The organism is Pseudomonas sp. 2822-15 (assembly GCF_002742515.1).
In the GTDB taxonomy this organism is placed as follows: Bacteria; Pseudomonadota; Gammaproteobacteria; order Pseudomonadales; family Pseudomonadaceae; genus Aquipseudomonas; species Aquipseudomonas salomonii.
Map to the genome: position 1 here is coordinate 230,687 of NZ_LJRY01000209.1, position 115,343 is coordinate 346,029.

A 115,343-nucleotide genomic window follows, 5' to 3' on the forward strand; every position below is an offset into this window, starting at 1 on the left:
GGCAAGCCCGGCGCCCACACAAACCCAACCCCATACACGGGGTGAAGCCTTTTAGAACGCCCAATCGAGGCTCAACCCCACCCCGTGGACCTTGTCCTTGCTGGCCAGCAGGCCGTTGTAATCAAAATTCACCCGCGCATCCTTGCTCAACGCCAGGCTGACCCGCGCACCGACCAACGCGGCATCACGCACCATCGGCGCACTTTCCACTGCGAACGCCGGGCCGCCCGAGGCAAACGCCAGGTGCCGCTCGGAATCGGTGCTGCTCAGGTTGTGCTGCCAGCCCAGGGTGCCGGACACGTCCAGTTGCTGGTGATCGTTCACGTTGAAGGTCTTCAAGGCGCGCACGCCCAGGGTGCTCAACACCACATCGCGCGTATCGTCGTGGCCTTTGAGCGCGGCGGCGTCACCTTTTTCGGTGAACCCATCAGTGTTCAGATGCACATAGGCCAGGTTGGCGAACGGCTCCAGGGCCAGCGGTTGCAGGTTGACGCGGTAAGCTGCCTCACCAAACACCTGGGTGCTGCTCGCATCGACTTTGACCTTCTGCTTGCCGGCCACATCGCCGTATTGCAGGTCACGCTTTACATCGCCGCGATGCCAGCTGTAGGTCGCCCCACCGCTCAGGCGCAAGGCACCGATCTCATGCCCGGCATAGGCACCGAAGTGGTAGCTGTCGACCGAGGCACGGGAGTGGGTGTCGTTGCCCATGTTCAACGAGGTGTCGCTGTAGCCGGCAACCAAGCCGATACGCGTCGACTCATCCAGCGCGCCATCCACGCCGGCGAGCATGCCGCCAAGCGAGGTGGTGTAGCCCGCGGTGTCGCTGCGGCTGTCGGTTTTGCCCCACGCGCCCAAGGCCTTGACCCACACGTTGCCACGGCTGTCGAGGGTGTCGCTGCCGGCGCCCATCTCGCCATGGCGCAGGCGTTCACCCACGGCTTCGCGCACGTAGCGGCTGTCGTTGATCAACGCACTTTGCAGCGCCGGGTAGATTTCGCCGGAGAGCTGCTGGAACGCGCCTTGGGCCGAGGCCGCATTCGGCGCCAGCAACAGGCTTTCATACACCGCATTGCCCGCGCCCAACTGGTCCGCCGCCGCCGCGACCGCACGCTGGTTCGGCGTGACCGCCACACTGGCGAAGCTGTTGGTGCGCGCCACGTCCAGCTGCACGCCGTTGGCGGCATAGTTGAGGGTGCCGCCGATAAACAGGTAGTTGGGCAGCACCGCGCCGAAGCTGCCGGTAATACCGCCTGCGGCTTGCAGGATGTTGTACTGGCGGCCGATCAGGCTTTGTGCCTGGGCATTAGTCAGCAGTGTCGGGCTGTTTTCCAGGGCCAGGGTCACGGTGCCGCCATTGAGCGTGGCGGTGCCGCCGGCCACGATGCGGTCGCTGCTGGTGGGCGACAGCTCCACCGCGTAGGTCGAACCCGCGTCAAAGGTCACGTTGCCCGCCACATTCAAGGTGCCGATGGAGTTACCCGGCGCCACGGTGCCGCCGCTTTTGGCGGTCAACGAGCCGATACGGCCGGAGCCTGCGAGCACACCGGTCTGGCTGACGGTAACGTCGGACGTGACCGAACCATTAATCGCCAGCAAGCCCTGGTTGACCAGGGTCGGCCCGCTGTAGGTGTTGGTGCCGCTCAGCACCAGCGTACCGATGCCTTGCTTGGTCAGGCCGCCATGGCCGGAAATGGCATTGCTCCATACATCCAGGCCGCAATGCACGTCGGTGCACAGACGCTGGGTCGGTTTGCCGGCGTCCACCACGGCGCCGATGCCTGGCAAGTCGGCGACAAACTGGCTGCTGCCGTAGGCGCCGTCGATACGGAACTCAGCAGGAATATCCTCGGCGGTGACGAACATTGCTGGCCCGTTGACGGCTTTGCCCAGGTTGATCATGCCCCAGCCATACAACGCGTCGATGCCCGGTGCGCCAAGGTCGGTGGCGGTGGTTTTAAGCACCGTGGCGACCTGCTCGCCGCTCATGTAGGGGAAGCGCTCCATCAGCACCGCCGCTGCGCCGGCCACATGGGGCGCCGCCATGGAGGTGCCGTTTTTGTTGGCCCAGTCGCTGGTCAGGTTGCTCAGGTCGGTGCCGTTGATGATCGAACTGAAGATCTTGGTGCCGGGCGCCGACACACAAAAGCTTGCCGCATAACCGCAGCGCGACGAGAAGGTGCTGATCACGTACGGGTTGGCACTCGCGGTGTCCGGGTTTTGCTGCAAGGCCGCTACCGACAGCCAGTTCGGCGCGATCTCCGGCACAAAGTACGCCAGGCCCGACATCGCATCCGGGTTGTTGCGGTTGTAGTCGTTACCGGCAGCAAAGATGGTCAGCACGCCGCTGCGGGCGGCATCGATTGCACCTTGGTAGGCGCCGCCGGCGATAGTGCCGAGGATCGGCCGGATATTGTTGAACTGCGCCTGGGCTTCATTGACCGTGAAGTTGGGGAACGCCGGATCGCGGCCGCCCTTGGCGTATTGATCGCCAATGCCGATGCCCCAGCTGTTGTTGATGATGCGTGCGCCGCTGGCCACCAGCCCATCCCAACCGGCCTTGTACACCGCACCGTCGTTACCGAGGATGATCCCGTCTTCCGGGCCTGGGTCGCCGTTTTCGGCGCTGAGGATTTGCGCATTGAACGCCACGCCGTGCATCGGCCCGCCGTCACGGTTACCGGCGGCAATCCCGCCGACGTGGGTGCCGTGGTTACCCAGCTTGCCGTTGGAGTCCTTGGACGGCGTGCCGTCATAGCGGAACGCATCGCCGGCCTTCACCGGGATATACGGGTCGGTGTATTGGCGGATGCCTTCGGTGACAATCGTCACCACCTTGTTGGGGCTGGCGAATTCCGGGTGCTGCGCATACACCGGCTGGTCAAAGATGCCCAGTTTGACGCCTTTGCCGGTGTAGCCGGCGGCATACGCGGTGTCTGAATGGATGGCGCCCAGGCCCCAGTCGGCCTTGAACTCGTTGCTGCGCCAACTGGCGGCATCGCCCAGTTTGCCGGTTTCCACATAGGGTGCGGCCTGGGCGGTCCCCAGACTTGCCAGGCAGCACAGCAACGCGCCGTATGGCACGCAGCTCAAAGCCTTGAGCGGGTAGCTCGGGCCTGTGTGAGTGGCGATCATTAACCCTGGTTTGCGTTTGTTCACGGTGACCTTCCTTAGTTTTCTTATTGCACTTTTTTGGAAATCCAACCCGATCGTTCCCACGCTCCGCGTGGGAATGCAGCCCAGGACGCTCTGCGTCCAAAGCGTGACGCAGAGCGTCACAAGAGGCATTCCCACGCGGAGCGTGGGAACGATCATCGCTGCGGTGTTTTTAGAACTGCCAGTTAAGGCTCAGGCCCACGCCTTGGGTTTTCGCGCTCCCGCCCAACTGGCCGTGGTAATCCAGGTTGACCCGCGTGGCCTTGCTCAACGCCAGGCTGGCCTGCACACCGACCAGCGCGGCATCGCGCAGCAAGGGCGAACTGCGCACGGCAAAGGACGGCCCGCCGGCGACAAACGCCAAGTGTTCTTCGGATTCCACCGCCGTCAGGCTGTGCTGCCAGCCCAGCGAACCGGACAGCTCCAGCTGTTGATGGTCGTTCAGTGGCACGGTTTTCAAGGCCCGCACGCCGAGGGTGCTGAGCACCGCATCGCGCCGATCACTGCCACGCTCCAGCGCCGCCGCAGCGCCTTTTTCATGAAAGGAATCACTGTCCAAGTGCACATAGGCCAGGTTGGCGAACGGCTCCAGCGCCAGCGGTTGCAGGTGAATGCGGTAGGCAGCTTCAGTGAACAACTGCGCCGTGCGGGCATCCAGCTTGGTCTTTTGCTTGCCGCTGACTGCGCCGTATTGCAGGTCACGCCTTACGTCGCCACGGTGCCAGCTGTAGGCGCCGCCCACGCTGACGCGCCAGTCACCCAGTTCACGCCCGGCATACGCGCCGAAGTGGTAACTGTCGATGGACGCCGACGAATGCGTGCCGCTGCCCATATTCAACGAGCTGTCGCTGTAGCCGGCCACCACACCCACGCGGGTCTGCTCGTCCAGAGCGCCGTCCACACCGGCGAGCAAACCGCCAATCGAGGTGGTCGAGCCTGCCGTTTCGCTGCGGCTGTCGGTCTTGCCCCAGGCGCCAAGCGCCTTGAGCCACAGGTTGCTTTCGCCGCTCACCGGCACATGGCGCAGGCGTTCGCCCACGGCATCGCGCAGTTGCAGGCTGTCGTTGATCAGCATCGCGCCAATCGCCGGGTAGATCTCACCCGACAGTTGCTGCAAACCCTGGCGGGCCGTGGCCACCGAGTCCGACTGCAACAGGCTTTCATACACCGGGTTGCCGGCGCCCAGTTGCTCGGCCGCCGTCGCGACATTGCGCTGGTTGCGCGTGGCGGCAACGCTGGCGAACGCAGCGTTGTTGCGCCCCACGTCCAACTGCACGCCGTTGGCGGCGTAATCGAGGCTGCCGCCGAGGAACAGGTAATTCGGCAACACCTGGCCAAACTGGCCCTGAATGCCGCCCGCCGCCTGCAGGATGCTGTACTGGCGGCCTATCAGGCTTTGCACCTGGCTCTGGCTAAGCAGTGTCGGGCTGTTTTCCAGTGCCAGGGTCACGGTGCCGCCGCCCAGCACGGCTTTGCCGCCTGCGACGATGCGGTCGCTGCTGGTGGGCGTCAGTTCCACCGCATAGGTGGAGCCTGCGCCCAGGTTCACATCACCGGCCACCTGCAAGGTGCCCACGGAATTGCCCGGTGCCACGGTGCCGCCGCTGTTGACGTTCAAGGCGCCGATGCGCCCGGAACCGCCGAGGGTGCCACTGTTGTTGACCGTCACCGCTGAGGTCAGCGAACCATTGACCGCCAGCAGGCCGCCATTGACGCTGGTTGCACCGCGATACGTGCTGTCGCCGCTGAGCACCAGGCTGCCGGCGCCGGATTTGATCAGGCTGCCCTCGTATACGCGGTTGGCCGCGGCCTGGTCACGGGCAGTGCCAACGGCGTAATCGGTCTGGTCCTGTTGGCTGGCATTCGCGCCCACGCCGTTCTGCCAGCCCTTGTCGATCAGGGTTTGCTGCCAAGCGCTGTGCTCGGCGCGGTCTTCGGCCTGGCGCTGGACCAACGCTTGGTCGGAGATGCCATTGCTCCATACATCACCCTGCCCGGCCGCCAAGTTGACGTTCATTGCGCCGAGCAATTGCCCCGGCCCGTGCATGGCCCGGCCGAGGTCCGGCACGCCCCAGCCGACGATGGTATTCGGTGCCTGAGTGACAGCACCGTCGAGCTGCGTGGCGGTGGTCAACAGCACCTGCAACGCCTGCTCATTGGTCATGTACGGGTAGCGCTCCATCACCAGCGCCAGCGCGCCGGTGGCATGGGGTGCCGACATCGAGGTGCCGGATTTGACCCCGTAACCGCCGTCGGGAATGGTGCTGTTGATCAGCGCGCCAGGCGTGGAAATGCACCAGTACTTGGCAATCCCGCATTTGTTGTATTTCTGGTTATTGGCCTTATCCAGGCCGGATACCGCCAGCCAGTGGCCTTCCAGTTCCGGCTGGAAATACGGCAAGGCCGAGCGCACGCTGGCATTTGCATACCCGCTATTGCCGGCGCTGAACACATTGATCACGCCAGCCTTGGCCACATCCGCAGCGGCATCCAGCCAGGTGCCTCGGTTGTAATGCTGGGCATAGGCCGCATGCAGGTCGCCGAGGGTCTGGTAGCTGACATCCTTGGGCTGGCTGCCCCAGCTGTTGTTGATGGCGCGCACGCCGGAATCCACCAGCGCGGTGTACACCGCCTTAAAATACTTGGGGTCCGGGGTCGGGCCAAACAGGAAGCTGTCGTTGGCGTTGGTATTGCCCACGTAGATTTGCGCGTTGTACGCCACGCCGTGCATGCCCACGCCATCACGGGCCGCGCCCATGGTGCCGGTGACATGGGTGCCGTGGGAATCGTTGTTGGGGTTGAGTGCGCCGGTGGTGCTGAACGCGCTGCCATCCACATACGTGCCGCTGGCGCTGACCGCGTGGTAGCGGTCTTTTGAGGCTTCGGGGTGGTTGGGGTCAAAACCCGAGTCCAGCGCGCCGACTTTGACCCCGTTGCCGGTGATGCCGGCTGCGTAGGCTTCATCGGCCTTCATGCGCCCCAGGCCCCAGTCGCTCTGGAATTCGGCGGAGCGCCAACTGGCCGGGTTACCCGCTTGGCCGGTTTCGGTGTAGGCCGCCTGCGCCGCAACGGACAACAGGAGTAACGAGCCTGCGGTAAACGGTTTGAAACGTGGTGAATGGGTGATCATCTGACCCCTCCTTATTCTTCTTATGGATGCTCATTTCACCGGGCCGAAGGCCTCATCGACTTTCGCCAGGTCGGTGTCACGCAAGTTGCCCGCGTAGTAGTGCAATTTGGTCCAGGCCATCAGGTAGTCGTAACGCGCCTGGGCCAGGTCGCGACGGGTGCTGTACAGCTGCTGCTCGGCGTTCAGCGCGTCGAGGTTGACCCGCTCGCCGCCGAGGATGCTTTGCTTGGTCGACACCACCAGCGCCTCGGCCGAGGTCAGCGCCTTTTGGTACGCACGCAGTTTGCTCACGCCCGACAGGCACGCACTGAACTGGCGGCGCAGTTCGATCAGGGTTTCACGGGTTTTGCCTTCCAGCTCGTACTCGGCCTGCTCCATGCCACGGCTGGCCTGACGGGTGGAGGCAGAGATACCGCCACCGGCATACAACGGCAGGCTGACTTCAACGCCGATGGTGTTGGTGTCGTAGCGCTGGTTGTAGGTGTTGCCGCTGTCGGACTCCTGTTTGCGCGCGCTGGCATACGCGGTGATCTTGGGCAAATGCCCGGCGCGGTTGCGCTCCACTTCATAACGCGCAACTTCCACGGCCTGGCGTTGCGACGCCAGCGTGGGGTTATTGCTCAGCGCCAGTTCATGCCATGTGTCGTAGTTGGCCGGGGTCAGGGTGAAGGCGGCAAAGCTCTGGTTCAGCGGCGCCAGGTCGTGGATGTCGACGCTTTGCACGCCGATCAACGCCCCCAGCTCGCGCAACGACGCGTCCTGCTCGTCCAGCGCCTGGATCTCTTCGGCGGTGGCCAGCTCATAGCGCGACTCGGCTTCGAGAATATCGGTGCGCGTGCCTTCGCCCTGCTGGAACAGGTGCTGGTTCTGCTGGAACTGCTGCTCGTAGGCCTTTTTCTTGGCGCGCGCGATGTCGATCTGGTCCTGGGCAAACAGCGCCTGGGTGTAATAGCTCAGCACCCGCACCAGCAACGCCTGGCTCTTGTCGCGAAAGCTCTCATCGGCAAACAGCGCCTGGGCCACGCCCTTGCGGTAGTTGGCGTAGGCTTCGTAGTCGAACAAGGGTTGTTGCAGGCTGAAGGTCGAGCCGTAGCTGTTGTAGTTGCGGTCGTCGCGGTAACTGCCGCCGCGCCCGTCCGGCAGGTGCGCTTCGGAATTGTTGCGGCCCTTGTTGTAGTTGTACGACAGGCGCGGCAACAGCCCGGCACGGCCGATGGTGCGGTTTTCCAGGCCGGCGTCGCGCTCCTTGATGGCGCCGAGGAACACCGGATCGTTACGCAATGCCTGCTCGTACACATCAAACGGGCCCATGGCGGCGTGGGCACTGGTGCAGCTCAACAGTAAGGTGATGAACACAACGCGCATGCTCATTCCTCAGTCAACGCAGAACCGGCGCGATCGAGCAGCGGCTTGAACAGGTAATTGAGCAGCGAGCGTTCGCCGGTGCGCACAAACATCTCGGCGGGCATGCCCGGCTTGATCACCAGGCCGTGGAGTTTTTCCAATGCCGCCTCGCTGACCGTGGTGCGCAGCACGTAGTAAGGCTGGCCGGTCTTTTCATCGAGCATCTGGTCGGCCGAGATCAGGCTGACTACGCCCGGCACGCGCGGAGTACGGCTTTGGTTGAACGCAGTGAAGAGGATATCGACCGGCAGGTGGGTGCCCACTTTATCGACCAGATTCACCGGCAAGCGCCCTTCCACTTCCAGGCGCGTGCCCTGGGGCACGATCTCCAGCAGGGTTTCACCGGCGCGCACCACGGCGCCCTCGGTGTGCACGCTGAGGTTGACCGCAATGCCATCGGCCGGTGCATTGATTTCGCTGTGCTGCAAATCAAAACCCGCCGAGGTCAGTTGCTGCTCCAGGGTCAGGCTGCGCAGTTGCGCGTCGGCCAACTGGCTGCGCACCTCTTTCTGATATTCCTCGCTGTGCTGCTGCAACTTGAGGCGCGACTCGAGAATGCCCTGCTCCACTCGGCCACTTTCGCCGCTGTTCTGGGCCAGGTCCTGCTGCACCTGGGACAGTTGGCGCTGGTAGTCCAGCAAGCGGTTGCGCGGGATATAACCGTTGTCGGCCAGGGGTTGCAGGTTGGCCAATTGATCACGCAGCGATTGCGCCTGGGCGGACAGGTCGGTGCGCGCACGGCGCATGCCACTCAGTTGCGAGGTGGCGCCATCGATATTGGCGCGGATCCCGGCCTGCTCACGGGCAAAGGCTTCGCGGCGGCTGCTGAACAGCTGGCGCTGGCCTTCCAACACCAGGGCCAGGGCCGGGTCGGGGTTGGCGCTCAGCTGAGCAGGAAAGGTAATCGCGGCCTGGTTGTCACGCTCGCTCTGCCAGCGCGCGACGCTGGCCCAGGCCATGCGGTACTGGGCTTGCAGCGACTGCACGTCGGCCTGGTTCTGGGTCTGGTCGAGGCGAAACAGCGGCTGGCCCTGTTTGACCCGCTCGCCCTCCTTCACCAGAATGCGGCTGACCACGCCGGGGCTGAAGGTTTGCACGGCCTTGCGCTTGCCCGAGACCACCACCGTGCCTTGCACCGGGATGCCCTGGTCCAAGGGCGCGAGGCTGGCCCAGAGGAAAAACCCACCGGCGCCGACAACCGTCAGCCACCAGCCCATTTTCACGAAAAAACCGGCGTCGCGCTCTTTAAAACGGGGCTCAACTGTAAGGCTGCTCATGCGCCTGGATTCCTTCCGGTCTGGTACTGACGGCTAAGGCTCACACCGGCCTTTTCCCGCGGCGCTTCCTGCTGCTGGCCCGACAACGCGCGCAGCACTTCCTGGCTGGGGCCGAAGGCCTGCAATTGGCCTTCACTGAGCACCAGCAACTTGTCGGCCTGGGCCAACGCCGAAGAACGGTGGGTGACCAGCACCACGCTGCTGCCCTGGGCTTTCATCTGCACAATGGCGCTGGCCAAGGCGGCCTCGCCCACGGTGTCGAGGTTGGAGTTGGGCTCATCCAGCACGATCAAACGCGGCGCGCCATACAGCGCACGCGCCAGCGCCACGCGCTGCTTCTGGCCACCGGACAGGCCGCCACCGTTGTCGCCCAGCACGGTGTCGTAGCCCTGGGGCAGACGCAGGATCAACTCATGCACACCGGCCTGTTGCGCGGCTTTCACTACTCGCTCCGGGTCGGCGTCACAAAAGCGCGCAATGTTGTCGGCGATGCTGCCGCTGAACAGTTCGATGTCCTGGGGCAGGTAGCCGATATGCGGGCCGAGGTCGTCGCGGTTCCAGCGATGGATATCCGCACCGTCCAGGCGCACAGTGCCGGCCAGGGTGGGCCACACGCCAACCAGCACGCGGGCCAGGGTCGACTTGCCCGAACCCGAAGCACCGAGCACGCCCAGCACTTCACCGGCACCAAGGCTGAAACTGACTTGCTGCAACGTCGCCACACGCCGCCCCGGCGGACCAGCGCTGACCTGCTCAAAACTCACCTGGCCCTTGGGCGCCGGCAAGGTCATGGGCTCGGCTTCGGGTGGAAACTCACGCAGCAGGTCATCAAGGCGCTGGTAAGCCAGTTTGGCCGAACTCCACTGCTTCCAGACTGCAATGAGCTGGTCGATGGGGCTGAGCACGCGGCCCATCAGGATAGACCCGGCGATCATCATACCCGCCGTCATCTCGCCCTTGATCACCAGGAAAGCGCCCAGGCCGAGCACCAGGGATTGCAAACACAGGCGCAGGGATTTGCTCAGAGAGGTGATCACCGAACCGGTGTCGCTGGCCTTGTTCTGAAACCCGAGGAACTGCGAATGCACCGCGAACCAGCGTTTGCGCAACGCACCGAGCATGCCCATGGCCTGGATGGTCTCGGCGTTGTGCAGGTGGCTGGTGGCCAGCTGGGTCGACTGCTGGGAAAAAGCCCCCGCCTCGCCCAGGGGCTTTTTGGTCAGGTATTCATTCAGGCACGCCAGTGCGATCAGCAGCACAGCGCCTGCCGTGGCCAACACGCCCAGCCACACGTTGAACAGGAAAATCACAAACAGATAGATGGGAAACCACGGCGCATCGAAGAACGCAAACAGCGCAGGCCCGGTGATGAATTGGCGGATCACGGTCAAATCGCCCAGCGACTGCCCGGCATGCCCCTGGCCGCGTTGCAGGTTGCGTTCAAACGCGGCTTTGTACACACGCAAGTTGAAGCGCCGTTCCAACTGGCTGCCGATACGTATCACGACAAAACTGCGCAGCACTTCCAGGGTGCCGATAAAGACAAAGAAGCCAACGACCATCAGCGTCAACATCACCAGGGTGGTTTCATTCTGGGAGGACAACACACGGTCATACACTTGCAGCATGTAAATCGACGGCACCAGCATCAACAGATTAATCAGGGCGGTAAAGCAGCCGATGCTGATTAAAATACTCTTGTATTCACCCAGCGCCCTGAATAAGGGCGCAACCACATGGGACTTCGCCATAGTGTCTGATCTTCCCCAAAGCAAATGACGCGCAATAGTTGCCCCAGCCCTGAAGTGGGACGGCCAACTATTAATCTCTAGTTATAAGCTTATAACGTTTTAATTAAGGTGTTCGCTGCAGCACAAGTTCCGTGATTGAAGCTGTATGCCCTTTGTATTCACCGTCTCTTTCGCGGTTCAAATGAATAATCCCGCTGCCCTCGGTGTTAAACAGCCAGATACCGTCCGGGGTCGGCGACCAACTGATCGGTTTATCACCCAGCCAACGTTCGGCGCAGGCAACATCACCGGCCAGAGCATTGGGCTGATCCAACAGATCGAGTGCGCACACCTGATCCTGCTGCTTCAACTCCCAATGGCCGGCCAGTTGCGCGGTGGTGGGTAAAACAAGACTGCTCGCCATGACGTGGGCTCCTGCCGAAACGAACAACACCTGTGAAGCACAGGCGATCAAATGGGAAAAACGCGGCATCTAATGCTCCATCCTGAGCGCGCGGCGCCGGAGCGCCGCGCGCTTTACATCAGGCTACGATGTCGCTGGCGACGGCCTGGCCGACGGTGGTGACGAGGAAATCCGCCACGCCGTGCCCGGAGAAGTCCACCGCCAAGGTGCCCAGGTTGGTACCCGAGGCATAGCTCAGTACAGCATCACCGGCATGCCCGGTGAATGCATTGACGAAGCTCAAGCCTGCACCTTTGGTGATCCCGGACAGGTCGATCTTGTCCGAACCGGAGGTGAAGTCAAAGATCTTGTCCGCCGCACCCGGCTTGGAATCGGAACTGGCACCGTACACGAAGGTGTCATTGCCGGCGCCGCCCCACAGTTGGTCCGCCCCGCCACCGCCGTAGATGATGTCGTTGCCGGCACCGCCCTTGATCACGTTGACCGCGTTGTTGCCGATGATCAAGTCATTGCCCGAACCGCCGAACGCGTTTTCGATGGTGACGCCCTTGGCGATGGACACGTTGCCCACCAGGCCGCCAACGTCGGAGAACGAGGCCTCATTGAGGTTGATCTTCTGATTTTGGGTGAAACCGGAGAAGTCCAGGGTGTCGTTGCCGCCACCGTCCCATACCGAGAACACCAGCTTGTCGGCATTGGATGTGGCGCTGAGGAAGTCACGCCCGGTGTTGGAGTTGAAACCGTAGGTGGTGTCGCCGGCGCGGGTGGCGTAGTTGGCGCCGTAGAGCTTCTGGATCGCGGCAATGTCGTCGATCAGCGGGCCGGACGAATAGGCTTCGACCCCGCCTTTACTGAAGTTCTGGTTGGTGTTGCTCTCGCTCCAGTAACTCATGACGCTGTAGCCACGCGTGTCCTGTCCATAGTCCGCGTCTTTGTAGGAAGGGTTGCCGGTCCCGGCGTTGTAGTCGCCAGGGTGATCCAGGCCCAGGGTGTGGCCGATTTCATGGGTCAGGGTCTGCCGGCCATAGTTGTTCAGGTCCGGCGTCTTGTTCGGCGTGTAGCTGTTGTTGGTCAGGTACCAGGAGGTACCGTCCAGCCCGCTCTCGTTGTACTTGGCATTGGTGCCAGGCAGGTAAGCAAAGGCCGCTGCGCCGTCCTGGCCGCTGCTGTAGTTGCCGAAGGTCATGTGGAAGTCACCGCCCGAGGCTTTCTCGGTGAAGGTGACCTTGGCCACATCCGCCCAGGATTGCATGGCCAGTACGGCCTGTGCTTTTTGCTGGGTGTTGAACTGGCTGAACCCGGAGATGCCATGTTTGTTCATGGTGGCCGAGGAAGCCGAGGTCAGAAAGGTGTAGGTGAGATCGATCTTGCCGTTGCCATCAATGTCCCGATACGCAGCGTTCTCGCGCAGCAGGTGGTCGGCGGCCTGGTCCACGGTGAACGAGGGCTTGCCGTTGACCGTGAGGTTGCCGCCACGGTCATACAGATGGCTGAAGCTATCGATTTGCGAGTAAGCAGTGCTGGCTTGCGCGGCAGATACAATAGCTTTGTCTTTTACTTTTGACATAAACGTACTTCCTTGTTTGCAAGTGCATCAGTCTTTGTTCGACAGGAACCTCGCGGGCGAGGATCGTCCTATCACTCGCCTCTTTTGAAGGCGTATCGAAACTGACACAACTTGAAATCTTTCGTCTACACATATTTCAGCAACAAAAATGTGACGTGGATTCAACTTGAGGAAGTCGCACACAGCGTTTATTGGGGGTCATTGCGCTTGCGTCGCAAATCGCCGCCCAGTGTTATTTAAATATTAAATAGCGGTAAAGCCGCTCTTGATGAGCGGCGCTCTCGAATAATGGATCCAATATATTGACACGGTGCCATAGTTCAATATTAAAGAGCCACTACCGGCACTAATAAAGTGCATGTCCCCCATTACCGGGCCAGACTCCAACCACACTTGTTTAACGCGCCGATTAATACTTCGTCGGCAAGTCCGGGCACCGTGACGCCGTCTTCAGTGGTCATGTCTTCGCCCGCCAGGATCGCGTTGATGATCGCCTCCTCCACCGCCTCTGCGGCGGCACTGAACAACGGCGAAATGTGGTCGTTGTTGACCATGCGCAACACGCTGCTGAGTGCCAGGTCCTTGCGCCCGTAATCTGCCGGTGGCAGCCCGTGATTGCCGGTGGCGAAGGCCAGGAACAGGTCGCCACTGGAATCCTCGGTGCCGCCGCCGGTGCGTGCGATACCGATGGACGCGCGTTGTGCCAGGCGCTGGCATTGATGGGGCAGCAACGGCGCATCGGTGGCGATGATGACTACGATCGAACCCATGCCCGGCGTGCCCCGCTCGGCGAACGGCGAGGGTATGTCCATCAACTGGCGCCCCACCGGGTAGCCATCCACGCGTAACTCCTGGCGCTTGCCATGGTTGGCCTGCACCAGCACACCGACGGTCCAGCCGCCCTGCTCCTCAGGCACACGCCGGGAGGCGGTGCCTATACCGCCCTTGAACTCATGGCAGATCATGCCGGTGCCGCCGCCGACTGCGCCCTCTTGCACCGGGCCGCCCTCGGCCGCCTCCAGCGCCTGGCGTACATGTTCTGGCTTGACGTGCTGGCCCCAGATATCGTTGAGCAAGCCGTCGTAGGTTTCCATCACCACCGGCATGCACCAATACACCGCCGGGTCCGCCAGGCGCTCGCGCTCCAGGGCGATCAGGCTGTCACGCACAATCCCGATGCTGTGGGTGTTGGTGATGGCGATCGGCGTGGTCAGCAGCCCCGCTTCGCTGATCCACTCAAGGCCGGTGGCGTCGCCGTTGCCGTTGAGCACGTGGTAGCCGGCGAAACACGGTTGCCGGCGTGCCTCCCCGGCGCGCGGCTGGATCACGCTGACGCCGGTGCGCACCTGTTTGCCGTCGACACTGGCCTTGAGCGTGGCGTGGCCCACGCGGACGCCGGGAACATCGGTGATGGCATTCAATTCGCCGGGCGTACCCAGCCCCAACGTAATGCCCAATTGACGTGCACGCATACCCACTCCTTACAATTTCTGAAACGCCGGACTCGTCCGGCCACTGATGCAATACAAAATCACCGACAAGGCCAGCAAGCCGATGATGATCATGATGTCGCGTACCGACGCCGCCGCGATCAGGGTCACCAGCAGGTAACCGGCGCCCAGCACGGCCAGCACTGCCGGCAGCGGCCATAACGGCATGCGATACGGATGCTCGCGATCACGCAGCAGCACCCGGCTCATCAGCGCGCTCAACGCCACCACCAGGTACACCAGGATGATCAGCAATACACTGAAGGACGTCAGGTCCGCCAGGTTCGAGCTGAAACTCAACAGCGCCGAAGGGATGGCCAGAAACAATGTCGCCAGCCATGGAGAGTCCCAGCGCGGGTGGATACGTGTAAACAGCGCGTTGATACGCGGCGTCCACAGGGCATCACGGCCGCTGCTGAACACCACCCGGCCAATCTGGATGACGATGGCGACAATCGCGTTGAACACCGACAGGAAGATCCCGGCGCTGACCAGGCGTGACAGGGTTTCATTGCCGTGGCTGCTCAGCAGATAGCCGATCGGGTCGGGGCTGCTGATCATCTCGCTCAGCGACGGCGCGCCGATCAACAGCGCCGTGATCGGCACCAGTTCGATCACCACCACCAGCCCCAGCGACCACAGCACAGCCTTGTGCACGCCTTTGCCACCGCACTTCATGTCTTCGGCCAGCAATACCGCCGGACCATACCCATTAAACGAGAACAGGCCGATGCCCACGGCGCCGATCACCAACGCCCAGGGCGCCAGGTGCAACACGCCGTTTTCGACGATCTGCGGCTGGAACAGCACGCTGGCCGGTTGTACCGGGTTGCCAAAGCCGATAACAACGATCACCAGCAACGCCGCTACTTCCAGCAGCAGGCACGTGCCGGTGATCCAGGCATTGAGCTTGATATTGAGGATACCCAGGGCGTAGCTGCACACCACGATGACCAGGGCCACGGTTTGCGAGTCGAATTTAGTGCCCAGGGCGTTATTCAGGTACGTCGCTGCACCGGTGGCCAAGACCGGCGGGATAAACAACAGCATCACCAGCACGGTCAGAAACGTCGCATAACCGGCCATGCCACCAAACACCCGTTTGGCATACACGTATTCACCACCGGCGCTGTTATGGGCGCGACCGAGTTCGGCGTAACAGAAGGCGAACATCAGCGCGAGCAAGGCCGCCATCACAAACGCCAGGAACACACCACTGCCCGCCTGCTGGATGGCAAAGGGTGCAATCACGAATACCGAGCTGGCCGGCGTGACCGCCGACACCGTAATGGCCACCACATCGAACACACTCAGGGTTGGCTTGAGCACGCCGTCTGGCGCGGGGGAAGCACTCATATCGTTATCCTCTATCGTTGTTTTTGGTAGGAGGCAGAAACGAAAAAAGTCGGGCGCTTGCGAGATATGTTTCTCGCTGGATGACGGCAAAGTAAACGCTGCGTTTATGCAGGCCAATTCCCCTATTGGCGTACTCCCCTTGACGATACGCGGCAAAAGCCGAACCCTTGGCCGATCTATTGAGGGCTGGAGCCGTGTTTATGAGCCTGTTCAGAGAGGTCGGCATGCATGCTGGCCTGGGCCGTACCGTTGCACACCTGGGCAGCGAGCGCTTCTGGAAACAGCTGGTGCTGTTGCTGCACCAATGCCTGCCGTTCGATAACGCCCTGGCGATTTTTTATCCCCTCGATGGCCCGCCCGTGGCCCTGGAAGAATTCGACGCCCAGCCCACCAGCAAACCGGCCTCGATGCTGGTGTATCTCAATGGCCTGTACCTGATCGACCCGTTTTACCAGGCTTACCGCGAAGGTTATGCCAGCGGCGTGTATCGCCTGGAGGAAGTGGCACCGGACCATTTTCGCCAGAGTGAATACTTCCTCAACTACTTCCACGACAACGTGCTGGAAGACGAGGTGCAATTCATTCTGCAATTGCCGGGTACGGGGACGCTGTCGTTATCGCTGGGCATGCAGCGGCGCTTCAACTTTGAAGAAACCGGGTTGATGACCACACTGGCGGCCTGGGTGCTGCCGCTGATGCAGCAGCACTGGCAGCAAAGCACCCAGCGTGCACCGGCGATGGATACGCAGATTCGCGATGCGCTGAGCCATTTCGGCAGCGGTGTGCTGTCGGAACGCGAGCTGGAAGTGGCGCGCCTGGTATTGCGCGGGTTCTCGTCCAAGGCCATGGCCGAGCGCTTGAAGATCTCGCCGGACACCGTGAAGGTGCACCGGCGACACCTGTACGCAAAGCTGGATATTTCGTCACAGCCGGAACTGTTTTCGTTGTTTATCCAGTCGTTGGGGCATGATCTGGAAAACCCCTGAACCGCGGGACGCGGAGCGTCCCTGGCTGCATTCCCACGCAGAGCGTGGGAACGATCAAAGCCAGCTCCCACAGGGGGCTCGGTGTAACGCCTAGCGCCCGGTACGAATGGTGTTCCACACCCGCGTACGAATCCGGTCGATGTTCAGCGGCATTGCTTCCAGTGCAAACAACTTGCCCATCATTTCCGGGCTCGGGTACACCTTGGTGTCGGCCTTGATTGCAGGGTCTACCAGGCTGTCAGCCGCCGCGTTGCCGTTGGCGTAGTGCACGTAGTTGGTGATGCTGGCCATCACTTCCGGGCGCAGCAGGTAGTTCATGAACGCGTAACCGGCTTTTTCATTCGGGGCATCGACGGGCATGGCGACCATGTCGAACCAGATGGCGGCGCCTTCCTTGGGGATGTTGTAGCCGATGTTCACGCCGTTTTTGGCTTCCTTGGCGCGGCTTTCGGCCTGCAGGATGTCGCCGGAGAAGCCGACGGCCACGCAAATGTCGCCATTGGCCAGGTCAGCGGTGTATTTCGAGGAATGGAAGTAGGCCACATACGGACGCACTTTCATCAGCAGCCCTTCAGCCTTTTTGTAGTCCTCGGCCTTTTTGCTGTGGGGCGGCAGGCCCAGGTAATTAAGCGCCGCCGGCAGCAGTTCCGGGCCGTTATCGAGAATCGCCACGCCGCATTTTTGCAGCTTGGCCATGTTCTCGGGTTTGAAGATCAGGTCCCAGGAATCCACGGGCGCGTTGTCGCCGAGCACTGCCTTGACCTTGTCGATGTTGTAGCCGATGCCGGTGCTGCCCCACAGGTAGGGGAAACCATGCTCGTTGCCCGGGTCGTTGTTTTGCAGGGCCTTGAGCAGCACCGGGTTGAGGTTTTTCCAGTTCGGCAGCTGGCTCTTGTCGAGCTTTTTGAGGGCGCCGCCTTGAATCTGCCGGGCCATGAAGTGGTTGGAGGGGAACACGACGTCATAGCCGGATTTGCCGGTCATCAACTTGCCGTCGAGGGTTTCGTTGCTGTCGTATACGTCGTAGGTGAAACCGATGCCGGTTTCTTTTTGGAAGTTCTTGGTGGTGTCCGGCGCGATGTAGTCCGACCAGTTGTAGATCTTCACCGTCTCGGCGGCCTGGCTGATAGCGGCCACCCACATCAAGGGCAACAGGGCAATGGCTTTCATGGTTCGATTTCCTGGCGGTTTTAGGGCTGTTTTTATGGCAGGCGATCAAGGATCAAAGCGTTACAGGATCAATACGTAGGTCTTGCGCACGGTCTCGTGGATATCCCAGATACCGGTGCTGTTGGCCGGCAACATCAGTGCATCGCCGGCTTGTAGGTGAACGACTTCGCCGTTGTCCGGCGTGAAGGTGCAGCGGCCCTGGATGAAGTGGCAAAACTCCTGGGATTTGATCTGCCGGCGCCAGCGGCCTGGGGTGCATGCCCAGATGCCGGTTTCGACGCCATCGCTGCGCTCCATGCTCAAGGTCGAGGCCACGGCGATAGGCTCGCCCAAGGGCACGGCTACCGGTGAGGAGTCCGGCAGATGGGCGTTCAGCGCGTCTTTGAAGTGAGTGATGCTCATGGGTTTTCCCGTGTGAGTGAAACATCTCAGTGCATAAAACCTTCCATGAACCCGGCCACGCCGGTCGCCAATTTGCGCCGCCAGGGCGCGCTGTTGGGGTTGGCCAACACTTGGTCTTCATGGACAAAACTGCGAATGATCGCGTTGTAACCCAGCCAGCGGCAGGGCTCGGGCTCCCAGGCCTTGAGCGCGTCCAGGCCACGCTCGCGAATCACCCAGGGCTGGGTGGTCAGCGGCGTATCGAGGCCCAGAATCATGTCAGCGAGCGTACGACCACCGAGGTTGGTGGCGCCGACGCCCTCCCCGCCATAACCGCCGGACAGCGCGATGCCGGTGGTGTGATCGCAGAGCATGTGCGGTCGGAAGTTGCGCGACATGCCGAGGTTGCCGCCCCAGGAGTGGGTAATCTTGACGTGTTTGAGCTGCGGAAAGAGTTCGCTGAACAGGTAGCGACGCAGCGCCACTTCGTCGGTGCTCAGGTCGAAGTTATGGCGCAACTTGCCGGCAAACTGATAGCCGCCACGGGCGCCGAATATCAGGCGGTCATCCGCCGAACGCTGCCCGTAGGTGACCTGGCGGCTGCTTTCGCCAAAGGCCTGGCCCCGGTTCAAGCCAATCTCATCCCAGGTGCTGGCCGGCAACGGTTCGGTGGCGACCATCAGGCTTTGCACCGGTAACTGATAGCGCCCCAACGGCGGCAACGTGGTGGCGTAACCTTCGACCGCCGGCACCACCCACGCGGCGCGCACGCTGGCGTTGGCCGTGCGCACGCTGCCGGACTGCCAATGGGTGACGGGGCTGTTCTCATAGATCGTCACGCCCATGCTCTCCACCACCCGCGCCAGGCCGCGCACCAGTTTGGCCGGGTTGATGGTCGCGACATGGGGCGCATAGATGCCGCCATACGGCCTGGCGATGCGGATCTGCTCGGCCAGCTGTTGCGGGCTCAGCCAGCGGTAATCCGCTTCGGTGAGGCCCTGGGCGTGGAGCGTGTCCAGGTAACGGCGCAGGCTGCCTTCCTGCTCCGGGTAGCGCGCCGCGCAGTACAGCACGCCGCCCTTGCGGTAGTCGCAGTCAATGCCTTCACGGGCCAGTACTTGGGCAACTTCGTCGGGGATGCCATGCAGCAGGTCAAACGAGGCGCGCCGTTGTGGCGGTGACAGGCCGGCCAGCAGGCGGTCTTCGCCCAACAGGTTGCCCATCAGCCAGCCGCCATTGCGGCCCGAAGCACCGAAACCTGCGGTCTGCGCTTCGATAATCGCGATCTTCAGCTCCGGGGCCTGGCGCTTGAGGTAGTAGGCGGTCCACAACCCGGTGTAGCCGGCGCCGATAATCGCCACATTGACGTCCAAGTCATGCGCCAGGAACGGCCGCGCCACCAGCGGGTCGTCCAACTGGTCCATCCATAAACTGATGTTGCGCCATGCCGGCATGCCAAGCTCCCCAACCTCGTTTCGATAGGCTGGATCCTAGAGCGTGGCGTCAGGGAGTGTCTTGCGCGCGTGCACGCAGAGAAATTTGTTTGACGTAGGCCTTGGGCGATTGCCCGGTGTGTTGGCGGAACGCGCTGTAGAACGCCGACAGTGAATTAAAACCGGCGGCAAACGCCAGGTCATCGACCTTGATCGGCGGCACGGCCTTGTCCAGCGCGGCCAGCAGGTGCTGGAGCCGAGCCTGGTTGACGTAGCGGTAGAAGCTCTGGCCCAGCACCTGGTTGAGCAGGTAGGAAATCTGATTGCGGCTGTAGCCACACTCATTGGCCACACGTTGCAGGTCCAGCGCCGGGGCCAGATAGGGTTGCTTGAGTTCGAAGTACTGCTGCAGATCGTTGGCCATATGCCCCAATTGCTGGGGCGACAAGCCCAGGCGGCTGACCGTCGGACGCAGGTTTTGGGCCGGCTGCTCATGCACCAGGGAGGCGTATTCGTTGACGCGCCAGATCAACCCATCGCGCACGGTGATCGCTTCACTGGTGCGAAATGACACCAGGCCCTGGCCGCCGCGCAGGGTAATGCGGTACTGGATAAACGCGGTGTCACCGTCGGCGCGAATGCGGTCGATGTGCTCGATCGCCTCGTCGGCGCCACGCGGCATGCTGGCCTGCAGATACTCGCGCAACTCGGCCTGACCCACCACGCGGTTTTGGAAGAAGTCGTGGTACTGAATGTCGGGGTGGTAGTAGGACATCACGCCCTCCAGGTCGCGATGGCGCCAGCACAGGTGATGGCGCAACACCAGATCGCCGGTGGCTTGGGTTTGTTCGCACTCTTCACTCAAAACGGGCTGCATGGACGGCTCTGCGGCGGGAATGCCTGGAAGATTGCCGAATTTGCCGGCGGCATTCAATGGTCAATCGGAACTTCTGACTAATGGCCTTTTGCCTAGTCACGAGTAAGACATGACCCATGTCATATAATCGCGAAAGAACTGCCGAACGGCCCTTAAAAAGTCAACGCGCGCTTGCGAACGAATGCTATTTTTAACCTCTTGATGCCACGACCAGTGAAGGTCATGGCCCCCTGCCGCGAGCTAAAGGAAGCGCTCAATGAACAAGGTGGGCAACATGAACAAAGTGACATTTCCCAATGCCTGCCAACTGATGCGCTGGCACTTTCATCCGATGGGCTTCGAGGGGAGCATGGACGCCCCCGGCAGTATGGTCGCACGCCTGTTCGACCGGGCCAGCGGCGAGACGTTAATCGCGATTGCCGGCATTCCTTGCGCCACGGTGATGAATGCGGCGGATGTGGAGCGCATTATCGAAGCGGTGGAGGATGAGCTGGAGTGTTTTGTGCCGCCGCTGTCGTTGCGGGCGTGACGCTCATTTATAAGCCGATGACTATCTAATGTGGGAGCGGGCTTGCTCGCGAAGGCGTTTTGTCAGTTGATACATCTGTCACTGATACTCCGCTTCGCGAGCAAGCCCGCTCTCACAGTGGGAATTGTGTATAGCTGCTAGCTGCGCCGATCATCAAAAAACGCCTTTCGCCCATCAACCCGCTCCGAAGCCCTTGGCACGTTCACGCCCTGGCCTTCCGGCTTTTCCACATACCAATAGCAATGGCTCACCGCGCGGGTAATGCCGACATACGCCAGGCGCAGCACTTCGTCTTTCTGCGCGGTATCGTAGGGTTCGCTGTCGCCGTCCTTGCCGAGGCCCGCCATGCGGTAAACCTGGTTTTTGTAAGGCGAGCTGGTGACGTGCTGGCAATCCCCAAGCAGGAAAACGGCGTCCGCCTGCAGGCCCTTGGCACTGTGATAAGTCAGCTGTTTAAGCCGCCGGTCCTGTGGCGGCAAGCTGGAATCTACATTAACTACAGACTGAATATGCTCTTGAATCAATAACTTATCGCTACTTTTTCGATAAAGCATTAGCACTGTATTGCCGCGTTGATAGTGCTCCAGCAGCTGCCGCCCCAGTGCGGCGTCGTCCCGCTCCAGTACCACCACGGGCTGCAAAGCCTTGGGCTCGCCACTGGCTTTGGCCTTCTTGCCGGGGATAGCCGGGGCTGCGCGCACCACATGTTCGGCGGCGTCGATGATGTGCTGGTGGCTGCGATAGTTCTCGCTGAGCATCACACGGGTGGTGCTGGGCGACGGGAATTCCTGGTTGAACGCCATGAAGTACTGGGGCGAACTGCCGCGCCAGCCATAGATCGACTGCCAGTCATCGCCCACGCACAGCAAGGAGGAGCGTTGCGCGCCACGCCCAACATGCATCGCCGGGCCACGGCTGCGGATCTCGCGCAGGCTGGCGCGAATCCACGAGACGATCTGCGGCGATACGTCCTGAAACTCGTCGATCATCAGGTGCGACATCGGCCGCAGCAGCGGATCGCTGAGCAGCTTGAGGTTTTCCGGGGTGTTCTCACCGAACAGCGAGAACATGCGGTTATAAGTCATGATCGGCGGCGATTGATCGAGCAAGTGATCTTCCAGGGCCTTCCAGAAAATGCTCAAGGCTTCAAAGTAGCCGCGGTCCGGGTCGTCCTTGGCGAAGCTCATTTGGCCAACGGCCGTGGGCACATCCAGCCCGAGGTTCTCGATAAACCCGGCGGCCATCACGAAACTGTCCAGCAGCGGCGCCGAGGCCAGCTCGCCCTTGACCTTGTAATCAAACCCAGGCCCGGCGCTGGCGTCGCCCGCCAGGCTGCTTAAAAGGCGCCGTGATGACTCGTAGTTATCCAACCATATCAATGGCTTGCGACAGAAAGCTTGAAACAGGGTGCGCTTTACCGCCCATTCGGCCCGCACCGAAAGCTTTGAATTGGGCCGGTTGATCTGAGGGTTTTCCCGTGGATCAAACCCCAGCACCACCCAGGCATCCAGATCCGGGATGTAGCCGTGGCAGTGAAATTGCGCACCATTGATTTCGAAGGTCTGGCGACTCGGCTCTATGCCCTTGATCGGCCAGGCGCCGGCGCGAAACCACAGGTCCTCGATCACGTCGCAGAGTTCTTCATCGCGCTTGGCCGCCAGTTCGGTGACAGCGATGCGTTTCTGCACGTCGGGGTGGTCGCGCTCCAGCTCCTTGAGTTGCAGGCCATGGCGAGCCAGCGGTGCGATCAGCTCGCGAAAGCGTGCATGGCGGCCATGCAGCCGGTGATAACAGGTATTCATCTGTTGGCGTTGGGCGTCGCTGATACGCAGGTCGAAGGGGTTGCTGTCGGCATCCTCGAAACTGCTGCTGAGGTTCTCAAACGCTTGCAGCCGTTCGAAGCCTGGCAGGCTGCGCACCATCGGCAGGATGCGTGAATGAAAGGTACGCACCACGGCCTGAGCTTCTTTGAAGTCAAGGGGCTGGCCCCACAAACCGAGAATTTCCATGAGCTTGTTGATGAAGTCTTTGCGCGATTCGCGGGTGAAGGTCACCACGGTCATCGAACTCAGCTCAAAGCCCAGGTAGTGGGTCAGCAAAAGGATGCGCAGCACCAGCGAGGTGGACTTACCCGCGCCGGCACCGGCAATCACCGAGGTTGAAGGGGTGTCACTGAAGATCATCTTCCACTGCGCGGCACTGGGCTGGGCGTGGGCCGGCAGCAAACGTGCTACGTCAGCCTTCATGCGCTTTTTGACGTCGGCCGTGAGCGGCAGGCGCCAATCGTCGAACAGGCTGTCATCCACACCCGGCGCGCGGTGCTCGTCGGGGCGAAAGTCGCGGATCAGCAACACCTGGCGGCCTTCCTCGATGCCGTCGGCCTTGCCCTCGCGGTAGCCATATTCCACGCCGGCTTCGTGCCCGCTGCGAAAGCCGTCCGCCTGGCCGTGCAGCCAGGAAAACCGATGCTGGGCACGCAAACGCGTCAGGCCATGGCCAAACAAACGGGCGGCGAGCCGTTTGAGCAGGGGCATTTCTGCCAGGGGACGCAGTTCGGGGGGCAGATCAGGCGTTTGTTGCGGCACGCGGACTCCAGCGATGAGGTTGGTTCTGGCGAAGGTGCCATGGTCGCCGGAATCGGCGCACAGTTCCAGCCAATTGCTTTGTTGTCATGCAGTTAGGCGATGAAGTAAAAGTCAAAACGCCAGCAACCAATCGAATAAACTGATTGGAATTCGGCATTTTTTACGCTTTTTATCGATCATGCGCTGCTGGATGATAGTCACCATCCACAGGAGACCCATCATGCTCGAACTTCGACCTTTCACTTCCCTGGGCGGCGCCCATCATGGCTGGCTCGATGCCCATCATCACTTTTCCTTCGCCGAGTACCACGACCCCAAGCGCATGCACTGGGGCAACCTGCGGGTGTGGAACGACGACATCATTGCGCCCGGCACGGGCTTCCCGCAGCACCCGCATCGCGACATGGAAATCATCACCTATGTGCGTGAAGGTGCCATCAGCCATGCCGACAACCTCGGCAACAAAGGCCGCACCGAAGCGGGTGACGTACAGGTCATGAGTGCCGGCACCGGGATTGCCCACAGCGAATACAACCTGGAAGCCACGCCGGCCAAGATCTTCCAGATCTGGATCATCCCGAATGAGGCCGGGCTGCCGCCTTCCTGGGGTGCCAAGCCGTTTCCCAAGGGCAATCGTGAGGGCTTTGTGACCCTGGCCAGTGGCAAGGCCGGTGACACTGAGAGCATGCGCATTCGGGCAGATGCACGCCTGGTGGCGGCTAACCTGAAGGCCGGGGAAAGCGCCGAGTATCGGCTGGACAGCGGGCGCCGTGCGTATCTGGTGCCGGCGACGGGGGTGATTGAAGTCAATGGCCTGCGTGCGCAAGCGCGAGACGGGGTGGCGGTTGAAGATGAGCAGGTGTTGCGGGTAACAGCGGTTGAAGACAGTGAAATCGTCTTGGTAGATCTGGCTTAACAAAAAACAATGTGGGAGCGGGCTTGCTCGCGAATACGGTGGTTCAGTCAATATATCCAGCGACTGACACACCGTATTCGCGAGCAAGCCCGCTCCCACATGTTTGGATCTGCGGTGTTACCGAGAGATGGCGCCGTCTACCAGCACCTGCGCCTCTTGCACCAACTGCTTGAGGTGGTCTTCACCCACAAAGCTTTCGGCGTAGATCTTGTAGATGTCCTCGGTGCCCGATGGCCGTGCGGCGAACCAGCCGTTCTTGGTCATCACCTTCAAACCACCGATTGCCTGGTTGTTACCCGGCGCATGGCTGAGGATCTGCTCGATGCTTTCCCCGGCCAGTTGCGTGGAAGTGACCTGCTCAGGCGACAGCTTGCCCAGCAGTGCTTTCTGCGCCGGAGTCGCCTTGGCGTCCACACGAATCGCGAACGGCTCGCCCAGCGCATCCGTCAGGCCACGGTAGATCTGGCTGGGGTCCTGGCCTTTGCGCGAGGTCATTTCGGCAGCCAGCAGAGCGGGGATCAAGCCGTCTTTGTCGGTGCTCCAGACCGTGCCGTCCTTGCGCAGGAACGAGGCACCGGCGCTTTCTTCGCCGCCAAAGCCCAGCGAGCCTTCGAACAGGCCATCGGCAAACCACTTGAAGCCGACTGGCACCTCAAACAGGCGCCGGCCGATACGCGCCGCAACGCGATCGATCAAGCCGCTGCTGACCACGGTCTTGCCCACGGCTGCATCGGCGCGCCACGCTGGGCGGTTCTGGAACAGGTAATCAATCGATACGGCGAGGTAGTTGTTCGGTGCCAGCAGGCCACCGGATGGCGTCACGATGCCGTGGCGGTCGTGGTCCGGGTCGCAGGCGAAGGCGACGTCGAAACGCTCCTTGAGGCCGATCAAGCCTTGCATCGCATAGCTGGAGGACGGGTCCATGCGGATCTGACCGTCCCAGTCCACGCTCATGAAGCGGAACGTGGAGTCGACCTCGGTGTTCACCACGTCCAGGTTCAAACGGTAGTGCTCGGCAATTGCCGACCAGTAGCGCACCCCTGCTCCGCCCAACGGATCCACGCCCAGACGCAGGTCGGCGCTGCGGATGGCGTCCATGTCGATCACATTGACCAGGTCGGCCACGTAACTGTTGAGGTAGTCATGGCGATGGGTGGTATCGGCCTTGAGCGCCTGGGCGTGGGTAATGCGTTTAACCCCGGCCAGCTTGTTGGCCAGCAGCTCGTTGGCCTTGGCCTCGATCCACTTGGTAACGTGGGTATCGGCCGGGCCGCCATTGGGCGGATTGTACTTGTAGCCGCCGCTTTGTGGCGGGTTGTGCGACGGCGTAATCACGATACCGTCTGCCAGGCCGCTGGTACGGCCACGGTTGTAGCAGATGATGGCGTGGGAAATGGCCGGGGTCGGCGTGTATTCATCGCCTTCGGCCAGCATCACGTGTACGCCGTTGGCGGCCAGCACTTCCAGGGCGCTGGCGCCTGCGGGGGTCGACAGCGCGTGGGTGTCCAGGCCGACGAACAAGGGGCCGTTGATGCCCTGGGTTTCACGGTACAGGCAGATGGCCTGGCTGATGGCAAGCACGTGCCATTCGTTGAAACTCAGCTCGAACGAGCTGCCACGGTGCCCGGAAGTACCAAAGGCCACGCGCTGGGTGGAGATCGCTGCATCAGGCTGGCCGGTGTAATAGGCCGTGACCAGTCGCGGGATATCCACCAGCAATTGAGCTGGCGCCGGCTTGCCCGCAAAAGGACTGATTGTCATGCATAAACCTCGAAGAAGAAGGATTCGGAAAAAATGACAGTTTACTGAGAGTTGGACTACTGCGCGACGGTATTGATCCTACAAGCCACAGAGAAGTTTCATGCATTTAGCTGATCTGTGCATCACGCAGCGCCTCGCCCACCAATGCCAGGGCACTGTCCAGGTTGGGCAGCCCGTGGAAGGTGTTGCTTAACCGCAGATGCTGGTGGTGCAGGCCACACACGCTGAACAGCTCACCGGGCGCCATGACGACCTGACGCGCCAGCAGGTAGTGGAAAGCCTTGCGCATGTCCACCGCCCGGGTGACGCCCAACCAAAAGGTCGCCCCGCCCGCCGGCATTCGGTAAGTCACTTGATCACCCAGGTGCTGGCCCAGTAGTTTGCTCATTTCGCCTGCCTGCTCCAGCAGCAGCCCGCGCAAGTGGTGCAGGTGCTGGTCGATTTTGCCGCTCAGGTATAAGCGTGCAATCGCGCGCTGGCGAATGGCGGACAGTCGGAACGAGCGCAGCAGGAACTGTCGCTGCAATTCACCGCTCAAGTGCCGCGACAACGCGTAGCCAAACGGCGCCTCTGGGCCGAGTATTTTCTCGAAAGAGGCAAACACCACCAACCGCTCAGGGTTGACCAGGTCGCGCAGGGCAACCGGTGCCGGCTTGAATCCCAATTCGCCGCAGGTGTCGTTTTCCAATAGCCAGCAATCGTACCGATCGAGCAGTTGCGCCACCGCCTGGCGGTCTTGAGGCTGCAAGGCAAAGGCGGACGGCAGGCTGAGCGACGACGAGAGCACGAGCAGCTGCACCGACTCGTTACGCAGCATCCCTTCGAGCAAGGCCAGCTCCAGGCGGCCATCGTTGCCCCAGGGCAGCTCAAGGATACGCACCCCGGCATCCTGCAGCAGGCGCAGGATTGACCACTCGCAGGGCGATTCGACAACCACCGAGGCGCCGCGCAAGCCCAATACCTCGATAAGGATCTCGAGCACACCGCGCATGTCTGCGCCGATGTACACGTCATCAGCCTGCCAGCAGCGGGTCGGTGACGAAGTGTAGCGAGCCGCCAGCGCCGCCCTCAGCTCCCACACCCCGCAGGGTTGCGACCAGGGCTGCAGGTGCCCTGGATATTGACGCACCAGCTCGCGCTCGAGGCGCAGCAAGGTGCCGTCCAGTGAGGCCAGCAAGGCCGGTTCATCGCCGCTGAGCACGGTCATGCCCGGGCGCCGGGACGCCATATAGAGGCGTTCAAGCAAATCCCCGCTGGGACACGCCACTGGGCCACCGGCAAGCGGCCAAGCGTAGTACCCCGACTTGGCCACTGAATACACCCTGCCCTCCTTTTCCAGCAGCGAATACGCATACTGGATGGTGGAGATCGACACATTGAGTCGCTGGGATAACTGGCGCAGCGACGGCAGCTTTACGCGCGTATCCGTGCTGACCTCGTTAATCAGGTTGATCATGTAGCGATAAACCGCCTGATAAGCAAAGTCAGCCTGCCGTGCGCCCCGCAGCGTCATCGCCCAGACAGCTGAAAGGCCATGCCGTCACGGGCTTGAGACCTTTGCACGGGTGCATTGTGGGCACCGCGAAGGGCGAGGTTCATCGGCCGCTTGCGGTACAGATGCTGGAGCAAAGGCAGCGGCAACCCGCTGGCATCGGCGACCCATTGCTGCAGCATCTCGGCTGCCGGTTTGCCCTGCAAGACCTTGTGCAGTTCAGGCAATGCCACCAGCATGCCGGGGTGGCACTGACGCAAATAGCCTTCCAGCCGTTCGCCGTGATGAATGAAAGGCGAAAACAGCAGGCAGACCAGTTGGTTCTCGTCCAAGCCGAAAAATTGCTGGGCAAGGCTGCTCGCCAACGCCCGCTCCCCGCGATCGGCCACCTGGCTCACCAGCTCTTCGGGCACCCGCCGACGCCGCAGGTAATTGCGCGCCTGCTCGAGGAACTCCTCGACACCTTCCTCGTAATGCAGCTCGCGCAGGCATTCGGCTTGCAGGCCGCGCAGGTGCGCCATCAACGGTGGGTTGGCAAAGCTTGGGTGGCTGAAGTGAAAGCCCAGCAGATCTGGCGTATAAGCCATGAAATCGACGAGCAACGGTGCACTGGCGCGGTCGATGCCTTCAAGCAAGTCGGCAATACCGATATAGGCCAGGTGCCGATACCCTCCCGGGCTGACGTCAGCCTTGGGCAGATAGTGCTCGCCGTAGAGGTCACGGTAGAAATCGCCGCTCCACTCATCCATGCGCGTAAACAACCCGCCAAGCGACGTCGGTTTACCCTTGGCAGCCTTGACGGTTTTAGCCTGGGCGGCTTTTTTCAGCCAGGCCAGCAGTTGGCTCTGTTTGCGCGCGGAGTCGCCACTGACCAGTGCGTGCACGCCACCGTTCCAGGCGGTGACGCGCTGATAGAAATCCCCCAGTGCCAGGTAGGCATCGTTGCACAGCGTGGCGCGCACATCGCCGGAGGTCAGATGCCCCACCATCAACATGTTGCGCTGGTGAGCTTCACAGCCGCGGCTGGAGGCCGGGCGCTGATGGTTGAAGGGCAACACCTGTTCGTTTTCGACCATCAACAACTCGACCCGGTCGTCATCATGGAAAAACAGCCGGCTGTAACCGCGATGAATCGCCTCGAGGGTGTCTTGCGTCATACCCGCGTGGCGTAGCGTCGCCACCCGTAACTGGAAGGTCCTGGGCGCACGCGCGGCGATACTCAACTGTGCGGCACGCAGTAACGCCAGGGTGTAGCTGCTGACTTCACCACCGCCATGGGCCACCAGCACTTTGTAATCACCCACTTGTTCCATGCCGCCGGCGGCCACGACAATACGCTGAATCAACAATTGAAGTGCAGTGCGCTCCGCGCGCGTGAAATACCCAACCAAGCGTTGTTGAACTTGCTGGTAAACATAATTCATGGCCTGCTCGTGAATAGCGCTCATAGTTCTACTACCTGAGTTGAAATATCAGTTCAAAACAACTACCGAGCGTAGTTGCCCGATCTATTGCATGTGTAAGAACGTTGCCTGCGGTGCAGTGTGTGCGACAGATAAACACTAGCACCCGGTTACAAATCGATAAGTGCTGCTCAGGCGGCTCGTCTCCCAGCATCTTTGGGGCGAAAGCGCCGTACCACAGCATCCTGGCGATTGGCAGCAATGCTCCTAGGAATATTCAGACAGGCTCCTACAACGCTTTAACCTTGAATTCAAAGATCCATCTGACAAATAAAAATTGTCAAACTTAAATCTCCAGTCATGCATCGTTTGAAATCCGCCCTTGGAGGGCCGACCGCCTCGCGTCCTGGCAGAGGCTGTAGCACTCGTAGTTGCAGGAAGTGCCCGCTGATGAATCCGAAAATCATTCATAACTCAGTCCTTGAGTTGAAAGTGAAGTGCCAATTATCAGGGCTGAAATAATGATTAACAGATACAGAAGCTGACCAAAAAGCAGTTCAGATAATGACGGGGGCAAATGCGCAGGGCGCAGACACAACAACGCCGCGCTGAATTTCAGGGCGGCGGCGGGTAAAAGCGCATCGTTTGCGGGACCGGACGGCCGTTGCGCGTTTCAGACAACGCGCGGATTCAACCCTGTCATATGGCGCATTTGCCCCATGCGCCCAGGGTTTGCAAAACTCATTTACGAATCTTCCTACACCTCAAACAGCCTCAACCTGCAACGCAACACGCTCGCGGCACGGGCATTCATCCATGTAACGGTGCGCTTCTACAAACTGGTTGAAGGCAAATACGGTGGTTTTCAGTGGCACCAACACGCGGTCGGCCGTCAGTTGGTTGATGTCACGCAATGCGCGTTGCAAGGCAACATGGTCCTGAATGATGCCCAGTTCCGGCTTGCCGGTGAAGTTACCGATACAGTGCACAAAGAACTGGATGTTCTTCTGGAACGCTGCACAGGCCGGGAACGGCGTCTGGTTGCCGCCTTGCAAACCGTAGAGCACCAGGCTCCCACGGGGCGCCAGCACATCACCGAGCATCGACATCTGCGGGCCGCCCAAGCCATCGAACACCACATCCACGCCGCGGTTATCGGTGAACTTGTTGATTTGCATCAGCAGGTCCTGCTCTTCGGTGACGATGACCTTCTCGGCGCCCAGCGACAGCAGGTACTCACGCTCGGCGCTGTCCTTGGTGGCGGCGATTACCCGAACACCCAGCGCCTTGCCCAATTGTACAAACGAGGGGCCGGCACAGTGGCTGGCGTCGGTCACCAGGGCAAACTGGCCGGGTTTGACCCGCGCCAGATCCATATAAGCAAAGTAGGCGATCAACAGCGGCGTGTAATGCACGCTGGCTTCAATCGGGCTCAGCACATCCGGATAACGGGTCAATGCCGAGCGCGGCAATACGATTTGCTCGCCATATACCGGGTAATCATTGGGGCTTTCGGCCGGAAAACTGGCGACTTTATCGCCTACCGCCAAGTCATCCACGCCCTCACCGAGGGCCACCACCACACCGGCCATCTCATGGCCAAGGCCGGACGGCAAGCGTGCATGGGAGGACGCCAGGTTCTGGCGCCACAGAATGTCATACCAGCTGATGCCAATCGCTTCGACACGCACCTGCACTTCGCCCGGTGCGGGCTGTGCGGCTGCATGCTCTTCGCATTTGAGCACCTCGGCCGGACCAAACTTGTGAAAACGGATCGTGCGGGACATCGCAAACCTCGTCAAAGTAACCTCTAATGCCATGAACTCTATCTGGGCTTTCCGGGTAAGGCCACCGGTCGCCATTAATAGTCGACATGTCTGTCATTGATTCCGCAAGTGAGGCATTCACCTCAAGTATCGTAGGAAAACTCAATTATCCGGTGCAGAGTACCAGCCTTTCCCCGTAAGATTCATGCCGGTCATTGTTTACATGTGGCCGCTCACGTCAAGTTTGCTGACTCTTCCAGGACACAAGATGAACCGTAACGACCTGCGTCGTGTCGACCTTAACCTCTTGATCGTATTCGAAACCTTGATGCATGAGCGCAGTGTGACCCGCGCTGCCGAGAAATTGTTCCTTGGCCAGCCGGCCATCAGCGCGGCGTTGTCGCGCCTGCGCGGGCTGTTCGATGACCCGCTGTTCGTGCGCACCGGGCGCAGCATGGAGCCGACGGCGCGCGCCGTGGAAATCTTCGCCCTGCTCTCCCCGGCCCTGGACTCGATCTCCACCGCCGTGAGCCGCGCCGCCGAATTCGACCCGGCCACCAGCAACGCCGTGTTCCGTATCGGCCTGTCCGACGACGTCGAATTCGCCCTGCTGCCGCAACTGCTCAAACGCCTGCGCGCCGAGGCGCCAGGCATCGTGCTGGTGGTGCGCCGCGTCAACTACATCCTGATGCCTGGCCTGCTGGCCTCCGGGGAAATTTCCATCGGCGTGAGCTACACCGCCGACCTGCCCGCCAACGCCAAACGCAAGGTGCTGCGCCGCAGCCTGCCGAAACTGCTGCGCGCCGACAGCGTACCCGGCTCCTTGAGCCTGGACGACTTCTGCGCCCGCCCCCACGCCCTCGTGTCCTTCGCCGGCGACCTGAGCGGGTTTATCGACGAAGAGCTGGAAAAACTCGATCGCAAACGCCACGTGGTATTGGCTGTACCGCAGTTCAACGGACTGGGCACATTGCTGGCGGGCACCGACATCCTCGCCACCGTACCGGACTACGCCGCCGAGGCATTGACCGCAGCGGGCGGGTTGCGCGCCGAAGACCCACCGTTGCCGGTGCGCACGTTTGAGCTGCATATGGCGTGGCGCGGGTCGCAGGATAATGATCCGGGGGAGCGGTGGTTGAGGTCGAGGATTCAGATGTTTTTTGGGGACCCTGAGAGTCTTTAGGCGTCGTCTGGCAGGCTGTTCGGCTGATCATTTCTGCCCTTACACAAACCATGGAGCTCCATTCACTACCAGTGGATGGCTACATTGGGGGCAAATCTGAGTGCATGCTTTGGATGGTTTGAAAAGGATGCCCCCAGCCCGAGCCGCAAAAAGCCTCTCTCGAAATCACTCTCGCCCAAGCCAAAGAGTAGCCTCCATCCACGCCCCCGCCGTCACCAACTCTTCTAGCGTTTCCAACAGAATTTTTTCCCAGCTCAAGGCCAGCCGACTGCTCCTGCGATCCTTGAGCGTGGTCAACGAGACCGTGGAGCGAATGCCCGGTCGTTCAATCGCGTGCCCCACCAGGCCCCCCTTGGCTATATCCTCCTGGACTGCGGCATGCGCCAGGATCGAATAGCCCATGCCTTCGGCGACCATCCGCTTGGTCAGACTGACACTGTCCACGTCGAATATCACATTCAAATGAAATCCGCTCTGTGCCGCCACTTGTTCAATCAGCCGGCGGTTGCTGTGAGGCAGACCAGGAAGGATCAATGGAAAATCCGCCAGCCCCATGATGCGCACCGATTTCGGCGTCTCCCCAGGCGGTCCGACCAGCACCATGCGTTCACTGAAAATCGGCCGTACATCAAAGGCCTCGAGCAGTGGCTGGTTGTACACCACGGCGACCTGGATCCGACCGTCCAGTAACCACTCCTGCAGCGACGTGCTCAAGCCTTCCAATACATGCAATGAGGCCTTGGGCCAACGCTCGTGAAAACGCCGGATCAATTGCGGCCCGACGATGGTTCCGATCGCAGGGGGCAGCCCGACTGCCAGATGCCCACGTTCCTCCACCGCGCTGTTACGCACATGGTCGGCGGTTTCTTCCATGTAGCGCAGCATGACGTCCGCGCGCTCCAGCAGACGTGCCCCGGCGGCCGTCAGTTCTACTCCCCTGCCATGTCGAATGAACAGTGCGACTTGAAGCTGCTCTTCAAGCTTGGCGATCTGCCGACTCAACGCCGGTTGAGCGATAAAAAGCTCTTTGGCGGCGCGGCTGAAGCCGCCGCACTGAGCGACTTTTACAAAGGAGCGTAGTTCTCGAATGTCCATCGTGCCCACCATGCCGTAATGGCATAGCTTTGTATCAAAATAAGGTTTTTGTGCCTAGGGATAGTTTTTTCTATGCTCAACGCAGATAGCTGAAGGCCCGGCTCGCCCGTCAAGGGACGTGTTACCACAAGAATAATGATGCCCACTATTGGGTCAGGAAATGCCATGAATCAGTTAAAGAAGCTCCACGTGCAGGTGCTGATCGCACTTGTCGCTGCCGTCATTCTCGGTTTTGCCGCACCACAATGGGCGGTCGCCATGAAGCCCCTCGGACAAGCGTTCATTGCCCTGCTGAAAATGATGCTGGCGCCGATCGTCTTCGTGACCCTCGTGCATGGTCTTACCCACGTTCAGGACATGCGTAAGCTCGGCCGGCTCGGTATCAAATCGCTGGTCTACTTTGAAGTGGTCAGCACGGTCGCGATGCTCATTGGCTTTATCCTGGTAAACGTCGTTGAGCCGGGAGTGGGCCTGCATGCGACCAGCCTGAATGAGTCCAGTGAGGCGATCAAGGCAACCTCCGCCGCGGGCGGTGTGTCCATGATCAACTACCTGCTGGGCCTGATCCCTCACACACTGGTCGATGCATTCGCCAAGGGCGACATCATTCAGGTACTCATTATTTCGGTGCTGGCGGGTATAGCGATCAATCGCGTATGCGCCCCGGATTCTGTCGCTGTAAAAGCCCTTGGCGAAGCGCAGAGCATTCTGTTCAAAATGCTCAGCTTCATCATGAAACTCGCTCCTCTGGGTGCGTTTGGCGCCATGGCGGCGGCCATCGGCAGCTACGGTGGTGACACCCTTCTCTACTTGCTCAAGTTGATCGTTGTCTACTACGCCGCCTCGCTGATCTTCGTATTCGGCATTCTGGGGTCGATCAGTTGGTCCATCGGCTTGCCGTTCGGCAGCGTGCTGCGCCTGATTCGCGATGAAATCCTGCTGGTATTCGGCACCGCCTCCGGCGAAGTGGTATTCCCACGCCTGATCGAAAAGCTAAAGCGCAGCGGTTGCGATGAAGTGGTGGTCGGTTTTGTGCTTCCCGCAGGCTATAGCTTCAACCTCGACGGCACTGCGATCTACATGGCGATTGCCATCGGTTTCATCGCCCAGGCCACCGACACACCATTCTCGCTGATGCAGCAATTGGGTTTGCTGGCCATCCTGAGTATCACCTCAAAGGGCGGAACCACCGTGGCGGGCGGCGCCTTCATCAAACTGGCCGCGACCCTGCAATCAGTGCAAACCCTGCCGCTGAGTGGCCTCGGGCTTCTGTTCGGTATCGACCGCATCATGGCCACCGCCACCGCCCTGACCAATATCGTCGGCAACACCGTCGCGGTGTTCGCCATCGCCCGCTGGGAAGGCGCCTTCAACTCTGAAGACTTCGAGCGCGAAACCGGCCGTAAACCGAGCCGCAGCTTGCTGCGCCCGCCGGTGGAAGCCCAGTCGGCCGATTTGCCCATCGAGCCGGCCCACAAACCTCATATTCAGTCACCGCGTCCCTGAAAGGAAGGCTCCATGAATCGTCTGCCCCCTATCGACCCGAACAACCTCAACGATACCCAGCGCCCGGTTTACGAGCGCATCGCCAACGGCCCGCGCAAAGGCGTGCGAGGCCCTTTGGCGATCTGGCTACATCGGCCTGAACTGGCCGAGTGCGCCCAGGCGCTGGGCCGCTACTGCCGCTATGACACCTGTCTGGATCCGCGCTTGTCCGAGTTGGCCATCCTGATGATGGGGCGCCACTGGCTCGCCGAATACGAATGGGCCGCCCATAAGCCGTTCGCGCTGGAGGCGGGCTTGGCGCCGAAGATCATTGATGCCATTCGCGATGACCTGCCGCCTGCGTTCGAAAACGCCGATGAAGCGCTGGTTTACCGCTTTATTCGCGAACTGCATGCCCAGCGTGCAATCAGCGACGACCTGTACGCCGAATTCGTCGCGCTGTTGGGCACCGATGCGGCTGTCGACCTGGTCGGCATCGCGGGCTACTACAGCCTGATTTCCATGACCATCAAGGTATTCGAAGTGCCCCCGCCCGCCGGCGCCACTGCCGAACTGCCGACTACATTGAACTGAGGATATGCACATGACCGATACTCTTCCAAAAAGCGACCGTCTCAAAGGCAAGATCGCTATCGTCACCGGTGCCGGTTGTGTCGGCAGTGGCTGGGGCAACGGCCGTGCGGTCGCGGTGGTATTCGCCATGGCCGGCGCCAAAGTGTTCGCGGTCGATCGTGATCTCGCCGCCATGGAGGAAACGCTGCAGCGCATTCGCGATGCGGGCGGGGAAGTCACGCCTTATGCCTGCGACGTCACCAACACTCAGGCCGTTGCCGCAATGGTGGCCGCCTGCAAAGAGACCTATGGGACGGTTGATATTCTGGTGAACAACGTGGGTGGATCGGCAGCGGGCGGCGCCGTTGCCTTGGCTGAAGAAAAGTTTGATGCCCAGATTGCCCTGAACCTCGGCAGCGTCTTCCTGACCTGCAAGCACGTGCTGCCGCTGATGGAAGCCCAAGGGAGCGGTTCGATCATCAACACCGCTTCAACGTCCGGCATTCGCTGGACGGGCTCGGCCCAAGTGGCCTACGCGGCCAGCAAAGCCGGGATCATCCAGTTGTCGCGTGTGACCGCCGTGGAATACGCGCCCAAGGGCATCCGCGTGAATACCGTGGTGCCCGGGCAGTTGCACACGCCGATGGTCGAGGTCCGCCTGGCCGGACAACGTACCGGCGGTGATGTGAGCAAATTGCTCGACACCCGCTTGGCCCGCATTCCCCTCGGGTTCATGGGCGATGGCCGCGACACGGCTTACGCGGCGTTGTACCTGGCCAGCGATGAATCGCGCTTTGTCACCGGCACCGAAATTATCGTTGATGGCGGCATGACCGCGCGTTGCGACTAAGCCACTGCAAAGGCTGCACAGATTGCAGCCCTGCCCACCTAACCAATCAGAGTCGAACATGGACGATCTATCTTTCGTTCAGGCGGCACGCCGTCTGTTCATTAAACGCAGCCTGATCGCTGCAGCCGGTATCGGCCTGGTTGGCGGTGCATCTGAGCAAACTTTCGGAGCCAACATGCCGATTTTATCCAACCCTGGGGGCGCGTGGGATTGCCACACCCATATCTACGGCCCCTGGGCTCAGTTCCCTCTTCCAGCCGATGCAGCCTATACGCCTGAGCCGGCACCTTTTACCGAGCTGCTCGCACTGCATCGTCGGCTGGGCATCCGCCACGGCGTGCTGGTACAGGCCGCGCCGTATGGCACCGATCATTCTGCAATCCTGGAAGCGATTGCCAGCAGCCAAGGTGAGTACCGCGGTGTCGGCATCATTGATGAAACCACCACCGACGCGCAGTTGCAGGCGCTGCATGACGGGGGCCTACGCGGTATCCGTTTCAATTTGATGGGCCACCTGCCTGGCGCACGTGATCCTGAAAAACTGCGCGCTCTGGCTGAGCGCGTCGGCCCGTTTGGGTGGCATGTACTGGTGCATGGCGAATTACCTACGCTACTGCCTTTTCTACAAGCCTGGCGCGACCTGAAGACGCCGTTGGTCATCGATCATATGGCACGTCCGGACCTCACTCAGCCTGTTGATCCGTTGTTGATGAGCCAACTGCGCGCTGAGTTGGGCCATTCCAATCGCTGGCTCAAACTGTCGGGCGTCGACCGCGCCATGCAAGGTCAGCCAGGCCCGTGGCCGCAGGCGCTGGATCAGGTTCGTACGCTGCTTGAGTGCGCACCGGAGCGCGCCATCTGGGGGTCGGATTGGCCGCATCCGAACATCAAAGGGCCGGTGCCGGATGACGCCGAGCTTCTCGCCTTCATTCACCAGGTGTGCGACAGCCCTGCCCTGCAGCAGGCGGTCCTGATCGATAACCCGGCACGCCTTTACACCTGACGTCTGCCCCTTGCGGAGTGACAAGATGAACGAGATCACCTGGACTCCCAGCGTGCGCGTGCCCGACCCAAGGGTGCGTGAACTGGACCCACTATTTGCGCATTACCGTATTGCCCATGCCAAGGTCGAGCGTCTCGGCGGTGGTCTGCGCTGGGCAGAAGGCCCGGCCTGGTTTGCCGACGGACGCTTCCTGCTATTCACCGACTTGCCCAACGATCGCATCATGCGCTGGGACGAGGCCACCGGCGTGCTGGGCGTGTTTCGCCAGCCCGCCAACCAGGCCAATGGCATGACGCGCGACCGTCAAGGCCGCTTGCTGGTATGCGAACACGGCGGACGGCGGGTGACCCGCACCGAGTACGACGGCAGCATCACGGTGCTGGCCGATAGCTTCGCGGGAAAACCGCTGAATTCGCCGAATGACATTGTGGTGAGGTCTGACGACAGCATCTGGTTCACTGATCCGCCTTTTGGCCTGATCAGTGACTACATGGGCCGTCAAGGTACACCGGAACTGCCGGCCAACCTTTATCGCCTCGATGCGGATGGCACGCTGCACTGCGTCGCTGAAGACCTCGAAGGCCCCAACGGCCTCGCCTTCTCACCGGATGAAAAAACACTCTACCTGGTTGAGTCCCGGGCGCGTCCGCGACGGATCGTGTCCTACAGCGTCGATAGCCAAGGCTGCCTCAGCCAAAGGCGCGAGCTGATTGATGCCGGCAGCGGGTTGCCGGATGGGCTGCGCGTGGACGTGGACGGCAACCTCTGGTGCGGCTGGGGTGCACCGGAGCCAGGCATGGATGGCGTCCGCATTTTCGCCCCCGATGGCACCGTCATCGGGCATATCGACTTGCCGGAGCGCTGCGCCAATTTGTGCTTCGGCGGCCCACGCGGCAATCGCCTGCTGATGGCCTCAACCACTTCACTGTATGCGTTGTTCGTCAACACCCGTGGCGCTTGAAACGAGCGTCTAATAGAGAAGGTAGCACCATGAAAAAAACAAGATCTGCCCCGCTGTTAGTGACCACCGGCTTGGTCAGCTTGCTCGGATTCTCTCAGTTAGGCGAAGCGGCCGAGCTGAAGGTCATTGCCAGTGGCGCACTCCGGGGCGCCATGGAACACCTTCAACCGGCCTATGAAAAAGCCAGCGGCAACACCCTGAGTTTCAGTTGGGGGCCTTCGATGGGCACCTCACCTGAATCCATTCCAGAGCGCATCAGGCATAAAGAGTCGATGGACCTGGCGATCATGGCCGACGAAACCCTGGAACTGCTCTCGTCCACCGGCGCCTTCGACATGACGACCCGCCGCGAAATCGCGGATTCACGAATTGGTGTTGGCGTACCTCACGGCAAAGCGAAGCCGGATGTCTCAAGCGTCGCGGCGTTGAAAGCAGCCCTGCTGAACGCTGACAAAATCGCTTATTCCCAAGGCGCAAGCGGCGTATACATCCGCACCGAGCTGTTCCAGCGTTTGGGTATCAGCGATCAAGTGAAAAACAAGACCGTCGAAATCGCCGGCAAGGAACTGGTAGGCACGGCCCTGGCCAGGGGCGATGCGGACATCGGAATGCAGCAAATCAGCGAGTTGAAGGTTACGCCCGGAGTCGACTACCTGGGCCCACTGCCCGAAGCCGTGCAGAAAGTCAGCCGGTTCTGCGCCACCGTTGCACACCAAACCCCCAATGCGGTGCCTGCGCGTGAGTTCATAGCCTTTCTCAACAGCCCGGCGGCACGCCGTCTGCTTGAAGAAAGCGGCCTCGATCCAGCGAAAAACGCGAATACCCAGGAGCCCAAATAATGAAAATAGTCTCGCGTCTTCTACTCGGAGCCACCTTTGGCCTGGCTTCTGCCGTTGCGATGGCCGCTGGTGCTCCGCTGAAGCAAGAGCTGGTTCGCTACGACAATGTACAAATCGAGGTCAATGCCCAAGGTACCGGGCCGGTGATTGTGATGTTGCCCTCGCTGGGTCGCTCGGGTCGCGATTATGATCAGGTCGCCGATTATCTCCAGGCCGACGGATTCCGTGTGGTCAGGCCGGAGCCACGGGGCATAGGGCAAAGCAAAGGGCCGATGGAAAACCTGACCGTGCACGACTTTGCCCGTGACGTCGCGGCGGTGGTCGAGCATGAAAACAACGGCCCCATCGTGGTGGTCGGTCATGCCTGGGGCAATTTCGCGGCGCGCATGCTCGCTGCGGACCGCCCCGACCTAGTCCGTGGCGTCGTCATGGCCGCGGCGTCTGCTGGCAAGGTTCCGCCAGGCTCCACTGAAAAGCCCATCAACGCAGAGATGCGCCAGGCCATCGACGGCGCCGGCGATATGTCGCTTTCCGAAGAACAACGCCTTATCTATCTGCGCAAGGCATTCTTCGCCCCCGGCAACGACCCCAAGGTATGGCTGGGCGGCTGGCACCAGGCGACCCATGATGCCGAAGGGCATGCGCGCAACATCACCCCGGTGGACGACTACTTCGCCGCCGGCAGTGCGCCGATTCTCGACCTGCAAGGTGATGCGGACACCGTCGCACCCAAGCGTTTCTCAGGTGTGCTGAAAAGCATGCTCGGTGACCGGGTCCAAGTGGTGGTGCTGAAAAATGCCGGACACGCGATGGCCCCGGAACAACCCAAGGCAATGGCGGATGCAATCGCCACATTTGCCAAGGCGCAGTACGCGAAGTAAGAGAGATAGAACATGATGGGTGATGCTCCGAATCGAACGATTCGGAGCATTTTTTTGTCAGGCTATACGCCGTCAGTTGATCACTTGGCCGCGTACACGCGCTGTGCAAACTCGGCGATGGCATCTGCCATTGCACGCGGCTGCTCCGGCGCCATGGCATGCCCGGCATTGGCAATGGTCTTGTGTTCGACCCGGTCGCCGAGCATCGATTTAAGAATATTCGGGATCACCACTGCGTCATGCTGTCCTTGCAGGTCAAGAATCGGTACGGTTTTGCCGGCTGACCAATAAAGCTCCACCGGCGTGCTATCCCGTGCATGATCCTGCGCCTGGTGGGTCTTGTCATACCATCCGCTCAGCCACGCACGCGGGTCATTTCCTGGCGCGAAAAACGCCTCTTTGAGATAGTCGATACGCTTGGCTTCAGGCAGCGAATAATTACCCGCACCTTTGATCGCCTCGACCATGCGGCCATAGGGTTTTTCGGATGAACCAGCGGGCAACTTTCCAATCGATGCAGCCGCCAGCACGATACCGTTGACCAGATCTGGGCGATCCACCGCGAGCACGCGCGCGGGCTGGCTGCCCCACGCATGCCCGACCACGACCGAAGGCCCGGTCTTGGCCTTGTCCATTACCAGCGCGACGTCGGCGGCGAAGTCATGCAGCGTCGGTGTATCCATGGGTCCCTTACTGCCCTTGACCCCGCGTGGGTCTGGACGGATCACGCGATAGCCGTCAGCGGCCAGGTAGCGTGCGACCTCGTCATAATCATTTGCGCCGCGCCCCTTGGAGGGCAGGATTACGATCACATGGCCCTTGCCCTGGTCCAGCGCTTCGATATGGACGTTGCCCTTCTCGGCCACCAGTGTACGTACCGAATCATCGGCATTTCCCGGCAGGCTATAGGCAACGAGGCCAGCGACGATTAAGGATTGCATGACGCGAGTGTAGTGCATTGGATGAGCCTTTTTATTATGGGTGTGAACACTCAGATTTATGCACCGGGAAGAAAATAACCAATACCGATATCTCATGGTGTTCGATGCCTGTCGGGCATGGCCCTACCCTGCATGGTTGCCCTCCAAGTCCCATGCCCTGCCGTTATGGACACCTATGGTTTAAAGGTCTTGGCGCGAACCAGAACGCCGGCCATATGCTTCCAGGCTCATGAATACAACAATAATGGAGCCCCATGAATACACTCACCGCCGCTCAAGTCACACCCCAGGAGGCGCTGGAGTCCAGCGCTTGTCGCAAAGCCGCGATACGCTTGATCCCGTTGCTGGCCATCGCGTATTTCTTCAACTACCTGGACCGAACCAATGTCGGCTTCGCATCGTTGACGATGAACGACGATTTGGGGCTCACCGCGTCCCAGTTCGGTTTTGCGGCCGGCATCTTTTACGTTGGTTATTGCCTGTTCGAGGTGCCCAGCAACCTCGCGCTTTACCGCTTCGGCGCGCGGCGGTGGCTGGCCAGAATCATGATTACCTGGGGGCTGTTTTCGGCTTCCACTGCGTTGGCGCAAGGGCCTGTCAGTTATTCGGCCATCCGCCTGCTGGCCGGCATTGCCGAAGCCGGCTTTTTTCCCGGGGTAATCTTCTTCCTGTCGTTGTGGTTTCCCATCCAGTATCGAACGCGGGTAATGGCCTGGTTTCTGTTCGCTATTCCTGTGTCTTCGGTCCTGGGCGGACCTCTCTCGGCTGCCATGCTGGCAATGGATGGCGTCTGGGGTTTCCACGGCTGGCAGTGGCTGCTGGTGCTGCAAGGTCTGCCTGCCTGCGTGCTGGGTGTGATGTGCCTGAACATGCTGGCTGACCGGCCCGCCGACGCAAAATGGCTGACCGTGGACGAGCGTCACGCGTTGCAATCGGCCCTCGATGCCGAGCACGAATCGAAGGGCTCCCACAGCTTTCGCGAGTCAATCAACGACGTGCGCGTATGGCTGCTGGCGGCCATTCTGTTCAGCTACATCATTGGCATCCTCGGCATCGGCGTCTGGCTGCCGCAAATCCTAAAGACCCATTCACTGACCACCACTCAAATCGGCTGGGTGTCGGCGATTCCCTATCTGATCGCCAGTGTCGCCATGCTGCTGTGGGCCAAAGTGCTCGCACGCAAGCGGCGTTATGTCCTGCACCTTGCGATTACGTGCGCCACCGGGGCGGCCGGTTTTATCTTCTCGGTGGTCTATAGCGACCTGATTCCGGCGCTGATTGGCCTGACGGTCGCGTTGATTGGCTTAAGCTCGGTGCGCACCTGCTTCTACAGCATTCCGGCGACATTCCTGAGCAAGCAGGCGGCGGCGGGTGGCATTGCGTTCATTAACGCGGTGGGCAGCCTTGGCGGCCTGGTGGGACCCTATGCAGTGGGCTGGCTCAAGGACGTCACACACTCATTCAATGCCGGGCTCATTGCGATGGCGGCCATGCTGTGTGTCGCCACGGCGTTGACATTGATTTTGCGCTACGTGGTAAAGGAAGCCTGATAAACCAAGGCCCCGGCAGGCTGATTAAACCGCCGGGGTTGCTCGTCAGTTGCTGTGGAAGGTTTTCTGGCGAGTCATAAAGGTCGAGAGCGCCTTGCCCTCAAGGTTGTAGCGCTTGAGCGCCCTCACCACAGCGCCGAGCCCTATCTGATCGGCATAGTAGGTCAACCCGCCTTTGTAGCGCGGGAAGCCATAGCCATGAATCCACACCAGATCGATGTCAGCAGGGTGAGCGACGATATCGTGGTCGATCAACCAGGCGGCCTCGTTGACCATCGCAAACAAACAGCGCTCTTCAATTTCCTGATCGGTGATGCTGCGGGGGGTGATGCTCCATTGTTGTCGATGATCCGCCAACAACTCTGCCAGCCAAGGGTCCGGCAACGCTTGGCGGCTGCCTGACGCGTAGCGATAGAACCCGAGGCCAGCCTTTTGCCCGAGCCGACCTGCGGCATACAACGTATCGACCCAATCGCAGCGTTGTTCACGCCCGCTCAACTGCGACAAACGCCCCTGACGGTTACGCCAGGCGACGTCCACGCCAGCCATGTCTCGCAATTCAAAGGGGCCAATGGGAAAGCCGAACGCACGCATCACTCGGTCGACGGCTTCGGGAGACGCGCCCTCCTCCAGCAGGAACATGGCTTCGCGCTCTCGCGCCGCCAAGAGCCGATTACCGACAAAGCCGTCGCATACCCCCACGGTGACCGCCACTTTGCCCAGCCGCAGCGCCAAGCCAAGCACGGCAGCCAGCACAGACCTATCGGTTTGGGTCGTGCGCACCACTTCCAGGAGTTTCATCACCGGCGCCGGGCTGAAAAAGTGCATCCCCAATACCTGTTGCGGGCGACGGGTGCAATCGGCGATGGCTTCGACGTCCAGATATGAGGTATTGGTTGCCAGGATGGCGTGCGGCTTACACAGCGTATCCAACTGGCGAAATACCTCGCGCTTGACCTCCATGTCTTCGAAAACAGCTTCGATGACCAGGTCGGCGTCCGCCACAGCGTCCATTGACGTCGATGGCGAGATCAAAGCCCGGCGTTCCTGACAGGCTTGCTCATCCATACGCCCCTTGAGCAGCGCGTCGCGGTAATAGTCATCAATGTGCTTAACGCCGCGTTGCAGCGCTGCGTCCTGTACATCGATCAGGCTCACAGCAACACCTGAATTGGCCACGCAGATGGCAATCCCGCTGCCCATAGTGCCTGAACCGATCACCGCGACCTTTTCAATCCCACGTCCCTGGCCGTTACCGGCGAGCGTGCGCGTGCGCCCCGCCAGGGCTCGCTCGGCGAAAAACAGATGCCGCAAGGCCTTGGCCTGGGCCGATTGCCGCCGTTCGATAAACAGCGAGCGCTCCAGCGCCATACCGGCGTCAAACGACTCGGTCAGCGCCGCATTGATGGTCTTGAGCGCGGCCTGGGGCGCTTCTTGCCCAGCCAGCTTCTTCATCACCGCAGTGACTTTCGTTTCGAATTCAGCGCTGTTGTGGGCGGGCATCAACCGATCCCGTGTGCGCACCCAAAAAGGATGGGTAAGGATAAAGCGCCTGGCGTGTTCGATGGCTGCACCTGGCAGGTCGTCGGCCACACAGTGGTCGACCAGCCCGACGGCCTGAGCCTGCGTCGCCGACAGGCGCTGCCCGCCAATCACGACATCAACGGCAACCAGCGGCCCACAGAGGCGAACCAGCCGCTGCGTACCTCCCGCGCCAGGTATCAACCCCAGGCTGACCTCCGGCAAGCCCAACACCGTGTGTTCAGCGGCTATACGCAAATGACACGCCAGCGCCAACTCGAGGCCGCCACCGAGCACCGAACCATGCACGGCCGCGATCACGGGTTTCTGGCTGTTTTCGATAGTGCTCAGAACGTCCGGCAGATGGGGCTCCATCAGGGGCTGGTCGAATTCCTTGAGATCGGCGCCGGCCACAAACGTCTTGCCCTGGCAGGTGATGACAATGACCTGCACCGCAGGGTCGGACCCGGCCAGAGCGAGGCAGGCCGAGAGCTGCTGCCGAACGCCCTGGGACAAAGCGTTCACCGGCGGGTTGTTGATTGCGATGACAGCGATGCCGTCATCTGTTTTCAGGCTTACCAATGCATCCATGAGGGTTACCAGTCAGAGGAAGGAAATGGGATAGCTGAGGATCACCCGCGTGTCGTTGGCATTGCGCGAGAAGTCCGAGCGATACGCGGCGTTGCGCAGGCGTATGTCCAGGGCCTTGAGCGGTCCGCTCTGTACCCGGTACTGCAATTCGAGATCCAACTCGCGCTCGCGGCCTGACCCGGTACTCAGCACCTGTGCATCAGTGCCTTTGACATAGCGGGTCATAAAGGTCAGCCCCGGCAAGCCCCATGACGCCAGGTCACGGGCATAACGCAGTTGCCAGGAGCGCTCACCCTTTTCGGCGAAATCACCCACCTGCACGAAGTTGACCAGATACGGGTCAGTACCCTCGACATAGGGAAAGGCCGAATCCCCGCTCATGGCCTGATAACCCAGGCTGAACGCGTTGCCACGCCATTCGTAGGTCGCTATCCCACTGAACGCGCGATTGTCGATCTGCCCGGCGCGCGCCTGTCCTTGATCATCACTGATGAACAGGCGCAGGTCTGACTTAAACGTGCCCTCGCCGACGTCGTTGGCGCTGCTGAACCCCAGGTAATGCTGTTGGTAGACATCCTCCAAACGACCGACCTGGTAAGTCAGCTGCACCGTCTTCCAACGATAGGCAGCGCCTGCCAACTCAAAGGCACCGCCATCCAACTGGCCGCTGAATCGCCGGTTCTTGTTATTGATGGCCAACCCTTGCGCGCCGGTGACATCGCGGTCAGTCACTTGGTCAAGGTGCCCGCCTATCAGCTCCAAGCCGCCCCACTCTCGGGACTCGAGCATGCCGCCGCGGAAGGTCTGAGGCAGTAAGCGGCCGAAGTTCGATTGCAGGGTGGGCAGCTTGGGCATCAAGGTGCCCACCTTCAGCTCGGTTTTGGACACGCGCATTTTTGCGGTCAGCCCGGCCTTGGAATACTCATCGGGTGCCCTGCCGTCATCATGAACCGGCAGCAAGCCGGTACCGGTGCGGTCCGGGCTGGAGTCGAGTTTCAGTCCGACCATGGCGATAGCGTCCAGGCCGAAGCCGACGAATCCTGGGGTGTAGCCCGACTGTGCGCGAAGAATGAAACCTTGGGCCCATTCATCGCGCTTTGATTGGCCGCTGCCATCGCGAAAGTCGCGGTTCATGTAGAAGTTGCGCAGCTCCAGGTCGACTTTGGCATCCGCCAGGAAATCCGCCGCCTGTGCACTGGCAAGCCATGGCCCGGCGGCGACGATCACGCCCCAGGATGCAGCTGTTTTCTTGTTATTCATGAGCAATTCCGGGCCGTACTCAGCCACACCGAGCTCGGCTGAGGTCGGTGGACCGATACGTGCGTCAATGTTGAGAGGGGTATCAGCGTACTGTGGTCATGTAGTCGCTGGCCTTGCCAGGAATCGATTGGCCCTGAATCTTGCCGAGAAACGCAATGGCCCGGGCAACGTCGTCTTCGCTCAGATAAGGCGTTTGCGGGAACGAGTGTTTGTTGGACTTCCACGCCGCTGCGTAGACATTGTCCGGCGTGCCTTCAAAACGAGCGCGCACGAGTTTCATCGCTTGCTCAGGGTCTTCGTTGATCAGCTTGGTCGCTTGCGCGAGGCCGTCGAGGAACTGTTTGACGGTTTTCGGGTTTTCATCGGCCCACTGTTTGCGCGCGCTCAAGGCAATCGAAGGGTAGCCATCAAGTTCCTTGACCTGCCCGTCGGCCATGTCCAACAGCGTGAACCCTTTGTGCTCGATAATCGCGCTGTCGGAGGTGGGCGAGGACAAGGCAAAGCCATCGATTCGTCCTTGGGAGAACGCGGTCAGAATGGCGCTGGCGCTGTTGAGGTAAAGCAGGGTGAAATCTTTCTCTGCCGAAAGGCCACCCTTTTCACCGAGGAAGCGCACCAGGAAATCGGCGCTGCCACCCGCACCGCTGACGGCAATCTTCAAGCCCTTCATCGCCTTCAGGCGATCTTCCATGGGCGTCTGTGCGGTCAGGCCAAGCTGGTCGGCTTTCTTCTGGCTGATGACCACGTTGCTCGCATACTGCCCTACCAGCCGCCCCAGCAAAGTCAGGTCGGCGCCTTTCAATTTCGCGTTGATCGAATTCTGGATCGCGCACGAACAGAACTCCACGGTTCGACTGGCCAGGCCCGAAGTCGCGGCCCCACCGCCCTTGAACTTGATCAGTTCGACATTCATTCCCTGTTTCTTGAAATAACCGCCATCCACCGCCACGAACAGCGGCATGTGCACGAAGCCGTCGGTGCCCAGGGCCACCTTGATGTCCTGCGCATGTGCGCCAGCGCTTGCGGCCACCAGCGAAGCGACCAGGCCCATCTTTGCAATCAGCGTTTTAATAGACATATGTACACCTGTATTTTCTTGTGCGTTATGAACAGGTCAAACCGAAGCTTCACGATCACCCAGGTCTTTTTTCCACGGCATCAGACGGGTTTCAACCATCCGCACGACCGCTTGCAGCAGCAGTGCAAGGGCGATAATCGCGACCAGTGCGGCGAATACGCCGGCGGTGTCCAACTGCCCGGCTGCATCTTGCAGCAGGTAACCGAGCCCGCGATTGGAGGCCATGATTTCACCGACGATGGCGCCGATCAGGGCATACGGCACCGAGAGCTTGAGGCCGGTGAACACCCATTGGATCGCCGAAGGGAAGACTACTTTGGTGATCAGGTGGTGTTCACGAGCGCCCATCAGGCGCAGGATTTCCAACTGCTCGCGGTCAACCGCACGCACGCCGCTGTAGGTGTTGAGGAACACCAGGAAGAACACAATGGTGGCGGTCAGGATGATCTTCATCTCGATGCCGATGCCGAACCACATGATGAACAGCGGCGCCAGGGCCACTTTGGGCAAGCTGTAGATCGAGATCAGGATCGGATCGAGCAGCTTGGCCAGCAATTCGTTACGCCCCAGCAACAGCCCCACCCCAATCCCGACGGTCGCCCCCAGTACGAAGCCTGCAAGGGTTTCCACCACCGTGATCCCGCCATGGGAAAACAGCCTGCCACTGATGACCAACTCGTAGAACTTGCCGGCGATCTCGCTGGGTGAGCTGACGAAGAAGGGGTCGATCAACGGCCCCGAGGCGAGTTGCCAGGTGCCGAAAAGCACGATGAAAATCGCCAGGCGTCCAAGGAAAATATTCATGCTTGGTTATCCTTTGCTGCATCGTTCAAAGACGGGGTCATGAAGTCCCACAAGTCGCCGCAGAGCTGGTGATAGCGCGGGTCTTTGCGCAACTGCAGAATGTTGCGCTCCTCGCCCAGGGGAATCTGCACGTCCTTGACGATGGTGCCGGGACGGCCGGCGAAGATCAGACAGCGATCACCGAGTGCCACGGCCTCATCCAAATCGTGGGTGACAAAGATGACCGTCTTGTTCAACCGGCGACTGAGGCGGATCAGCTCGGTCTGCATGCGCATGCGCAGTTGCGCATCGAGTGCTGCGAACGGCTCGTCCATCAGCAGGGTTTCAGGGTCATACGCCAACAGGCGGGCCAGCGCCGCACGTTTACGCATGCCGCCGGAGAGCTGGCTGGGGTAGGACTTTTCGAAGCCTTCCAGGCCCACGAGGCGAACCAGCTCCTGGATGCGTACGCGGCGTTCGGCCTTGGCCATGCCCTGGATCTCCAGCGGCACGGCAATGTTGCCGACCACATCACGCCAAGGCAGCAAGTGGTCACTCTGGGTCATGTAGCCGGTACGGCCATTGACCCCGCAAACGGCCTTACCGTTGTAGACGACCTGCCCTTCGGTGGGCGCAAACAACCCCGCGACCATGTTCAGCAAGGTGGACTTGCCGCAGCCCGACGGCCCGACCACGGTGACCACTTCGCCCTTCTTGATCGACAGGTTGATGCTATGGGAGGCCTGTTTGGCAACGCCCTTGATGGTAAAAGATTTGGACACGCCGACAAACTGAATGAGCGATGACGCCTGCTCGTCGCGGTCGGCGCCTTTAGGTTGGGTGATGGCTTTCAATGCGACAGGCATGATGGGCCCCCGCGCTGAAAATTGACGTTACCCAGAGGGAGCGGTTGATTCGATGTGCAATTAAGTACGTTCATAGCGACCTACTTGTTTTTATGAGTCGTTGATGAAGCTGTCTTGATTATGAAACCGGGGGTTCGGGGGTCAATCCACCTGTTCCACACAGTGGAACAGGTGGCGCCTCAGGCCAGCAGTGTTAGGCCATCAACGGCCCTCACGCCCTGCCCTTCGGCCAGCACGCGCAAGGGGTTGATCTCGGCCTCTTGCAGCTTTGTTCCGAGGGTGGTGGCCATGTCGGCGAAGGCGAGGATGCAGTCGACCAACGCGTTGATATCGGCCTTCGGCGCGCCGCGATAACCGTCGAGCAGCGCGAAGGTCTTCAGCTCCCGCAGCATTGCATCTGCGTCATTACGCGAGATCGGCAGCAATCGCATGCTGGTATCGCGCAGCAGTTCGGCGCTCACACCGCCCATACCCAACAACAACGCCGGCCCCAGTTGTGGGTCGCGATGGAAACCGAGGATCAGCTCATGACCGCCACCGACCATCTCCTGGACAAGGAAACGCTCGGGCGCGAACCCGGCCTTCTGCGTGACCACGCGGCGCATGTCGTCCAACGCCTGACCAATGCTGTGTTCGCTCAGGCCGAGCGCAACACCACCGACTTCGGTCTTGTGAGGGATGCGCTCGGACAGCACCTTAAGCACCACGTTCGGGCCGAGCGCCTGGGCGGCCTCGATTGCCTCGCCGGCATCCCCGACCGCCTGCTCACGGGTGACGGGCACGCCGAAACGAGTAAACAGGGCTTTGCTCTGCTGTTCATCCAGGGTTCCACCGGGCAACTGCTCGACGTCCTCGGCGCTCATATACTGGTGGCTTGATTGCGCTCGCGGCGTGTCCTGAACAATGCAGGCTTTGGCTTTGAGTGCCAGCAATGCACTCGCGCAAGCCTCCGGCGCAGTAAAGGCGACGCCCTGGTTGCTGTTGATACGCAGCAAGGCTTGCGGTGCGTACGGGCTGACATAGGCAAGCACAGGCTTGCTGCTGTCGCGCTGGCTGTCACGGATCGCGTCGGCCATCAGCGTCGGGCGCGCAACGCCAGATGAGCCCACCACACTGATGACGGCGTCGTAGTCCGCGCTTTCCAGCAGGATGCGCATGGCTTCTTGCATGATCTGCGGCTGCAGGCCTGCCAGCGTCAGGTCGATAGGGTTGCGGTCGAGCACCGCCTGGTCACCGAGGTCCAGATCACGCAAGCGTGCAGCGGTGGCCTCCCCCGGCGGCGGCGTGTCGAAACCATTGGCGCCCAGGGCATCGGCAATCAGCGTGCCCGCGCCGCCGGTCGAGGTCAGAATCGCCACCCGGTTACCCGCCATCGTGCGCCGGCTGGCCAACGCGAACGGCAGGTCGAGCAGATCGGCAAACGTCTGTGCCCGCACGATGCCCAGTTGTTTGAAGTACACGTCGTAGAGTGCATCGGCTCCGGCCAGAGCACCGGTATGGGACGCCGCCGAACGGGCTCCAGCTTCGGAGCGCCCGACTTTGAACACCACAATGGGCTTGCCGGCCGCGCGCGCCTTGAGGGCTGCGCGGCTGAATTTCTCGGTGTCGCGCAGCTCTTCAAGGTAAAGAGCAATGACTTCGGTGGCGTCGTCATCCACCAGGTAATCGACGAAATCGGCGACGTCCAGGTCGACTTCGTTGCTGGTCGCCACCAGCTTGGAAAAACCGATGCCGGCGGCGGCACCGCGGGACAGGAGCGAGCCCAGGATCCCGCCACTCTGGGAAATGACTGCGATGTTGCCCGCTCTCAATGCATCCTGATCCAGCGCACCGCTGGCTGACAGGGTAATACCTTGGGTGAGGTTGATCAGACCGATGGTGTTCGGCCCCAGGATACGCATATTGCCGCGTGCCTTTTGCAGGGCTTGCTGGCGTGCGATGCCCTCCTCGCCGGCTTCGCCGTAGCCACCGGCAAGCACGATGGCGGCCGGGGTGCCCATGGCCGCCAGTTCGGCAACGACCTGGTTGGCACGTTCGGGGCCGAGCAGGATGATGGCGGCGTCCGGCACCTCTGGGAGGGCGGCGATTGAGGGGTAGCAGGTCAAGCCATCGATCTCGGTATAACGCGGATTGACCGGGTACAAGCGACCTTCAAAACCATGTTTACGCAGGAACGCGATGGGCCGCCCGGAGGTTTTTTGCGCATCACCGGAGGCGCCGATCACCGCGACACTGCGCGGGTTCATCAAGCGGGAGATGTTATCCATGCTCATCCCCTCTTCGCCTTGGCCGCGAGGAACGCCGCCACCGACGCCTGATGCTCGGCCGAGGTGTAGCAGATGCCTTGCGCCTGACTGCCCATGGCCAATACCTGGGCCTGGGTCAGTTCGAAGCTGTTGTTGAGGATGGATTTGCTCAATGCCAGTGCGGTCGCCGAGCCGGCGGAGAGCTCCAATGCCCAGCGCCGGGTTTCGTCCAGCAGATCGTCATGTTCGACCACTCGGTCCACCAGGCCGATCGCCAGCCCTTCGTCGGGCTCTACGCGGCGACCGGTGTAGATCAGTTCCTTGGCTTTGGGCAATCCGACCCGACGCGGCAACAGGTACAAGCCGCCGCCGTCGGGGATCAGGCCCCTAGCGATATAACTCATGGCGTAGCTGGCTTGCCGGGAGGACACCACGAAATCGCAGCTCAGTGCCAGGTCGCAACCCAGTCCTGTGGCAGCGCCATTGACAGCAGCCAGGGTCGGCTTGGACAGGTTGAGCAACAGGGAGACCGCATGATGCACGCGCTGCTGGCGCTTCCAGCCGTTATAGGCCACCTCGCCCGCCGGCGCGCTCATGCGTTTTTCCATGCCCTTGATGTCGCCGCCTGCGCAGAAGCCTTTGCCGGTGCCGGTGATGATGAGGGCGCGAATCTGGCTGTTTGCGGCCACTTCTTCCAGCAACTCGATCATGTGGCTGCGCATCTCGTCGCTGATGGCGTTGCGCACTTCGGGTCGATTAAGGGTCAGCACCGCGATGCCATCGTCATCGACGGCCATGTGGATGGGCGAGGTAACACTTTGCAACATCGTCATGGGAAATCTCTCTCTTGTTGTTGGCTTGGCAGCGGCCCAGACTGAAGGGCCTTGCGCTGATCCCGAGTCTATGGAGCTCCCCATGATTGACAATCCGGCAATTCCACTGGATGGAACACTATGAAAGAGGACGAAGGGTTTGATACGCCGGGTGCCGGCAAGGCGCCGATCAACCGTTCGCTGGAACGCGGCCTTGAAATTCTGCGAGCCTTTCGCGCGGGCACCGAGTACTTGGGGAATGGCGAAATCAGCGAACGTACAGGTTTGTCCAAGTCCACGACCAGTCGTCTGACCCAGACGCTGATCCACAGCGGCATGCTGGTGTACGACGGCCAGCGCAGTGCCTATCGCCTCGCACCCGCCACCCTTTGCTTTGCCAACGCCATGTACAACAGCAGTTCGCTGGTGCAGATCGCCGCGCCCTTGATGCGCGATGCGGCCCACGCGTTAGGCGTGAATGTCGGGCTGGCCGCCGCCGACCGCGATGAGATGATTTACTTGGAGTCCATCCGCCTGAGTCGCAAGAACACGCCCAGGACCGTGCAAACGGGCCAGCGAGTCCCCATGGAGTTCACTTCCCTGGGGCGCGCCTACCTAGCGACGATTGGCACGAAAGAGCGACAAGCGCTGATGGCGATTTTCAAGTCGAGACGCTGCGATGCCAGGTGGACGGTATTGGAAACGGAGATTGCCGACGCCTGCGAAAGCGTGCGACTCGTAGGGTATTGCGCGGCTTCCTGGCAGGCCGAAGTCGTGGCTATTTCAACCCCACTCAGCATCCGTAACTATCAGGACCATATCTTGAATATCAGCCTATCCACCCCGCAATCGATCGACGCCGTGGTGACGTGTTACGCCGGGCCGTTGATGGCGCTGGCAGACAAGATCCGCGCCAGTGTCGATAGCGACTCACGCTAATCCTTGAACACGCCCCACGTCCCCAGCCCCTCGCCGAACCTCACAATTGAGGCTGTTAGGTGGGCCATGAACGACCAGTTTCGGAACAAACAACACTGCTCAATGCTGAGCCGGCCAGCTTCTGCGTGATTTTCAACCAGATCCCAAAGCATGTTTCTTGGAGAGCCCGCATCCATCAGCATCTGGACTGGGCCCCTGAAGGCGTGCGCACTGGGTATCGCTGAGGCTCAGCAGGCCTTCGATGCCTCGCCCAAGCGGTGGTAAGCACGGTTGAAATACACCAGGCCTTCGTCCGCGCCGCTTTGGCGAATGGTCTGGACCTCACAGTAGAAAATACTGTGGGAGCCCACTTCATGGACCTGCACGATCCGGCAGTCGAAATTCACCAGCGCTTGCAGCATCACGGGCGCACCGCTTTCAAGCGTGGTCCAGCCTGTGACGGCAAAGCGCTCATCCATACTCAACGTGCGGTCGGCAAAGGCACCGGATAAATGCTGATGATCGCCGCACAGGGTGTTTACGCACACTGTGCCGTTACGCTTGAAATGCTCGTTGGAATGAGAGGAACGGTTCATGCATACCAACAGGGTCGGCGGTGAATCAGTCACGCTGCACACCGCCGAGGCGGTAAAGCCGAACCGCCCCGCCACGCCATCAGTGGTGATGACCGACACGGCACCGCCCAGCATGGCCATTGCATTGCGAAAGCTGCCTACGTCTACCATTGTCGTTCCCCTTAGATATCCAGCACGAGTTTTTTAGATTTGGCTCGTGAACAGCACACTAGAATTTGATCATTGCCGGCCTTCTCATCGTCCGTCAGGTACACATCACGATGATCCGGCTCGCCTTCGAGCACATCGCACAGGCAGGTACCGCACACACCCTGCTCGCAGGAAATCTCGATCTTGATCCCGACCTGCGCCAGTGCGGCGAGAATGCTCTGCCCTTCTGCCACCTGCACGGTCTTGCCGCTGCGGGCCGCTACCACTTCGAAGCTGCCCCCCGAGCTGTCCACTTCCACTTGGAAATATTCCTTGTGGATGTGCGCTTCGGTGTAGCCCTGGTCGCGGGCGCCCTGAATCACCCAATCCATGAAGCCGGCGGGACCGCAGGTGTACATGTGCACGTCGGTCTTGCCCTCGCCCAGCACCTTGGCCAGGTCGAGCTTCTGTTCGGCCCCTTCATCGTCGAAGTGGGTAAACACCTGCGCGGCAAACGGTGCGTCGGCCAGTTCCGCCAAGAACGCACTGCGTCCGCGCTCACGGCCGCAGTAATGCAGCTCGAAGGTCTGGCCGGCCGCGTGCAGCGCGTAGGCCATGGCGATCATCGGGGTCACGCCGATCCCGCCGCCCAGCAGCACCGAACGCCGCGCCTGCGGTGCCAGCGCGAACAGATTGCGCGGTACGCTGATCTGCACCTCGCAGCCTTCGAGCAGGGTGTCATGCACCCCGACCGAACCGCCGCGCGATGCCGGATCCTTGAGCACACCCAGGCGGTACAGGCTCGAATCCGCAGGGTTGCCGCACAACGAGTACTGGCGCACCAGCCCCGGGGCAATATGGATATCCACATGCGCGCCGGCGTCGAACGCGGGCAACGGTGCGCCGTCGCGACGGGTCAGGTCCAGGACGACAACGCCGTCCCCTTGCAGCTCGCGCTTGCGCACGACTACGTCCAACAGTTCTTCAGTCATGGCCGTTATTCCATGGAGTTCGCAAAGGCCGCCGTGGCGGCCGCTATCAGTCAGCGCATGAACAAGCCGCCATTCACATCCCACGTCGCCCCGGTAGTGAAATAGGCGTCGGGCCGGGCCAACTGCACAATTAGGTCACCGAGAAAATCTGCATCTCCCAGGCGCTGCACCGGGATATTGGCGAGCAGTCCCGGCAGGCGTTCGACCGGTATGGCTGCGCGCACCGCTGCCGACTCGATAGGGCCAGGGGCAATGGCATTGACCGTCACCCCGCGGGCGGCAAACTCCTTGGCGAAGATCTTGGTCAGCGTCACGATGCCGCCCTTGCTCGCGGCATAGTGTGCGCCGGTCGCAGTACCGCCGTTCTGGCCGGCCAGGGACGCCATGTTGATGATCCGCCCATAGCCGGTTTCGGCCATGTACGCGCCCAGCACCTGGCAGCCGAGGAACACGCTGCGCAGGTTCAGGCCCACCACGGCGTCGAACTCCTCGGGGCTGATCTGCATCAGCGGCGTGGTCTTGGTGACGGCAGCGTTATTGACCACCACGTGCAGCGCGCCGAAGCGCACCAGCACCTGGTCCAGGCCCGCTTCGAAATCGGCTTTGCTCCCGGCGTCCAGTTGCAGCGCAAGCGTGCGCTCGCCGCCCGGGTCCAACTGGTGGGCGCACGCCTGTGCGGCTTCAAGGTTGAGGTCGGTGATCGCCACCGAGTACCCGGCCCGCAGGAGGCTGGCGCAGAAATGCTGCCCCAGCCCCTGCCCCGCGCCCGTCACCAATGCGATATGGCTCATTTCGGCGCGCCTCAAAGGATGTAGCCGATACCGGCAAGGGCATCGTCACTGTTGATCAGGCTGACCACTTTGCGCTGGATCTTGAAACCACCCTCGCTGCGGATCAGTTGGTAGGTAAGGTCGGCGCTGTAGAACTTCAGGTTTTCCTTGCGGAACTCACGGATGTTCTGCGCGCAGCGCACAGTCACCTGCACGCCGTCATCGGCCAACACCCGGAACCGCGACTGCATGCGCACCGTGCGCGGTTGCGGGCTGGTGGAGATCGATTCGCCGCCGGTCAGACGCCGCACCCGCAGTTCACGCATATGATGATCGTCGTAGGCGTAGTTGAGGGTGTTCTCGAAGTCGGTTTCCTTGGGATCGATGGGAATGATGTAGGTGCCCTTCTCGGTCCACATCTTCAACCAGCCGTCGTATTCTCCGTGGTCGAGCATGTCGCCTTCCTGCCAGATGAAAGCGGTCACTTCTTGCAGTAATTGCAGGTTCATAAGGTTCTCCACGGATCAGGCCGACATCATCTTTTTCCACTGCTGATAGGCGGCGCGCATACCGGTTTCGGCACTCACGTCGGATACCAGCCCGTCTGCGCTGGCCTGCTCGCCGGGCAAGCCACGGTTGAGCATGATCCACAGATCTTCACCGGCGCTGGCGCCCTTCTGTACCCGCTCCCAAGCCTCGGAATCGTCCGGAGTGCCGAAGCCCATCGGCCCCTGGAAGTGCTCATGCAGGCGCAGTCGATAGCGGTTGGCCACGGCCGGCCCACCGTCCATGGTGATCACCGAGTGGTGGATTTCGGTCTCGGTCACCGAGATCGGCTGCAGTACCCGGAAAAACGCCATCGAGCATGCAACGTTGGGGAACAGGTTGAGGTTGAAGCCGGTGCCGCCGACCGCACGCACGATCCGGCGCACCTGCTGCTCCTCGATGCCCTCGTCACGCAGCTCGGCGGCCAGCTCCTCGAAGCGCTCGGGAATCGGCTTGTCCAGGTCGGCTTCGAGGTCGATCAAGTCGGGAATCATCACCATCACGCTGTGGCCGTTGCCCAAGTCCTCGACGTAGCCAGGTCCTTTGACGAAGTCGAACAGCGCCAGGGTCTGCTCATCCACCGACGACAGAAAACTCTTGTGCACCAACGGGAAGTGGTAAGCGTCGGTGGTGTTTTCCAGCTGGATCTTCCAGTTGCCGGGGAAGCGGAAACGGTGCTCGCCCGGCACCTTGATGCCATAACCGGCGCCCTGCTTCATGAACAGGTCCATCCATTTTTTCGCCGCACCGAGGTAGTCTTCCAGCGGCTCGATGTCGTCCTTGAAGGTGGCGAAGATCATGCCGGCGTAGCTTTCGGTACGCAGGCTGACCAGTGGCAGCTCGGCCTTGTCGATGCAGTCGCCGTAGCTTTCCGGGTGTGGGATGCCACGCAGTGAGCCGTCGAGCGCGTAGCCCCAGCCGTGGTAAGGGCAGACGAAGCTGTTGGTCTTGCCTTTTTTGTGTTCGCACACAGTGGCGCCACGGTGGCGACAACGGTTGAGCAGCACGTGCACGTCTTTCTTGCGGTCACGCACCACGATCACCGGCTGCTTGCCGATATAGGTGGTCTTGTAGCTGCCGTTGTCGGGGATCTCGCTTTCGTGGGCGACCCAGATCCAGGTGCTATAGAAAATCTTCTCCAGCTCGGCGTCGAACAGTTGCGCATCGGTATACATCGAGGTGTGGACGCGATCGGCCTGCACCCGTTCAGCGGGGTCGACGGCGAGGTTTACAGCGGGAATCAGCATGCTCATGGAAGTATCCTCGTCGGCATCAAGTACGCTGAATGATCAGCTCGCGCCCAACCCGGGCTTCAACCTTGGTGTAGCGCCACAGCTTGTAAGGGCCATTGCCCACCGGGGTGCTACGAAACAGGTTGCACGCGGCATGCACGGTCTCGATATCCGGCACGTCGGCCAACAGGTAGGTGGTCCAGGGGAAGCCATCGGAAGGCCCGACCATGCTCTGGTCGTCATCCATATTGCCCAGCACCTTGACCCCGGCCAGGTCGTGGATACCGTTCCACATTGCACTGAACGCTGCCCACACCTGCAATTGTTCATCGCGCGGGGCATCGAAAAAATTCTGGTTGATGCCCATGCAGAACAGCACGCGCAAGGTCTTTTTATCGCTCATTTCATTTCCTCGACGGTTAGAGGTAGCCAGGCAAAGGCTGTTTGCCGAAGAACATGGCTCCGGCATTTTGATAGGTGATGTCGCCCATGAAAGCGTGCTGGGTCACCACCTGGGCGTCGTTGACGCAGCGTGCCAGCGGGCTGTCGTTGTACACACCGCTCATGCCCGAGAGCATCTGCGCGGTGCGCGCCACATCGGCAGCGACGCGGGTGGCATGGGTCGACGACAGGCGCAGCAGGTTGGTTGCGGCCACCGGCACCGCATCGCCGGCCAGTACGTAGTTCCAGGCGCAGTCGATGGACTCGTAGAAAAACGCCCGCGCGGCTCGCAGCTCGGCTTCTGCCCGGGCAATATCGACCTGGGCCAGGGGCCGGTCGGCAATCGCCGGGGCGCCGGTGACCGAGACGCGCCCGCTGGCCATGTCCGAAAGGGCATCCAGTGCCGCGCGGGCGACGCCAAGGCCGACGACCGACAGCACTTGGGTGGCGAACGACAGCGACGGATAACGAAAGAACGGCTCGTCCAGGTTCGGCAGGCCGCCGCGCACGAAGGTCCACTCCTCGCAGACCCGCACGTTTTCCACCACCAAGTCATGGCTGCCGGTGCCGAGCAGGCCGACGGTGTCCCAGGTTTCGTCGATGCGGATCTCACTGCGCGGCATTACTGCAATGCGTGGCAGGCCGAAGGTGTCGCCGTTCTTCGGGGCGATACCGACGCCGACAATGTCGGCGCCCAGGGAGCCGCTGGAGTATTTCCAACGACCATTGACCACAAAGCCGCCTTCGACCACTTCCGCTGGTTGCGGCGGAAAGATGCCACCGGCGAATACCCGGTCAGGACCATCGGCATACACCTTGGCGATGCTGTCCAGCGGCAGTGCGGCAAGGTAAACCGGGCTCATGCCGAAGCTGGCAACCCAGCCGGCAGAACCATCGGCCTGGGCAATACGCTCGATCAACTGGCAGAACTCGGCCGGCGAACACTCCAGGCCACCGAAGCGCTTGGGCACCAGCGCCCGGTAAACGCCGTGCTGTTTGAAGGACTCGATCACATCCCGCGAGATGTGGCGCTGACGGTCGAATTCACCGGCCCTGGCACGCTCACGCACATCGACAAGCAAGGCGTCGAAGGTTGGGCCACTGGCAAGCGAGCTCACGGTATCGACCGCTGGTTTTTTTAGCGAATGCATACATTTACTCCGTTGTCAGGAACGGTATTGGGCTGAGCAGGAAGGCAGTGTCGAGCTGGGACGGGAGACGGAACGGGGGCGATGGATCGGCATAGTGGTTACCTTTGTTTTTGTGGGTGCCGTTGGGGTGAATCTGAGCTCGATTACGTGAATTGTCAATTGATTTATCGTGATTAAAAACAATACTAATCACGTAATAATTCAGTGAAAAATCAAGAATTAAAATATTTAAGTATTTGTTTTTATTGATTTATATTCATTTAAATATGCCCTTATCCTCTGGGGATTACTCAATAAATTATTTTTCAGTTATCAAAAAAAAAGCTATTTTTTCGTCACGCTTTCAGCGCAATGGTGAGAACGGCGCCGGCAGGTAAACCGTGGAATGCATCTGCTTGAGCTGCGGCGCCGAATCTTCAGGTGGCCAGGCGCCGTCGACCACGGCGCGAGTACGTACTTCAAGGCGCTGCTCCAGCGAGCTGTAGGGCCAGATATGCAGATAACGCGGAATCTGCCCGCTGGTGGCATAGAACGCGGCGTATACCCGGGAATAATCCGTCCTGGTGCGACGCTCTATGGACTTGCACCAACCGCGCAACGTCGGTGCCAGCCCGCTGGATACCAGGTTGTATTCGCGCAATTCGTAGAACGGGCCGTGAGCCCCGGGAGGCAGCGGCTCTACGAAGGCGAAGGCGCTGTAATCGTCCACCTGCTGGTCAAGCAGAAATTCGCCAATCGCAAACCCATCGGCCGCCAGTAGATACCGTTCGCGCTCGCGTTCGCGAGCGCCGCCATCGTCGAACCCGCGCAGGACCGCGATGCGATTCTGCTGGCCGATTTCCGACACCCAGCAGCCCATCAAATGCACGCCCTCGCCCGCTTCGCGCAAGCTCCGCTCCAGACGCGGCAAGGCTTGAGGCACGGTGCGAACACGCAGGGTAAAGGTCAATAATTCGAACAGTTTCAAGGCAATCTCCAGGGACTACGCGCACGGCGCGACCGTCCTTGTCGGGCAGTCGCGGGAGCGTGCAAAACGGGTGGGGGGGGGAAGTGAGCGCTATTGGCGAGGCACCGGTAACTCGGCGTCGCTGTTCCATGCTTCAACCGGGCGGCTGAACAGGTTTTCGGTCTGGAAGTGCGCCATGCGCCACTGCCCGTCTTCCTCGGCAAAGCGCACGTTCAGGCGCGCGGCGTTAAGGTGGGAGGCGCCGCTGGCGAAGGTGGACGTCTGCAACATCACCCAACTGCCGAGCACGGTATCGTCCTGCACCTCGATCAGCTCGCTGGTGAGGAAGTGCACGTTGAGGGCAAAGTGCGCCGGGGTTTTCATGTAACCGGCGAACATCGCGGTAATCGCTTCGCGTCCACGATAACCACCGAAGCTGTGGGCGTACTTCGCGCCTTTGCCCTCCCACACCGCATCAAGGGTGAACAGACCGGCCAGTTCGAGGAGTGGCGTGCGTGCATCGAGCGCATCACACAGCACCATGTAGCGGTTCATGCAGGCACGGGCGCAGGCTTCGATTTCAAAACGGCGCAGGCGTCGCTCCAGGTCCGCTCGCGGGATGGTTGCGTTCATTTCAGACCTCTCCCCCGGCATACAGGCGCTCGAGCAGGCGACCGGCAATGGCCAGCAGTTGCTCATCGGCACCCTTGGCCCCCACCAGTTGGAGGCCCACCGGAAGTCCTTCGGCGCTGGCCAGCGGAATGCTCAGCGCCGGGTGTCCCGACAGATTGAACGGGCGCACGAAGGCGGTCATTCCGAGCACTGCCTGGGTGTCAGTGGCCTCGGCCAGGGTCAAGGGGAAGTCAGGCATGGTCGGCAGTACCAGCACATCGACATGCTGCAAGGCGGCGTCGACTTCGGCCGTGAACTGCCTGCGCACCCGCTCGGCTTCGGCCAGCGCGGCCGCCGTGGTATTGCCGGCGGCGGCCAGGCGCGCGGCAATGTCGGCGCCCACCTTGCCGGTTTCCAGCAAGTGACCGCAGGCATCGAACGTTTCGCGGTTGATTACCACCATGCCAGCGTCATAGGCCGCCTTGAGGCTGGGCAGCGTGAGACGTTCACCGGGTAGACGGATCACCGCGATGGCGGCATCGATCACTCGCTGTACGGCGGCGCCAGCCTGCACCGTCACGACGCCCAGGCGCGGCGAGTCCGGCGCCGACACCGGCTTGAAGCTGGCGTCGATCGCCTGCATGGCCGTGACCAGCATCGGCAGGCTCGCGGCAAACGGACCGACGCAGTCGAGGCTGCTGTGCGCCGGCATTACGCCACGGCGGCTGACCCGCCCGAACGTCGGCTTGAAGCCGAACACCCCACAGCAACACGCCGGGATGCGCACAGAGCCGCCAGTGTCGGTTCCCAGGGAAAAATCTGCCAGCCCGGCCGCCACGACAGCTGCCGAGCCACTGGAGGAACCGCCCGGAATACGCCCGGGGAAACGCGGGTTGGGCGCAGTGCCGGTCCAGTGATTGATGCCGGTGGTGCCAAACGCCAGTTCATGCAGGCTGGTCTTCCCCACCAGGCGACAGCCCTTCTCCAGCAGCGCCTGCACCACATCGGCGTGGACCGTGGCAGGTGCGGCATCCTCAAGGGCCTGGCTCGATGCGCGGGTAGGCAGGCCAGCCAGATCGATTGTGTCCTTGACCATCACGGTCGGCCCATCGCCGCCAAGGAAAAGCCGTTCAATCAACAGGGTCATGTCGGGTTACCTTCACTGTGAAATGCGGAATGGGGGCGCCCGATGCGCCCTTTCCTTTTTTTCACACTCACCGAATATTACGTGAATTGTCAACTAAATCCCGCAGAACAAAACAGGCTGACGTCCCGGCAAAAGCCGTGCCGAATTCACGAGAAAAGTCTATGATTGGCCGCCGCCCTCGACATGAGCAGACCATGAGCGCACCCAAAAAACACGCAGGCCGCTACGACCCCGGCAGTGAAGACTTTCACAAAGAGGATTTTCCGTTCTACTGGCTGGCCATGGTGCATGGTCGCTACAGCCAGTACATGGAAAAGGCACTGAAGAAAATCGGCCTGGATATCCCGCGCTGGCGGGTGTTGTTCATTCTCAAGGAGAACGGCCAATCGAGCATTTCCGAAATTTCCACCCACGCCATCGCCAAGCTCTCGACCATCACCAAGACGGTGTATCGCATGAAGGAAGACGGCCTGGTGGACACCGCGCCCTGCGAGGACGACGGCCGCGTGACGCAGGTGCGCATCACCGAACAAGGGCGCGAGGCGATTGAACGTATCCAGGTCGCCACGGGTGACCTGTTCAAGCGCAGTTTCACCGGTATGACCGAAGCGCAGATCCAGCGCCTGAACCGCATGCTCGAAACGGTGTTCGACAACCTCGGCGAACCCTAGGTCAGCGGCGGCCCAACCTGTCAGGCATAACCAATTTCCTGGCAGGCTCGAACAAGCAGCCACGCGTGCATCGGTTTTTAATGCAAAGGTCTTTCGAGCGCCCCCGGGCGCGACGAATCCTTCATTGGAGCGCCACCATGCACATTGCCCTGCTGCCCTCAGTCGTTGCCTTCCTGGGTCGCGACCATTCCAACTTCATCGATGGCGTCGCGCACACCAGCGCCTCCACCCAGCGCATCAGCGTGGTCGATCCCGGAACCGGCGAGACCGTCGCGCAGTTGCGTGACGCCCAGCCCGAGGATGTGAACCTGGCCGTCGACAGCGCCACCGCTGCCTTCAAGGGCGCCTGGGCGCAAGTCACCCCCTACCAGCGCGGCGTGCTGCTCAACCGTCTGGCAGATCTGATAGAAGCCAACGGCGAAGAACTGGCGCAATTGGAAACCCTGAGTTCCGGCAAATCGATCAACCTGTCGCGGCATATAGAAGTGGGCCAGAGCGCGGTGTTCCTGCGCTACTTCGCCGGCTGGGCGACCAAGATCGGCGGCCAGACAATGACCCCGTCGTTCCCTTCCATGGCGGGTGAGCAGTACAGCGCCTACACCCTGCGCGAGCCCGTGGGCGTGGTAGCGGCCATCGTGCCGTGGAACTTCTCGCTGATGATAGGCGTGTGGAAACTGGGCGCCGCGCTGACCACCGGCTGCACGGTGGTGCTCAAACCCAGCGAATACACACCGCTGTCCCTGCTGCGCCTGGCGGAACTGGCGATCGAGGCGGGAATTGCGCCGGGCGTGATCAACGTGGTCAACGGGCGCGGCCAGGTGGGCCAGCAGTTGATCGAACACCAGGCCGTGCGCAAGGTGTCGTTCACCGGTTCGGTGCCCACCGGCATCGCGGTGGGCAAGGCCGCCATGGCCGCCGACCTGACCCGCGTCACCCTGGAGCTGGGCGGCAAGAATGCCGCCGCGCTGCTGGCCGATGCCAATGTCGATGACGCCGTAGCGCGCTTCGTGCAATCGGCCTATGTGCACCAGGGCCAGGTGTGCGCGGCCCCCGAGCGTTTGTTCGTGCACCGTTCCATCGCCGAGCAGGTGACGCAGAAGATGGCGGCGATGTTGTCGCAGATGGTCATAGGCTCGCCTCTGGATGAACATGCTCAGTTCGGCCCGCTGTCGAACAAGCCGCACTTCGACAAGATCCTCGGCTTTTTCGACCGTGCCCTGCAGAGCAACCAGGTGGTATGCGGTGCGCGTGCCGTGGACCGTGCCGGTTACTACGTGGAACCGACGCTGATCATCGCCAACGGCAAGGACGATCCGCTGCTGCATGAGGAAACCTTCGGCCCGGTGGTTTGCGTGCTGGCGTTCGACGAGGAAGAAGAACTGGTCACCTTGATGAACGACAGCCCGTTCGGCCTCACAGCCAGTATCTGGACCAACGATTTGTCCAAGGCCTTGCGCCTGATCCCGCGAATCGAGGCGGGTACGGTGTGGGTCAACATGCACACATTTGTCGACCCGAGCGTGCCGTTTGGCGGGATGAAGGCGTCTGGCATGGGGCGTGAATTCGGCAGTGCGTTTATCGACGACTACACCGAGCTGAAATCCGTGATCATCCGCTATTGACCACATCGGATCTGTGGCGAGGGAGCCTGCTCCCACGCCGCAACCAGGCTCAATGCCCGCGGCGCCGATAGCTGCTGGGTGTCAGCCCCGTCTGCTTCTTGAACGTCTTGGAAAAATGCGCCGAATCGGCAAAGCCCCAATAGCTGCCGATATCGGTGATCGAGCGCTGTGCGCAAACGGGATCGCGAAGGTCCTGCGCGGCCTTCAACAGCCGCTCACGCAGAATATAGCGGCAGACGCTGTCGCCACTCGCCTCAAACAACCTGTAGAGCTGGCGGCTGGAGATGCCCAGCTCTTCGGCCAGCGACGCCGGCGACAGCCGGGGTGAGTCAAGCCGCTGCTGGATGACGGATTGCACTTCATGCAGCTGCCACCCAGGGGAATGGTCGCTCGCACGGTACTCCAACACCGAGGCCAGCAAGGCAACCAACGCCCTTTGCAGACCATCACCATCCTGCGGGCAAGACCATTGGGCCAGCTCACCCGCAGCGACCTGTCGTACCAGCGTGCCAAGCAGTTGGCCACACACCCCCGTGGTCGACAACTTGCCGAAGCGGCTACGGTCCAGTCCCTTGAGCAACTCACACGGCAACGGGATCGATACATGGGCGAACAACCCCTTGGGGGTCATTTTCACCGCACCGGAAAAGTCCAGCAAAGCCAGGTCACCTGCGTGCAGTTCAAGCACCTTGTCGCCCAGCTCAATGACCATCGAGCCCTGCTGTTGCAACACAAGAAAACACCGGGCCGATAAGCTGCGCCCGCTTGAGCCAGCAGCCTTGGCAATCACACTGGCATTGCTGCGAATGTGGGCGACCGCCGTGGTGCCCACCAGCGCCTGTTGCATTTCCCCGATGAAAAGGCTCTGGCAATGGTCATAGCGCGTGTCGAAACGACCGCAGGTCGCGCGCACACATTCGTTCCAGGTCGACAACGCTTGACCACGCATGGGTGTTCCCCATCTTCACTCGCTCACAACCTGGACATCACGGCGGTACCCGAAGCCCGCATGCGTTGGAACGCCCACTGGGCTCTCAACACCGCCGCGCCATAGATGACCAGCACCCCCACCGAACAGGCGCCCGAGAACACCAACACCGCCGAGTAGCCGAATGCCTCGATCAGAAACCCGCCGATGGCTGGCCCGAACGCCGCCCCCAGGGACAGGCACAGCGCGCCCAGCGCGACAAGCTTGCCCGACAGGTCGAACTCAGCCATGACGCCGAAGGTATAAGCCAGCACGAAGCCGATCGAAAAGAGAAAGCAAATAACGCCTACGACGTAGGTCGTCAGGGAAGAAAACTGCGCCAGTGCCACCAGACCCAGTAACTCGGCGAGGATAATCACGGCCACCGGCATGAAGCGTCCCACCTTCAAGCCGATCGCCGAGGCGATGAAGCCGCCGCCGGCATTGATCAGAAAACCCAGCGCCAGCACCATGCCGATGGTGTCGGAGGCCAGGCCGGTCTTTTTCCCCATAAGCTCCAGGAACGCCCACACCGACATGATGCCGGTCAGGAAAACCAGGCTGGCCACCAGGCTCAACCATACGATGGTGCGACTCTCGGCGCTGGCAATCCGCACGGCGGTACCGGACGCCTCCAGGTGTCGCTCGCTACGGCGCGGCACCCAAGGCAGCGGCAGGATACCCATCACCACCATGGCAGTGGCGATGGTGATCAGCATGCCATCAAAGCCCCACACCGGCGCCACCGCCACGGGTAACACGATGAGCAGGAAGGCGCCCGGCACGGTCTCGATACCTAGCTTGAAACCAAACGCTCGTTCAGGCTGCGAACTGTCACCGAAGATCGTCATCGCCAGGGCGTACAAGGCCCCGGTACCGGCGCCCGCCAGGGCCATGATCGCCAGCAGCGCTTCATAGGAAGGATCGCGCAGCACAAACACGAGCGCGCCCACCACCAGCGCCGACGACAGTGCCGATATGACTCGCCAGCTGAGCCGGTGAATCCACAGCAGGGACGCCAGCCCGAATGCGCCAAACCCCAGGTTCATGGCCATGGCCAGGTTGCCCAGTTGGTGCTCGCCGAGCCCGAAACGCTCGGAAAACGCGCCAAACAGCACAGGTAGCACGTTCAATAACAAGGCACCTGCACCCGAAACCAAGCCTGCACACACATAGACGGAGGTTGTATCGATCGGATTTATTTTTGTAGTTTTCATTCGAATATCCTGTTTTTTTAACTGCGGCTCACGTTTGCTTAACGACGGCCGTCACGGCAACCGCCCGGGCAGGCGTGCGAAGGGTCACGCAATAAGCGACAAACGAGCCCAGCCCGCAACACCCCACCACCCAACACATCGGCCAGGCGCTGCCATCAGCCAAATGGCTGACCCACAGGCTGGCCAACGCCCCTGTGGCGAATTGCACCGAAACCCCCAGCGCCATGCTCGCACCGGCCTGGCGCGGAAACAGCATCATCAGGCTGGCCATGCAATTGGCGCCGATCAAACCGGTCACGCCCATGTACAGCACCATGCAACACACGATGCTCGCCAGCCCGCCCCATTCGGTATACCCGACCAGCATCAGCGCCAACCCTGCTCCGCTCACCAGCACCGCCCCCACGCCGAGCATGCGTTGCGGCCCAAAACGGCCCACCCAACGCGCGTTGATAAAGGTCACCAGGATGATGCCGAGGATGTTCAGGGCGAACAATGCGCTGAACACCCGTGGCGAGACGCCGAAATACACCAAGTACACAAAAGGCGAAGCAGTGATGAAGGCGAACATGCCGCCAAACCCCAGGGACATGCACAGGATCAGCGCCATCGCCCTGGGTTGCCGGGCGATGGTCAGGTAGGCCGCGAAGGCCGCCCCAACGGACGCCCCGCGATCCTGCGCCGGCAGGCTTTCCTTCAGGGTTAGGGCCACCAACAAGAGGCACAGGCTGGACAGAATGAACAAAGTGGCAAAGATCGTGCGCCAACCCTGGATCAACACCAGCCAGGTACCGATCATCGGCGCGACCAGTGTCGCCATCATCGTCAGCACGTGCATCCACGACAGCACTTTGGCGGCCTCCGCCAGGCCTACCCTGTCCCGGGCGACGGCGCGCGCCAGCACCAGCGCACCCGCTCCACCCAGCGCCTGGAAGAAGCGCCAGGCAATCAGTTGCTCGACGCTACCTGCAAACAGGCAACCCAAGGTCGCTGTCGCGTACAGCACCAGGCTGCCGAGCAGCAACGGGCGCCGGCCATAGCGGTCGGACAGCGGCCCGTAGCACAACATGCCCAGGCACAGCCCGACGAGAAACGCGCTGATGGTGTGTTGCACCTGCGCGGTACTTGTCGTCAAGTCCTCGGCGATTTGCGGGAAGCTGGGCAGGTAAGTATCAATCGAAAATGGCCCGAAGGCCGTCAGGGATGAGAGCAGTACAATCAAGCGCGCCCGCGGTTTCATCGGCCGGGGATCGCGAGGCTGTCAAGAAACGCGGTGACCAGCCGGTTGAACGCCTCGCCCTGGTCGTCATGCACATAGTGGCTGGCGTCCGCGACTTCGGCTGTGCGCACGTGCGCATTGCTATCGCGCATGGCTTGCAGCGTCGCCGCCGGCAGAAAGTCCGAGCGCATACCGCGAATGAACAACGTCGGACAATCCAGGGCGCGTACCGCCGGCCACAGATCGGTAGGCTCAATACTCAGGCGTGCCTCGGCGATGCCTTGTTGATCGTGGCGCCAGGTGATCGCACCCGCGCTGTCCTTCATCGAGTGCGCCAGCCGCGACGCCAGGCCCTGCGCCGACAAGCCAGGACGCGACGCCTGCCAGAACGCACGGGCGGCGTCCCAGTTTTCGAAACGCAACGGGGTCTGGTTCATCTCGCGACGAATGCGCGCCGCACCGTCGCCCTGGCTGGAGGAACCTGGCCCGATGTCTTCGATGATCAGGCCAATCAAGCGCCCCGGCTGTTGACGTGCGTATTCCAATGCGTTGGCGCCCCCCAGCGAGTGGCCCAGCAATACGAACCGCTGCAAGCCGACATAGGCGACAAAGTCCTGCAGGTCTTCCACATAGGACTGCGTGTGATAACTGGCGGCCGGTGCCCAGTCACTCAGCCCGCGTCCGCGCTGGTCCAGGGCATAGATGCAATAGCCATCGCCCAGCGCTTCTACCAGCGACTCCCAGGTCTGGGCATAAGCACGCAAACCATGCAGCAGTACCAAGGGCACGCCGCCCGGCTTGCCCCAGCGTAGAAAATGCAGACGCAAGCCTGCGCGATTGGTGAAAAAAATGCTGTCTGGGGACATTGCCTGGCTCCGCCACTCAGTAAAGGAGAAACACCGTTTTTCTGGGACTGTCGCGGTGCATGCGACCTAGAAACGATCAAACCGATAAGGGCTCGGGTCGATGATCGGGGTATGCCCGCTGACCATATCGGCGGCCAAGTGGCCGGCCGCCGGCGAGGTACCGAAGCCATGCCCGGAGAAACCGGTGGCCACGGTCAGGCCGGGGATTTGCGCGACCGGCCCGATCACCGGGTTCGAATCCGGCGTCACATCGATCGTGCCCGCCCAGGCCTGGGCAATCCTGGCTTGTTCGAACACCGGCCAGGCCGCCTTGAGGTTGTTCATCGCGTCGTTATTGAGCCGCGGGTTGGCCGCCGGGTCCTGTACGCGCACGCGTTCGAAGGGGCTGACACTGTCGGCCGACCAACGTCGCGAAAGCGCCAGGTCATTGAAGAAATACTTGCCCAGTGACACGTTCAATACGCTGCGCTGCGCGCGAAATTGCGGCATATATTGCTTGGCCAGCAACAGGTGATCGAGGGTCAGGAAAGCATCCAGTTTGCCGCGCTGGGTAATGATGAAGCCGCCATCCTTGTGCTTGCGAAACGAAAAGTCCGGCGCGCCCACGGCAATCTCGGTGGGGCCCTGCATCGGATGGGTGCGCAACACCGAACAGGTCAAGGCCAGGGTCGGCAACGACACCCCGAGGTTGCCCAGGAATCGCCGCGACCACATGCCGCCAGCCAGTAACACCTGGTCGCAGCGGATCTCGCCTTTTTCAGTGACCACGCCGCTGACCTTGCCGGCGGACATCTGCAGCGTGCGCACCGCACACTGCTCGATGATCACCACGCCCAGGGCCATGGCGGCCTTGGCGATCGCGCTGCTGGCCAGGGTCGGTTCGGCGCGCGCGTCGGATGGTGTGTAGATGCCGCCGGCCCATTCACCCGCGCCGCCCGGCACTTTCTGTGCGATTTCGCGGTTGCTCAGCAACCGCGAATCCAGTGACAGGTGCTCGACCGATTTGAGCCAACTTTCATGCATCGCCATTTGCGCCTCGTTGCGGGCGACGAACATGATGCCTTCCTGGCGATAACCCACATCCACACCGACGCGCTCGGGCATTTGCGCCCATAAGCGGTCAGCGGCCAGGGCCAGCGGAATATCGTGAGCGTGGCGACTGGTCTTGCGTACCCAGCCCAGGTTGCGTGAAGACTGCTCGCCGGCGATACGGCCTTTTTCCAGGACCACCACCGGGATATTGCGTTCGGCCAGTGTCAGTGCGGCAGTCAAGCCGATGATGCCGCCGCCGATGATGACGACAGCGGTCGTGGAGGGAAATTCGGTGGACGTATTCACGGGCGCAATAGTCGGGGCCATGATCAAGACTCGCAAAACTATAGAGGTCGACCGCGCGAGGGCGCGGCCGCAGGACGGGTTATTGCGACAGGCGAATCACTTCGACCTGGGCCTTGGAGGCGTTGCGATACGCCGTCACTTCCAGCTCCACCTTGTAAACCGTCGAACCCAACGGCGGGCAGGTGACGGTACTGGCCGGGTCGACACCACGGAATTTTTCGCCGATCAGGCCCATCACTGCCGGCACGTCCTTGGGGTCCTGGATAAATACCCGCGAGCACACCACATCGGCCAGGCTTGCATCGACGGCGGCCAGCGCGGTTTCGATGTTGGCGAACACCTGGTGCGTCTGCTCGAGGATGTCCTCCGGGATCAGTTTGGTCTGCGGGTTGCGCCCGGCGGTATTGGACACATAGATCCAGTTGTCCACCACTACCAGGCGCGAATAGCTGGCCTGGTCTTCAAAGGGTGAGCCGGTCTTGAGCTTGATGATTTTGGTCATGTCGTAAGTCTCGTCAGTGGGTTAAAGGATGGCTTAGCGCAGGACGGGGGTTTCCCACAGGTTGAGCTTCACGCCGATGCCTTTTTCCACGGCATTGCGATACACCACGGTGCCCCAGGCCACGTCTTCCACAGGCATGCCGCCCACCGACATGATGATGATCTCTTCATCGTTGCGACGGCCCTGGGCATCACCGGCGACGATCTTGCCGATGTCTTCGAGTTCTTCGGGCTGCATCGTGCCTTCGGCGATCATGTCCATGAACCGCACGCCGATCACCGGCACGCAGTGGTGCGCAGGCTTGGGCAATTCTTCGAACCAGGCTTCGTAGAGGCCGGTGTTGTCCAGCACCTTGCGCACGTCGGCGCGTTCCATCCCCTCGTCCAACGAGCAGGATGCCGGCATGGCCATGAAGCAACCTGGCTTGACCCACTCGCGCTTCACAATTGGGTAGTTTGAGGGGTCGCCTGTCTCACCGGAGCTACAATAAGTAACAAGGTCGGAATCACGGACCACCTCTTCGAGGCTGTCGACCACGGTGATCGTGGTCACCTGTGGGTAGGTGTCCTTCACCCAGCCAATAAAATCATTCAGGCTTTTCTCGCCACGTCCCTTGATCTTCAAGGTATCGATCTGCGGGCAAACGGCGATGAATGCGGCGAGCGTGGTCTTGCCCATCACGCCGGGGCCGAGCAGGCCGACCACCTTCGAGTCCTTGCGTGCCAAGTGGCGCGCGCCCACGCCGGGAATCGCGCCGGTGCGGTAGGCCGACAGCAGGTTGGCAGACATATGCGCCAACGGTGCGCCGGTGTCGGGGTCGTTGAGGGTGAACATCAGGATCGAACGTGGCAGGCCTTTTTCGCGGTTGGCGATATTGGAGCCGTACCATTTGACGCCTGCGGTGCAGAAGCTGCCGCCCAGGTAGGCCGGCATCGCCATCATGCGGCGGTCAGCGGTGGGCTTGGGCATGTTCGGGAAAGGCGAATCCTTCGGAAACACCACCATCGCGCCGTGAGAATCGTTGTTTGGCCCAGCCATGCGGTAGTCGCCGCTATAGAGCAGGCCGAACATCTCTTCCATGGTATTCACACAGGCAAGCATGTCGGTTACGCCCGCGCGAATCATGTCCTGCTCGGACAGATAGATGAAGTCAATTTTTGTGGTAGTGGACATTATTATTCTCGACTGAAGATGAAGTCGCTGCGGTAGGCGCTGCTCCCACGCTATCGAGGTCGAGTATCAGTGAGTGTTTCATGGCGGTATTGTAAATTTCGGACATCAAGGTTCGTCCCCGCCCGCAGAGTTGGCGCGATAAATGCGTGAATATTCCCGCATATACCACGCCAAGGTCCGGCCATGCCCAACCTGTGTTCACCATCGCTGCGGCAAACCGCTTACGAACAACCCTGGTTCGTACTCAACTCTTCACGGTATTCGGTAATGCCTTCCGAGCACCCGGCGATTTCGCATTTCTACGCCTTCGATGTCGCTCACTCAACTGATCTGCTGGCGGTGCCGGACGGCTGCGTGGATATCGTTTTCGACTGTGACGCCACGCGCCCAAGTGTGAGGATTTGTGGTACCCCGCTGGAGGCGCAGCAGGTCGAACTGCTGCAGGGTCACCATTACTTCGGCGTGCGCTTTGCGCCGGGGGTTATCCCAGGTTTCATCAACGTCGTGGCCGAGGACCTGACCGAACAGGAATGGGATTTGCTGGAAGTATCGACGTTTGCCCAGCGCATTTTCGAAAGCATCGTCCAGGCCCCACAGTTGCAGGAGCAGATAAAGCTGTTCAGCGATTACCTGGCCCCGCGCCTCATCGGCCGAAGCTCGAAACTCACGACCATGGTCATCCAACAGGCGCTTGCACATCGCGGTGACCTGCGTATCCAGCAACTGGAAGAACTCAGCGGGTACACCAGCCGCACGATTCATCGCCAGTTCAGCCAGGACACCGGCCTGTCGCCCAAAACGTTCTGCCGGATCATTCGCTGCCAGGCGGCGCTGGAAACCCTGAACACCCGGCACGATGTGTCGTTTTCAGACCTGGCCCTGGACCTGGGCTTTTCCGATCAGTCGCATTTCCTGCGCGACTTCAAAAAGCTGGTCAGTACGACGCCCTGCGATTACCAGCGCCGAATGCTGCAGAGCGCCTACGCCGAGCGCATCCGCTTCGCCTGAGTGCCCTCCCCCCCGTTCCGCGAAAAATTAATTCCCCTCTCCATCACTTCTCCATAAAACCTTCGCCGAACGTGCATGCTTGCGGTGCATTATTCAATCCGTTGCTGAAAAACCGTGCACCCACCGAGCAGACCATGACGCTCTACACGTTTAAATTGAGAAAGTTGCAACGTTTCTGGATTCCCCTGCAGAAGTACGCGCCGCCGTGTGTATTGGCGTTGTGGCTGATCGGCGTGGGTGTTTCTTTAGTGACGCTGTCGTATTACCACTGGCTGGTCATCGCACCCGCTATTTGTATGTTGATCACCGTGGAAATCATTATCGAAGAAGTACAGATCGATCTTTTATTGATGACCGATGAAGCGCGATATTTGCTCGATGTCACCCGTGGCATCTATCAGCGCACTACGCGCGCCGCAGGTGCCCCATGCAGCCCGTAACGCCGCCGATTCTGCTCGAAGAGAGTAAAAGACTGGGGCAGCAATCCGCCAGCCAGACCCTCAAGGCGATCGCCAAAGCCTATCCCGGCAAACTGTTCGGCACCTTGTCGCTGGTTGCGTTGGAGAATGCTTTGCTGCTGGCCTACCCGTTGTTCGCCGGGTTTGCCGTCGACTCGATCATCCGTGGCGATGCCGGCAGTGCCGTGTGGTACGCCGCCGTAGTCCTCGGTTTCTGGGTGGTCGGCGCGGCTCGCCGGGCCGTAGATACGCGCACGTTCACTCGCATCTATGCCGACCTCGCGGTGCCAGTAATTCTCAACCAGCGCCTGCAACGCCACAGCACCTCCAGGGCGGCGGCGCGAGTGGTACTGGCGCGGGATTTCGTCGATTTTTTCGAAAAGCATGTGCCCACCATAGCCACCGCGCTGGTGTCGGTTGTCGGCGCAGCGGGCATGCTGTTGGTGATCGAGCCCTGGGTCGGCCTGGCCTGCCTGCTCGCACTGCTGCTGTGCGTTACCCTCATGCCGGGCTTCGCACGGCGCAACCAGCGCTTGCATGAACGCTTGAACAATCGCCTGGAAAAGGAAATCGGCCTGGTGGAAAAAGTCGGCGCCAACACCCTGCGCCGTCACTACCACGTGCTGTCGCGATTGCGAATCGGGTTGTCCGACCGCGAGGCCGTCGCCTTCCTGTCCATCGGCTTGCTGGCAGCGTTGCTGTTCGTGGTTGCCATCAGCCAATTGACCTTGGCGCCGGAGGTAAAGGCCGGGCATATCTATGCGGTGATGACCTACTTGTGGACCTTCGTCAGTTGCCTGGATGAAGCGCCGTCGACGATCGACCAACTGGCGCGGCTCAAGGATATCGGCAAGCGCGTGAACCCGGGGCTGGCGTAAGGCCGTGACCGGTGGGCGATGCACTTTGCGCCGATGTCTGTTTCCTTGCGTCATCCTGGCAACGTTGAAGATCCACCCGCATTGGCACGCGCTTTGTCGTGTCAGTATGACGCTCGGCGTGTTTCGGACGGCGATTCACCGAACAGCTCACGGTAATGCGTGGCGAAATGGCTCAGGTGAAAAAAACCCATGGCCACGGCGATCTCACCGATGTTTTTCTCGCTCGCAGGGGTTGCGATCAACTGTCGCCTGACGGCGTTGAGGCGCAAATTGCGCAGGTATTCGACCGGTCGCATATCGGTGACGGCCTGGAAACTATTTTGCAGGGTCCTGCGACTGACGTGCAGCTGTTCACACAGATCAAGAATGCTCAACGGCGTATCGCCGCTGGCAATGATCAATTCCTGGCTGCGCCTGACCAGGTAGGCACTGACGGCGAAATTGCCACGCCGGCAGCGCACCTCGTCGCTGGCATGGCTGAACAGATCGAGGAACGCGCCAAGCAATTCGTCTTCCAGCATCTTTTCCGAGGCCGGGCTTATAGCGCCTGCATGTTCCAAAAAGTGACGAAACAGCGGGTGGATGCGCTGGCGAATGCGCAACAGTAACGTTTCATCCACGCTGAGCGCAGACACGCTGGTCAGGCGTTTGAGCTGATCGTTGGATAGTTCGAAGGCGGCCAGTTTGGCAAAGCGCACGGCATCGACATTGAGTGCGAAAAAGTGCGTGCCTTGCGGCGCATGCAACACGAACTCTTCGCCGTCACGCAACAGCACCACGCTTTGCGCGCTCACCTGCTGGCCTTGAACCACCGGCGGGCTGCCCAGTGACATGGCCGCACACAAGCGCCCCTTGGGCGAGCGGCCATGCTGCACCACGCGCTTGTCCAGCACCTCCTGGAAGATCTGGAAACGATCGCCGGACAACTGCCACAGTTCGCTGGTCAGGCAACCACGCCCGAGTTGGTCATACACCTGCTGCCAGCCCTGGATCGAGCCGGCGTGCTGTTGAGAGTCATTGAAGGTACGGACTTCGGCGAGCATATGCGTCATTCCTCGGCGGCCAGATTGTTGTTTTTGGCCTGAAGGCGGGCTCAGTCATCCATAACAGTCGCTGGCGATTGCGCAGGCACGAGGCCTGGGTGGAAATCCAAAGCCAGTTCCGTGCCAAGCATGCGCAAACGATAAGCGCCCAGTCGTATATCCAGCGGTGCCAGCAATGCACCGGACAACACGACCTGCCCGGCGTCCACGGGATAACCGTCCGCCAACAGACGCCGCACCAGCCAGCACAGGTTGAACAGAGGGTTGTCTTCGCGCGCCTGGGTATCACCGCTGCCGAGCAATGCGCCGTCATGCTCCAGGCGATACTCCACGCACGCATGCCGCACCGCATCGAACGACACGCGCGGCCCGACACAGTAAAGCCCTGCGGCGGCGTTATCAGCCAGGAACGCACCCAGCCCGAAAGCCCAGCCCAGCCAGCGGCAGTCGGCGATTTCGAAGGCCGGGGCCACCTCGGCAATTGCCGCCAGAATCTCCTCGTCAGAGTAATCGCCTGGCGCCAGGGGCCGGCCGAACACCAGCGCCAGTTCAACCTCAAGCTTGGGCTGGATCAGCCGCTCGAACGACACCGCGCTGCCCGGCTCGACCGCCATGGCCGACGTGAGCGCGCCATACACCGGTTCGTCGAGGCCAAAACGCGCCTGCGCCGCCCGGCCGGCAAAGGCCACCTTCCAACCACTCAGGCGCTCGCCACCTGCCAGGCGCTGGGCCAAGCCCTGGCGCAACAGGGAGTAACCTTGCTGCTTGTCCAGTGTCTCGGGCGGCAACGGTGCGATGGCCCGGGCGCTATGCCCGGCCTCGTGCAGTTGGTCGAGCAACTCATCAACGCCACTCATGACAGTTGCTCCGCCAGCTTGCGCAACACGCCCTCAAGCCGCTCAGGCGTGGTGATGGCGGCGACGAAGCGGTCCGGGCGCACCACGACGATGCAGTCGCGCACCTTGGAGAACCATTCGCCCAGGCGGTTATCCACGTCCTCCACACTCAAGGCATCATTGGCTTTCAACGGCTGGTTCCGCCCGACGCCGCTGCGCGAACGATTGACCTGGATGAAACGTGTATCCCAGCGCGTCCAATACTCGGCCATCGCCTCACTGAGATGCTCACGCGGGTTCACGCGATACCCCAGCACGGCATAACCATTGCCGAGCACCTCGTCCAGGCGCCGCCGCTGGCCCTGGTCGTCTTCAATGTTCGGCTGGATGAACAACTGCCCGACCAGATCGTCCTCACGCAACTCGGTCCGCTCGTGATAAACCAAGCCCTTGGTGATAGTGGCCTTGGGTTTGAACTTGAATTCCAGCAAGTGCGAGCGCAGGTTATCCACGCTGTTCACCGCCTGGAACAGCCAGTCGCGCACGCCAGCCATCAGCGGGTTAGTCAAGCCGAGTACCGCCCCCATGTTGTCGGCCAGAGCCACCAGTTCAGTCGCGTGACCACGCCGCTCCTGGTCGTAGGTAGCGAGGATCGACGGCGCCGCGCGGCCCTGGATGATCGCTGCCAGTTTCCAGGCCACATTGGCCACGTCGCGCAGGCCCGAGTTGAGACCCTGCCCGGCCCACGGCGGGGAGATATGCGCGGCGTCGCCCACCAGTGCCACACGCCCTTCGACAAAGCGCGCCGCGACCCGCGAGTGGTGGGTATAGGCACGAATACGGATGATGTTGAGGTTGTTCACGGCATCGCCGATATGCCCGTGGATCAGTTTGCGAATCGTCGCCTCTTCGCACATTTTCGCTTCGTCCTCGCCCTCCATCAGCATGAATTCCCAGCGTCGCTGCTGGTAAGGCAGGTAGATGCACACGAAGGGCCGCTGCGGGTCGGCATGCAGCGCTGTGTAGGGCGCATCAAGTGTGTCGTTGGCGGTGTCGACCACCACCCATTTGCGCGGATGGGTCAGCCCAAGCAGTTCGATGCCGAGCTTTTTGCGCACGGTGGAGCGTCCGCCGTCGGCACCGATCACATAGTCGGCCTGAAGCTGGTAGATCTCGCCTTCGGCATCGCGCACCTGCAGGGTCACACCCTCGGCATCCTGCTCGAGTTCCAGCAATTGGTGGCCCTGACGCAGCTCAACGCTGGCATGCTGGCCGAGGTGTTCACGCAGGGTACCTTCGAGCAACTGCTGCATGAAGATATTGCGCATCGGCCAGCCGTACTGCGCGGCACTCGGCTTGACCTCGGCGAAACACACACCGCGTGCGTTGTAATAGCGCAGCGGCACGTCACAGATCATGTCGCGCACCGCCAGCTCGGCGATGCCGATGCCCTGCAGCACACGCAACGCCTCATCGTCCATGCCCACTGCACGAGGATAAGGCAGGATGCCGTCGGCCAGCTCAAGGACGACGCAGTCGACACCGTACATGCCCATATAGTGCGCGGCCGTAATGCCGTTGGGGCCACCGCCCACGATGACAACCTGGGTCTTCTCCTGCTTCATCGCTATTCACCGCTTTTCTTGTTGTGGTTTGGGTCCAGCACCGCTTGATCCTGTGCGCTTATCAGTGCAGACCGTCAAGGCCCTTTACGTCTTCGGCTTTGAGCCCGCCCAACCGCGCATGCAGGCGTCCGCGCGTGGCGAAGGCCCAGATCACGACGATTTCATCCGGCGAAGGGCCGTCGCCGAAGGTCACCGAGAAACTGTCGTAGTGCGAGCGCACGTACAGGGCGTCCTTGTGCGCCAGCGGCACGTCGATGGTCGAACCTGGGCCACCCCGCTTGCCGGTGGAAGGCACCCACGACTTGCCACCGCCCAGGGCGACGCGGATCGGATCGGCGGCCGGGTTGGTCAGGAACGCATTGCCGTGCTCGTATTCGCCTGCGCTGCCCACCAGGATGGCCTTGCCGTAACTTTCAATCTGACGCGAACCGGCCAGGGCCTGGATGCGCCGGCCGAACTCTTCACCCAGCAGCGGCGACGGCTCGATCAATTGCGAAAGGTCTTCACTGTAACGGCCGGCATACGGGTTGGCGATCACTGCAGCGACGGCGTATTTGAACACCGGCTCGCCATCGGCCAACTGGCCGGTTTCATTGGCCAGGGTCTCTTCAACGAAGCTGTACCATTTGCGGATGTGATAGCTGGCGAAATTTGCGGTTTTCATCGGGGCTGCCTCTGTTCAAAGGGGGTCGAGTGGGTCAAGCGTGATGTTGCGACTCGGCGCACCGGCGGCCTTGAAACGGGCCTTGCCGCACGCGTCGTCGTGCTCGGTTTCGAGAAAAAACTCCATGCGATTGCAATCGGGATCGTTGAAATACAGGCCATTGCCGATTTCATGATCGGTAATTTTCACCACCTCCACTCCCTTCTTCAGCAACATGCCGTAGAGCTGGCGCAAGGTGGTCATGTCACCGGCGATTTCCAATCCGTAGTGCTGCAGCCCCAGCCCGCCCTGGTGGGCGCCGGGTTCTGCGCGAATCAACGCGATGTCGTGATGCTTGGTGCCAAACGCCATCATCACCCAGCTCTCGCCACGGGCACTTTCGTGCATGCCCAGAATGTCGGCATACCAGCGCGCCGACACATCAGGATCACTCACCCAGAGCGATAAGTGAGTTCGAAGGATTTCGACTTTCATCACTGTTTACCTCAGTTTTTCTTGACGATGGATTGATGCCCGGCCTTGATTTGCGCCACGGCAGGCGTCCATAGCACGTCTGCGATCTCGCTGAATTCGCGCCAGTGCTTCTGCCAGCCATCACCGCCGTTGTCGGACGTAAACAAGTGCCCATACTTGGTGCCCGCCACGATCTGTCGGGGGTTGGCCGGGTTGAAGGCAATCGCCCAGACGCAGGAATTGGGCTGCTGTGGCAGCGGCAGCACGTTCCAGCTGAGGGCGGCATCATGGGAGACGAGGATCTTGCTGGTGGTGCCCGGCGTACCATCGGAAATGCTCAGGTACAGCTCGTCTTGCGTGCCCAGCGGCGCATTCATGGCGCGCAAGTAGTACAGGCCGAAGGCTTCGCGACCGATAATGCCGGTCCAGGTCAGACCCTCGTCCAGGCTGCGGTAGACCGCATTCACGCAGACCACCACGATGACTTTCTTGCCGTGATTGGGCAGTACCACAATGTTGTGGATGTCCGAGTTGTAGTCCCACAGCAGTCGGTCATCGACGCGGGTCCAACTGTCGCCGCCATCGCGCGAATGGAACAGGCCACCCTCTTCCAGGCCAAACCACAGCTGATTGCGGTCGGTGGGGTCATAGGCGAAGGCCAGCAGGCGCGGACGACTGACACCATCGCAGAACTCGGGGATATCCACCGAGGCGCGATCCCAGCTCAGGCCGCCGTCCAGGGTGCGCCACAACACGGCACGCGAAGGCGCGCCGGTGCCGACGAAAATCCGTTGTGCATCCTGCGGGTCAACCGCAACTTTCCACACGGTCTGCCCGTTGAAAGGCGAATCGATGCGTTGCCAATGCCCGCCGGTATCGTGGCTCACACACAAGCCCACATCGGTTCCGGCATAGATCCGCTCGGGCGTATCGGGGTGCAGACTCAAGGATCGGGTGATCGCATCGAACTCCAGGTCCTGCCCCAGGCCCAGGCGATGCCAGGTCTTGCCATCGTCGGCGCTGCGGATCACCGCTTGCCCGACGGTGGCGACCAGAAGGGTTCCATTACTCATCTGTGATACTCCTCAGATATAGATGCCACGGGTCAAACCGCCGTCGATGCCGATGGATTCGCCGGTCACCGCCGCCGCTTTTGGCGACGCGAGGAAGCCAATCAGCCAGCCCATTTCAATCGGTGCGAGGGTGCGGCGAATCGGTGTGGCGTCGATGTAGGCCTGCTCGACCTGTTCCGACGTCTTGCCTTGCTTGACCGCTTCACGCTCGTACAACTCCTGGATATGTGGGGTGTCTACGACACCTGGATGAATCAGGTTGACCGTGATGCCCGACGGGCCGAGCTGGTCGGACAAGGTCTTGGTCATGTGCGCGATGGCCAGGTTGCGCATGCCCGAAAGCACTTTGCTGCTGCGCCCGGTGAGGCCGCCGATGTTGATGATGCGCCCGAAGCCGCCCGCCTTCATGTGCGGGGTCACGGCCTTGGCGCACCGGAAGTAGCCGATCACCTTGGTGTTGAGGTCCGACAGCAGTTCATCGTCGCCGGCATGTTCGATGTCATTGCGCACCACACCCGACGGTGCTGCGGCACCATTGACCAGGATGTCGATACGGCCGAAATGCTTGTGCGCCGCCTCGACCATCTCCGACACGGCCTTCATGTCATTGGTGTCACAGAACAGCGGCAGTACTTCATTGCCGGTCTGTGCAGTGATCTCTTCGGCCGCCAGTTGCAGGAACGCCATGCGCCGCGCGCAAATCACCACCTTGCAGCCTTCCTCGGAGAGAAAACGCGCGACTTCCTTGCCGATGCCCATACCGCCACCGGTGACAATGGCCACGCGGCCTTTCAATTCCAGATCCATAGCAATTACCTCGTGTGATTATTCAGTTCAGGCCAGATCGACAAACACGCTTTTGGTCTCGGTGTAGGCATCGATCACGTTTTTACCCATCTCCCGGCCCCAGCCGGATTGTTTGTAGCCACCGAACGGTGAAGAGGGATCGACCACGTTCCAGCAGTTGATCCAGACCGAGCCAGCCTTGAGCTGTGCAGCCACGCGGTGCGCCGAGCGCAAGTCGCGGGTCCACAGGCCAGCGGCGAGGCCATACGGCGAATCGTTGGCGCGCAGCACCAGGTCGTCGATTTCGGTCCAGCTCATGACGGTCAGTACCGGGCCGAAGATTTCTTCACGGGCCACACAGGCGCGCTCGGCACGGTCGAGAAAGACGCTGGGCTCAATGAAGTGACCGCACTCCAAGTGACCGGGGCGGCCGCCGCCACAGATCAGTTCGGCGCCCTCCTCCCGGCCCCGCTGCAGGTAACCCTTGACGGTGTTCAACTGCCGCGCGGACACCAACGGTCCCATGCTGTTGGCCGGGTCCAGGCCATTGCCCAGGACATAGGCGGCGGCGTGGCGCTGCAGTTCTTCGAGCACCTGGTCGAGCACACTGGCGTGGACGTACAGGCGTGAGCCCGCCGTGCATACCTGGCCCTGGTTGTAGAAAACCCCATCGGCGGCCCCCTTGGCGGCGCGCGCAATGTCGGCGTCGGGCAGGATGATGTTCGGCGACTTGCCGCCCAGCTCCAGCGAGACCTTTTTCATGTTGACGGTGGCCGCCTGGGCGATCAGCCGCCCGACCTGGGTCGAGCCGGTAAAGGCGATCTTGTCTACGTCGGGGTGCTGTGCCAGCGGTGCACCAGTGTCGGCGCCAAGACCCGTGATCAGGTTGACGACGCCGGCGGGAAAGCCTGCCGCCTCGATCAGTTGCACCAGGCGGATCGCGATCAGCGGCGTCTGCTCGGCGGGCTTGAGCACCGCCACGCAACCGGTGGCCAACGCGGGGCCGAGCTTCCAAACGCACATGGTCAACGGGAAGTTCCACGGCACGATCAGCGCGCAGACCCCCACCGGTTCGCGCAACGTGTAGTTGAGCATCGGCGCGCCGCTGGCCGGTGATACGGGCAGCGTGCTGCCTTCGATCTTGGTGGGCCAGCCGGCAAAGTAGCGAATGATATTCGCCGCGCTGGCCGCTTCACCGCGCGCGTTGGCGATAGGTTTGCCGTTCTCCAGGGTGATCAGTTGCGCCAGTTCCTCACGGTGCTGGTCCAACAGATCGGCCAGGCGAAACAGCAACAGGCCGCGCTGCGCCGCTGACTGCAAGGCCCAGGTGCCGGTGAAGGCTGCGCGCGCGGCCGCAACGACCGCATTCACATCACGCTCATCGCCTTGGGCGACTTCGGCCAGGGTCTGTTCAGTGGCCGGGTTTTCCACGGCAAAGCGGCGACCGCTGGCGGCGTCCTGCCACGTACCGCCGATGAACAGGCGACCGGGCTGCGCCAGGAACGCCTGGACGGCAGGTAATAATTCGGGCTGATACATAGTCGACTCCTTCACAGCGCCATTTCGATCAGGCAAGGACCACGGTCGGCCTTGGCATTGACCAGCGCCCGTTGCAGTTCGGCATTGGTCTGTACCGTGCAGGCCGGTACCCCGTAGCCTTTGGCCAGGGCCTTCCAGTCAATACGCGGGCTGTCGAGCACGGTCAGGCGCAGGGCTTGCGGGTCCATTTCGGTCATGCCGAAACGGCGCAGCTCGTTCTGCAAAATCGCGTAGCGATGGTTGGCGGCAATCAGGATCACCACCGGCAACTGCTCCCGAGCGATGCTCCACAGGGTTTGAATGGTGTACTGGGCACTGCCGTCCGATTGCAGGCAGAACACGCTATTGCCGCGCTCCGCCAAGGCGGCACCGAACCCCACCGGAATCCCCTGGCCAATCGCGCCACCGGTATTGGTCAATACCCGATGCCGCGCGGCGCGGGCGGAGGCGGTAAAGAACGGATAGCCGCAGGTGCCGCCCTCAACCGAGACGATGCTGTCTTCGGGCAGTGACGCGGCCAGCACTTGGCCGATGGATTGTGGCGTCAGCTCGGCATGACCGGGCGGCAGTTCGATACCCTCCGGGGTCGGCACATAGGCCGGTGCGTTCAGGGCATCGGCCAACGCCGTCAGCGCGCCGGAAACATCGTCACCGACTTCCGCCAGCGTCAGCAGGCGTTCACGTTCGGCCAGGCGCGACGGGATGCCTTCGTAGCCGAAGTAGCTGATGGGCTCGGGCACGCCTGCACAAATGACCAGGTCGTACTGCTCCAGAATTTCAATCGCCACCTCCGGGAAATACGGCAGGCGATCCAGGTCCGGCAAGCCACCGCCACGGTAACTCAGGCGCGGAAAGGTCTCGGCAAACAGGCGCACGCCGGGCAGTTGCGCCAGGCGCCCCGCCGCTTCCAGTCCCGCGACTGATAAGCCCTCATCGCCGACGATGAACACCAGCCGCTTGCCGTCACGCAATGCCTGCGCCACGGTTTCGATCCGGTCACTGGCAAACCGGCGAACCGGTGCGCGCAGAGGTGCGAACACACCGTTGTGCGTCACTGCGTGAGCCTGCAGGTCCATGGGCAGAATCAAACTGGCGATTTGGCCTTTGGCCTGCCAAGCCGCACGCACGGCTTCCTGTAAATCCTCACCGATTCCCGACGCGGTGCGCGAGGTGCGCACCCAGCCGGAGACAGCACCGGCCAAGGCCTGGATGTCGCTGGCCAAGGGCGGATCGTAGTTGACATGCCAGGAGGCGTGATCGCCGATGACGTTGACGATCGGCGTATTGGCCCGACGCGCGTTATGCAGGTTGGCGATGCCATTGGCAAAGCCCGGGCCCAAGTGAGTCAGGGTCATTGCCGGCTTGCCGGCGATCCGGCCATAGCCGTCAGCGGCGCCGGTGCAGACCCCTTCGAACAGCGACAACACCGGCTTGAGAGCAGGTGCGCTGGCCATGGCGGCCACCAGAGGAATCTCGGTGGTCCCGGGGTTGGCGAAGCAGTACTCGATACCGCTTGCCGCTGCCGCATTCACTATCAGTTGCGCACCATTCATTGTCAGCCCTCTTGCTTGAGCGTTTTCTTTGTTGAGATTTATCACACAATATATCTCACCAAGCAAGAATTTAATGACGTTAATCTCTTTATTTGAGATTTAAGTGAATTTAAAATCTGAAAAGCTTAGCCTGTCGACCTGCAGGGTCGGGCTTGCTCGCGAATGCGGTTTGTCAGTAACTTCCATCACTGGCCCACCGCTTTCACGCGCAAGACCGCTCCCGCATTGGATCTGCGCTGTTTTCGCCTATAGTGCTTACCCGCATGCCATCCCTTCTCTAGGAACGAAATGAGCAGCCTGAGTAAATTGCTGAATGTCCTGGACCTGTTCGGTCCGGCGACGTTGAAGATCGACCCGGACACCATCGCCGAGCGCATGGGCCTGTCGCGCGCCACCGCGTATCGCTATGTCAAGGAATTGTGCGACGCCGGCCTGCTGACCCGCGTGGACGCCGGCCACTACGGCCTGGGGCCGCGCGTGATCGAGCTGGACTGGATGATGCGCCAGTACGACCCCATCCTTCTGGCGGGGCGCGAGTTGATGCACGAGCTGTCGGCGCAGACCGGCCTGGCGGTGTTCGCCAGCGTCTTCTACGACGGGCGCATCATCAACACCTACATTGCCGAACCCTCCGACACGTATCACTTCTCCTTCGGGCGCGGGCATCCGCTGCCCTTTTTTCGCGGCGCGCAGTCCAAGGTATTGATCGCTTTCCAGAAAGGTCGACGCCTGCAGCGTCTGTTCGAAGAGCATATGGCCAGCGACCCGGAAAGCCCGTACGACTGGGCCAGCTTTGCCAAGGCCACAAAGAAGATTCGCAAGGATGGGTACTGCATGACCCATGATGAACTCAACCTCGGCCTGACCGGCATCGCCGCGCCCATCATCCAGCCGGATATCGACGAGGTGATCGGCAGCCTGTCCGCCGTCGGCAGCACCCAGAGCTTCAAGCTGCTGCGCCAGGAAACCGTGATTGAAATGGTCATGGACACCACCCGCCGGATTGCCGAGAACCTGCGCAATCCGCCGGGCGCCGCCGCATCCTGAGGTTCAGGCGCGGCGGCTGCGGTGGGCTAGAACGGCACGGCGATGGTCAACTGGCTGTAAACGTTGGTGCCGTTGCCGGCGACCTGGTTGCCGCCCGTGGTGGCGTCCTGCTTGGGCTTGTAGAGGCCGATCAGCGGCGTGACGATCAGGTGCGGGTTGACGGCCCACTCGGCGTATACATCCAACTCCCGAGCATTGAGGTTCAGCGCATTGCTTTTGCGCACGGTGTCGAAGTCGAAGTACAGCGCACCCAGGGTCAGGTTTTCCAGAGGCGTGGCCTTGAGGGCCACGTGCTGGATGCTGGTGTTGCTATTGAACGGCCCGGCATAGTTGCCCGCGACTTCGCCCTGCAGCCAGGTGCCATAGCCAGTGCTCAAGCCGGTGAACAGCGAATCCCACTGCTGTGAGTAGCGGGTGTAGCGGTAGCTGACCTTTGGCGCCCAGGCGACATCGGCAAAGGTATAGCCGGCTTCGCCGTACCAGGCTTTTTCGGGGCCGGTGTCCTTGTCCTGCCAGGCATATTCGAACGCCAGGCTGACATTCGGCAGACCTGCGTCGCCTTCGCCGCGCACGCTGTAGACATTCATGCCCTTGCGCTGGCGCTGAAAATCACTGGCCCAGCGTTCGTTCACGTCGATGCCGTGCACCCAGGTCAAGCCCAGTGTGCCCGGCTTGGTGGTGTAATCCAGGGTACCGGCGGCCACTTCGGTTTCAGCCTGGGCGCGGTTATCGGACTTGAGCCACAACAGGCTGCCGTGCAGACCATCCTTGCCGCCCAGCCGCAGGAACGCGGTTTGATCGAAGGCGTGCCGCGCGGCCAGGTAATACGCACCGCCACGGTTCATCGTGCCATTGGCCGGGCCCTTGCCCAGGTTCGGACCGTCGTCGTTGATCAGGAAGCCACTGCCGAGCTTGACCACCTGGCGACCGCCGGAAATGTCCACGCCATCCTTGCCCAGGGCCGGAAACAGGTCGCCGGAGCGCCAACCCAGGTACGCATCTTCGATTTTGGTGGTGCGTTCGCTGCCCAGGGTATTGCCGGCCGGGTCGCCGTCACCCCAGGTCGCGGAACTGACGAGCGCGAAGGCGCCATAGGCGGTGCCATTGCCGGCCAGGGACTGGTCGCCGCTCAAACCATACTTGATGAAACCTTCGCGCCAGGTCGAACCGCCCGGCGTGCCGTCATAGTTCTTGCGGCTGTTGAACATGCCGAACACGGCGGTCATGTCGGCATTCAGATGCCGGCTCTCATCGCTGTACAACTCATAGGCCTGGGCCTGGCTGATGGCGCAAAGCGTCAACGTACAGGCCAACGTACCGCTGAGAAATGACGTGGAGGGATACCGCATGATCGAAGCTCCTTGGGTGCGCCTTTTGAGAGGCTGTCTTAGTTGTTGAGGCGTTATTCGGCTGCGCGCTTGTTGACGAACAGCAACTGCTGGCCGGTAAATTCCAGCAACCCTTCCAGGCCGAACTCGACGCCGAAGCCGGACATCTTGCTGCCGCCGAACGGCGTGTTCGGCTGAATGCGCGCGTGGCAGTTGACCCAGGCCACGCCACTCTCCAGACGGCTGGCCAATGCCTGCGCCTGCTCAACGTCCGGGCCCCAGACCGAACCGCCCAGGCCCATGTCGCCGGCATTGGCGCGGCGCAACACATCCTCGACATCCTGATAAGCGATCAGCGGCAATACCGGCCCGAACTGTTCCTCGTCGACCAGACGCTGGCCATCGGTCACATCCGCCACCAGTGTGGGCGGGTAGAAAAAACCAGGACGATCCAGGCGTGCGCCGCCACACAGCACCCGCGCACCGTGTGCCCGCGCATCGGCAATCAGGGCGTCCACCAGTTGCAGTTGATCAAGGTTCTGCACCGGGCCGAAGTTGACGCCGGGCTCCAGGCCATCACCGACCACCTGGCGCTCGGCAATCCGCGTCAGGGCCTCGGCAAACGCCTGGTACTGGGATTCGTGAATGTACAAGCGCTTGAGTGCGGCGCAGGTCTGGCCCATGTTGAGGAAGGCGGCCTGGAAGATCTCTTCGGCCACCTCCTCCACCGACGTACCCGGCAATACAATCGCCGCGTCGTTGCCGCCCAGTTCCAGGGTAAGGCGCTTGAGGTTGGTGGCGGCCCCGCGCATCACGCTTTGGCCGGTGGCGGTGGAGCCGGTGAACACAATCTTCTGGATCCCCGGGTGCGACGTGATCGCGCTGCCGAAACCCTGCTCGCCGGTCACGCAGTTGATCACACCGTGGGGCACATGGCGCCCGATAATTTCGACCAGGCGCAACGTGCTAAGCGGCGTCAGGCTCGATGGCTTGCTGATCACGCAGTTACCCGCGCGCAGCGCCGGCATGATGTGCCACACGGCGATCATGAAAGGCCAGTTCCACGGCGTGATGGACGCCACCACACCCAAGGGCTTGCGGTGCAGTTCGATGCGCTGGGCCGGGGTTTCTTCCACCAGTTCCACGGCGATCTCCTGCCCGGCGGCGTAGCGGGTCCAGGCGGCGGCGCCCATGACTTCGGAAAACGCCAGCTCAAGCGGTTTTCCTTGTTCCTGCACGATCAGCCGGGCCAGTGCATCAGCGTCCTTTTCGATCGCATCGGCAATCGCATTGAGGTGCTCACAGCGCTGCCCATGGGTACTGTGGCGCCAGGTCTTGAAAGCGGCCTGAGCGGCGGCAACCGCCTCGTCCAACTGGGACAGCGAGCCGGCCGGGCATTGGGCGAATGCGGCGCCGGTGGCGGGATTGATCACGTCAAACTGGCCGTTTTCACCGGCAACCGAAACGCCGTTGATGAGCATCTTGTAATGGTGCATATGCAATTTCCTTTAACGCAGACGAGCCCTGCCGCACAACGGCAGCGAACAATTCACAGGAGAGAGGTTTCGAACCAGGCCTTAGAGCTTGTGACTGCCCAGGGCCAGGAACCGCTGCGGCGACACCTTGCGCAGGCGCGCGGCCAGATACAGGCCGCCCATCAGGGCTGCGGGAATCACCGCGCACAAGCTGTAGGACAAGAGCTGGCTGGCCCCCGTGAGCACATCGAAATGCGCCACCGCCAGTAACAGCACGCTCAGCAATGCCAGGCACGACAGCACCGGCAGAATACGCCCGCGCAGCAGGCCGACCTTGAGTTCGGGGTGCCGATGGAAATACACGCAGATCGCGAACGAGGTCATCGCCATTAGCAGGATCACGCACAGGGTTGCCAGGTTGGAGAACCAGGCGAACAGCTGCAGGATCGGGTCGGCGTCCATCGCGGCGAAGATCAATACCACCACGGCCGCGATCAGGCTCTGCAAGGCAGACCCCATGTGCGGGCTCTGATGCACGCGGTGAGTGGTGCCCAGCACGCTGTGCAGCAGGCCGTCACGGCCGATAGCGTAGAAGTAGCGCGCCGCAGCGTTATGAAACGCCAACAGCCCGGCGTAGATGCTGACCATGAACAGCACGCGGATGACCTGGGTCAGGTGCGGGCCGACGAAGTGATCGGACATGCCGTAGATAAAGGTGGTGGGGTCTTGCATGGCTTGCAGCATCGGCACGATCTTGTCCGCGCCCACACCCACTACCATCGACCACACCGACAGCGCATAGAACCCGCCGATCAGCAACACCGAACTGTAGGTGGCGATCGGGATGGTACGCTGGGGGTCTTTCGCTTCTTCACCGTAGATGGTGGTGGCCTCGAAGCCGATAAAGGCGGCGAAGCAGAACAGCAGGCCGATGGACGGAGTGCCGCTGAACACATGCTGACGGGTGAACGAGTCGAGATTGACGCCGCTGTCACCCCCGTTTTTCAGAATGGCGAAGTCGAGGATCAGGATCGCCAGGTATTCAGCGATCACCACCAACGACAGTACCCGTGCCGAGAGGTCGATCTTGCGATAGCCGAGAAACGCAATGCTGGCCATCGCCATCAGCGAATAGGACCACCAGGGCAATATCACACCCGCCACGCTTTCCATGGTGCCGGCGACCACGCCACCGAACATGCCATACAGGGCGATCTGCAAGATGTTGTAGGCGAACATCGCCAGCACTGCCGCCGAGCCGCCGGCCAGGCCGCCCAGGCCACGAGAGGTAAAGGCGTAGAAACCGCCCGCGTTGGTGACATGGCGGGACATGGTGGTGTAACCCACCGAGAACGCCAACAGCACCAGCAAGGCCAGCAGCAGTAACGCTGGGGTGCCGGCACCGTTGCCTAGCATGATGCCGATCGGGAACCCACCCGCAATCACGCTAAGCGGACTTGCCGCCGAAATCACAAAGAAGATGATGAAGCCGACACCCAGGGCGCCACGCTTGAGCTCTGTAGAGCTGTTGACCGGCATAGTTACACTCATGTTCTTGACCTTATTGTATGAGGCAGTCGCTGTGGGGTGGCCCCGATCCAGCCGCTATCGGTGCCGGGTAGCGCTTTTATTCTTGAGGTTGCACGCTGGATTCGATCCTATGCCCGCCCACGCAACCCTCGCTATCCCAAATCGGTAACATCGCGGTCAGCGCCCCAAAACAGGTCAGGGCCGACTTATTCCCCCGCCGATTTGGGATAACGGCGCGGGTGCGCGCTCGTGCATGCTAGGTTCACCCGTCCTATGCCTGGCTGACCTGAAGCTGCCGGCGTTGGCCATTCAATTATCGAGCCCACACTATGCCCTCCAAGCACCGCTGGCTGATCCTCGCCATTATTTCCAGCGCATTGCTGCTCATCGTCATTGATATGACCGTGCTGTACACCGCCTTGCCCACCCTGACCCGTGAGCTCGGCGCCACGGCCTCGCAAAAGCTCTGGATTATCAATATCTACGCGCTGATCGCCGCCGGCCTGCTACTGGGCATGGGCACGCTCGGTGATCGCCTGGGGCACAAACGGCTGTTCCTCGGCGGGTTGAGTGTGTTTGGCCTGTTCTCGCTCATCGCTGCATTCTCGCCCTTGGCCAATGTATTGATCGGCGCCCGTGGTGGCCTGGCCGTCGGCGCGGCAATGATGATGCCCGCCACCCTGGCCCTGATCCGGCTGACGTTCAGCGACGAGCGCGAACAGGCCATGGCATTTGGTATCTGGGCGTCGGTGGCCTCCGGCGGTGCGGCGCTCGGTCCGGTCGTGGGCGGCTTGCTGCTGGAGCATTTCTGGTGGGGCTCGGTGTTTCTGATCAACGTTCCGATTGTGCTGGCGGCGCTGCTGCTCTCGGCCACTGGCATGCTGGCGTACGTGTTGCTGTGCAACTCATGCTCAGCGTCCCCACCGATAAGGCCGGTATGGCCGCGTCTATCGAGGAGGTTTCCTTCGAGCTGGGCGGTGCCGCCGGGGTGACGCTGGCAGGCAGCCTGTTGTTGGTTGCGGCGCTGCTGGTCAAGTTCAGCCGGCAGACGCCCGTCATAGCGCGATAACGAGAGAATTACCGAACCGGCTTCGCTAACACCCGAGACCGGCCGATATATGACATACCCAATAAGAAGTCAGTGGCCCGGGCCAACTGATGGTCAACAAGCATGCTGTTCACCTGCGAGATACTCCGATGCTCGACGCCCTCTCCATCCGTTTGAAAATCATCCTGCTTTCCGGCCTGTGCCTTCTGGGCGTAATCGGCCTGATCGTCAGCCTTAACCTCTATCAGAGTAACCAGAACAACCGGTTGATCAGTACGTCCAGCAGCAAGATGCTCACCGAGAGCGGCGAGACCCTGCTGCTGGCCAAGGCCGCCGAGCAGACGGGTAACCTGCAGCGGGTCTTCGGCAACAGCCTGCTGCTCATTACCGCCCTGTCCGACCAGGCGGCACATTTGCGTAACATGGCCGCGCAGCGCGGATTGCCGGCCGCGACGTTGCGTGAGGAGCTGAACCAGAGTCTCAAGGCAACCTTCGAGCGCAATCCGCAGATACTCGGGCTGTGGCTGGTTTTCGAGCCGAATGCGCTGGAGGGTCAAGACAGCGCATTCGCCAACGACGCCGCGCGCGCCTCCAACGAAACCGGCCGCTTTGCCAGTGCCTGGAACCGGGGCGCTGGCGAGTCGGTGAACATACTGATTCCCGAAAGCGATTTGCATAAGACCGATCTCAGCATCAGCGGCACCCCCTACAACAGTTGGTACACCTGCCCGCGCGACACACGGCGCACCTGCCTGATGGCGCCCTATGCCGACACCCAGGCCGGGCAGGTACAACTGATGACCACGCTGTCGATACCGTTGATTGCCAATGGCAAAGTGATCGGCGCCCTGGGCGTTGACCTCGCACTCGGCGCCCTGCAAGCGGCCGCAAGCGATGCCCAGCGCATGCTGTTCAACGGTTCGGGAAGCATGCTGATTGTGTCCGACAGCGGCGTGCTCGCAGCCTACAGCAAGGATGCCGGCCAGGTCGCCAAGCCGCTCAGCGTCACATTGGGTGAGCAAAGCAAGGCGATACTCGCGGCATTGACGCAAAAAAAACCGCTGGTGCTGGCCCAGGATGATTTGATCCGCGCCGTCTACCCCGTCGCGCCTATCCCCGACGCGCCGGCCTGGGGAGTGGTCATTGATTTGCCCAAACAGGTACTGCTGGCCGACTCGGCAGCACTTCAGACCTTGCTTGACCAGACCCAAACCCGCGACACGCTGAAGTCATTGCTGGTGGCCATCGGCGCCGGGCTGTTGGGCCTGCTGCTCATTTGGTTCACTGCTTCCGGGGTGACGCGCCCGATCAACAGTGTCGCGCAGATGCTCAAGGCAATTGCCAGTGGCGACGGCGACCTGACTCAACGCCTGCACTACCGCAAGAAAGATGAACTGGGCGAACTGGTGAATTGGTTCAACCGTTTTCTCGACAAACTGCAGCCCACCGTCGCGCAGATCAAGCAGAGCATTACCGATGCGCGCGGTACCGCCGACCAGTCTTCGGAAATTGCGCGGCTGACCAGTGAAGGGATGCAGGTGCAGTTTCGCGAGATCGATCAACTGGCAACCGCGTCCAACGAAATGAGCGCCACCGCCCATGAAGTCGCCCACAGCGCCTCGAGTGCCGCCCAGGCAGCGCGCGGTGCCGACCAGGCGTCCAGGGAGGGCATCACCCTTATCGAGCGCAGCACCCAAGACATCAATGCTTTGGCCCGCGAGGTCAGCAAGGCCGTGACGGAAGTCGAAGCGCTGGCGGTCAACAGCGAGCAGATCGGTTCGGTGCTGGAAGTGATCCGCAGCATTGCCGAGCAAACCAACCTGCTGGCACTCAACGCTGCGATCGAAGCGGCGCGTGCCGGGGAAAGCGGCCGGGGTTTTGCGGTGGTGGCCGATGAAGTCCGCAACCTGGCCAAGCGCACCCAGGACTCCGTCGAGGAAATCCGCATGGTCATCGAACGCATCCAAACCGGCACGCGGGGCGTGGTGACGACCATGCATTCCAGCCAGACGCTCGCCCAGGACAACGCCGGGCAGATCCATCAGGCCGTGCAGGCGCTTGGCAAGATCAGCGACGCGGTAACCGTGATCAGCGACATGAACCTGCAGATTGCAAGTGCGGCGGAGGAGCAAAGTGCGGTGGCCGAAGAGGTCAATCGCAACGTCTCGACCATCCGTGGCGTGACCGAGACCCTGACGGAACAGGCCGCCGAGTCGGCGCAGATCAGCAGTCAGCTCAACGCGCGGGCCAATCAACAGATGAAGCTGATGGATCAGTTCCGCGTGTAACACACGGCGGTATGGCGGCGCGTGATGTCTGGGACGGTAATTCGGAGAACAGCGCATGGTACTCAGCCGCAAAATGGCTGAGGTGGTAGAACCCCCACTGGGCCGCGGCATCGCCAATCGAGAGGTGCGCGGCCCGGGTGGACATCAAGGTGCGGCGTACGCCATTGAGCCGCACACAGCGAAGGTAGTTCAGCGGCGTGGTCTCGGCCACGGCGCGAAAGCTGTTCTGCACCGTGCGCCGGCTGATCTGGAGGCGTTCGCACAGCTCGAACACACTGGGCACGTCGAACAGTCCGGTGGTCGCCATGCGGTGGCATTTCTCGACGATAAAACTGCGCGTGGAACTGCTCGTGCGCTGCTGCTTATCGCAGGCCGGATCGGTCATGAGCTGCATCAACTCGCTGAGCATGGCCTGCTCCAGCGCCTCGTCGTGTTGCCGCTCTTGCGCGCTGTCGTGAGCATCGCTGGCCATCGCCTGGGCGAACACCGCCAGCAAGCGCCGACGGGCATCGGCGAAACGTTGGCTGGAAACCCTGATCACCGGCTGACGCAGCAACAGGCTCACATCCTTGGCCGACGCGGTTTGCGCCAGCGCCTGCTCGAACAATTCACGCTCGAACGTGATGGACAGCAGCTGCATGCCCATCGGCATATGAAACATGAACTCCTCGCCACCGCGCAGAAAGAACAGGCTGCTGTCGTCCACCTCGCGCCCCTGCATTCGCATCGAGCCGGGCACGTTGATCGGCACCGCGAAGCACATCTTGCCCCGCGGCGCGACACCGTGCTGCACGACACGCTGGTTGATCTGCTCAAGGAAAACGTGGCAACCGCCGGTGGTCAACTGCATCAGCGAACTCTCGGTCGAACCGGCGGTTAACTGGCTGTAGTCCTGGTTCCACTGCTGCACGTTGGCCGCATGAACGTGAACATCCTTAAAATGAGCGACGCTGTTATTTCTCATAATGAGCGATACCCTCGGATATTTTTTATTTTAAGGTCGATTTATTTATAGATATTCTCACATAGCGCAATTAATGCAAATCTCGCGAGAGCTTCAGCTCACGCCGCCTCACCTGCGTCGGCGCCCCACATGTGCCGATTCGGGCTACCAGCCTTACCCGCGTCGCGTAGATGATCAGGCCACATCAATCAACATCGCAGAGAATCCGTCATGAGTGAAGCCAAGCTTGCTGCCCTGCATTTCGCCGATGCACCGCACATCACCTCCAGCACGCTCCCCGGCCCCAAAACGTGCGAGGCCCTGGCGCTTTCGGCGCGTACCGAGTCGATGGCACGCGGCGGCGGACGCATGCCGATCGCCATGGACCGTGCCTTCGGCGCAACCTTCAAGGACCCGGACGGCAACACCTACATCGACCTGTCCGCCGGCGTCGGTGTCAGCAGCGTAGGCCGCTGCCACCCCAAAGTGGTGCAGGCGATTCGCGAACAGTCCGAAGTGCTGATGCATGCCCTGGAAATCAACAGCACCCGGCGTACCGAGCTGGCCGCCAAGCTGTCCGAAATCGCGCCCGACGGTTTGCGTGGCGACTGCATCACCTTCTTTACACAAAGCGGCAGTGATGCACTGGAAGCGGCGATCAAGTTTGCCAAGCGCATCACCGGGCGGCACCAGATCATCGCCTTCCACGGCGGTTACCACGGCGTATGGAACGCTTCGGGTTCGCTGACCACCGGCACGGCCTACCGCAAGGGCTTCGGTGCGCAGATGGGCGGAGTGATTCATGCGCCCTACCCTTACGCCTACCGCTTCCCCTTCGACACCACCCACAAAAGCGCCGAGCAGATCGCCGGCGAGTACATCGACTACCTGTTGAACACGCCCTACACCGCCGCCGATGACGTGGCGGCCGTGATCGTGGAACCGGTACAGGGCGAAGGCGGCTACGTGCCCCCATCGCCGCAATTCCTGCAATTGCTGCGCAAAGCCTGCGACCGCAGCGGCACACTGCTGATCGTCGATGAAGTGCAGTCCGGCGCGGGCCGCACCGGCAAAATGTGGGCGGTCGAACACTCCGGCGTGAAGCCCGACATGCTCACCTTCGGCAAAGGCATCGGCAGCGACCTGCCTATGGCCGGCCTGATCATGCGCTCCGACCTGGCGGCGAAGATCCCCGACGGTTCCATGCCCAACACATTCGCCGCCAACTCGTTGTCGGCCGCGGTGGCACTGACCAACATCAGCATCCTCCAGGATCCAGAACTCGACCTGCTCAACCGCGCCCACACGCTGGGGCTCGAGGCACAAGCGCATATTCGCGGTTTCAACAGCCCGTTGGTCGGTGAAGTGCGCGGGCGCGGCTTGATGATAGGCATCGAACTGATCGAAGACCCGCTCACCAAGGCGCCCCTGGCGGGCGAGAAGATCGGCCAACTGATGGGCTACCTGCTCAACCACGGCGTGCTGATGATTCCCTGTGGCCGCTACAGCAACGTGATGCGCGTGATGCCCTCGCTGACGATCTCCCGCGAACTGTTCTTCAAGGCACTGGACATCTTCGGCGACGCCCTGGCGTCCCTCAAGGCGTGAACCTGCCCACTATTCGAGGACCGCAACATGACTGAGCACTTGAATCATTTCATCGAAGGTGCGTCCTGCGAAGCCTTCGACCGTCGTCGTATCGACCTGGTCAGCCCCGTGACCGAGCAGGTGTATGGCAGCTCCGCGCGCGGCACCCGCGAGGACGTGGACCGTGCCGTGGCGGCTGCACGCCGGCAACTCGATGGTGGCGAGTGGAGCCAACTCGACGGCGCCCAGCGTGGCCGACTGTTGTCAAAACTGGCCGACCTGGTTGAGCGCGACAGTGAACGGCTGGCCGATCTGGACGCCAACGCTATCGGACGCTCCCCCATCGAACCGCGCCGAATGGACCTGCCCAACGCGATTGCCAACCTGCGCGCCGCCGCCGGCTGGGCCAACCAACTCGAAGGTCGTACCATTCCCACCGGTGGCTACTTCGGCACCAAAACCCTGTCGTACACGGTGCGCGAACCCGTTGGCGTAGTAGGTGCCATCGTGCCCTGGAACTCGCCGCTGATGATCACGGTGTGGAAGCTCGCCGCGTTGCTGGCGGCAGGCTGTACCGTCGTGATCAAACCATCGGAAGAAACCCCGCAGTCAGCCTTGCACCTGGCACTGCTGGCGCAGGAAGCCGGCTTCCCGGACGGCGTGATCAACGTGGTCACCGGCTACGGCAATGAAGTGGGTCGCGCCCTGTGCGAGCATCCGGATGTCGCCAAGATCAGCTTCACCGGCAGCCCCGAGGCCGGGCGCGAGATCCAGCGCACCGCCGGTGTGTTGTTCAAGCGCGTGGCCTTGGAGCTGGGCGGCAAGAGCCCACAGATTGTGTTTGACGATGCCTCCTTCGACGACGCCCTGCGCGGCTGTACGCTCGGTCTTTTCGCCAACCAGGGCCAGGTGTGTGCAGCCGGTTCGCGGATCCTGGTGCAGCGCAGCCTCGCCGAACGTTTCGGCGCCGCGCTGGCCGAGGCCGCACAGGCGGTGAACGTCGGCGATCCTCGAACGCCCGGCGTACAGATGGGTCCGGTGGCCAAGAAGGCGCAATTCGATCGCGTCAACCGCTACATTCAATTGGGCATCGACCAAGGCGCAACCCTGCTGGCCGGCGGCGTATCGGCCCCTGAGCAGGGCTGGTTCGTGCGGCCGACCATCTTCGCCAACGCCCGCAACGACATGGACATCGCCCGAGACGAGATCTTCGGTCCCGTCGGCACACTCATTACGTTCGACAGCGAAGATGAAGCGATCGCCCTGGCCAACGACAGCAGCTACGGCCTCGCGGCCACGGTCTGGACCAGCGACCTGGTGCGGGCGCACCGTGTCGCGGCGGCGATTAAAGCCGGCGCCGTGGGCATCAACTGCTGGAGCCCCTTGGACGCCAATCTGCCCTGGGGCGGTGTCAAGACCAGCGGCATCGGGCGCGAAGGCGGGTTCAGCGGCGCGCTGGCCTACACCGAGGAGAAAGTCATCACCGTGCTGCTGCCGGGCTGAGCGCACGCGCTGTCCTGACCGAGCCACCCTTCAACGTTGAGGGTGGCCATTGAACCGTGCTTCGCTCCGTGGAGAGCCTGATATGAACCCAATAGATCAACCGACAATCGATCGGTACCCGACCTCCCTGCGCGTGTTGCACTGGGTGCGTGCCGTGCTCGTCCTGGGCTTGCTGTGGGTCGGCTGGCACATGACCGGCATGAACGATGAAGTGGCGAGCAAATTCGAGCTCTATTATCCGTGGCACAAGTCCTTCGGGGTGTTGACGTTCCTGGTGGTCCTGACTCAGCTCGCCGTGCGTTTTCGCACCCCCAAGCTGCCGCAGCCACTGGAAACCCTGGCGGGGTATGAACGGTTCCTGTCCCGCCTGACCCAGCGCGTCATGTATGTACTGCTGGTGATCGTGCCGTTGATGGGCTATTCGATGTCGAGCACCTACACAATGAGCGACGGGGTGTTCTTTTTTGGGGTTAACCTGCCGGAGCTGTTGCCAAAGAATGACGATTGGTTCGCGGTGTTCCAATGGCTGCACAAAGTCCTCGCCTACACGTTGCTGGTCCTGATCGTGCTGCATGTGGCGGGCGCCCTCAAGCACCGCTTCTACGACCGCGACCCGCGCAACGACGTGTTGCGCCGCATGCTCTGACAGGATGAGGCGTTGACGCAAAACGTCAACGCCTGCTCGGACCCGCAACAAACCTCAATGACGAATCACAACGTCGCCCACGCAATGAACTGCATGTACGTGCTGGTGGATGCGTCGCGGCTCTGCCGGCCACCGTTCCCCAGCCATTGCTGCGACTTGTAGAAACCGACCAGCGGCGAGAGCGTGATGTTATCCGCGACGGCCCCATCCACCAACAGATCGACCTCCTGCGCAGCGAAATCCAGCTCATGGCGGCGGGAAAGCTATGCCCGGTCAGTTAAGAGATAGAACGGGCGACTAATAACCTGTAGCGAGCGGGTTTGCCACAGTTACAGTGTTCCTCCTTAACTGACTGGCATTAGCAAGGGCTGCCAATCCAACCGGCCGGTTAGCGCGCGGCATAGGCATTGATCGGCGGTATCCGCTGCCGCCAGGGCTGGGCCCGTTCCAACTGTGCGGCGAGGGCGAACAGGGTATGTTCCTCTCCGAAACGAGCGGCGAAGTGCGCGCCCATCGGCAGCCCGGCCGCGCTCCAGTGCAACGGTACCGACATCGCCGGTTGCCCGCTGGCATTGAACAGCGCGGTGAACGGCGAGTAGCTATGGAAGCGCTCGATCAACTCATCCAGGCTCAGGCGGTCATCCTGCAGGTCCAGCTCGCCGATCAATACGGGTTCACGGGCCAGGGTGGGTGTGAGGATCAGGTCGTAGTCCTGCATGAACACCGCCAGTTGACGGCCCAAGGCATGGATCCACTCCACCGCGCCGGCGTACTGCGCACCGCTGACCTCGCCCTTGCTGCGCAAGATGATCCGAGTACGGGCTTCCAGTTCCTCGGGCTGCACCACGAAGCCGCGCATCTGGCCCAAGACGTCGACATAGTGACGGGTGCTGGCGCCAATGATGGTAAAGACCTGATCGAGAAATTCCGTCAGCACCACCGGCAGGTTCACCGGCTCGACACGGTGACCCAGGGATTCGCACAGCCTGGCCGTCGCGCGCACGGACTCAAGCACCGTGCTGGACGTCGACCACGGCCCGAGTTGCTCCACCAGCGCAATACGCAACGGTCGTGGATCGCGTTGCAGCGCCGAGACATAGGGCTGTGCCTGCAAGGGCGCGGCATACGGCGCGCCCAGGTCGATACCCGCCGTCGCATCCAGCAACGCGGCACTGTCCCGTACCGACAAGGTGATGGCATGGGGCGTGCCCATCCCCGCCCAGCCTTCGCCGATCATCGGCCCCGAAGGCAACAACCCGCGACTCGGCTTGAGGCCGAACACCCCACAGCACGAAGCCGGTACGCGCAACGACCCACCGCCGTCGTTGCCATGGGCGAACGGCACGACGCGCGCCGCCACCAGGGCTGCCGCGCCGCCGCTGGAGCCGCCCGCGCTGTGGCTGATGTTCCAGGGGTTGCGGGTGGCACCAAAGCGCGTGGACTCGGTGGAGTACGAGGTGCCGAATTCGGGCGAGGTGCTGGTGCCGACAATCACACAACCGGCACGGCGCAAACGCGTCACGAGTTCTGCGTCGAAGTGGGCGCGCGCGCCTCCCTGCGCCCGGGAACCATTGGTCATCGCCGCGCCGTTGACCGGTGAGAACAGGTCCTTGATCAAGGTCGGCACGCCGGCAAACACCCCGTCACCGGACCGCGTTGTGCGTGCGGCCTCACGGGCCGAATCGTACAAGCGCTCGGCCACGGCGTTGAGCTGCGGTTCGACCCGTTCGATGCGATCGATGACCGCCTCCAGCAGTTCGCCGGGTTGTAGCTCACCGCGCCGGAGCCACTCGGCCAATCCCGTGGCGTCTTCGGTGTCCAGCAGGTTGTGGATGTCCATTTTGATCTCCTCTTGATTACGAATGACTTGAGCCGAAAGTACGGGGAGCCGTCTTGCGTCGCGCTTGCAGGCCTGCGAGCGCCCAGACCAGGGCCGAAGCCACACTGGCGAAGGCCAGCCATAGGATGGAAAGGCGCAGGTCGCCCGAGTAGGCACTCAGCAGCGCCACCACCAACGGGCTGACAAATTGGCCGAAATACAGACAGGCGGTGAAGCCGCCCAAACCGCGCCCGCGGGTCCTGGCAGTCAAGGCATTCATCACCGGTGCCATCGCGTTGGGCACCAGCAGCCCGGCGCCCAGGCCGTGAATCAGCACCGCCAGCAATACCGCGTTGTAGCTTTGCCCGCGCATCAGCAGCCACAGTCCCGCCCCCAGTAATGTCAGGAGCAACGCATTGCAACCGGCGATACCGATGCGGCGGCGCAGCAGCGGCCAGGCCAGCGAACCGCCGAGGGTCGCCAGCAGGCTCAACCCCGCCGACAGCCCGATCAGTGTGCTCGACGTCACGCCCAGGCCGACCAGCAGAATCGGCGCCTGGATTGGTACGACAAACGTCAGGACCATACCGCTGAGAATCAGCAGGTAACCGAGCACCAAGGACAGCATCGCCACCCGCCCCTCGTCAGGCACATCAAGGGATTGCCGGCTGGCCCCGGGTTCCCAAAGCACCTTCAACATCGCGGGCACCAGCAGCAACGGCAGCAGGTACAGCAGGAACGGCTGGCGCCAGGAATGTTCGCCCAGCGCCCCACCCACCACGAAGAACAGCGCCCCCACCAGCCCGATGGTCACCACTTGCCGATTGACGTAATGCATGCGCTCCTCGCCGTGCCAATAGTCGGCGATCAGCGCAGCGCAGCAGGTCATGACCGCAGCTTCGGCGCAGCCGAACAACAGACGTATACCCACGATGGTCGGCAAATGATCGAGTACTGCCGGCAGCGCGCCGAGCACGGCATACAAGAGAGTGGCGATGATCAGGAGGGGCTTGCGCCCTACCCGGTCGGCCAACCATCCGGCCAACGGCGCGCACAATGCAATCGCCAGTGCCGGCCCGGTGACCACCAGCGGCACCAGCAAGTCGGCGCGCGATTCCAGCGGGCCAAACTCGGCGCCAAGCTTGGGCAGCACCGGCGCCACCATGACCGCGCCCATGACGGTCAAGCTACTGCCCAGCATCAGCACCAGCCCTTCGCGACGCCCGATGGCTTGACGGGGTAACGCACAATCAGAACGGAATGGGTTCATGGCCAGCCCCTCAGAAACTTTGAGAAATACGCAGCGCCACGGTGTAACCCTCGGCGCGGTTGCGGGCATCTGTTTCCTTGTAGGCATGCAGCCAGATGGGCGGCAGCCCGGGCGCGATGTAGCTCACCGCTGGCCCGACCGCCAACACCCGTGCACGGTTGCCCGATTGCAGCCCCGGCGCGTCGTCATCGCTGAATTGGCGGTAGTAGTAACCGCCCAGGCCCAGGGTCCAAGGCCCCACGTGTTGGCCCACAGCAAATTCGTGGCGGTACTCGACACCGTTTTTGTAGTCGGTCGCGGGGTTGCGGGTGTTGACGTCGACTTCAAAGCTTGAAGACACCTCGAAGCCACTGTCGGTGATGTAAGTAGCGTTGACGATCGGCGAGAACGCCCAGTGGTTGAGCCCTGGAGATACCAGGCGATTCTTGTCGTAGTCGCCGGTGGGCGCCTGGATCTGCAATTGGGTGTTGATGAACAGATTCGGCGATAGATTCCATTGCAGGATCACCGGCAAAAACTGCACGTCGGCCAGTCGAAACGGGTCGGCTTCCAGGTGCAACGGCCCGACCGATGTCTGGACCTTCATGGAAGCGTCCATCTTGAAAAACGGCACCACCATCCCGTAGCCGTAGCTTGCGCCCAACACGGTGTGATCCGTCATGTGCATATAGGCCACTGCGATGGACAGCACATCCAGTGAAAGATGGTTGTCGACCGCGCGCCCGCTGCGGTCCTTCTGCACATTGGCCGAATAGAACCCCGTTCGCAGCCCAACGGTCCCATAAGGCGTGGCCGGTGGCATCATCCCTGCACCGAAGTCATACACACCGACCGCTGTGGTCGGCGCGCCGTTCTCGGTGGCCTGGGCGCCGGCACAGCAACCGAGCAGGCCCAGGGTGAACAGCGTCAGACGTACGGCGTTTGCATTATTGTTGTTGATCATCGAATACCCCTCCCATCAAGTGGTGTGGGCCATCCTATTGAGCAACGCCGTGAGCGGGTTATCCGTTTTCAGCAGAGTTGAGTACGCCGCAGGGTCTGCGAAGGGCTTTCGCCAAACAGGGTGCGGTAATCGCCAGAGAACCGGCTCAGATGCCAGAACCCCCAGCGTGCCGCCACGGCCTGAACACCTTCCGGTGGCGTGCCCGCTCGCAGTTCACGTCGCACTGCATTGAGGCGCAATGCGCGCAAATATGCCACCGGGTTGATCCCCAGGGTTTCCTGGAAACAGTACTGGAGTTTGCGCCGGCTGGCGCCGATGTGGTTGCACAGGTCCAGGATCGACAACGGCTCGTCGAGATGGCTCAGCGCGTATTCGCGAGCGCGGTCGACCATCCTTTTACGCGCGGTGGGGTTGAGGGGCGGCGCCTGATCCGGCGCAATCAGTTCCAGCACATGCAGCATCACTGTGTCGCGTATGCCGCGGCGGATCGCGTCGTGCCCCAGCAATGCATCACGCCCTTGATCGCGACCGGCCAGTTCATCGAACAATGCCGTAAGTTCATACTGCACAGTCGAGTCACCCAGGCGGTAACACTTGGGAATATCGGTAATTCGAAAGGCGCTGCCCTGGCGCTCCAGGACATATTCCAACACGCGCTCGTCAATCGCCACGTTGAGCAAGTCAAGGTGTTGGGGAGTGTGTATCTCGGGCAGGTTATGCCCGTGGACGACCAACAGGCTGGGGTCGTGAATCGGATGCCCCGAGCAGTACACCGGGCCGTCAGCACTCAACGGCAAGCTGAAAGTGATTGACCCTTCCCAAGCCGATCCGCTCTTGATCATGGCCTGATTAGAGCGGTCGCGTGCCAGTTGCATCCAGTCCAAACGGAACTCGGTCAGCTCGCCTTCAAAGATCCCCGGCGATAACTGATCATAGCGAAGCTCCCAGCCGGGCATGTTCCGAGCGTGCTCATCGATGTCACTCGTCAGGAAACGCTGGAGGGGCGATGCCGTCCGCACCCTGCTGGAAACCGTCGGCATCAGCTCATTTTTGTTGTGCATGGACCTGACCTTTTTCAGTTACAAGGCTTACAGGTCACCTACAACGCAAGTTCCATTCCGAACTCAGGACAGGTCGCGCATTTGTGCCGAAAATGGATAGTGAGACGGGCAAGCTCGCTCGCCTTTTGTAGGACGTCTCATTTCACCAAAGCCTCACCGTTGAGGCTACCTGCCTATTACTCTGCCTGGATCATCGCAGGCGAGCGCGAAGCGGCTCAACCTTTAGCAACTGCATCTGCTGGCGATAGTCATCCGTGACCTGGCGTGACTGCCTGCTGGTGCTGACACGCGGGGTAATCAGCACGATCAGTTCGGTACGCGCCTTGGACTTGCTGGCAGCGCCAAACAACCAGCGCAGGTCGGGGATTTTGCCAGGATAAGGTACCGACGCTTTCAGCATTGTCCTGCTTGACCAGCCCCCCATCCCGCCGCCACCGGCTTAACCTCAGGACGTGCATCACCTCGGCGCGAGCGGTTCTCTGATCTACCTTCAGATCAAACATCACTTGATCGAGGTAGCTTTCATAATTGGTCTCAATACTAGGACCATACCTTTCGTCTTCAGGGGTCGCCTTAGCAATACACAAGTGGCACAGGCCCATTCCGTAGTCGCAAGTTGAAATGTACTCACGACCCCGATAGCCTTTAGGCGTTGCCCGAGCAGGCTGAGCATCTATTTCTTTCTGCTTTTCCATAAACCAGGGAAATCCATACCCTTCCAGTGGATGACCGGTTCGGGGCACATCCGGAGGTTTGCTTTGGATGGTTTGAAAAAGATGCTCCCAGTCTAAGCCCCAGCACTTCCTTCAATTGCGGCGTAAAAGCGTATTCGGCGCCACACCAAACGCCTTGCGAAACGCATGGCTGAAATGAGAAAAGTCAGAAAACCCGAAGTCCAGCGCCGCCTCGGACACACTGCGTACCTGGCCGCGTTCAATTGCTTCACGGCTGGCATTCAGGCGCTCTTTCCAGATCTCTGCAACGGGGGTTTTCTGGTAGCGTGCGAAGGCCCGCGTAACGGTTCGGGTGGACACGTTGTGGGCCTTGGCGATGGCTTCAATGGACAGGTCCTGCTCGGCCAGGTGTCGCTGGATGTACTTCATAATGCGGCCGTAGAGGTCCATCTCCTGATGGCTCGTCTTCAGGTCCTGGAGTTCCAGGCTGATCACAAGCAGGTCCAGTAAAGCACTTGAGTAACGCTTGGAGATGCGCTCATCCTGCAACGACGCTGGCGTGCTCGCGGCCTGATGCAACATTTCGCGTAACGGAACTACACCAGGGCGCCGGTCGTCGAGGACCATTGCGGTGAACTCCGCAATACGCGGCAAACGCTCGGTAAGCAACGCTCGCGGAATACGGATCAAGTGGTTTTCGGTACCACCCAGGCTGAAGCGAAACGCTTGAGTTGCGTCATAAAGAAACAAATCACCCATTGCCAGGCTGGCTTTTCTGGCACCTTGTTCTATTTGGCCGTGGCCATTTCGAGCGAAACCCAACCATAAATCCTCGGCCGGACCGCTGCGCAGGTGCCGCTCGGAACGCTCCCAGTGATGCATCGGCGATGACAGCGAACAGATGTCCAGCTCGCCGACCGTATTGATGGCGAGCGCGCCATCAAAGCTGCTCTGGGACAAGGGTTTGCTATCGGCCGCCAGGCAATGCCGGCAGACCACTTCTTTCCAATAATCAAACCGACGTGCTGCGGGAACGGCAAGGGTCGAATACTGAGCGCTCGGATTCATGACACTGACCTCGACAACGATGCAACAGGCGCTTGAGAAGTTGAAACGTGCGGCCCATTTTCAGGCATGCGCAGCAAATAACAGGCCAAGCGCAGTGGCAGGCCTGCGCAGGTGCGCTGCCCTGTGATGTCAATCGCAACTTTCGCTGTGCCCGGGAGGCTGTCGCGCTCCACGGCCTTCACCATTTAAGGGCACAGCACCTCACCCCAGCGAATCAGGTGCACCAGTGCGGGCCACGGGGAACGTCGGTTTCAGCGTTGTCTTTGCCAACCAAACGATTGTCTCGCCGAACAAAGCGCCGCCTCATCACCCAGCCTAATTTCCACCTCACAGCAGCTCATACCCCGCTGATGAGGCACGCCATGCACCAACACTCTTCACAACGACTGGCTGACTCCCTTTGGCTTCTGCAAAGGCGCGACCTCGCGCCTGAAGCGTCGGCTTATTGGTTGATTGAATGGGGGGCCATGAAGCTGCTGCACCGACGGCAGGTCGCCAAGCACGACCTGCCGCCGACGCGCTGATGCCCACCCGCAGGCCTGAACGAAAATAACGAGGAGCTCAAGATGGAATCTGCAATCGACACACATCTCAAATGCCCACGCACCCTGTCCCGCCGTGTGCCCGACGAGTATCAACCGCCGTTCCCGATGTGGGTCGCGCGCGCTGACGAACAACTGGAACACGTGGTGATGGCTTATCTCGGCGTGCAATATCGCGGCGATGCCCAGCGCGAGGCTGCATTGCAGGCAATGCGTCACATCGTCGGCAGTTTCGGCCTGGTCGATGGCCCGCACACCCATGATTTGACCCATCACACCGACAGCAGCGGCTTTGATAATTTGATGGTGGTCGGGTACTGGAGAGATCCTGCTGCCCACTGTCGCTGGTTGCGCTCACCCCAGGTGAATGACTGGTGGTGCTCGCCGCAGCGCCTCGGTGAAGGCCTTGGCTATTTCCGCGAAATCACCGCCCCGCGCGCCGAGCAGTTCGAGACGCTGTACGCCTTCCAGGAGAACCTGCCCGGTGTCGGCGCGGTGATGGATGCGACCAGTGGAGAGATCGAAGAGCACGGTTACTGGGGCTCGATGCGCGACCGCTTCCCGATCTCCCAGACCGACTGGATGAAGCCCACGAGCGAACTGCAAGTGATCGCGGGCGACCCTGCCCAGGGAGGACGGGTCGTCGTCCTGGGGCATGACAACCTCACGCTGATTCGTTCTGGCCAGGACTGGGCGGACGCCGAGGCCGAGGAACGCTCGCTCTACCTTGACGAAATTTTGCCGACCTTGCAGGACGGTATGGACTTCCTGCGTGACAACGGCCAACCGCTGGGCTGCTACAGCAACCGGTTCGTACGCAATATCGATCTGGACGGCAACTTTCTCGACCTGAGCTACAACATCGGTCACTGGCGCTCGGTGGAAAAACTCGAACGCTGGGCAGAATCCCACCCTACTCACCTGCGTATCTTCGTGACGTTCTTCCGCGTGGCTGCGGGCTTGAAGAAGTTAAGGCTGTACCACGAAGTGTCCGTGTCGGACGCCAAGAGCCAGGTATTCGAGTACATCAACTGTCACTCGCAGACCGGCATGTTGCGCGACGCACTGCCGCCAACAGCCTGAGCGCCATCGGCGTTTAACGCCCCACCTTCTGCCTCCCAGCCACCCGTCTCGGGTGGCCCGGTCTCCCTGTGCGAGGAATAGACGATGAATAAGATCCGCCTGCTGACACTCTCCACCCTGTTGCCCGCGCTTCACGCGAACGCCGGTGAAGTCGCTCCCGGCGATTATGAGCAATATCCGGTCGGCGCTACTATCGGTGTGATTTATTACCAGCACGCCACCACGGACTCGGCCTACACCAACGGACATAAGGTCAGCTCTGACTTCAAGGTGAGCTCGGACATCGGCATCCTTCGTCTGCTCCATGTCTACGCACTCAGTGACACCGTCACCATCGACCCGCAATTCCTGTTGCCTTTCGGGCACGTCTCCAGCGCAGGTGACGCCTCAGCCCTGGGCAATGCTCGCGGCGTTGGCGACTTGACCCTCACCGCCCCGGTCAAATGGCGGTTCAACGAAGCCCGAGACACGCTCAGTATCGCCCCCTACCTGTATGTGCCGACGGGCACGTATGACAAGGACGACCCGCTCAATATCGGAGAGAACCGCTGGAAATTCGAACTGCAGAGCGCCTACGTCAAACACTTCACCGAAAAATGGGCTATGGACCTGGTCGGCGGCGCTACCTGGTATGGCGACAACACTGATTACGGTGCAAATGCCGACCGCTTGAAGCAGGACGTTTCCTATGCAGCACAGATCATGGGGCGTTACATGCCAGACGCCACCACCACGTTTGGTATCGGCGTCGGGCGCACCTGGGGCGGTGAGACGAACGTCGAGCACGTCAATCAGGATAACGAGTTGGGCACCACCAACTTGCGTCTCACCGCCACCAAATTCGTCACCCCACAGGACCAGATCCAACTGCAATTGGGCAAGGACCTCTCGGTGGACAACGGCACCCAGGAAGACTTGCGCATCAATATGCGTTACGCGCACATTTTTTAACGCAAGGGTCCGCGATCGCGCCCACTTGGCGCCTTTGCGCAGGGGTGTCCGCCTCAGCCAAGTCGATGTCTTTCTCAACCAAGCCTGGGACTGGACGCGCGGATTATCTTGAGCCCCTGGCCCGCTGATATTGAGAGCATGCAGTGCTCTTCGGCCACTTACGATAAGGACAGCTCAACCATGGCAATCGTACGCCCTACCCTTGAACAGCTATTGGATATCTCGAGCGGCCTGCACATGCAGCTCAGCGCGGAGCAAGCCGGTGAATACCTGGCGCTTATGCAACCCAGCTTCGACGCTTATGACCTGGTTGACGAGCTGCCCGACTTCATCCCGCCGGTTCGTTACGAACGCAGCTCGGGCTATCGCCCCTCGCCCGCACACAACCCGCTCAACGCCTGGTACTTCCGAACGGAAGTCAACGGTGCCCGCGAAGGCAAACTGGCGGGTAAAACGGTTGCACTCAAGGATAATATTTCACTGGCGGGCGTGCCCATGATGAATGGTGCCAAGCCACTTGAGGGCTTCATTCCATCATTCGATGCCACGGTAGTCACCCGATTGCTGGATGCCGGCGCAACCATCCTCGGCAAGGCAACCTGCGAACATTATTGCCTGTCCGGTGGCAGTCACACCTCCGATCCTGCGCCGGTGCACAACCCCTATCGCCATGGATTCGCCTCGGGTGGCTCGTCTTCCGGCAGCGCAGCACTGGTTGCCGCGGGCGAGGTCGACCTGGCAGTCGGCGGTGACCAGGGCGGGTCAATCCGAATTCCTTCCGCATTCTGTGGCACTTACGGGATGAAGCCCACCCACGGACTGGTGCCTTACACCGGGATCATGGCCATCGAGGCGACTATCGATCATGCCGGCCCCATCACGGCAAACGTGCGCGACAACGCCTTGATGCTGGAGGTCATGGCGGGAACGGATGGGCTGGATCCGCGACAAGCCGCGCCCCGGGTCGACGCTTACAGCGATTACCTGGAACGCGGTGTGAGCCGGTTGAGGATCGGCGTCCTGCGAGAAGGGTTTGAATTGGCCAACCAGGACCCGCGTGTGGCCGCCTCTGTGCGCACTGCCATCGCAGCGTTTTCGCGGCTGGGCGCGCACGTCGAAGAGGTCTCGGTGCCTGAGCACAAGATTGCCGGTTCGTTGTGGCACCCCATCGGCTGTGAAGGCCTGACCATGCAGATGATGCACGGCAATGGGGCCGGCTTTAACTGGGAAGGGCTGTATGACCTCGGGTTGCTGGACAAGCAGGCCGGATGGCGCGATCAGGCGAATGACCTGTCCGCCTCTCTCAAGCTGTGCATGTTCGTCGGTCAATACGGTCTGGAGCGCTACAACGGCCGTTACTACGCCAAGGCGCAAAACCTCAGGCGCCTCACACGCGCCGCTTATGACGCGGCATTGGCGCGCTATGACTTGCTGGTGATGCCGACCGTCCCGATCCTTGCCCAGCCCCACCCGCAGCCAGGCTGCTCGATCACCGAGTACGTGGCCGGAGCGCTGGAAATGATCGGCAATGCTTGCGCCCAGGACATCACCGGCCATCCTGCCATGTCGATTCCCTGCGGGCTGGTAGACGGCTTACCGGTCGGGCTGATGCTGGTTGGCAAGCACTATGCCGAAGGCACGATTTACCAGGCGGCCGCGGCGTTCGAGGCGTCGTTTGACTGGAAAAACAGATAGCTGGTTTTGTCCCCTGCAGCGCAAAAAGAATAGGCCGCCAGGCGCTGCCTGGAAGCTCAACGATGAGGAGTCAACCTGATGACCACGTACGAAAAGAACCCATCAACGCCGGGCGAACGAGCACAGGCACTCCTGCAGGTGCTCAAGCAAAAAGAACTGGTCCCCGACGGTTACATTGAGCACATGACACAGCTGATGGCACACGAATGGAGCCCGCAGAACGGTGCTCGAGTAGTGGCCAAAGCCTGGACCGACCCACAGTTCCGCGAACTGCTGCTAAAGGACGGTACCGCTGCGTGCGCCCAATTTGGCTATACCGGCCCGCAGGGTGAATACATCGTTGCGCTGGAAGACACGCCGGGTGTGAAAAACGTGATTGTGTGCAGCCTGTGCTCCTGCACCAACTGGCCCGTCCTGGGGCTGCCGCCGGAGTGGTACAAGGGCTTCGAGTTTCGTGCGCGCCTGGTCCGGGAGGGACGCACCGTACTGCGCGAACTGGGCACAGAGCTGCCGAGCGAAGTGGTGGTCAAGGTTTGGGATACCAGCGCCGAAAGCCGCTACCTGGTGTTGCCGGTCAGGCCTGAAGGCTCCGAACACATGAGTGAGGAGCAGCTTCAGACGCTGGTGACCAAAGACGTGCTGATCGGCGTCGCCCTGCCCCGCGTTGACTGAGAAAAACAGCGCGTCATCGTTCATTTTCCGGAGTTTCTATTATGGATGGCTTTCACGATCTCGGCGGTTTCCAAGGCTTTGGCAAAGTCCCTCATACCATCAACAGCCTGAGCTACCAACCGGTGTTCAAGCAGGACTGGGAGCACCTGGCCTACAGCCTGATGTTTATCGGTGCCGATCACTTGAAGAAGTTCAGCGTGGACGAAGTGCGCCACGCCGTCGAACGCCTGGATGTCCGCCAACATGTCGGTACCGAGTACTACGAACGCTATGTCATCGCTACCGCCACCCTGCTGGTCGAAACCGGTGTCATCACCCAGGCGGAGCTCGATCAGGCCCTGGGTTCTCACTTCAAGCTGGCGAACCCTGCGCAGGCTGAAGGCAGACCGGCGATCACCGGTCGAGCGCCGTTTGAGGTCGGCGACCGAGTTACCGTGCGAGACGAGTATGTGGCCGGGCATATCCGCATGCCGGCCTATGTGCGCGGCAAGAATGGCGTAGTCCTGCACCGAACATCCGAAAAATGGCCATTCCCGGACGCGATCGGGCATGGCGACTTGAACGCGGCGCATCAGCCGACCTACCACGTCGAGTTTCGCGTGAAGGACCTGTGGGGAGACGCGGCCGACGACGGTTTCGTGGTGGTCGATCTGTTCGAAAGCTATCTGGACCATGCCGATAGCACGGTGAACGTATGATGGCCGGCGCCTTGAAAGGCCGACTGCCGGTGACCGTGCTTTCCGGCTTCCTCGGCGCCGGCAAGACCACGCTGCTCAACCATATCCTGCGCAATCGCGAAGGCCTGAGAGTGGCAGTCATCGTCAATGATATGAGCGACGTCAACATCGATGCCGAAGAGGTGCAGCGCGACGTGGCGCTGCACCGTGGTCGCGATGAGTTGATTGAAATGAGCAATGGCTGTATCTGCTGCACGCTGCGCGCCGACTTGCTCGAGCAGATCAGTGCCCTGGCACGTCAGGAGCGTTTCGATTACCTGCTCATTGAATCCACGGGGATCTCTGAGCCAATGCCGGTCGCCGAGACGTTCGCGTTCCTTGACGCGCAAGGCTTCAGCCTCAGCGAACTGGCGCGGCTCGATACCTTGGTGACGGTGGTCGACGGCAGTCGTTTTCAGGCGTTGCTTGAGTCGCCGGACACCGTGGCCCGCGACGACGCACAGAAAAATACGCCCAAGCGCCATTTGGCAGACCTGCTGATCGAGCAGGTGGAATACGCCAACGTCATTCTCGTCAACAAACTGGACCTGATCGACGAGCCTGGTTACCAGGCCGTGCACGCGATTCTCGCCGGCCTTAACCCGACCGCGCGGATCCTGCCGATGGTTCAGGGTAACGTTGAATTATCCGGCATTCTCGGCACCCATCTGTTTGATTTACCCAGCCTTGCGGCATCGCCCGGCTGGATGAAAAAAATGGCGGCCAACGACGTACCGGCCTCCGAATCGGACACCTATGGCGTGACGTCCTGGGTGTACCGCGAGCGCGCTCCATTTCACCCGCAGCGGTTACTCGACTTTCTCCAGCGCCCTTGGCGCAACGGGCGCCTGTTGCGCAGCAAGGGTTACTTCTGGCTCGCCAGCCGGCACTTGGAAACCGGCCTGCTGGTGCAAAGCGGCAAACAGTTCCAGTGGGACTATGTGGGGCGCTGGTGGACCTTCATCGAGCAGTCGCAATGGCCACGGGATGAATATCGGTTGCAGAGCATCATGACCAAGTGGGACAGCATTGTCGGCGATTGCCGGCAGGAGTTGGTTTTTATCGGCCAGGACCTGGATACCCACGCGTTACAGCACGCGCTCGACGACTGCCTGTTGAATGCTCAGGAAATCAGCGCCGGCCCTTCAGCCTGGCAAGCCCTGCCGGGGGCGACAGTCTTTGACTCGCTGGCCTTATCAGCTGCAACGCAATCGTTGCAGGCTGATCCCATTTGACCGAGGCAGAGGTGTCCCATGCTTTTTTTCAGCCGAACCACCCGCTGGGCATTGACGCTGCTCGCCGACCGACTGGATCAGCCTGACCAGGCGAGCCCTCCCGTGTCGTCGAACAACCGGTTATTGCGCCGTATCCTGGCAAGCGTCGAACAACTGCTGCAAGAGCGACGAGCGCTCAAGGAGCAAGCCCGCGCACTGACGCTGGACGTCAACCAACTGGAAGAGCGCCTGGCCTGCAATGACACGCTGTTGCGGCAATGGGCGGCGCGCTGGGCACTGGTCACGCTGGGCGCAGGGGAACTGTTCTGGGAGCTGGAACTGGATGGAACCGTGGCTCCCGCGCCGGAATGCGTGATGACGTGGACCGGGTCTGAGTCGGACCTGGCCCAGGCTATCGATCAGCTCGGCAGTTGGAGCAAACAGTTGCACCCGGATGACCAGCAAGCGCATCTGGCGGCGCTCGCCAGGCACCTTGCCGATCGTAGCGGGCGCACGCCCTTGGCCCTGGACGTGCGAATGAAACCGGCAGCAGACGGTGACTATCGCTGGTACAGAATCAGCGGTGTCGCGCGACGCGATGCGCAAGGTGCCGCGCTTGCCATCGGAGGAACCGTTCGTGACATTCATGAACAGTACCTGCACAACGAGGCGCTCGAACTGGCGGCCACACGCTTCGACATTTCCCGGGAAATGCTGCATGACGGGCTCTGGGATATCGAGATAGTGGCCGGCGACCCGGCGAACCCGAAAAATACCATTTGGTGGTCGCCGCAAATGCGCCGACTGCTGGGTTGCAACACGATTGAGGAGTTTCCTGACACCCTTGAAAGCTGGACCTCACGCTTGCACCCCGACGATAGCGCACGGGCCATCGGCGCGTTCGTCGCCCATGTGGACGACCGCAGCGGCAAGACGCCGTTTGATGTGGATTATCGACTCAAACATAAAAATGGCACTTACCGCTGGTTTCGCGGCCGTGGGCAAACGCGCCGTGGGCAGGACGGTTCCCCGCAAAGGGTGGTGGGAGCCATCACCGACATCCATGCCCACCATGAAGAAAGCACCCTGCGCGAGGCGCAGGCGCAACAACATCGGGTGATGCAGGAAACCCTCACCAAGCTGACGCAGATTGTCGCCACCATCCAGGGCATTGCCAGCCAGACCAACCTGTTGGCGTTGAATGCCGCCATTGAGGCGGCGCGCGCAGGCGAAGCCGGTCGCGGTTTTGCGGTGGTCGCCGATGAAGTGCGCAAGCTGGCCACGCGTACCAGCCAAGCGACCCAGCAAGCAGCCGAGATGATGGACAACTAGCTACATCCAGGCGCCTGCGCGGCCTGCGTGGGCACAGGACACCTTCCAAAAATAATAATCAGGTACGTTATGCGCGATTACGACTCAGCAGTGTCATCCTTCGACTATCTACAGCCGGCAGACCAGGACTTGCACGGCGAACCGGGCGCCTTGAACGCCTGCATCGAATGCTGCGACCGGCACGCTCACGGCAATGCTGTGGCGTTGTATTGCGAAACGCGCGATGGCCGCGCCAGGCACTACACCTTCAGCGAACTGCAGGCGCATGCTGCGCGCTTTGGCAACTTTCTGCGAGCGCAGGGAGTGCAGCCGGGAGATCGTATTGCCGGCCTGATGCCACGCACGGTTGAACTGGTGATTGCCCTCCTGGGAGCCTGGCGCATCGGCGCGGTCTACCAACCGCTCTTTACCGCATTCGGTCCCAAGGCGATCGAGCAGCGTCTGGACTGCTCCAAGGCACGCTGGATCGTGACCGACTCCCACAATCGTCCCAAGCTGGATGAAATCCCTGGCTGCCCACCCGCAATCGTGACCGACGGCCCTGCGCAGCATCCGAGCGATTACGGTTTCTGGGACGTGCTGGGTCGTCAACACACCGACTGCACACCTGAGCTGCTGGACGCCAGCGCGCCTTTCCTGCTGATGTGCACCTCGGGCACCACAGGACCGGCCAAGCCGCTTGAGGTGCCTTTGAGCTCCATTCGGGCTTTCAAAGGGTATATGCGCGACGCAATCGACCTGCGCGAGGACGACCATTTCTGGAACCTCGCCGACCCCGGCTGGGCATATGGCTTGTATTACGCAGTAACCGGGCCACTGGCGTGCGGCCGGGCCACGCTGTTGCATGACGGCCCTTTCACCGTGGAAAGCACCTGCCGGATTATCGTCAAGTATGCGATCAATAACCTGGCCGGCTCGCCGACGGCTTTTCGCCTGCTGATTGCTGCCGGGGACGAGTTTGCCGCCGCCGTGCGTGGTCAACTGCGTATTGTCAGCAGCGCCGGCGAACCACTCAACCCGCAAGTCATCCGTTGGTTCGCCGAACAGCTCGGCGTGGTCATTCACGATCATTACGGCCAAACCGAAATCGGCATGGTGCTGTGCAATCACCATGGGCTGCGCCATCCGGTACGTGAGGGTTCTGCCGGCTATGCGGTGCCGGGGTACCGGATTGTCGTGCTGGATGATGCGCATCGGGAACTGCCGACCGGTCAGCCGGGCGTACTGGCGGTGGATCGCGAGCGCTCGCCCCTGTGCTGGTTCAATGGCTACTTCGGCATGCCCACCAAGGCCTTCGTCGACCGTTACTACTTGAGCGGCGATATCGTGGAGCTTAATGAGGACGGCAGTATCAGCTTTGTAGGCCGTAACGACGATGTGATCACCACGTCCGGCTACCGCGTGGGGCCTTTCGATGTCGAGAGTGCGCTGATCGAACATCCGGCAGTCGTCGAAGCCGCGGTGATCGGCAAGCCCGACCCGCAACGCACCGAGCTGATCAAGGCGTTTGTCGTGCTGACCCACCGGTACCTGCCAAGCGCCGAGCTGGCCGAAATACTGCGCCTGCATGTCAAACAGCGTCTAGCTGCACATGCTTACCCGCGGGAAATCGAATTCGTCGAACAGTTGCCCAAGACCCCAAGTGGCAAGTTGCAGCGGTTCATTCTGCGCAACCAGGAAATTGCCAAACAGCAGGCACTCGACACATGACTCGCGGGCGAACGCCCAAATCAAGGACGGCGGTGTCCGCCTGTTTTTAAGCGGACGCGATAGCCCTTAAATGCGCGAACGGAGCGCTTATACCCAGTCGTTCAAAGCCCAGGTTGTCCAGGCCAGAACCGCCGAGATTCAATCCTTGCTCAATTTGGGTATGGCCATACGGCTGCCCGCTTTGATTTCACGCAACGCCAGACTCGACTGAATAGACGCGATACCCACCTGGCGCCTCAGTACTTGTTCGATAAAGTCGCTGTAGCTATCAAGATCCTCCGCCAACACTTGGAGTACGTAGTCGGCGTCTCCGGTGATCTTGTGGCAGGCCAATACCTCTGGCAATTGCGCAATCACTGCCTCAAAGGCGTCCGGAGCGTGGTCGGCATGCGTGGAAAAGCGGATGTGCACGAATGCCATGATATCCAGCCCCAGCATTCTTCGATCAAGCGTTGCCTGATAGCCCTTTATCACCCCCGCCTCCTCCATTCTCTTGCGCCGTCGCCAGCAAGGCGTAAGGCTCAATGAAAGCCGCTCACTGAGTTCGGCATTGGAAATGCTCGCGTCCTGCTGCAATAGCTCAAGAATGGCCAGATCGGTCTCATCGAGGCTGATGCGTCTGGATATATTTTTCTTCATTACGCTATTCCTGAGTTAAATCGCCCGATAAATATCAAGAAGCACAGAAACAAAGCAAAGAAATCGCCTCCTGACCAGAACAGAATATTTGCACTGGCCCACATTAACGGATGCGCAGAATGTTTACAGTTTTCAGTGATTCCCACCGTCTGCACCATGGCACCGAGTTGAAGGATGGCGTGCTCAAGCCGTCGTTCGAGCAGCCCAGTCGGGCCGACACTGTTCACAACCGCGTCAAGCAAGTTGGCCTTGGCCAGATAGTCGAACCGCGCGCGTTCGACCGCTCGTGTTACGTCAACGCGCACAGCGAGCGCTACGTGAGCTTCCTGGAGAGCGCCTGGTCGCAATGGTGCGCCACAGGGCGCACCCATGATGCGCTGCCACTGGTGTGGCCTGTACGTGACTTGGCCAACGATCAGGTGCCGACGTTCATTGACGGCAAACTCGGTTTCTATGCGATGGATGCCGGCTCGCCGATCACTGCCACCACCTGGCAGGCGGTCAAGACCAGTGCCGATATCGCCCTGACGGGGCTGGCACTTATCGATGAGGGCCATGACAGTGCCTTTGCCCTTTGTCGTCCGCCGGGCCATCACGCGGCGCGTGAATACATGGGGGGTTACTGCTATCTCAACAACGCGGCCATTGCTGCACAGCAGGCAATCACCCAGGGCGCCAAACGCGTCGCGGTACTCGACGTCGATTTTCATCACGGTAACGGCACCCAGAACATTTTTTACTCGCGCAATGACGTGATGTTCATATCGCTGCACGGCGAGCCGGCCGTGTCCTATCCCTACTATTCGGGGTTCAGCGATGAAGTCGGCGCAGGTGTTGGCGAAGGGTTCAACCTCAACTACCCGCTGCCGAAAAACACCGCCTGGGATACCTACCGCGACGCCCTGCTGCATGCCTGCAGGAAACTCCAGCAATTCTCACCGCAGGTATTGGTGATCTCACTGGGGGTCGACACCTTCAAGGACGACCCGATCAGTCACTTCCTGCTGGAAAGCGAGGATTTCATCGGGATCGGCGAGCTGATAGCGAGTGTGGGTTGCCCCACCCTGTTTGTGATGGAAGGCGGCTATATGGTCGATGAAATCGGAATCAACGCGGTGAACGTACTGCATGGCTTCGAGAGCAAGCGCGCTTGAGCATCCGCCCGAAGACGGCGTGATCAACCTGAACATATAAAAACCCTGTTCCAGAGGCTTGAACAGCAGCCGACCAAAGCCGCCCCCAGGCATGTGCAAGGAACCGGCGCTGTCCACCATAAACCAACACCGTCACCCGCCATTGCATCCTGACAATGGCGCTGGCTATGCACTTTTCTGCCAAAACTCAAAAACATAAAATCAAGAGGTTTTGAAATGAAATCGAATCTATCAGAGCGGGTTGAGCAGCCTGCGCTGCAGCGCACGCTCAGCAATCGTCACATCCAGTTAATGGCAATGGGCGGAGCCATTGGTACAGGTTTGTTCATGGGCTCCGGCAAGATCATCGCCCTCTCCGGCACCTCGATCATCCTTATCTACATGATCATTGGCCTGTTCGTTTACTTCGTCATGCGTGCCATGGGCGAAATGCTGCTGTCCAATTTGAATTTCAAGACCTTTGCGGATTTTGCCGGCGCCTACCTGGGGCCTCGCGCTGCGTTTTTTCTCGGCTGGTCCTATTGGCTGAGCTGGAGCGTTGCAGTGATCGGCGATGCCGTCGTTGTCGGCGGGTTTTTCCAGTACTGGTTCCCCCATCTGCCAGCCTGGATACCGGCTATCGGGATGCTGGCGACACTGTTTGCCTTGAACGTGCTGACGGTCAGGCTTTTCGGTGAAGTCGAATTCTGGTTCGCGATCATTAAGATCATCGCCGTCGTGACGCTTATCGGGGTCAGCATCGTACTGATTGCCAGCTCGTTCGTTTCGCCCAATGGCGTCACCGCGTCCCTGGGCCATCTGGTGGATAAGCAGGCTGCATTCCCTAATGGCTTGCTTGGGTTTTTTGCCGGTTTTCAGATGGCGATATTCTCATTTGCCGGCACCGAGTTGATCGGCACCGCTGCAGCGGAAACCCGTGCTCCGGAGAGGACGTTACCCAAGGCAATCAACTCGATTCCGCTGCGAATCATCCTGTTCTACGTGTTGGCATTGGCCTGCATTATTGCCGTGACGTCCTGGCAACAGGTTTCACCGGTAAAAAGCCCTTTTGTCGAACTGTTCCTCGTCGCCGGTTTTCCCGCA

Annotated in this window: 94 protein-coding genes and 6 pseudogenes (1 of these 100 cut by a window edge); 36 read left to right on the forward strand and 64 right to left on the reverse strand. The window is 61.2% G+C overall.

The window, feature by feature from the left end; all coding sequences use genetic code 11:
• Nucleotides 1-51 precede the first annotated feature (51 nt).
• From AOA59_RS23235 to AOA59_RS23275, 9 genes are all read right to left on the reverse strand, one after another.
• Nucleotides 52-3,159 carry an autotransporter domain-containing protein gene (locus AOA59_RS23235; protein ID WP_099489202.1) on the reverse strand — a complete coding sequence of 1,036 codons (3,108 nt, stop codon included), beginning with the start codon at nt 3,157-3,159 and terminating at the stop codon, nt 52-54.
• 169 nt (nt 3,160-3,328) lie between these two features.
• The gene (locus AOA59_RS23240; RefSeq protein WP_099489203.1) at nt 3,329-6,286 is read right to left on the reverse strand and encodes an autotransporter serine protease; all 2,958 of its coding nucleotides are present in this window, start codon (nt 6,284-6,286) and stop codon (nt 3,329-3,331) included.
• Nucleotides 6,287-6,316: 30 nt separating this feature from the next.
• Nucleotides 6,317-7,651, reverse strand: coding sequence for a TolC family outer membrane protein (locus tag AOA59_RS23245; protein ID WP_065930092.1), 1,335 nt, complete (start codon nt 7,649-7,651; stop codon nt 6,317-6,319).
• A gap of 2 nt (nt 7,652-7,653) precedes the next feature.
• Nucleotides 7,654-8,967 carry an HlyD family type I secretion periplasmic adaptor subunit gene (locus AOA59_RS23250; RefSeq protein ID WP_099489204.1) on the reverse strand — a complete coding sequence of 438 codons (1,314 nt, stop codon included), beginning with the start codon at nt 8,965-8,967 and terminating at the stop codon, nt 7,654-7,656.
• Nucleotides 8,964-10,718 carry a type I secretion system permease/ATPase gene (locus AOA59_RS23255; protein ID WP_065930094.1) on the reverse strand — a complete coding sequence of 585 codons (1,755 nt, stop codon included), beginning with the start codon at nt 10,716-10,718 and terminating at the stop codon, nt 8,964-8,966. Before AOA59_RS23255 ends, AOA59_RS23250 begins: the two co-directional genes overlap by 4 nt.
• A 103-nt stretch (nt 10,719-10,821) precedes the next feature.
• On the reverse strand, nt 10,822-11,190 hold the full coding sequence (locus AOA59_RS23260; protein WP_099489205.1) for a protease inhibitor Inh/omp19 family protein: 369 nt from the start codon (nt 11,188-11,190) through the stop codon (nt 10,822-10,824).
• 49 nt (nt 11,191-11,239) lie between these two features.
• Entirely contained in the window at nt 11,240-12,688 is a 1,449-nt protein-coding gene (locus AOA59_RS23265) for a serralysin family metalloprotease (RefSeq protein ID WP_058420241.1), read from the reverse strand.
• Nucleotides 12,689-13,056: 368 nt separating this feature from the next.
• Complete coding sequence (locus tag AOA59_RS23270; RefSeq protein ID WP_099489206.1) at nt 13,057-14,160, reverse strand: P1 family peptidase; 1,104 nt, start codon at nt 14,158-14,160, stop codon at nt 13,057-13,059.
• A gap of 9 nt (nt 14,161-14,169) precedes the next feature.
• Entirely contained in the window at nt 14,170-15,534 is a 1,365-nt protein-coding gene (locus tag AOA59_RS23275) for an APC family permease (RefSeq protein ID WP_099489207.1), read from the reverse strand.
• 200 nt (nt 15,535-15,734) lie between these two features.
• Here AOA59_RS23275 and AOA59_RS23280 point away from each other — a divergent pair, with 200 nt between their 5' ends.
• Nucleotides 15,735-16,520, forward strand: coding sequence for a helix-turn-helix transcriptional regulator (locus AOA59_RS23280; protein WP_069787560.1), 786 nt, complete (start codon nt 15,735-15,737; stop codon nt 16,518-16,520).
• Between the two features lie 90 nt (nt 16,521-16,610).
• Here the strand turns inward: AOA59_RS23280 and AOA59_RS23285 are convergent, their stop codons facing one another.
• The 4 genes from AOA59_RS23285 to AOA59_RS23300 are packed head-to-tail and all read right to left on the reverse strand — an operon-like array spanning nt 16,611 to nt 20,381.
• Nucleotides 16,611-17,690: a polyamine ABC transporter substrate-binding protein gene (locus AOA59_RS23285; RefSeq protein ID WP_099489208.1), complete on the reverse strand. Its 1,080-nt coding sequence runs from the start codon at nt 17,688-17,690 to the stop codon at nt 16,611-16,613.
• Nucleotides 17,691-17,750: 60 nt separating this feature from the next.
• Nucleotides 17,751-18,092: a cupin domain-containing protein gene (locus AOA59_RS23290; RefSeq protein WP_099489209.1), complete on the reverse strand. Its 342-nt coding sequence runs from the start codon at nt 18,090-18,092 to the stop codon at nt 17,751-17,753.
• Nucleotides 18,093-18,118: 26 nt separating this feature from the next.
• Entirely contained in the window at nt 18,119-19,525 is a 1,407-nt protein-coding gene (locus AOA59_RS23295) for an FAD-binding oxidoreductase (RefSeq protein WP_099489210.1), read from the reverse strand.
• 49 nt (nt 19,526-19,574) lie between these two features.
• Nucleotides 19,575-20,381 carry an AraC family transcriptional regulator gene (locus AOA59_RS23300; protein ID WP_099489211.1) on the reverse strand — a complete coding sequence of 269 codons (807 nt, stop codon included), beginning with the start codon at nt 20,379-20,381 and terminating at the stop codon, nt 19,575-19,577.
• A gap of 256 nt (nt 20,382-20,637) precedes the next feature.
• On the opposite strand from AOA59_RS23300, the gene AOA59_RS23305 reads away from it, so the two are divergent.
• Nucleotides 20,638-20,910 (forward strand): DUF1652 domain-containing protein, encoded by a 273-nt coding sequence (locus AOA59_RS23305; protein WP_026013572.1) that lies wholly within the window; start codon nt 20,638-20,640, stop codon nt 20,908-20,910.
• 137 nt (nt 20,911-21,047) lie between these two features.
• Here AOA59_RS23305 and AOA59_RS23310 read toward each other — a convergent pair whose 3' ends face one another.
• Nucleotides 21,048-23,495: a UvrD-helicase domain-containing protein gene (locus AOA59_RS23310; RefSeq protein WP_099489212.1), complete on the reverse strand. Its 2,448-nt coding sequence runs from the start codon at nt 23,493-23,495 to the stop codon at nt 21,048-21,050.
• A gap of 220 nt (nt 23,496-23,715) precedes the next feature.
• On the opposite strand from AOA59_RS23310, the gene AOA59_RS23315 reads away from it, so the two are divergent.
• A complete protein-coding gene (locus tag AOA59_RS23315) occupies nt 23,716-24,411 on the forward strand; it encodes a pirin family protein (RefSeq protein ID WP_099489213.1) in 696 nt (231 codons plus the stop codon).
• A 117-nt stretch (nt 24,412-24,528) separates the two neighbouring features.
• On the opposite strand, the gene pgm is transcribed toward AOA59_RS23315, so the two are convergent.
• The 4 genes from pgm to AOA59_RS23335 all read right to left on the reverse strand — a co-directional run bounded on the left by pgm (nt 24,529) and on the right by AOA59_RS23335 (nt 30,854).
• Entirely contained in the window at nt 24,529-26,172 is a 1,644-nt protein-coding gene (pgm, locus tag AOA59_RS23320; RefSeq protein ID WP_099489214.1) for a phosphoglucomutase (alpha-D-glucose-1,6-bisphosphate-dependent), read from the reverse strand.
• Between the two features lie 106 nt (nt 26,173-26,278).
• A complete protein-coding gene (locus tag AOA59_RS23325) occupies nt 26,279-27,685 on the reverse strand; it encodes a GntR family transcriptional regulator (protein WP_099489215.1) in 1,407 nt (468 codons plus the stop codon).
• Complete coding sequence (locus AOA59_RS23330) at nt 27,682-29,112, reverse strand: hypothetical protein (protein ID WP_099489216.1); 1,431 nt, start codon at nt 29,110-29,112, stop codon at nt 27,682-27,684. The genes AOA59_RS23325 and AOA59_RS23330 overlap by 4 nt, the downstream gene beginning before the upstream one ends.
• 719 nt (nt 29,113-29,831) lie before the next feature.
• Complete coding sequence (locus tag AOA59_RS23335) at nt 29,832-30,854, reverse strand: zinc-dependent alcohol dehydrogenase family protein (protein ID WP_065930108.1); 1,023 nt, start codon at nt 30,852-30,854, stop codon at nt 29,832-29,834.
• Nucleotides 30,855-31,101: 247 nt separating this feature from the next.
• Here AOA59_RS23335 and AOA59_RS23340 point away from each other — a divergent pair, with 247 nt between their 5' ends.
• Complete coding sequence (locus AOA59_RS23340) at nt 31,102-32,016, forward strand: LysR family transcriptional regulator (protein WP_099489217.1); 915 nt, start codon at nt 31,102-31,104, stop codon at nt 32,014-32,016.
• A 165-nt stretch (nt 32,017-32,181) separates the two neighbouring features.
• Here AOA59_RS23340 and AOA59_RS23345 read toward each other — a convergent pair whose 3' ends face one another.
• Nucleotides 32,182-33,111 (reverse strand): LysR family transcriptional regulator, encoded by a 930-nt coding sequence (locus tag AOA59_RS23345; RefSeq protein WP_099489218.1) that lies wholly within the window; start codon nt 33,109-33,111, stop codon nt 32,182-32,184.
• A gap of 165 nt (nt 33,112-33,276) precedes the next feature.
• Between AOA59_RS23345 and AOA59_RS23350 the strand changes: the two genes are divergently transcribed.
• The 7 genes from AOA59_RS23350 to AOA59_RS23380 are packed head-to-tail and all read left to right on the forward strand — an operon-like array spanning nt 33,277 to nt 39,703.
• Entirely contained in the window at nt 33,277-34,617 is a 1,341-nt protein-coding gene (locus tag AOA59_RS23350; RefSeq protein WP_099489219.1) for a cation:dicarboxylate symporter family transporter, read from the forward strand.
• 12 nt (nt 34,618-34,629) lie between these two features.
• The gene (locus AOA59_RS23355; protein WP_099489220.1) at nt 34,630-35,190 is read left to right on the forward strand and encodes a carboxymuconolactone decarboxylase family protein; all 561 of its coding nucleotides are present in this window, start codon (nt 34,630-34,632) and stop codon (nt 35,188-35,190) included.
• A gap of 10 nt (nt 35,191-35,200) precedes the next feature.
• Nucleotides 35,201-36,019 carry an SDR family NAD(P)-dependent oxidoreductase gene (locus AOA59_RS23360; protein ID WP_099489430.1) on the forward strand — a complete coding sequence of 273 codons (819 nt, stop codon included), beginning with the start codon at nt 35,201-35,203 and terminating at the stop codon, nt 36,017-36,019.
• Nucleotides 36,020-36,077: 58 nt separating this feature from the next.
• Nucleotides 36,078-37,022, forward strand: coding sequence for an amidohydrolase (locus AOA59_RS23365; protein WP_256593106.1), 945 nt, complete (start codon nt 36,078-36,080; stop codon nt 37,020-37,022).
• Nucleotides 37,023-37,047: 25 nt separating this feature from the next.
• The gene (locus AOA59_RS23370) at nt 37,048-37,983 is read left to right on the forward strand and encodes an SMP-30/gluconolactonase/LRE family protein (RefSeq protein WP_099489221.1); all 936 of its coding nucleotides are present in this window, start codon (nt 37,048-37,050) and stop codon (nt 37,981-37,983) included.
• A 29-nt stretch (nt 37,984-38,012) separates the two neighbouring features.
• Nucleotides 38,013-38,822, forward strand: coding sequence for a substrate-binding domain-containing protein (locus AOA59_RS23375; protein ID WP_178076282.1), 810 nt, complete (start codon nt 38,013-38,015; stop codon nt 38,820-38,822).
• A complete protein-coding gene (locus tag AOA59_RS23380) occupies nt 38,822-39,703 on the forward strand; it encodes an alpha/beta fold hydrolase (RefSeq protein WP_099489222.1) in 882 nt (293 codons plus the stop codon). The genes AOA59_RS23375 and AOA59_RS23380 overlap by 1 nt, the downstream gene beginning before the upstream one ends.
• Nucleotides 39,704-39,783: 80 nt before the next feature.
• Here the strand turns inward: AOA59_RS23380 and AOA59_RS23385 are convergent, their stop codons facing one another.
• On the reverse strand, nt 39,784-40,662 hold the full coding sequence (locus tag AOA59_RS23385) for an alpha/beta fold hydrolase (protein WP_099489223.1): 879 nt from the start codon (nt 40,660-40,662) through the stop codon (nt 39,784-39,786).
• Nucleotides 40,663-40,898: 236 nt separating this feature from the next.
• On the opposite strand from AOA59_RS23385, the gene AOA59_RS23390 reads away from it, so the two are divergent.
• Nucleotides 40,899-42,194 (forward strand): MFS transporter, encoded by a 1,296-nt coding sequence (locus AOA59_RS23390; protein WP_099489224.1) that lies wholly within the window; start codon nt 40,899-40,901, stop codon nt 42,192-42,194.
• Between the two features lie 45 nt (nt 42,195-42,239).
• On the opposite strand, the gene AOA59_RS23395 is transcribed toward AOA59_RS23390, so the two are convergent.
• The 7 genes from AOA59_RS23395 to AOA59_RS23425 form a co-directional block, all read right to left on the reverse strand.
• Nucleotides 42,240-44,306, reverse strand: a complete 2,067-nt coding sequence (locus AOA59_RS23395; RefSeq protein WP_099489225.1) for a 3-hydroxyacyl-CoA dehydrogenase NAD-binding domain-containing protein — start codon at nt 44,304-44,306, stop codon at nt 42,240-42,242.
• A gap of 12 nt (nt 44,307-44,318) precedes the next feature.
• Nucleotides 44,319-45,566 (reverse strand): OprD family porin, encoded by a 1,248-nt coding sequence (locus tag AOA59_RS23400; protein WP_256593107.1) that lies wholly within the window; start codon nt 45,564-45,566, stop codon nt 44,319-44,321.
• 82 nt (nt 45,567-45,648) lie between these two features.
• Nucleotides 45,649-46,644: an ABC transporter substrate-binding protein gene (locus tag AOA59_RS23405; RefSeq protein ID WP_099489227.1), complete on the reverse strand. Its 996-nt coding sequence runs from the start codon at nt 46,642-46,644 to the stop codon at nt 45,649-45,651.
• A 36-nt stretch (nt 46,645-46,680) separates the two neighbouring features.
• Nucleotides 46,681-47,448: an ABC transporter permease gene (locus AOA59_RS23410; protein WP_075944462.1), complete on the reverse strand. Its 768-nt coding sequence runs from the start codon at nt 47,446-47,448 to the stop codon at nt 46,681-46,683.
• Entirely contained in the window at nt 47,445-48,293 is an 849-nt protein-coding gene (locus AOA59_RS23415; protein WP_099489228.1) for an ABC transporter ATP-binding protein, read from the reverse strand. The genes AOA59_RS23410 and AOA59_RS23415 overlap by 4 nt, the downstream gene beginning before the upstream one ends.
• A gap of 179 nt (nt 48,294-48,472) precedes the next feature.
• Nucleotides 48,473-50,560 (reverse strand): acetate--CoA ligase family protein, encoded by a 2,088-nt coding sequence (locus AOA59_RS23420; RefSeq protein WP_178076283.1) that lies wholly within the window; start codon nt 50,558-50,560, stop codon nt 48,473-48,475.
• A gap of 2 nt (nt 50,561-50,562) precedes the next feature.
• On the reverse strand, nt 50,563-51,372 hold the full coding sequence (locus AOA59_RS23425; protein ID WP_099489230.1) for an enoyl-CoA hydratase/isomerase family protein: 810 nt from the start codon (nt 51,370-51,372) through the stop codon (nt 50,563-50,565).
• 120 nt (nt 51,373-51,492) lie between these two features.
• On the opposite strand from AOA59_RS23425, the gene AOA59_RS23430 reads away from it, so the two are divergent.
• Nucleotides 51,493-52,290 (forward strand): IclR family transcriptional regulator, encoded by a 798-nt coding sequence (locus tag AOA59_RS23430; RefSeq protein WP_099489231.1) that lies wholly within the window; start codon nt 51,493-51,495, stop codon nt 52,288-52,290.
• A 227-nt stretch (nt 52,291-52,517) separates the two neighbouring features.
• Here the strand turns inward: AOA59_RS23430 and AOA59_RS23435 are convergent, their stop codons facing one another.
• The 10 genes from AOA59_RS23435 to AOA59_RS23480 all read right to left on the reverse strand — a co-directional run bounded on the left by AOA59_RS23435 (nt 52,518) and on the right by AOA59_RS23480 (nt 60,831).
• Nucleotides 52,518-53,015 carry a flavin reductase gene (locus tag AOA59_RS23435; protein WP_065930110.1) on the reverse strand — a complete coding sequence of 166 codons (498 nt, stop codon included), beginning with the start codon at nt 53,013-53,015 and terminating at the stop codon, nt 52,518-52,520.
• Nucleotides 53,016-53,026: 11 nt separating this feature from the next.
• Nucleotides 53,027-53,986, reverse strand: a complete 960-nt coding sequence (locus AOA59_RS23440) for a PDR/VanB family oxidoreductase (protein WP_099489232.1) — start codon at nt 53,984-53,986, stop codon at nt 53,027-53,029.
• A gap of 50 nt (nt 53,987-54,036) precedes the next feature.
• Nucleotides 54,037-54,777: an SDR family NAD(P)-dependent oxidoreductase gene (locus tag AOA59_RS23445; RefSeq protein WP_065930112.1), complete on the reverse strand. Its 741-nt coding sequence runs from the start codon at nt 54,775-54,777 to the stop codon at nt 54,037-54,039.
• A gap of 11 nt (nt 54,778-54,788) precedes the next feature.
• A complete protein-coding gene (locus tag AOA59_RS23450; protein ID WP_065930113.1) occupies nt 54,789-55,265 on the reverse strand; it encodes an aromatic-ring-hydroxylating dioxygenase subunit beta in 477 nt (158 codons plus the stop codon).
• 15 nt (nt 55,266-55,280) lie between these two features.
• The gene (locus AOA59_RS23455) at nt 55,281-56,555 is read right to left on the reverse strand and encodes a Rieske 2Fe-2S domain-containing protein (RefSeq protein ID WP_065930114.1); all 1,275 of its coding nucleotides are present in this window, start codon (nt 56,553-56,555) and stop codon (nt 55,281-55,283) included.
• 19 nt (nt 56,556-56,574) lie between these two features.
• The gene (locus AOA59_RS23460) at nt 56,575-56,937 is read right to left on the reverse strand and encodes an IacB protein (protein WP_065930115.1); all 363 of its coding nucleotides are present in this window, start codon (nt 56,935-56,937) and stop codon (nt 56,575-56,577) included.
• Nucleotides 56,938-56,953: 16 nt separating this feature from the next.
• Nucleotides 56,954-58,126 carry an indole-3-acetate monooxygenase gene (gene iacA / locus AOA59_RS23465; protein ID WP_065930116.1) on the reverse strand — a complete coding sequence of 391 codons (1,173 nt, stop codon included), beginning with the start codon at nt 58,124-58,126 and terminating at the stop codon, nt 56,954-56,956.
• A gap of 343 nt (nt 58,127-58,469) precedes the next feature.
• Complete coding sequence (locus tag AOA59_RS23470; protein WP_099489233.1) at nt 58,470-59,093, reverse strand: NIPSNAP family protein; 624 nt, start codon at nt 59,091-59,093, stop codon at nt 58,470-58,472.
• A 90-nt stretch (nt 59,094-59,183) separates the two neighbouring features.
• On the reverse strand, nt 59,184-59,705 hold the full coding sequence (locus AOA59_RS23475; RefSeq protein ID WP_065930118.1) for a nuclear transport factor 2 family protein: 522 nt from the start codon (nt 59,703-59,705) through the stop codon (nt 59,184-59,186).
• Between the two features lies 1 nt (nt 59,706).
• Nucleotides 59,707-60,831, reverse strand: a complete 1,125-nt coding sequence (locus AOA59_RS23480; protein ID WP_099489234.1) for an amidase — start codon at nt 60,829-60,831, stop codon at nt 59,707-59,709.
• Between the two features lie 194 nt (nt 60,832-61,025).
• On the opposite strand from AOA59_RS23480, the gene AOA59_RS23485 reads away from it, so the two are divergent.
• Both AOA59_RS23485 and AOA59_RS23490 read left to right on the forward strand, forming a co-directional pair.
• The gene (locus AOA59_RS23485) at nt 61,026-61,502 is read left to right on the forward strand and encodes a MarR family winged helix-turn-helix transcriptional regulator (RefSeq protein WP_065930120.1); all 477 of its coding nucleotides are present in this window, start codon (nt 61,026-61,028) and stop codon (nt 61,500-61,502) included.
• 137 nt (nt 61,503-61,639) lie between these two features.
• Nucleotides 61,640-63,124: an aldehyde dehydrogenase family protein gene (locus tag AOA59_RS23490; RefSeq protein ID WP_099489235.1), complete on the forward strand. Its 1,485-nt coding sequence runs from the start codon at nt 61,640-61,642 to the stop codon at nt 63,122-63,124.
• Between the two features lie 49 nt (nt 63,125-63,173).
• Here AOA59_RS23490 and feaR read toward each other — a convergent pair whose 3' ends face one another.
• From feaR to AOA59_RS23525, 7 genes are all read right to left on the reverse strand, one after another.
• Nucleotides 63,174-64,073: a transcriptional regulator FeaR gene (feaR, locus tag AOA59_RS23495; protein ID WP_099489236.1), complete on the reverse strand. Its 900-nt coding sequence runs from the start codon at nt 64,071-64,073 to the stop codon at nt 63,174-63,176.
• 23 nt (nt 64,074-64,096) lie between these two features.
• Entirely contained in the window at nt 64,097-65,218 is a 1,122-nt protein-coding gene (locus AOA59_RS23500) for an MFS transporter (RefSeq protein WP_256593120.1), read from the reverse strand.
• Between the two features lie 118 nt (nt 65,219-65,336).
• Nucleotides 65,337-66,548 (reverse strand): Bcr/CflA family multidrug efflux MFS transporter, encoded by a 1,212-nt coding sequence (locus AOA59_RS23505; RefSeq protein WP_099489238.1) that lies wholly within the window; start codon nt 66,546-66,548, stop codon nt 65,337-65,339.
• On the reverse strand, nt 66,545-67,393 hold the full coding sequence (locus AOA59_RS23510; RefSeq protein ID WP_099489239.1) for an alpha/beta fold hydrolase: 849 nt from the start codon (nt 67,391-67,393) through the stop codon (nt 66,545-66,547). The genes AOA59_RS23505 and AOA59_RS23510 overlap by 4 nt, the downstream gene beginning before the upstream one ends.
• Before the next feature lie 66 nt (nt 67,394-67,459).
• A complete protein-coding gene (locus AOA59_RS23515) occupies nt 67,460-68,752 on the reverse strand; it encodes an FAD-binding oxidoreductase (RefSeq protein WP_099489240.1) in 1,293 nt (430 codons plus the stop codon).
• A 58-nt stretch (nt 68,753-68,810) separates the two neighbouring features.
• Complete coding sequence (locus AOA59_RS23520; RefSeq protein WP_017846980.1) at nt 68,811-69,233, reverse strand: RidA family protein; 423 nt, start codon at nt 69,231-69,233, stop codon at nt 68,811-68,813.
• Between the two features lie 33 nt (nt 69,234-69,266).
• Nucleotides 69,267-70,406, reverse strand: coding sequence for a tyramine oxidase subunit B (locus AOA59_RS23525; RefSeq protein ID WP_099489241.1), 1,140 nt, complete (start codon nt 70,404-70,406; stop codon nt 69,267-69,269).
• A 183-nt stretch (nt 70,407-70,589) separates the two neighbouring features.
• On the opposite strand from AOA59_RS23525, the gene AOA59_RS23530 reads away from it, so the two are divergent.
• From AOA59_RS23530 to AOA59_RS23540, 3 genes are all read left to right on the forward strand, one after another.
• The gene (locus tag AOA59_RS23530; protein WP_099489242.1) at nt 70,590-71,414 is read left to right on the forward strand and encodes a helix-turn-helix domain-containing protein; all 825 of its coding nucleotides are present in this window, start codon (nt 70,590-70,592) and stop codon (nt 71,412-71,414) included.
• A gap of 134 nt (nt 71,415-71,548) precedes the next feature.
• Nucleotides 71,549-71,854 carry a hypothetical protein gene (locus AOA59_RS23535; RefSeq protein WP_099489433.1) on the forward strand — a complete coding sequence of 102 codons (306 nt, stop codon included), beginning with the start codon at nt 71,549-71,551 and terminating at the stop codon, nt 71,852-71,854.
• Nucleotides 71,842-72,750: an ABC transporter six-transmembrane domain-containing protein gene (locus tag AOA59_RS23540; protein ID WP_099489243.1), complete on the forward strand. Its 909-nt coding sequence runs from the start codon at nt 71,842-71,844 to the stop codon at nt 72,748-72,750. Before AOA59_RS23535 ends, AOA59_RS23540 begins: the two co-directional genes overlap by 13 nt.
• Nucleotides 72,751-72,851: 101 nt before the next feature.
• On the opposite strand, the gene AOA59_RS23545 is transcribed toward AOA59_RS23540, so the two are convergent.
• The 9 genes from AOA59_RS23545 to AOA59_RS23585 form a co-directional block, all read right to left on the reverse strand.
• The gene (locus tag AOA59_RS23545; protein ID WP_065930131.1) at nt 72,852-73,793 is read right to left on the reverse strand and encodes a helix-turn-helix domain-containing protein; all 942 of its coding nucleotides are present in this window, start codon (nt 73,791-73,793) and stop codon (nt 72,852-72,854) included.
• Nucleotides 73,794-73,843: 50 nt separating this feature from the next.
• Entirely contained in the window at nt 73,844-74,650 is an 807-nt protein-coding gene (locus tag AOA59_RS23550; protein ID WP_099489244.1) for a 2-keto-4-pentenoate hydratase, read from the reverse strand.
• A complete protein-coding gene (locus AOA59_RS23555) occupies nt 74,647-76,254 on the reverse strand; it encodes a bifunctional 3-(3-hydroxy-phenyl)propionate/3-hydroxycinnamic acid hydroxylase (RefSeq protein ID WP_065930133.1) in 1,608 nt (535 codons plus the stop codon). The genes AOA59_RS23550 and AOA59_RS23555 overlap by 4 nt, the downstream gene beginning before the upstream one ends.
• 61 nt (nt 76,255-76,315) lie before the next feature.
• Nucleotides 76,316-76,918 (reverse strand): amino acid synthesis family protein, encoded by a 603-nt coding sequence (locus tag AOA59_RS23560; RefSeq protein WP_065930134.1) that lies wholly within the window; start codon nt 76,916-76,918, stop codon nt 76,316-76,318.
• A 15-nt stretch (nt 76,919-76,933) separates the two neighbouring features.
• Complete coding sequence (locus AOA59_RS23565; protein WP_065930135.1) at nt 76,934-77,392, reverse strand: VOC family protein; 459 nt, start codon at nt 77,390-77,392, stop codon at nt 76,934-76,936.
• A gap of 11 nt (nt 77,393-77,403) precedes the next feature.
• On the reverse strand, nt 77,404-78,444 hold the full coding sequence (locus AOA59_RS23570) for a YCF48-related protein (protein WP_099489245.1): 1,041 nt from the start codon (nt 78,442-78,444) through the stop codon (nt 77,404-77,406).
• Nucleotides 78,445-78,456: 12 nt separating this feature from the next.
• On the reverse strand, nt 78,457-79,251 hold the full coding sequence (locus AOA59_RS23575; RefSeq protein WP_099489246.1) for an SDR family NAD(P)-dependent oxidoreductase: 795 nt from the start codon (nt 79,249-79,251) through the stop codon (nt 78,457-78,459).
• Between the two features lie 27 nt (nt 79,252-79,278).
• A complete protein-coding gene (locus AOA59_RS23580) occupies nt 79,279-80,769 on the reverse strand; it encodes an aldehyde dehydrogenase family protein (RefSeq protein ID WP_099489247.1) in 1,491 nt (496 codons plus the stop codon).
• Nucleotides 80,770-80,780: 11 nt separating this feature from the next.
• A complete protein-coding gene (locus AOA59_RS23585; RefSeq protein ID WP_056858418.1) occupies nt 80,781-82,322 on the reverse strand; it encodes an acetolactate synthase large subunit in 1,542 nt (513 codons plus the stop codon).
• A 288-nt stretch (nt 82,323-82,610) separates the two neighbouring features.
• Between AOA59_RS23585 and AOA59_RS23590 the strand changes: the two genes are divergently transcribed.
• The gene (locus tag AOA59_RS23590; protein ID WP_056858417.1) at nt 82,611-83,369 is read left to right on the forward strand and encodes an IclR family transcriptional regulator; all 759 of its coding nucleotides are present in this window, start codon (nt 82,611-82,613) and stop codon (nt 83,367-83,369) included.
• Between the two features lie 26 nt (nt 83,370-83,395).
• Here the strand turns inward: AOA59_RS23590 and AOA59_RS23595 are convergent, their stop codons facing one another.
• The 3 genes from AOA59_RS23595 to AOA59_RS23605 form a co-directional block, all read right to left on the reverse strand.
• A complete protein-coding gene (locus AOA59_RS23595) occupies nt 83,396-84,718 on the reverse strand; it encodes a hypothetical protein (protein WP_170875841.1) in 1,323 nt (440 codons plus the stop codon).
• A gap of 53 nt (nt 84,719-84,771) precedes the next feature.
• Entirely contained in the window at nt 84,772-86,193 is a 1,422-nt protein-coding gene (locus AOA59_RS23600; protein WP_099489248.1) for an aldehyde dehydrogenase family protein, read from the reverse strand.
• An 81-nt stretch (nt 86,194-86,274) separates the two neighbouring features.
• Nucleotides 86,275-87,723, reverse strand: a complete 1,449-nt coding sequence (locus tag AOA59_RS23605) for an APC family permease (RefSeq protein WP_099489249.1) — start codon at nt 87,721-87,723, stop codon at nt 86,275-86,277.
• Between the two features lie 308 nt (nt 87,724-88,031).
• Between AOA59_RS23605 and AOA59_RS23610 the strand changes: the two are divergent.
• From AOA59_RS23610 to AOA59_RS33600, 3 pseudogenes are all read left to right on the forward strand, one after another.
• Nucleotides 88,032-88,571 (forward strand): annotated as a pseudogene (locus tag AOA59_RS23610) (MFS transporter); the annotation flags it as partial.
• 601 nt (nt 88,572-89,172) lie between these two features.
• A pseudogene (locus AOA59_RS33595) lies at nt 89,173-90,180 on the forward strand (HAMP domain-containing protein); the annotation flags it as partial.
• A 330-nt stretch (nt 90,181-90,510) separates the two neighbouring features.
• A pseudogene (locus AOA59_RS33600) lies at nt 90,511-91,038 on the forward strand (methyl-accepting chemotaxis protein); the annotation flags it as partial.
• Here AOA59_RS33600 and AOA59_RS23620 read toward each other — a convergent pair.
• Nucleotides 90,986-92,002, reverse strand: coding sequence for a helix-turn-helix domain-containing protein (locus tag AOA59_RS23620; protein ID WP_099489251.1), 1,017 nt, complete (start codon nt 92,000-92,002; stop codon nt 90,986-90,988). The pseudogene AOA59_RS33600 and the gene AOA59_RS23620 sit on opposite strands and share 53 nt — an antisense overlap.
• Nucleotides 92,003-92,212: 210 nt before the next feature.
• Between AOA59_RS23620 and AOA59_RS23625 the strand changes: the two genes are divergently transcribed.
• The 3 genes from AOA59_RS23625 (at nt 92,213) to AOA59_RS23635 (ending at nt 95,717) form a co-directional block, all read left to right on the forward strand.
• A complete protein-coding gene (locus tag AOA59_RS23625; RefSeq protein WP_099489252.1) occupies nt 92,213-93,589 on the forward strand; it encodes an aspartate aminotransferase family protein in 1,377 nt (458 codons plus the stop codon).
• Nucleotides 93,590-93,616: 27 nt separating this feature from the next.
• Nucleotides 93,617-95,071 (forward strand): aldehyde dehydrogenase, encoded by a 1,455-nt coding sequence (locus AOA59_RS23630; protein ID WP_099489253.1) that lies wholly within the window; start codon nt 93,617-93,619, stop codon nt 95,069-95,071.
• Between the two features lie 82 nt (nt 95,072-95,153).
• Nucleotides 95,154-95,717 (forward strand): cytochrome b, encoded by a 564-nt coding sequence (locus tag AOA59_RS23635; protein WP_065930146.1) that lies wholly within the window; start codon nt 95,154-95,156, stop codon nt 95,715-95,717.
• Between the two features lie 388 nt (nt 95,718-96,105).
• On the opposite strand, the gene AOA59_RS23640 is transcribed toward AOA59_RS23635, so the two are convergent.
• The 6 genes and pseudogenes from AOA59_RS23640 to AOA59_RS23665 form a co-directional block, all read right to left on the reverse strand.
• Nucleotides 96,106-97,557 carry an amidase gene (locus tag AOA59_RS23640; RefSeq protein WP_069787837.1) on the reverse strand — a complete coding sequence of 484 codons (1,452 nt, stop codon included), beginning with the start codon at nt 97,555-97,557 and terminating at the stop codon, nt 96,106-96,108.
• A gap of 16 nt (nt 97,558-97,573) precedes the next feature.
• Nucleotides 97,574-98,806, reverse strand: coding sequence for an MFS transporter (locus tag AOA59_RS23645; protein ID WP_065930148.1), 1,233 nt, complete (start codon nt 98,804-98,806; stop codon nt 97,574-97,576).
• A gap of 10 nt (nt 98,807-98,816) precedes the next feature.
• Nucleotides 98,817-99,749: a transporter gene (locus AOA59_RS23650; protein ID WP_099489254.1), complete on the reverse strand. Its 933-nt coding sequence runs from the start codon at nt 99,747-99,749 to the stop codon at nt 98,817-98,819.
• A gap of 68 nt (nt 99,750-99,817) precedes the next feature.
• Complete coding sequence (locus AOA59_RS23655; protein WP_371919086.1) at nt 99,818-100,789, reverse strand: helix-turn-helix domain-containing protein; 972 nt, start codon at nt 100,787-100,789, stop codon at nt 99,818-99,820.
• 211 nt (nt 100,790-101,000) lie between these two features.
• Nucleotides 101,001-101,232 (reverse strand): annotated as a pseudogene (locus tag AOA59_RS23660) (hypothetical protein); the annotation flags it as partial.
• Nucleotides 101,233-101,616: 384 nt separating this feature from the next.
• Nucleotides 101,617-102,552 (reverse strand): helix-turn-helix domain-containing protein, encoded by a 936-nt coding sequence (locus AOA59_RS23665; RefSeq protein WP_099489256.1) that lies wholly within the window; start codon nt 102,550-102,552, stop codon nt 101,617-101,619.
• 566 nt (nt 102,553-103,118) lie between these two features.
• Between AOA59_RS23665 and AOA59_RS23670 the strand changes: the two genes are divergently transcribed.
• The 9 genes and pseudogenes from AOA59_RS23670 to AOA59_RS23705 all read left to right on the forward strand — a co-directional run bounded on the left by AOA59_RS23670 (nt 103,119) and on the right by AOA59_RS23705 (nt 112,467).
• Nucleotides 103,119-104,177: a phenylacetaldoxime dehydratase family protein gene (locus AOA59_RS23670; RefSeq protein ID WP_099489257.1), complete on the forward strand. Its 1,059-nt coding sequence runs from the start codon at nt 103,119-103,121 to the stop codon at nt 104,175-104,177.
• A gap of 84 nt (nt 104,178-104,261) precedes the next feature.
• A complete protein-coding gene (locus AOA59_RS23675; protein ID WP_099489258.1) occupies nt 104,262-105,128 on the forward strand; it encodes a transporter in 867 nt (288 codons plus the stop codon).
• A gap of 180 nt (nt 105,129-105,308) precedes the next feature.
• Nucleotides 105,309-106,823 carry an amidase gene (locus AOA59_RS23680; RefSeq protein WP_099489259.1) on the forward strand — a complete coding sequence of 505 codons (1,515 nt, stop codon included), beginning with the start codon at nt 105,309-105,311 and terminating at the stop codon, nt 106,821-106,823.
• Between the two features lie 78 nt (nt 106,824-106,901).
• A complete protein-coding gene (gene nthA, locus AOA59_RS23685; protein WP_099489260.1) occupies nt 106,902-107,495 on the forward strand; it encodes a nitrile hydratase subunit alpha in 594 nt (197 codons plus the stop codon).
• 41 nt (nt 107,496-107,536) lie between these two features.
• Complete coding sequence (gene nthB, locus AOA59_RS23690) at nt 107,537-108,193, forward strand: nitrile hydratase subunit beta (RefSeq protein ID WP_099489261.1); 657 nt, start codon at nt 107,537-107,539, stop codon at nt 108,191-108,193.
• The gene (locus AOA59_RS23695) at nt 108,190-109,446 is read left to right on the forward strand and encodes a GTP-binding protein (RefSeq protein ID WP_099489262.1); all 1,257 of its coding nucleotides are present in this window, start codon (nt 108,190-108,192) and stop codon (nt 109,444-109,446) included. Before nthB ends, AOA59_RS23695 begins: the two co-directional genes overlap by 4 nt.
• Before the next feature lie 354 nt (nt 109,447-109,800).
• Nucleotides 109,801-110,463, forward strand: a pseudogene (locus tag AOA59_RS33605) (PAS domain-containing protein); the annotation flags it as partial.
• A 30-nt stretch (nt 110,464-110,493) separates the two neighbouring features.
• Nucleotides 110,494-110,748, forward strand: a pseudogene (locus tag AOA59_RS33610) (methyl-accepting chemotaxis protein); the annotation flags it as partial.
• Between the two features lie 78 nt (nt 110,749-110,826).
• On the forward strand, nt 110,827-112,467 hold the full coding sequence (locus AOA59_RS23705) for an AMP-binding protein (protein ID WP_099489264.1): 1,641 nt from the start codon (nt 110,827-110,829) through the stop codon (nt 112,465-112,467).
• A gap of 138 nt (nt 112,468-112,605) precedes the next feature.
• Here the strand turns inward: AOA59_RS23705 and AOA59_RS23710 are convergent, their stop codons facing one another.
• Nucleotides 112,606-113,106 (reverse strand): Lrp/AsnC family transcriptional regulator, encoded by a 501-nt coding sequence (locus tag AOA59_RS23710; protein ID WP_099489265.1) that lies wholly within the window; start codon nt 113,104-113,106, stop codon nt 112,606-112,608.
• 119 nt (nt 113,107-113,225) lie between these two features.
• Between AOA59_RS23710 and AOA59_RS23715 the strand changes: the two genes are divergently transcribed.
• On the forward strand, nt 113,226-114,260 hold the full coding sequence (locus tag AOA59_RS23715) for a histone deacetylase family protein (protein ID WP_069787848.1): 1,035 nt from the start codon (nt 113,226-113,228) through the stop codon (nt 114,258-114,260).
• Nucleotides 114,261-114,476: 216 nt separating this feature from the next.
• Nucleotides 114,477-115,343: the 5' portion of an amino acid permease gene (locus AOA59_RS23720; RefSeq protein ID WP_099489266.1), read on the forward strand. The gene runs 549 nt beyond the window's last position; the window shows 867 of its 1,416 coding nt (coding positions 1-867); the start codon lies at nt 114,477-114,479; its stop codon lies beyond the right edge, outside the window.

Bases quoted from the DNA above. Each gene is read 5' to 3' on its own strand.
- AOA59_RS23680 (WP_099489259.1), top strand. From the start codon at position 105,309: ATGGCAATCGTACGCCCTACCCTTGAACAGCTATTGGATATCTCGAGC.
- nthB (WP_099489261.1), top strand. From the start codon at position 107,537: ATGGATGGCTTTCACGATCTCGGCGGTTTCCAAGGCTTTGGCAAAGTC.
- AOA59_RS23335 (WP_065930108.1), bottom strand. From the start codon at position 30,854: ATGTCCCGCACGATCCGTTTTCACAAGTTTGGTCCGGCCGAGGTGCTC.
- AOA59_RS23665 (WP_099489256.1), bottom strand. From the start codon at position 102,552: ATGAATCCGAGCGCTCAGTATTCGACCCTTGCCGTTCCCGCAGCACGT.
- AOA59_RS23430 (WP_099489231.1), top strand. From the start codon at position 51,493: ATGAAAGAGGACGAAGGGTTTGATACGCCGGGTGCCGGCAAGGCGCCG.
- AOA59_RS23635 (WP_065930146.1), top strand. From the start codon at position 95,154: ATGAACCCAATAGATCAACCGACAATCGATCGGTACCCGACCTCCCTG.
- AOA59_RS23715 (WP_069787848.1), top strand. From the start codon at position 113,226: ATGTTTACAGTTTTCAGTGATTCCCACCGTCTGCACCATGGCACCGAG.
- feaR (WP_099489236.1), bottom strand. From the start codon at position 64,073: ATGCGTGGTCAAGCGTTGTCGACCTGGAACGAATGTGTGCGCGCGACC.
- AOA59_RS23375 (WP_178076282.1), top strand. From the start codon at position 38,013: ATGAAAAAAACAAGATCTGCCCCGCTGTTAGTGACCACCGGCTTGGTC.
- AOA59_RS23565 (WP_065930135.1), bottom strand. From the start codon at position 77,392: ATGAAAGTCGAAATCCTTCGAACTCACTTATCGCTCTGGGTGAGTGAT.
- AOA59_RS23355 (WP_099489220.1), top strand. From the start codon at position 34,630: ATGAATCGTCTGCCCCCTATCGACCCGAACAACCTCAACGATACCCAG.
- AOA59_RS23360 (WP_099489430.1), top strand. From the start codon at position 35,201: ATGACCGATACTCTTCCAAAAAGCGACCGTCTCAAAGGCAAGATCGCT.
- AOA59_RS23650 (WP_099489254.1), bottom strand. From the start codon at position 99,749: ATGATCAACAACAATAATGCAAACGCCGTACGTCTGACGCTGTTCACC.
- AOA59_RS23240 (WP_099489203.1), bottom strand. From the start codon at position 6,286: ATGATCACCCATTCACCACGTTTCAAACCGTTTACCGCAGGCTCGTTA.
- AOA59_RS23530 (WP_099489242.1), top strand. From the start codon at position 70,590: ATGCCCAACCTGTGTTCACCATCGCTGCGGCAAACCGCTTACGAACAA.
- AOA59_RS23590 (WP_056858417.1), top strand. From the start codon at position 82,611: ATGAGCAGCCTGAGTAAATTGCTGAATGTCCTGGACCTGTTCGGTCCG.
- AOA59_RS23270 (WP_099489206.1), bottom strand. From the start codon at position 14,160: ATGCGTGCACGTCAATTGGGCATTACGTTGGGGCTGGGTACGCCCGGC.
- AOA59_RS23435 (WP_065930110.1), bottom strand. From the start codon at position 53,015: ATGGTAGACGTAGGCAGCTTTCGCAATGCAATGGCCATGCTGGGCGGT.
- AOA59_RS23620 (WP_099489251.1), bottom strand. From the start codon at position 92,002: ATGAGAAATAACAGCGTCGCTCATTTTAAGGATGTTCACGTTCATGCG.
- AOA59_RS23555 (WP_065930133.1), bottom strand. From the start codon at position 76,254: ATGAAGCAGGAGAAGACCCAGGTTGTCATCGTGGGCGGTGGCCCCAAC.
- AOA59_RS23290 (WP_099489209.1), bottom strand. From the start codon at position 18,092: ATGAGCATCACTCACTTCAAAGACGCGCTGAACGCCCATCTGCCGGAC.
- AOA59_RS23510 (WP_099489239.1), bottom strand. From the start codon at position 67,393: ATGTCCCCAGACAGCATTTTTTTCACCAATCGCGCAGGCTTGCGTCTG.
- AOA59_RS23445 (WP_065930112.1), bottom strand. From the start codon at position 54,777: ATGAGCCATATCGCATTGGTGACGGGCGCGGGGCAGGGGCTGGGGCAG.
- AOA59_RS23580 (WP_099489247.1), bottom strand. From the start codon at position 80,769: ATGTATCAGCCCGAATTATTACCTGCCGTCCAGGCGTTCCTGGCGCAG.
- AOA59_RS23350 (WP_099489219.1), top strand. From the start codon at position 33,277: ATGAATCAGTTAAAGAAGCTCCACGTGCAGGTGCTGATCGCACTTGTC.
- AOA59_RS23550 (WP_099489244.1), bottom strand. From the start codon at position 74,650: ATGAGTGGCGTTGATGAGTTGCTCGACCAACTGCACGAGGCCGGGCAT.
- AOA59_RS23575 (WP_099489246.1), bottom strand. From the start codon at position 79,251: ATGGATCTGGAATTGAAAGGCCGCGTGGCCATTGTCACCGGTGGCGGT.
- AOA59_RS23640 (WP_069787837.1), bottom strand. From the start codon at position 97,557: ATGGACATCCACAACCTGCTGGACACCGAAGACGCCACGGGATTGGCC.
- AOA59_RS23475 (WP_065930118.1), bottom strand. From the start codon at position 59,705: ATGAACGCAACCATCCCGCGAGCGGACCTGGAGCGACGCCTGCGCCGT.
- AOA59_RS23305 (WP_026013572.1), top strand. From the start codon at position 20,638: ATGAACAAGGTGGGCAACATGAACAAAGTGACATTTCCCAATGCCTGC.
- AOA59_RS23285 (WP_099489208.1), bottom strand. From the start codon at position 17,690: ATGAAAGCCATTGCCCTGTTGCCCTTGATGTGGGTGGCCGCTATCAGC.
- AOA59_RS23655 (WP_371919086.1), bottom strand. From the start codon at position 100,789: ATGCCGACGGTTTCCAGCAGGGTGCGGACGGCATCGCCCCTCCAGCGT.
- nthA (WP_099489260.1), top strand. From the start codon at position 106,902: ATGACCACGTACGAAAAGAACCCATCAACGCCGGGCGAACGAGCACAG.
- AOA59_RS23315 (WP_099489213.1), top strand. From the start codon at position 23,716: ATGCTCGAACTTCGACCTTTCACTTCCCTGGGCGGCGCCCATCATGGC.
- AOA59_RS23630 (WP_099489253.1), top strand. From the start codon at position 93,617: ATGACTGAGCACTTGAATCATTTCATCGAAGGTGCGTCCTGCGAAGCC.
- AOA59_RS23450 (WP_065930113.1), bottom strand. From the start codon at position 55,265: ATGAACCTGCAATTACTGCAAGAAGTGACCGCTTTCATCTGGCAGGAA.
- AOA59_RS23385 (WP_099489223.1), bottom strand. From the start codon at position 40,662: ATGCACTACACTCGCGTCATGCAATCCTTAATCGTCGCTGGCCTCGTT.
- AOA59_RS23325 (WP_099489215.1), bottom strand. From the start codon at position 27,685: ATGACGCTGCGGGGCGCACGGCAGGCTGACTTTGCTTATCAGGCGGTT.
- AOA59_RS23280 (WP_069787560.1), top strand. From the start codon at position 15,735: ATGAGCCTGTTCAGAGAGGTCGGCATGCATGCTGGCCTGGGCCGTACC.
- AOA59_RS23605 (WP_099489249.1), bottom strand. From the start codon at position 87,723: ATGAGTGTAACTATGCCGGTCAACAGCTCTACAGAGCTCAAGCGTGGC.
- AOA59_RS23675 (WP_099489258.1), top strand. From the start codon at position 104,262: ATGAATAAGATCCGCCTGCTGACACTCTCCACCCTGTTGCCCGCGCTT.
- AOA59_RS23340 (WP_099489217.1), top strand. From the start codon at position 31,102: ATGAACCGTAACGACCTGCGTCGTGTCGACCTTAACCTCTTGATCGTA.
- AOA59_RS23405 (WP_099489227.1), bottom strand. From the start codon at position 46,644: ATGTCTATTAAAACGCTGATTGCAAAGATGGGCCTGGTCGCTTCGCTG.
- AOA59_RS23300 (WP_099489211.1), bottom strand. From the start codon at position 20,381: ATGCAGCCCGTTTTGAGTGAAGAGTGCGAACAAACCCAAGCCACCGGC.
- AOA59_RS23645 (WP_065930148.1), bottom strand. From the start codon at position 98,806: ATGAACCCATTCCGTTCTGATTGTGCGTTACCCCGTCAAGCCATCGGG.
- AOA59_RS23275 (WP_099489207.1), bottom strand. From the start codon at position 15,534: ATGAGTGCTTCCCCCGCGCCAGACGGCGTGCTCAAGCCAACCCTGAGT.
- pgm (WP_099489214.1), bottom strand. From the start codon at position 26,172: ATGACAATCAGTCCTTTTGCGGGCAAGCCGGCGCCAGCTCAATTGCTG.
- AOA59_RS23425 (WP_099489230.1), bottom strand. From the start codon at position 51,372: ATGACGATGTTGCAAAGTGTTACCTCGCCCATCCACATGGCCGTCGAT.
- AOA59_RS23390 (WP_099489224.1), top strand. From the start codon at position 40,899: ATGAATACACTCACCGCCGCTCAAGTCACACCCCAGGAGGCGCTGGAG.
- AOA59_RS23485 (WP_065930120.1), top strand. From the start codon at position 61,026: ATGAGCGCACCCAAAAAACACGCAGGCCGCTACGACCCCGGCAGTGAA.
- AOA59_RS23370 (WP_099489221.1), top strand. From the start codon at position 37,048: ATGAACGAGATCACCTGGACTCCCAGCGTGCGCGTGCCCGACCCAAGG.
- AOA59_RS23330 (WP_099489216.1), bottom strand. From the start codon at position 29,112: ATGAGCGCTATTCACGAGCAGGCCATGAATTATGTTTACCAGCAAGTT.
- AOA59_RS23395 (WP_099489225.1), bottom strand. From the start codon at position 44,306: ATGGATGCATTGGTAAGCCTGAAAACAGATGACGGCATCGCTGTCATC.
- AOA59_RS23515 (WP_099489240.1), bottom strand. From the start codon at position 68,752: ATGGCCCCGACTATTGCGCCCGTGAATACGTCCACCGAATTTCCCTCC.
- AOA59_RS23365 (WP_256593106.1), top strand. From the start codon at position 36,078: ATGGACGATCTATCTTTCGTTCAGGCGGCACGCCGTCTGTTCATTAAA.
- AOA59_RS23600 (WP_099489248.1), bottom strand. From the start codon at position 86,193: ATGCACCATTACAAGATGCTCATCAACGGCGTTTCGGTTGCCGGTGAA.
- AOA59_RS23520 (WP_017846980.1), bottom strand. From the start codon at position 69,233: ATGACCAAAATCATCAAGCTCAAGACCGGCTCACCCTTTGAAGACCAG.
- AOA59_RS23595 (WP_170875841.1), bottom strand. From the start codon at position 84,718: ATGCGGTATCCCTCCACGTCATTTCTCAGCGGTACGTTGGCCTGTACG.
- AOA59_RS23415 (WP_099489228.1), bottom strand. From the start codon at position 48,293: ATGCCTGTCGCATTGAAAGCCATCACCCAACCTAAAGGCGCCGACCGC.
- AOA59_RS23265 (WP_058420241.1), bottom strand. From the start codon at position 12,688: ATGTCAAAAGTAAAAGACAAAGCTATTGTATCTGCCGCGCAAGCCAGC.
- AOA59_RS23260 (WP_099489205.1), bottom strand. From the start codon at position 11,190: ATGCCGCGTTTTTCCCATTTGATCGCCTGTGCTTCACAGGTGTTGTTC.
- AOA59_RS23695 (WP_099489262.1), top strand. From the start codon at position 108,190: ATGATGGCCGGCGCCTTGAAAGGCCGACTGCCGGTGACCGTGCTTTCC.
- AOA59_RS23570 (WP_099489245.1), bottom strand. From the start codon at position 78,444: ATGAGTAATGGAACCCTTCTGGTCGCCACCGTCGGGCAAGCGGTGATC.
- AOA59_RS23670 (WP_099489257.1), top strand. From the start codon at position 103,119: ATGGAATCTGCAATCGACACACATCTCAAATGCCCACGCACCCTGTCC.
- AOA59_RS23410 (WP_075944462.1), bottom strand. From the start codon at position 47,448: ATGAATATTTTCCTTGGACGCCTGGCGATTTTCATCGTGCTTTTCGGC.
- AOA59_RS23345 (WP_099489218.1), bottom strand. From the start codon at position 33,111: ATGGACATTCGAGAACTACGCTCCTTTGTAAAAGTCGCTCAGTGCGGC.
- AOA59_RS23625 (WP_099489252.1), top strand. From the start codon at position 92,213: ATGAGTGAAGCCAAGCTTGCTGCCCTGCATTTCGCCGATGCACCGCAC.
- AOA59_RS23255 (WP_065930094.1), bottom strand. From the start codon at position 10,718: ATGGCGAAGTCCCATGTGGTTGCGCCCTTATTCAGGGCGCTGGGTGAA.
- AOA59_RS23295 (WP_099489210.1), bottom strand. From the start codon at position 19,525: ATGCCGGCATGGCGCAACATCAGTTTATGGATGGACCAGTTGGACGAC.
- AOA59_RS23535 (WP_099489433.1), top strand. From the start codon at position 71,549: ATGACGCTCTACACGTTTAAATTGAGAAAGTTGCAACGTTTCTGGATT.
- AOA59_RS23545 (WP_065930131.1), bottom strand. From the start codon at position 73,793: ATGCTCGCCGAAGTCCGTACCTTCAATGACTCTCAACAGCACGCCGGC.
- AOA59_RS23705 (WP_099489264.1), top strand. From the start codon at position 110,827: ATGCGCGATTACGACTCAGCAGTGTCATCCTTCGACTATCTACAGCCG.
- AOA59_RS23455 (WP_065930114.1), bottom strand. From the start codon at position 56,555: ATGAGCATGCTGATTCCCGCTGTAAACCTCGCCGTCGACCCCGCTGAA.
- AOA59_RS23250 (WP_099489204.1), bottom strand. From the start codon at position 8,967: ATGAGCAGCCTTACAGTTGAGCCCCGTTTTAAAGAGCGCGACGCCGGT.
- AOA59_RS23505 (WP_099489238.1), bottom strand. From the start codon at position 66,548: ATGAAACCGCGGGCGCGCTTGATTGTACTGCTCTCATCCCTGACGGCC.
- AOA59_RS23560 (WP_065930134.1), bottom strand. From the start codon at position 76,918: ATGAAAACCGCAAATTTCGCCAGCTATCACATCCGCAAATGGTACAGC.
- AOA59_RS23540 (WP_099489243.1), top strand. From the start codon at position 71,842: ATGCAGCCCGTAACGCCGCCGATTCTGCTCGAAGAGAGTAAAAGACTG.
- iacA (WP_065930116.1), bottom strand. From the start codon at position 58,126: ATGCATTCGCTAAAAAAACCAGCGGTCGATACCGTGAGCTCGCTTGCC.
- AOA59_RS23380 (WP_099489222.1), top strand. From the start codon at position 38,822: ATGAAAATAGTCTCGCGTCTTCTACTCGGAGCCACCTTTGGCCTGGCT.
- AOA59_RS23480 (WP_099489234.1), bottom strand. From the start codon at position 60,831: ATGACCCTGTTGATTGAACGGCTTTTCCTTGGCGGCGATGGGCCGACC.
- AOA59_RS23525 (WP_099489241.1), bottom strand. From the start codon at position 70,406: ATGTCCACTACCACAAAAATTGACTTCATCTATCTGTCCGAGCAGGAC.
- AOA59_RS23440 (WP_099489232.1), bottom strand. From the start codon at position 53,986: ATGACTGAAGAACTGTTGGACGTAGTCGTGCGCAAGCGCGAGCTGCAA.
- AOA59_RS23245 (WP_065930092.1), bottom strand. From the start codon at position 7,651: ATGCGCGTTGTGTTCATCACCTTACTGTTGAGCTGCACCAGTGCCCAC.
- AOA59_RS23585 (WP_056858418.1), bottom strand. From the start codon at position 82,322: ATGAATGGTGCGCAACTGATAGTGAATGCGGCAGCGGCAAGCGGTATC.
- AOA59_RS23490 (WP_099489235.1), top strand. From the start codon at position 61,640: ATGCACATTGCCCTGCTGCCCTCAGTCGTTGCCTTCCTGGGTCGCGAC.
- AOA59_RS23400 (WP_256593107.1), bottom strand. From the start codon at position 45,566: ATGAATAACAAGAAAACAGCTGCATCCTGGGGCGTGATCGTCGCCGCC.
- AOA59_RS23710 (WP_099489265.1), bottom strand. From the start codon at position 113,106: ATGAAGAAAAATATATCCAGACGCATCAGCCTCGATGAGACCGATCTG.
- AOA59_RS23420 (WP_178076283.1), bottom strand. From the start codon at position 50,560: ATGGATAACATCTCCCGCTTGATGAACCCGCGCAGTGTCGCGGTGATC.
- AOA59_RS23460 (WP_065930115.1), bottom strand. From the start codon at position 56,937: ATGAGCGATAAAAAGACCTTGCGCGTGCTGTTCTGCATGGGCATCAAC.